This is a genomic window from Candidatus Rhodoblastus alkanivorans (assembly GCF_022760755.1).
Taxonomy (GTDB): domain Bacteria; phylum Pseudomonadota; class Alphaproteobacteria; order Rhizobiales; family Beijerinckiaceae; genus Rhodoblastus; species Rhodoblastus alkanivorans.
This window is the reverse complement of sequence record NZ_JAIVFP010000001.1, coordinates 17,501-132,843: the sequence shown is the minus strand read 5'-3', so window position 1 is coordinate 132,843 and position 115,343 is coordinate 17,501. Positions and strand designations below refer to the sequence as shown.

Below are 115,343 nucleotides of genomic sequence, written 5' to 3'. Positions count from 1 at the left end.
CTCGCTGTTCCAGCGCGACGGCGAGGGCCGCTGGCGCTTCGCCAAGGAATTGCCGTTGAAGGGCGAGACAGTCGTGCGCGGACCGCAGCCCGGCCGCAACGATCCGTGTCCCTGTGGGTCGGGCAAGAAATATAAAAAATGCTGCGGCGCGGCCGCTTGATTTCAAAGCGCATGCCGGCGGCGGAATTCGTCCGCCGCCTCGCGCGCCAGCGCGGCCTGGATTGAAAGCGAGAGAAAATCGCCGAACAGGTCAAGAACCGCGCGTTCGTCCATGGTCAGGCGCCGCGCGGCGCCGTCATGGGCGAGCAGGACGCCCCATAAAGCGTCGTCGACGATAAGGGGCAGCGACAGCAGCGCGGCGAAACCGGTCTTGCCGGCGCGAGATATTTCGTCGGCCGTCGCGGCGCGCAACAGAGTCCTGTCGAGGTCCGGCGCCTTGGTGCCGATCAATTTTACCGGCGCGGCGGCGACGTCCGCGACGAAGCGCAGCCGCGCCGCGCGGAGATTTGCCCGGGCGTCTTGCGAAAAACCGGTGCAAAGAATGGCGTTCGCGGCGGCGTCAGGCCAGTCGAGCCGTCTCTGCTGGGCGAGAACCTGGGCGCCGTCGGACCCGAGGCGGAGAACGGTGGCGCAATCCCATTGCAGGATGGCCTGGACGAGCCGCGCGGCTAGGACAGCCAGGCGGTCCAGGCCGTGGACGGACGCCAGCCGGCTGAACAGAGCGCGGACGCGATCGAGCGCGAAGGGATCGGCCTCGGCGGCGGATTCTATCTCGATGACCGTCAGATCGCCGGCGGCATGGACCGCGAAATCGTAAAGACCGGCCAGTCCCGCGATCGGCAGGCGTGGCAACAAAGCCGCACGCGGCGCCGTAGCCGTGCGCGACAGGCCGTTGCGCAGGGCGTGCGAGGTTTCCGAACCGAGGAGGTCGCGAAGGAGCAGACCGGAAAAGCCCTTTTCCGTCGCCGGGAACAAGCCGGAAAGATTGGCGGAATGGCCGACGATTCGCGCGGCCTGGTCGTCGCAGACGATCATCCAGCCGTGAGGCTGGATCGCCGGCGACATGCCGCGACTTGTTATGTCTGGGCTTTTTGGCGTCATTCCCTGCTCCGGCCGTCGCCGATTCGTGCGACCGCGAGCATAATGGTAAAAAAGCGTTGCATATCAGCCACGCCAAAATTTTTTTTGAACTTTTTTGCAATTCCCGCGTTGAAAGCCGTGGATCGGCCATCACGGAGGATTTGGCCATGCGGGTTTTCGATCAGCAGCTGTTTCGTCTTGGTCTCGTTCTGGCGCTCGGGTCGGGTCTGGCGGTCGCCGCCACTTATCCCTCCTCGAAACCGAAAGCCGCCGCTCGGGAGAGGCCGGCGCCGATCGTCCTGGCCGTCGCATATGAGCACAGCGCCCAGCAAGAGGCTGTGGGCGCGCGCGTCGATCAATGCTCGCTCAATCCCCATGATAACGCCGACAACAGCCCGATCGGCGACAAAACCCATCATGCAAAGAAAAGGAAGGTCGTCATCTGCGGCTGACCTCCGGAAAGCGAAGGTTTTCTTGGGACCCGCCTCGCGCGGGTCCTTTTATGGCGCTTGGTTGATCGGGCGGAAGGGCGCTGGCAGCTTGCCGGCGCGCCGCAGTTTTTCGAAAATGTTCAGGCCGAAAGGCTCGTTGCCATTGGGATGAACCAGAATGATCGCCCCCGACGGCGCGACCGGCGTCAAAGCCAGCCAGGATTCGGCGCCGAGCGGAATCAGATAGGCCGCGCGCAGCGCCGCCATCAAGGCGCGGTCCGAAATCAGGCCCGGAAAGCGAAAAAACACGCTCGGAACCTCGCCATTGGCGATGAGCAGCCTTTCGACGCCGAGAATTTCTTTCTGCATATCCACGCCGGGCATGAGCAGGAAATTATGGGCGTCCGCCAGTCCCGGACGGTAGGGATGGTGGAAGGAATGATTGACGAAGGCGATGTCGAGCCGCCCCTCGGCCTTCTCGCGCCGCAGCCAGAGAAAATCGCCGGGATGCTCCTCCAACCACAAGCCGGTGACTGACAAGGCGATGGGCGTCGCGGCTCCAGCGCGTTCGAGCGATTTCAGAAAGGCGCGGTCGAGCGGCCGACGGGAAGGGCAGAGGTCGCCGGTGATGAAGGCGCCGTCGCCTTTCCCTCGCGTCAGCCCGGCATTGTCGAGCCAGGTCGCGCCCGCCGCCAGTTTTTTGCCCGGCGCGCTCGAAAAATCTTCGATCGCGCGCATAAAACGGGTTTGCGCCTGCGGCTCGGGCGTGGTCGGCGCGCAGGTCCAGCAGGTGGCGCGCTCCAGGCGGGTCGCCAGCGTTTCGGGGTCCACCGCCAGAAACAGATTTTCGCCGTCGGCGCGAAAGGTCCGCGTCGCCAGAACTTCTTTGGCGCCCGGGCGGCGGCAGCTTTGCAGCACGATGCGCAAATCCTCGACCCGGCTCATCGGCTGCAGGGGACCGTCGAGCGGCGCCGCAAGCGAGACGGGCGCGGCGCAATCGGGCGCCGCAGCATTTGAAACCAGCGCAGCGCCGAGCGGCGCCGCAGTTGCGCCGACGGGCGCCAGCAGCCAGACTAGGAGCGCCAGGGCGCAATATGTCCTCATGTGCGGGATCAATGACCGAAATCGCGCCAGAACCCAATCTTTTTTCCATTGAACGCGAGCCGGGACCCGCCGCGGGCCGCGAGACCGCAGCGCATCTCGCCGACGAAGTCGCCGCCGAATTCGGCCCGCGCGACGAATCGTCCTTCGCGCTCGCCGCCCGCGACGCCGCTGGCTGCAGGATCGGCGGGATCAAAGGCGTGATCCACTGGCGCTGGCTCTATGTCGCGCAATTTTTCGTCGCGTCCTCCTGGCGGGGCCGCGGTCTTGGCCGCGCCCTGCTGAGGCAGGCGGAGGCGCTGGCGCGCGAGAAGGATTGCGTCGGCCTCTATCTCGACACGTTCAGCCCGCGCGCGGAAAAATTCTATCTCGCCCAGGGTTTCACCGTAGCCGGCCGGATCGAGAATTTCCCGCCCGGCGCGGCGCGGATTTTTCTTTTCAAATCGCTCGGACAGGCTCGGGACGGCGCCGCGAAAACGTCATGAGCGCCAGTCGAGCGCCTAATGCGCCTCGTCCCAATTCTGGGCCGCGCGGGCCTCGACCAGCAGCGGAACCGCGAGCTCGACGGCGGGCAGGGCCGCCTGCTGCATCACCTCGCGCGCTACCTCGATCGTCGCCTCGACCTCGGAGTCGGGCGCCTCGAACACCAGTTCGTCATGGACCTGCAACAGCATTTGCGCGCGCAGCTTCGCCCCTTCGAACGCCGCGTCCATCCGGATCATGGCGCGGCGGATGATGTCGGCGGCGGCGCCCTGGATCGGCGCGTTGATCGCGGCGCGCTCGTTGAAGGCGCGTTCCGAGGCGTTGCTCGAGGCGATGCGCGGATAATGGCATTTGCGGCCGAACAAGGTCGTCACATAGCCCTGGTCGCGGCAAAGCTTTTTCGTCGCGTCCATATAGGCGCGGATGCCTGGGAAACGCTCGAAATAAAGTTTGATGAAAGCGCCCGCCTCCTCGCGCGAAATGCCGAGCTGGTTGGCGAGGCCGAAGGCCGAAATGCCATAGATGATGCCGAAATTGATCGCCTTGGCGCGGCGACGGATTTCTCCCGGCATGCCCTCGATCGGCACGCCGAAAATCTCCGACGCGGTCATGGCGTGAATGTCCTTGCCCTCGGCAAAGGCCTGCTTCAATTGCGGAATGTCGGCGATATGAGCGAGCAGGCGCAGTTCGATCTGGGAATAGTCGGCCGAGATCAGCTTGTGGCCGGGGCTCGCGACGAAGGCGCGGCGAATTTTCCGCCCCGCCTCGTTGCGCACCGGAATATTCTGCAGATTGGGCTCCGACGACGACAGCCGCCCGGTGGAGGTCGCCGCCAGGGCGTAGGAAGTGTGCACCCGTCCGGTGCGCGGATTGACGAAACGCGGCAAGGCCTCGGCATAGGTCGAGCGCAGCTTTTGCACCTGCCGCCAATCCAGCACCCGCGCCGCCAAATCATTGCCCTGTTCCGCAAGCTCGTCCAAAACGCTCGCGGAAGTGGACCAGGCGCCGGTCGCGGTTTTCTTGCCGCCCGGCAGGGCGAATTTCCCGAATAAAATGTCGCCCAACTGCTTGGGCGAGCCGGGATTGAAGCTTTCGCCCGCCAGTTCCTGAATCTCGGCCTCGAGCCGCGCCATGTCCTGGGCGAATTCGCCCGAAAGCCGCGACAGAATGGCGCGATCGACGCAGATTCCACGCTGCTCCATGCGCGCCAGCACGATCGGCATCGGCCGTTCCAGCGTGTCGTAAACCGTCGTCATGGCTTCGGCGGCGAGGCGCGGGCGCAAAACGTCCCACAGGCGCAAGGTGACGTCGGCGTCCTCGCCCGAATATTCCGTCGCCTTGTCGATGGCGACGCGGGCGAAGCCGATGAAGCTCTTGCCCTGGCCGGCGACCTCGCTGAAGGTGATCGGCTTGTGGCCGAGATATTTGGCCGACAATTCGTCCATGCCATGGCCGTTCAACCCGGCGTCCAAAGTGTAGGACGCCAGCATGGTGTCCTCGACCGGCGCGACCTCGATTCCGTGCTGGGCGAGCACCAGCCAGTCGAATTTGACATTCTGCGCGATCTTCATCACCGAAGGCGCGGTCAGCAGCGGGCGCAACAGTTCGAGCGTCTCGCGCAAGGGAAGCTGGCCCGGCGCGAGATCGCCGCCGCCGAACAGGTCTTCGGCCCCCGGCGACTTGTGGCCGAGCGGGATATAGCAGGCGCGGTTGGGCGCGAGCGCCAGCGAAACCCCAACCAGATTGGCCTGCATCGGGTCGAGCGAATCGGTCTCGGTGTCGAAACAGACCGCGCCAAGCTCGAACGCCTGGGCGATCCAGCTTTCGAGCTCTTTGAGCGATGAAATGCAGACATATTGGCCACGGTCGACCGGCGTCGCCGTGGCGGCGTCGGTTCGGGCCTTGGCCAAGGCGGTGGGCGTGAGGGCAGCGACCTCCTCGCGGGGCGCGGGCGCCTCGTTCGGCTCTTCGACTTTGGGCGGCGCGACCTCGCCGTTGCGGCCGCGCCAGCCGTTCGGCCCGACAAAGGCGGGATCGGGCTCGATCGCCGAGGCGTCCACATCGAATAATTCGCCGACCCGGCGAGTGATCGTGGTGAATTCCATCGCCTTGAGAAAGGCGACCAGGGTTTTGCCGTCGGGCTGCTGCAGGCGGAGGTCGGAAAGCGGCGTTGCAATCTTCACGTCGTCCACAAGCTGCACCAGTTTCCTGGACAGGCGCACCTTCTCGATCACTTCGCTGTCCGTCAAAGTCTCGCGGCGCTTGTTCTGCTTGATCTCTCCCGCGCGGGCGATCAGCGTATCGAGATCGCCATATTCCTTGATGAGCTGGGCGGCGGTCTTCACGCCGATGCCCGGCGCGCCCGGCACATTGTCGGTCGAATCGCCGGCGAGCGCCTGTATGTCCACCACCCTTTCCGGCGGCGCGCCGAAATAGGCGATGACTTCCTCGCGGCCGATCTTGCGCTCTTCCCGCTCGCCCGAGGCGGGATCATACATCGAAATCCCGGGCCGGATGAGCTGCATCAGGTCCTTGTCGGCGGAAACGATGGTCACATCGGCGCCGGCCTCGGCCGCCTGTTTGGCGTAGGTCGCGATCAGGTCGTCGGCCTCGTAAACGTCCTGCTCCACCGGCTCCAGACCGAAGGCGCGCACCGCCGCGCGGAACAGCGGGAATTGCGGGACGAGGTCTTCCGGCGGCTCGGCGCGATTGGCCTTGTAGGGCGGATAGATTTCCTTGCGGAACGAATTTTCGCTCTTGTCGAAAATGATCGCGAGATGGGTCGGATGCACGCCCGCCGCGCCGTCGCGGACGATCTGCAGCAATTTGGCGCAAAATAACCGCACCGCTCCGGTGGGCAGACGGTCGACGCGGTAATTATATTTCTGGTCCTGACGGATCGACTGGAAATAGGCGCGAAAAATGAAATTCGAGCCATCGACGAGAAAGACATGGTCGCCGGGCGCGAGGGGACGGGAATCGTCGGTCATGCGTTTCATTTCAAGGAGGCCGCATCGAGCGACGGACAGCTTTTATACGCCAAGCCACGCGCCCGCCCAAGACCGTTGATGGGCTGGATCGTGGGTGGTTTGACGGAACGCCTTCCGCCCCGCCGCCAAAATCGCTTTACCGAAGTGCGGCCCATAGGCTAAACAGGGATCGAAGCACCCGTAGCTCAGCTGGATAGAGCGCTGCCCTCCGAAGGCTGATGTCAAGGGTGTTTCGTGAGTGAGTAACTGAAGAAAGGTTTGTGAAAACAGTAGCTTGAGTAAACCTGCAGACGCCGCCAAACCCCGAAAAATTTTCGCGTAAGCACCGCGTAAGCAGTTTTCGGAGAACGGGGGCGGAACAGCGGATAGTGGGGCGTAGTCGCCCGGCGGCCGCGATGTAGGATTGGTTAGTGAAGGCCGAATCCGTTGACCCTCATAGGTCGGTCGGGCTAGGCAAAATTGAGATGCACCCGTAGCTCAGCTGGATAGAGCGCCACCCTCCGAAGGTGGAGGCCACACGTTCGAATCGTGTCGGGTGCGCCAATTCTGTTCAAAGGCAGGAGCGCTGATCCTGCCGGACAGGACGATGGCGAGCGTGCGTGCGATAGGCCCTACGCTCCCGACCCCCAGCAAAAACGTGCGCGATCGATCATGTCACCGATCTGGCGGATCACCTCCGCATCGGGCTGCCTGATGAGCAAGGTCCATCCGGCTCTAGATCCGCAAATTATGTCCGCTTCGTTCTTGCCGTGCGCAAAATTTTGTGTCAATAATCAGCTCTGAGGCAAATTTCGGGGGCTGGCCCATGACTGCGGACGAGATCAAGGCGCGCATTGTCAGCACCTTGCCACGCGACCTGTTGATCGACCTTTTCGATACGGCTGTCGCGCGGGCGCGTCAGGCCCATGAACTCATCCGCGACAACACGGACCTTACCGGGCGTAGCGCTCGCGGCTTGGAGGGGCAGGCCCGTTTTCGGCTAATGGAAAAGGGCTTTCAGGATGCGTGCGAGTTGCACGGAGGGATGCGGTTAGAAGGGGATCTGATCCCCGGCACGGATCTTCGTTACTATCAGCCGTTCATGCGCTTCGGGGGCGATCAGCCTGGTGTCCTGCTCGGTTTGGCATCGATGCCGGAGCCGAAGGAGTTGCCGACCAAGAACCAATCCCGGCTCGCTGGCGTGACGCTTAACTACCGCCTGACGCCGCGTCTGGACCTAGAAGGCGACGGCGGCACGGCAAAGCCGGGCGACATCTTCGTCCTGTTCCTGTTCGCCCGCGACCCATCGCAGGGCGGTCGCCTTCAGGAAGTCGCGATCGGCGTCATCGACGCCGGGTATCAGGGTTTCCTTGCATACGAGACGGTTGAGACGTTCATGGGAGCCTATGCTCCGCCCTCAACGGAGTCGGGGCCCGCGCCGGAGAGCCAGCCGCTCGTCACGTTGAAGAAGACGCCCAAGGCTTTCAGGCCACCGGAGCAGCCGGATTCTGGCGAGATGGCCAGCGACCCGGCGGAATAGACGGCGACGGTCATGCCAATCGGTACACCAGGCTTTGAGCCCGGCCGCCTGACGGAGGCCAGGGCAGCTAGACGGATTCCAAGCATGTCTGCGCTTGCGCGGGCGATGAGCTTGAATCCGAGCACAGTGTCACGTTGGGAGGACGGAAGCTCGGCACCTGACCCGGAGACGCTGACCCGTCTGGCTGCGTTCCTTGGGGTGCGGCCGGAATTTTTCTTTCGGCCTGAGCATGTCTCAGCGCGGCCGACGTTCCTCCGATCGCTTTCATCCACGCTGGTCCGTGATCTCCAATACCAGAGCGCGCAGATGCGTTGGCTGCAAGAGATTAGCCACGCCGTCGAACACTATGTGGACCTGCCCGCCGTCGATATTCCAGACGTGATGGCCGGCGCGAGCTATCACCAGCTGCGCGACGAAGACCTTGAGCGGATCGCGCTCGATTTGCGGCGCCATTGGCGCCTCGGCGATGGCCCTTGCGGGGATATGGTGCCGTTGCTTGAGCGCTTCGGCTTCATTGTCGGTGTCATCGAAATGGGGACGGTGAAGCTCGACGGGCTGTGCAGTTGGTCGCCTATCGATGACAGACCGCATATTCTGCTCGCGAGCGACAAGATGTCCTTTGCGCGCCGGCAGATGGATGCCGCGCATGAAATGGCACACGCGATCCTCCACCGAAATGTTACCGAAGAACAGCTAAAACGAGACCTGAAGCTGATCGAGACGCAGGCGTTTCGGTTGGCCAGCGCTTTCCTGCTTCCCTCGACCACCTACCCGGTCGAGATGCGTTTTCCCTCGCTCGCAACGATGGTGACGGCGAAGGAGCGTTGGCGCGTGTCGATCAAAGCGCAAATCAAACGTCTGGCCGATCTCGATGCTATCCCGGGCGACTTCGCCACTCATCTCTATAAGCTCTACTCCGCCAAGGGGTGGACGAAGGAAGAGCCATTCGACCGCCAATGGACGCCCGGCGAACCTCGGGTGCTTCGGGATGCGCTCCACCTGATTGTCGATGAAGGTGTCAGGTCAAAGTCGGATCTGCTCGCGCTCGAATTCACGATCCCGGCGGGCGACGTCGAGAATCTGACGGGCCTGCCGCCAGGCTGGTTCATTCATGAGGCGGCGACGGTAGTCCGTCTCAAGCCCAACCCTGGCCAGGCATCTGGGGGGTCGGAAACTGGAGAGGTAATTTCGTTTCCGCGGAAGGGGTAACGGCGCGCTTGTTTCGCGTAGCCGGGATACCCAAGCTTCGTCGTGCAAGGTGTGCTTCCGCGTGGTTGAGAAGTGTCGCGCTTGTCGGAGGCGACGGTCATCACACTGTAAGGCCCACCCAACTGGCCGCCCGTGCAAGGGTAGTTTCACGGCGGTAATCTTGAATTAGCCCCACCAGCTATTAAGCTGTATGGCGATATGCTTTAATAGCAGCAAAGCTAATTAAAGGATCGCTTGTGACGAACGGAGAGAACCAAAGGCTCGGGGCCTATGTCGAAACGAGCGCGGGAGGCGAGCGCGTGCGCGCCTATCTGCCTGCCCCACTGCCGCCGAATCCGCCGCTCGAACTCGGGCGGTTCATGCGGGTCTACGAACGCGCCATCGCCGCGGTCGGGCGTCTCGACGGCGTGACGACGATCCTGCCCTCGACGCCTCTGTTCCTCTACATGTACGTCCGCAAGGAAGCCCTGCTGTCCTCTCAGATCGAGGGGACGCAATCCTCGCTGTCGGATCTGCTGCTGTTCGAAAATCATGAAGCGCCGACGGTCGAACTCGACGACGTGACCGAGGTCTCGAACTACGTCGCGGCGATCGAGCATGGCGTCTCCCGGATGCGCGGCGGATTTCCCCTGTCGCTCCGGCTGATCCGCGAAATGCACGCTATCCTGCTCAAGTCGGGACGGGGCGCTGCAATGCAACCGGGCGAGTTCCGCCGCTCGCAGAACTGGATCGGCGGAACCCGGCCCGGCAACGCGCTGTTCGTGCCGCCGCCGCCGAACCGGCTGGACGAATGCCTCGATGCGCTCGAGCGCTTCCTGCACAGCGAGGATGCGGCGCTGCCCCCGCTCATCCGGGCGGGCCTGGCCCACGTCCAGTTCGAGACGATCCACCCCTTCCTCGACGGCAACGGGCGCCTGGGCAGGCTGCTCATCACGCTGATCCTGTGCGAGGCGGGGGTGCTGCGCGAGCCGATCCTCTATCTCAGCCTGTTCCTGAAATCCCGGCGCGACGACTATTACCGGCTCCTGCAGGAGGTCCGCCAGGCTGGGACCTGGGAGACCTGGATGGAGTTCTTCCTGACCGGCGTCGCGGAGACCGCTGAACAGGCCTCCGCGACGGCGCGCGATCTGATCGCCATGTTCGAGGCTCACCGACAGCAGATCGTCGGCCTCGGCCGCGCGGCCCCATCCGCGCTCCGCGTCCACGAATTGATGCAAGCCAGCCCGATCGTCACCATCCAGACTGTTTCCGAAAAACTTGCGGTCTCTTTCCCGACCGCCAGCACGGCGCTGGAAAACCTCGCCAAGATCAACGTCGTGCGCGAGACCACGGGACGGCAGCGCGGCCGGATCTACGCCTATTCGGATTATCTGGCCTTGCTCGATCGCGGCACGGATCCGTTGCCGGCATGACGCGCCGGGGGAAATCGAAACCAAGCGCAACGTATATCGAGATGGAGGCGAACAGGGAGGGGCGGCAAAGTTTGTAGGAGGCGTCGGCGCGTAGGCGGGCCGACGATGTGAACGGCGTGGAAATAGAGCTTCGTGATTTGCGTTTGGCGCTCGTAACGTCACAGCACCGCAGCCTGCGACAGGCGGCGGAAGCTCTGAACATACGCCAATCGACCCTGAGCCGCCGGCTGCACGAGATCGAGCGCCAGCTCGGCGTGGTGTTGTTCGAAAGGACGAATGGCGGCACCCGCCTCACCACAGTGGGGCTGGAGTTCGTCGCGAGCGCCAAGCGGATACTCGATGACGTGGATACGGAACTCCAGCGGCTCAGGAGCAGGAGCCGTGGCGAACTTGGCCTGCTGGCGATCGGCGTTCATGCCTCCCCTTCGGCAGGGAACATGCACACGACGCTGGTCGAATACCATCGGCGCTTTCCGGATGTGGATGTGCGCACGGTCGATGGAAGCCATGAGCGGCTGCTTTGCGCCCTCGCGGGCAACGCCGTCGATGTTGCGATCATGACCGGCCAAGCGACGGCGTGGGACGGCCGCGTGCTTCCATTATGGAGCGAGCGGGTGATCGTGGCGTTCCCCGAGCATCATGCGCTTGGCCAAAATCCGAGGATTCGCTGGGCGGATCTTGCAAATGAAAAGTTCCTCGTCCCGCAGCAAGGCCCTGGACCGGAATTGGAAGGGCTGCTCACAGCGAAGCTTCGTCATGCGGTGGGCTCCCAGCACATCGTCCATCAGGACGCTTCACTGGACAGGCTGCTGAGCCTGGTCAGTGCGAATTATGGAACGCTCCTGATGTTCGAGGGCGCAACGGGGGGCCGCTACGAAGGCGTCGTCTACCGGGAGGTCTGGGACGACGACGGTCCGACCCAAGTCAAATTCATGGCCTGTTGGCGAGATGCGAACAGCAATCCCGCGCTGGGATCGTTCCTGGCGATGTTGCGCGAACACTATCCCGACTTCTCGGCCGAACCGCCTGCGACCTGAGCGGCCCGATCGCGACGCGCCTTGGCGAAGGCGCGATCGGTCGCCATGAATCGCTCGATCATCGGCACGATGAGCTTCGAAGGCTCGGGCGCCGTTTGGCCGCTCGTCCGGCCGAGCACCTGAGCATAGGCGACGAGATCGCGATGCACGGCGGCGGGCAGTTCGACGCTCATCTTGACCGGCTTGTCGTCGGCCAGCGGCCCGAGTTTAAGCTTCGTCATGGAGTCCCTCCGTGGCCGTAGGGTGCCAGCACCAGATCGCGCGTGACGATGACACGAACCGGGAAGCCCGGTCGGATAGTGAGCGTCGGCTGGATGTTGAGCTGGCGCTGCACTATCTGCTGGCCGGTCTGGCTGATCGAGTTCGAAGCGCCCGAGCGGATCGCCTGGACGAGATTGTTCTCGTTCTGGCTCGTACCGGCTTCGGCGCCGACGCTCAGGAGGGTCGAGAGGACGGCGGCCTTGAACAGCATGCTCCAATGGTTATCGACCTCGTCTTCGAGCCCCGCATAGCCTTGGGTATCGGCGCCCGGCTGTCGTTCCAGCACGATGGAATTGCCGTCCGGCATGATGATGCGCGTCCAGACGAGAAGGATGCGGCTCTGACCGAAGGCGACCGAGCTGTCATATTGACCGATCAGCTTCGCGCCCTGCGGGATCAACAGGTATTGCCCGGTCGGGCTGTCGTAGACGGCCTCCGTCACCTGGGCGGTGATCTGGCCCGGAAGATCGGAGCGGATGCCGGTGATGAGCGCCGCAGGGATCACGGTTCCCGCCTGCACGACATAGGGCGAAGCCTTGGCTTCGAGACGGTCGGGGCTGACCGTTCGCTTGTCCGTCGCGGCGTTGAGAAACGCGGTCTTGCGATCCTGCATGTTCTGCGCAGACCCAGCATCGACGGGTGGCGTGGGTGTCGGACCGCCCTGTGTCGCCGTCGCCGGCGGAGCCACGAGGCCGACCGGCTGCGGCTGCTGATTGGTCTGGGCGAACAGGCGGCTTACGCGCGCTGCCTCGGTCTCCTGAGCCAGCCGCTGCGCCGCGGGATCGGGCGTGGTTGCCGAAACGCTGGTATTTGGCGCGGCGCCGGCATTCAGGATGGGTTTGCCGAGATCTCCGGGCAACGGCGGCCCAAGCGGGGGCGCCTGGCGCGGAAGGCCGGTATAGTCTTTCGGCAGTCCGGCAAGCCCCTCGGCCGAGGGGCGGCTTTGGGTGCTGAGCAACTCCTGCCCCGTCTGCGACCTGTTCCGGGTCTGAAGTGCGTAGCCGAGAGCGCCCGCGATCGCGAGGGCCGACACGGCGCCGAGCGTGATCAGCACCTTGCGCGAGAGGCGCGTGACGCGCGGCCGCTCGCCCCGGAGCCGCAAATCGGGCGGCACGACAGGCGCTGGCGCCGGCGCTTGTTCTTCCGGTTCGTCCGTCATGACCGCGGCCTTCCATCGGTGCGCACGATGCGGACGCGACGCTCACTATCCTTGTCGCCGAGACGAAGTTCGGCCGCGGCGAACAGGCGGTCGACGATGTAGTAGTTGGCGCGAACGCGATAGTTCACCAGCTCGGAGCCGCCGGCCGGACCGATGACGAAGAGCGGCGGCATTTCGCCCTGGCGGATGCCGGACGGGAATTCGATGTAGACCTTCTGGCCGTCGTCGAAGGCGCGCAACGGCCGCCAAGCGGGATTGTCACCCTCGATCGCATAGCGGAAGTTGATCGCGGCCAGATCGACGCCGGTGGCGATCGGCGCGGCTGTTTCAGCCGCCGCATTTTGCTGGCGCAGCGCGATGAGCTGGTCTTCGGGATATTGCCAGGAGACCGACGCCATATAGGTCTTCTCGGTCGAGCGCAGCTCCAGGAGATAGGTGCGCCGATCGGTGTTGATGACGAGGTTCGTCACCAGGTCCGGTCGGGTCGGCTTGACCAGGATGTGGACCTTCTTGGTCGGACCAGCACCGCTTTCGGTGTCCCCGATAATCCAGCGCACGGTGTCGCCGGCGGCGACCGGCCCCGTGCCGACGAGCTGTTCGCCTTCCTGCAGGGCGATGTCGGTGATCTCGCCGGGCGCCGTGTAGGCCTGGTAGAGAGCGCCCGCCGAATAAGGATAGACCTGCACGGCGTTGATGAAGCCGTTGCGATCGGGCTGCACGCGCGCGGCAGCGTTGGCGCGATCGACGCGCACTTCGGGATTGGGAGATTGTGGCGGCTCTTTTCCGCCGTTGAGTGGCTTCAACTGCCCGGGCAGCGGCAAGGGCTTCGGCAGCTCGACGATCTTGACCGGTGCCGGGGGATCGACGGTGAGCTTCGCGGGCACGGCGGTATCGTAGTTGATGTCGGGCGGAATGAACTTGTGGGCGCAGCCGCCGAGCGCCGTCACGGACAGCAGCAGAGCCGCGAAGCCGGCTTTACGGAAAGGCGCAAAGCCACCCTTCTGGCTCGGTTGAGAGACTGAAAGACGTGAAGCCGGACCGCCGGCTTCCATGGAAATCGGCGGGGTCATTGTCCCAGCTCCTTCGACCAGTTGATGGCAGTGACGTAGATGCCGAGCGGATTCTTGCGGAGCACGTCGGCGGAGGTTGGCGGCTGGATCGCGACGGTGAGGATCGCGGTCCAGCGTGAGGTCTCGGCGAGCGCGCCGTCCTGATAGCGGTGCTCGACCCATTCCACGCGGAAGCTCGACGGGGAGGCGCGGATCACGCTCGAGACGTCGATGGCGATCTGCTGGTGGCCGAGCTTGGCGAAGGGATCGTTGGCGCGGGCATAGTCGTTGAGCGCCTGCGAGCCCGAGGTGGTCGTGAAGTCGTAGGCCTGGAGCCAGTTCTGCCGCACGATGATCGGATCGGCCGGCAGCGAGCGGACCATCTCGATGAAATGGGCGAGATACCAGGCGATCTCCGGATCGCTCGGGGCATAGTCGGCCGTGGCCGGCGCGACAGCCTGAGCCTGGCCGAGCTTGTCGACCTGCACCACCCACGGGACGATGCTGCCGTGGGTGGACTGCCAGACCAGGCCACCGGCCAGACCCATCGAAAGCGCGAGTGAGCCGAAGGCCATCAGCCGCCAGTTTTTCGCCTGCACCCGAGCCGAACCAATTCGCTCATCCCAAGCTTGGGCGGCGCGCTGGTAGGGGGTCTCGGGTTCGGGGGTACGGCCGTAGCGGACCGTGGATCGGCGAAAGAGCGCCATTGTCTATTCTCCCGAAAGATCGACGGAATGGCCGCCGCCGTGGCTGTCACCGGACCTGAGGACGTGCGCCGCGGTGGTCGCGCCCTGGTGGATCGATTGATTGCGACGCATCCGCTGCGCCCAAGCGGGAGGACTGGATCCACTCGAACTCGGCGTAGGGGCGGCCGCCTCGCCGCCGCCGACCGTTCCTTTCGTCGAGGAGCCGCCCGTGGCCGCAAAACTGGACCTCGCACCGGCGGCGAAGCTGTCGCGCATCGAGCCCGCGGCCTGAGCCGCCGCGCGCCGCATTGGCGCTGAGGCCGCCGCCGCTGCGGCCCAACCGACACCGCCAAGACCCGCGGCCATGCCCGAAGTGCCCGACCGGCCGGCGGAGGCCAGGCTGTAGGCGGAAGAGGCGCCACCGGCCATCGCCGCACCACCACGGGCCGCGGCCGCCGTCCCCGACGCAGCCGCCATCGCTCCCCTTCCGGCCAGGCCAAGCGCGCCAGCGCCGGCCATGGCAGTGCCGGCGACGGCAAGGCCGGTGCCGACGGCAGCGCCCGCGCCGAGTTGCGGCGCGCCGGAGACGAGACCCGTGGCGATGCCGGGCCCAAAGATGCCGAGGCCCAGCATGGCCAGCGCCGCGAGCACAACGGACAGGGCCTCCTCGATGGTCGGCTGGCCGCCGGCATAGGTCTGGGTGAACTGCGAGAAGAGGCCGGTGCCGATGCCGACGATGACGGCGAGCACCATGACCTTCACGCCGGAAGCGACGATGTTGCCGAGCACCTTCTCGGCGAGGAAGGCGGTTTTGTTGAAGAGAGCGAAGGGAATGAGGATGAAGCCGGCGAGCGTCGTCAGCTTGAACTCGATCAGCGTGACGAAAAGCTGCACCGCCAGGATGAAGAAGGCGATCAGCACCAGCAGCCACGACACCATCAGGACCGCGATCTGGACGAAATTCGCGAAGAAGCTGGTGAAGCCCATCATCTGGCTCGCCGCGTCGAGCAGCGGTTGGCCGGCGTCGAGACCGACCTGGGCGAGATGGCCTGGCTGCAGAAAGGTGGCGGTCGAGATCGTCGAGCCGCCGGCCTTCAGGCCCAGCCCGGCGAAACTGTTGAAGACGATGGCCGACAGGTTGTTGAAGTTGGTGATGATGAAGGCGAAGAAGCCGATGTAGAGGGTCTTCTTCACCAGGCGCTGGAGAATGTCTTCGTCGGCGCCCCAGGCCCAGAACAGGCCCGCCAACGTGATGTCGATGACGATCAGCGTCGAGGAAAGATAGGCGACCTCGCCCTTGATCAGGCCGAAGCCGGAATCGATGTAGGTCGTGAACGTGTTGAGGAAGGTGTCGATGACGCCGACGTTGTTCATCGCGCATCTCCCGAAGTGGTGGTGGCCGGCGCGACGGCGCCCGGGGGCGATGGCGGCAGCGGCCGCGCCGGCCTGCCGAAGAAGCGCCGGCGGTTCTCCTCCCAGACCGCCTCGCAACGCGCATCCACGGCATCCTTGGGACCGAGCGCGCTGCACCGCCGCAGCTCGGCCGTGAGGTCATCGGTTGCTGGAGCGGGGACGGTCGGAAGGGGCTCGACAACGGGCGTCGAGGGATGCCGGTTGATCGCGAAGAGGGTCGCGGCGAAGCACGCGATCAGAGCGACGATCGCGGCGGCGCGGAAGATGTCCGACCGGCCCAGCATCAGCGCGCCTCAGTTGCCGCTGAACATGGTGACGCTGCCGGGCTGATAGCCGCTGCGCGTCGAGAAGGTCTTATAGTTCTGCTGGCCTTGCGCCTCGGCGGCGGCGACGCGCGCCTGCTCCAGCGCGTCGGCACGGCCCTTCGCCGACAACACGGCGACGACGTCGGAGAGCTGCTGGGATTGCAGGGCCAGAAGCTGGTTGCCGGCCTGCGCCGCTTGGAGCGCGCCGGTCGCATTCTGGCTGGCCGACACGAGCGAGGTCATGGCGCTGGAATTGGTCGGGATATTGCCGACCACGCCCGCCTGAACCTTCAGGCTGTCCTCGAAAGCCGCGACCGAATTTTGCCAGCGCTGCTGAGCATTGGCGACCATCGTCGTGGTCGAGCCCATGCCCGCTGCGCTGCCATAGCTGGTCGAATAAGCCTGCTCGATGCGCTGGACGTTGAAGGCGATGTTTTGCGCTTGACCGAGCAGCGACTGGGTCTGTGCGATCGACGACTGAAGCTGGGTCAGCGTCGACATCGGCAGGTTGGCGAGATTGCGCGCCTGGTTGACCAGGCTCGTCGCCTGATTGGTCAACATCTGGATCTGGTTGTTGATCTGCTGCAGCTCGCGCGCCGCCGTCAGCACGTTCTGGCTGAAGTTGGTCGGGTCGTAGACGATCCATTGCGCCGAGGCCGGCGGCACGGCGACGGCCAGGGACAGCACGACGGCGCTTGCCGCCGCCAGATGGCGCAGCTTGATCATTATGACGTCTCCAGGTTGGTCAGCTCGGGAATGAGATCGGCGGCCCAGCGAAGCTCGCGATCGGCGAGCCAGGTGGGCGTAAAGGCCTCACGGCCGCTCTCGGCGATGACGCGCTCGATTGCGGCGTGGTCTTGCTTGGATGACGCGGCGCAGAAGGCGAGCGCGACCGGCCCGAGCCCCAGCTCGAAGAGGCGATTGCCACGGCGGGATTGGCAGTAGTAGTCGCGCTTTGGCGTCGCCCGCGCGAGGATCTCGATCTGGCGATCGTTGAGGCCGAAGCGACGATAGATCGCCGTGATCTGCGGCTCGATCGCGCGTTCGTTCGGCAGGAAGATCCGTGTCGGGCAGCTCTCGACGATCGCGGGGGCGATGTTGCTACCGTCGATGTCGGAGAGCGATTGGGTGGCGAAAACGACGGAGGCGTTCTTCTTGCGCAGCGTCTTCAGCCATTCGCGGAGCTGCTGCGCGAACGCCGGATCGTCGAGGACGAGCCAGCCCTCATCGATGATCAACAGCGTTGGCCGACCATCGAGTCGGCCCTCGATGCGATGGAACAAATAGGTCAGCACGGCGGGCGCCGCGTCGGCGCCGATCAGTCCTTCGGTCTCGAACGCCTGCACCGACGCTGTGCCGAGCTGCTCGCTCTCGGCGTCGAGCAACCGACCGGAGGGGCCACCGACGCAGTAGGGCTGGAGTGCCTGCTTCAGCGCCGTCGATTGCAACAGGACGGCCAGGCCAGTGATCGTGCGCTCGCCCACTGGAGACGACGCGAGCGACGTCAGCGCCGACCAGACATGCTCCTTCGCGGTCGGATCGATCGTGACGCCTTCCTTGGCAAGGATGGACGTCACCCATTCCGCCGCCCAGGCGCGCTCGGCCGTATCGTCGATTCGCGCCAACGGTTGCAGCGAGACCGAATGCTCCGACCCGGCCGACAAGCTACCGCCGAGGTCGTGCCAGTCGCCCCCCATTGCGAGCGCTGCGGTGCGGATCGAGCCACCGAAATCGAAGGCGAAGATCTGGTTGTTCCGGTAGCGGCGGAACTGCATTGCCATCAGGGCCAGCAGCACGGACTTGCCCGCGCCGGTCGGGCCGACGATCAGCGTATGGCCGACGTCGCCGACATGGAGGCTCAGCCGGAACGGCGTGGACCCCTCGGTCTTGCCGAACAGCAGCGGCGGCGCCTGGAAATGCTCGTCGCGTGCCGGCCCGGCCCAGACCGCTGAAAGCGGGATCATGTGGGCGAGATTCAGTGTCGAGACCGGGGGCTGGCGGACGTTGGCGTAGGCATGGCCGGGGACGGAGCCGAGCCAGGCTTCGAGCGCGTTCACCCCTTCCGGCATGCAGGTGAAGTCGCGGCCCTGGATCACTTTCTCGATGAGGCGCAGCTTCTCCGCCGCGATGCCGGCGTCTTCGTCCCAGACGGTGACAGTGGCGGTGACATAGGCTTGGCCCACATCGTCGGAGCCCAGCTCCTGAAGCGCGAGGTCCGCGTCGGCCGCCTTGTTGGCCGCATCGCTATCGACCAGCGTCGAGGCCTCGTTGGTCATCACCTCTTTGACGATGGCGGCGATCGACTTGCGCTTCGCGAACCATTGCCGCCGGATCTTGGTGAGCAGCTTTACCGCCTCGGTCTTGTCGAGGAGGATCGCACGGGTCGACCAGCGATACGGAAAGGCGAGCCGGTTCAGCTCGTCGAGGATGCCGGGATGAGTCGTGGTCGGGAATCCGACCACGGTGAGTGTCCGCAGATGATGGGCGCCGAGCCGCGGCTCAAGTCCGCCGGCGAGCGGCTCGTCAGCGAGCAGCGCATCGAGGTGCATCGGTGTCTCGGGGACGCGCACGCGCTGCTGCCGCGTCGAGATGGTCGAGTGAAGGTAGGTCAGCGTGTCGCCGTCATCGAGCCAGGCGACCTCGGGCACGAATCCCTCGACCAGTTGCAGGACGCGGTTGGTTCGATCGACGAAGCCGTGCAGCAGCTCCCACGGATCGACACCTGTCTGCGACCGGCCTTCATAGAGCCAGCCTTCCACCCGAGAGGCGTCCTCGGCCGGCGGGAGCCAGACGAAGGTCAGGAAATAGCGGCTCTCGAAGTGGGCGCCTGCCTCCTCGAAGGCGTCCTGCCGTTCGAGATCGACCAGGGCCGATGCCGGATCAGGAAACGTCGAATGGGGATAGGTCTGGGCGGCGATCCGCTGCGCCTCGACGAAGATCGCCCAGCCGGAGCCGAGCCGCCGCAGCGCGTTGTTCAGCCGTGCGGTGACGCCTACCAGCTCGGCCGGCGTCGCGCTGTCGAGGTCCGGTCCGCGAAAACGGGCGGTGCGCTGGAACGAGCCATCCTTGTTGAGGACGACACCCTCACCGACGAGAGCGGCCCAGGGCAGGAAGTCGGCTAGGCCTGCAGGACGATGGCGGTATTCGGCAAGGTTCAGCATGGCGGCCTCAGACCCCCAGATGTGCGGGGTAGCGAAGGTGCCTGCGCACCACGTCGACGAATTGCGGGTCGCGTTTCGCCGCCCAGACGGCGGCGGCATGGCCAACTGCCCAGATGAGCGCGCCGGGGATCCAGAGCCGGAGGCCGAGCGCGATCGCCGCCGCCAGCGTGCCGTTGGCGATCGCGACGGTCCGCGGCGCCCCGCCCATCAGGATCGGGTCGGTGAGCGCGCGATGGACCGGCGCGAAGAAGCCGGGCACGTCGGGATCGACGATCGCGGTCATCAGATCAGCGCTCCGCCGGAGAAGCTGAAGAACGAGAGAAAGAAGCTCGACGCGGCGAAGGCGATCGAGAGGCCGAACACAATCTGGATCAGCCGCCGGAAGCCGCCCGAGGTGTCGCCGAAGGCGAGCGTCAGGCCGGTCACGGTGATGATGATCACCGAGATGATCTTGGCGACAGGGCCCTGCACCGACTCTAGGATCGAATTGAGCGGTGTCTCCCACGGCATCGAAGAGCCGGAGGCATAGGCGGCGGGCGCCAAAGCCAGTGTGAGCGTGGTCAGCGTGACCAGCTCGACGAGGCGGCGGCGGGAATGGCGAGCGATGGCGCGAACGCGGTTCATGATAGGTCTCCGAGGGACAAGGGGCCGCCGCCCGCCCCGGCGGACTGGAGGCAGTAATCGCCGGTGGCGGGATCGAGGCCGGCGACGAGAGCGAGTTCTGAGAGGCGGCGCTCCGAGCCGCGGCCGCGCAGCACCGCGACGAGATCGATGGTCTCGGCGATCAGCGCCTTGGGGACGGTGACGACGGCTTCCTGGATAAGCTGTTCGAGGCGACGGATCGCGCCGAGCGCCGTGCCGGCATGGATGGTGCCGATCCCGCCGGGGTGGCCGGTGCCCCAGGCCTTGAGTAGGTCCAGCGCTTCAGCGCCGCGGACTTCGCCGATCGGGATGCGGTCGGGCCGAAGGCGCAGCGAGGACCGGACAAGGTCCGACAGTGAGGCGACGCCATCCTTGGTGCGCATCGCGACGAGGTTCGGCGCGCGGCATTGCAGTTCGCGCGTGTCCTCGATCAGCACCACGCGGTCGGTCGTGCCGGCGATCTCGGCCAAGAGCGCGTTGGTGAGCGTCGTCTTGCCCGTGCCGGTGCCACCAGCGACGAGGATGTTCTTGCGCGACGCGACCGCCCCACGCAGCAACGCCGCTTGACCAGCGGTCATGGTGCCAGCGATGACATAGTCGTCGAGGGTGAAGACGGCGACGGCGGGCTTGCGGATGGCGAAGGCCGGCGCCGTGACGACGGGCGGCAGCAGCCCCTCGAACCGCTCTCCCGTCTCGGGCAGCTCGGCCGAGACACGCGGACGCTCCGCGTGAACCTCAGCGCCGACATGGTGCGCGACAAGGCGCACGATCCGCTCGCCATCGGCGGCCGACAGTGTCCGACCGCTATCCTCAAGGCCGCCGGAGAGCCGATCGATCCAGAGCCGGCCGTCGGGATTCAGCATCACCTCGACGATCGACGGGTCTTCGAGAAAGGCGGCGATGGCCGGGCCGAGCGCGGTGCGCAGCATGCGCGCACCGCGTGAGAAGGCCTCGGAATGGAGCGGAGCAGCCGTCACGATGGTCCCCGTCATTGGCCAATCGCGACACGCGATTGGCGACGGGGATGATTAGAAAAGGCAACAAATAGGGCGATTCAACAAGTATTCAGATGGCGTAGGGGGCAAGCGTATTGGAGAGAAAAAATACTTGCTGGGTGCGGTAGCTCGTCAGTGGAGACAACGTCGTTCGTGATGTCTCCGAGCGATCCTGTATTGGAAACTACGACTCGCGGGCGACGCTGGCCGATACGTCGGAAACGTCGTCCGGAATCTCTTGGCGCAGCTTCGGCCCTTCGTTGAGGCGTCGACCAAGCGTGGCGACAAAAGCGTCGTAGCGCGCTCCGGCCTGCGCTCGCGCGGCCTTGGCCGCCGGTTCGGGAAGCGGCGGCGTGGTGTTGAGCCAAAAGCGGATGAACAGCGCCAGCGTCTCGACACCGATTCCGACATCACGCTCGAGCCGCGCCAGGCGGCGGTCCTGCTGGTCGAGCCGTTTGGCGATCGCCGCCTCCTTCCGCTCGTCCGCATCTGGCGACAGGAACGAGGCGATCGCGGCTTCGGCGATCAGCGACATCGATTGGTCCCGACGCGCGGCATAGGCAGACAAGGCCTGCATGACATCCGGATCGAGATAGACCGAGAGCTGAGCCTTCTTCTTCGCCATGGCCATGCGCGCCTCACATGCCGAGGTCGTCGCCCGGATCGAGCGACGCCTGCCGCGCAAGGCCCTGCATGAGATCGTTCATGCGACCGATCCGCGGCGCCTCCTCCTCCATGTCGTCGGGTTGGTCGAGCACGAATTCATTCTCGATCGGCGCCTGCTTCTCGACCGTTCCTTGGCTGAGCTCCGGCTGCTTCCGGCGATCGGCGTTCTTCGGATTCTCATCGTCGGCGTCCTCGCCATCGGCCGCCGCTGGCGACGGTGGCCGGGGCGGCAAAGGGCGCGAACTCCAGTCGTCGGGGCGCCCCTCCTTCGGCCGCGCCGGGACGAGCGGCGCCACGATCCGCTCCTGAAACCGTCCATCCTCGTAGTAGCGGGCCTTCTTCGCCCGGATCGGATGGACACCCGACACCATGACGATCTCGTCAGTGGGTGGGAGCTGCATGACCTCGCCGGGCGTCAGCAATGGACGCGCGGTCTCCGAGCGCGACACCATCAGATGCCCGAGCCAAGGCGACAGCCGGCTCCCGGCATAGTTCTTCATCGCCTTCATCTCGGTCGCGGTGCCGAGCGCATCGCTCACCCGCTTGGCCGTCCGCTCGTCGTTGGTCGCGAAGCTGACCCGGACGTGGCAGTTGTCGAGGATCGAGTTGTTGGGGCCGTAGGCCTTCTCGATCTGGTTCAGCGACTGGGCGATGAGAAAGCTCTTGATGCCGTAGCCCGCCATGAAGGCGAGCGCCGACTCGAAGAAGTCGAGGCGACCGAGCGCCGGGAACTCGTCCAGCATCAGGAGGAGCCGGCGTCGCCCGACCTTGGCCTGCAGGTCCTCGGTCAGCCGCCGGCCGACCTGATTGAGGATCAGGCGGATCAGCGGCTTGGTCCGGTTGATGTCGGACGGCGGCACCACGAGGTAGAGCGTAGTGGGCCGCTCGCCGGCGACGATGTCGCCGATGCGCCAGTCGCAGCGCCGCGTCACCTCGGCGACCACGGGATCGCGATAGAGGCCGAGGAATGACATGGCCGTGCTCAGCACGCCGGACCTTTCGTTGCCAGACTTGTTCAGCAGCTCCCGCGCGGCAGAGGCGACGACAGGATGGACGCCGGCTTCGCCGAGGTGCGGCGTTCGCATCATGGCGGAGAGCGTCGACTCGATCGGTCGCTTGGGATCCGACAGGAAGGACGCAACGCCGGCCAGCGTCTTGTCCTCTTCGGCATAAAGGACGTGCAGGATGGCGCCGACCAGCAGCGCGTGGCTGGTCTTCTCCCAATGGTTCCGCTTTTCCAGGCTGCCTTCGGGGTCGACCAGGATGTCGGCGATGTTCTGGACGTCGCGCACCTCCCACTCGCCGCGCCTGACCTCGAGCAGCGGATTGTAGGCCGAAGACTTCGCGTTGGTCGGATCGAACAGCAGCACGCGACCATGCTGGGCGCGGAAGCCAGCGGTGAGCTGCCAGTTCTCGCCCTTGATGTCGTGGACGATCGCCGAACCTGGCCAGGTCAGCAGCGACGGGATGACGAGGCCCACGCCCTTGCCGCTTCGGGTCGGCGCAAAGCACAGCACATGCTCGGGGCCGTCGTGGCGGAGATAGCTGCGTTGATAGCGGCCGAGCACAACGCCATCGGGACCGAGCAGGCCGGCCTCCTCGATCTCCTTCGGTTGCGCCCATCGTGCGGAGCCGTAGGTCTCGGCATTCTTCGCTTCGCGAGCCCGCCAAACCGACATGCCGATGGCGACGGCCGCGGCGATGATCCCGCCAGACGCGGCGATATAGGCGCCCTCAATGAAGATCGAGGGAGCGTAGGCGTCGTAGGCGTACCACCACCAGAAGAAGGCCGGTGGCAGATAGAACGGGAAATGCAGAATCTCGAACCAGGGACGGCCGAGTTCGGGCTGAAAGCCGAGCCGCCAGGCGGTCCATTCCGTCGCGGTCCAGATCGTCAAGAGGACGATCCCGAAGACGGTGATGATCTGGCCCCAGAGTATCTTCGTCGCCGACATACCGGTCGTCCTTTCCTGAGATCGATGATGGGAGGCGGCGCTCACAGGCCAAGTCCCCGATTGCGGCCGAAGCCCCAGTCGACGCCGCCATCATCGCGGGCGACGCCGGAGACGTGGCGGCCGAGATGCTTCTCAAGCGATGGGGTCCAGGGCACGAGCCGAAAGCCGAGGCCGTCGTCGATCATGGCGAACCGGCCGGAGGCGAGCGCAAAGCGCTGACGGTATGATCCGGCGACGTACTCGCCGGAGGCGGCCTGGTTGAAGGTCTGGCCCGTCTCGGCCGCAAGCCGCTCGCCCAAGGCTTCGACTTCCCGGCGGCGGAGCGTGCCGATCAGGCCCTGGGAGAAGGTGATGCCCCGCGCCTGTCGCTCGGCCAGCCCTTGGTCGATGAGCTGGTCGGCCCGCCGCTCCAGCGCATCGCGGATCTCGGCGCCGAAGCCCGTCTGGCTAAGGTCGACCGGATCACGCGAGACCGCTTGACGGTCGAGCCAAGTCGCGCCGCTGGCCGTCACCTGATCCTCGATGGCGAGGTCCGACCGCACGGCGAGCGCGACGCGGCGACGCCCTTGCGCGTCGTCGAACTTCCTCAGCTCTACGATCGAGCCGGGCGCGCTGTCGCCGGTGGCGTCGAGGTCGGGGAATTTGATGTGGTGGGTGCGGCCGTCGACGCCGTCGATGACGGCATAGGCGGTGCCTTTCAACTCGTCGTCGAGGCCGCGATCGACCAGCCGACCGATGACGGGCACGTCGAGGCTCTCGCCGGCGAGCACATAGCTCCCGGCCGCGCGCTCGATACCGTGCTCTCGCAAGCCCCGATGTATCCGCTTGATGATGTCGCCGCGCTCGCCGAGTTCACGGAGCGTGGTCTCGGCCGCCTCGTCCATCGTCCACTGGCCGGCTCCGATCTGATGGGCGAGGCCGAGGCTCTCCAGATGCCCCAGGCGGCCGACCTTCAGTGAATGGAACGGGTCCGGCTCCTGGCCCGGAGAGGGCGCAACGTCGATGACGCCATGTCGGCCGCCGTCACGGATGAGCTGGCGGTCGAGCTGGGTCCAGCGCTCGGCCTCGACCTGACGCTCGAGCGCTTGGTGGATATCGAGGTCGCTCCGCAGCCCCAGCTCCCGCGTGACCAGGTCCTGGGCGCGGGCGCGCATCCCCTCCTTGATGTAATCGCGGGAGATGACGAGGTCTTGGCCGTCGTCGGCAACGCCGCGCACGATGATGTGGACGTGCGGATGCTGCGTGTTCCAGTGATCGACGGCGACCCAATCGAGCTTGGTGCCGAGGTCCTTCTCCATCTGGCCGACCAGCTCCCGGGCATAGCCCTTGAGGTCGGCAATCTCCGGCGCGTCCTCGGGTGAGACGATGAACCGGAAGTGATGCCGATCCTTTTCGCACCGTTCGGCGAAGGCCTGGGGGTCGGCGTCCTCGGTCTCCGGGCCGAACAGCCGCGCCTTGTCCCCGTCCCGGGTGACGCCCTCGCGCCGGAGGTAGCCGAGATGTGCGCCGAGCGGCGCCGCCCGGGCGGTGTGGCGCACGACGCGGGCCTTCACCGTCACCAGGCGCGAGCGGCTCGTCAGCAGATGGTTCGCCCGGACAGCGGCGATACGGCCGCGGCCGAAGGTCGAGCGGTTGGAGCTTCTGAGCAGACCTTGCCGCGATACGCCGCCGCCGGCGCGCTGGGCGGCGGCGAGCGCCTGGGCGATGAAAGGCTTTGCCCGCTGACTGCGCGAAGAGCGGATACGGCCTGGCCGGGGCTGGAAGTCGTTCTCCTCAGCCATCGCCGGCCCCGGCAATGTGCGAAAAACAGAGGGTGGGCAATGCGTTGACGGCGCCGCGCACCTTGCGCGCCGGGGCAGCACGTTGCGCGATCGACGAAAAACACAAGCAAAAACAACCGACCGACAGAGCCGCACCTTGCGGCCTTTTATCTGGCCCTCTGTCGGTCGGTTCCTGCACGCCTCCCCTGTCCGCCCTTCCTTCTTCCCGGAAGGACGCTGCGCCGCGCCAGCCTGCGAAACCGCATCCGAGAGCCCCGGGGTAGCCTATCGAGACGCCGAACGCCGTCGCGCCGCCAAGGAAGGCGCATGCGGGCCGAAGCAAGAGCGCGGCGTGATTGCGGGGCAGCAGCACCATCATCGCTTCGGTCCCGCTGCTGAAACTGAGACGAACAGACCGGTGGATTGCGGCGCGATGGCGGAGAGATCGTGCACCGCGACGACGGCCGACGTGTCGCTCGGCGGCTGCTTGGATGTCGCGCGATCGGCAGGTTCAGCGCTTGCCGGCCGCGTTATGAACAGCGGCGCTTGCATCCAGGACAACGGACCGGAGGCCGCCACGAGGACAGGCCCATCGATCGCGCCGTCCCCGACAAAAGGGACGAGCGCCGCGACATAAGCGACCGTCTCGGCCGGCAACGGGCGGTGCCTATCGCGATAGTCTTCGTAGCGACCGGGTCCGGCATTGTAGGCCGCGAGGAAGCCCGGCGATCCGTAGCGGTCGTGCATTTCGCGCAGGAAGGCCGCGCCCGCGAGGATGTTGTCGTGTGCATCGAACGGATCGCGACCAAGACCGTACCGAGCGCGCAGCGCCGCCCAGGTGTCGGGCATGAGCTGCATCAACCCGATCGCCCCCTTGGGCGAGATCGCGCGCCGATCGCCACGGCTCTCGACCCGCATGATCGCCCGTATCCACGCCGCCGGAATGCCGAAGCGCTGGGCCGCCTCCGCGATGAGCCCCGCATAGAGATCGCTCGGCGCGTGCAGCTCGATCCGAGCGGTCTGAGCGTGAGCGACGACGGCGGGCATGCCGAACGCCGTCGCCCCGACGAGCATGATGAGAGCGGCCCGCATGCGCTCAATCCCGCTGGCCGCGCTTGGGCGGGCGGTTCCAGTTCAGCACCCACGCAGACTTGTCGTCGCCGGACTGGAAGAGATTGGCGCGGATCGGCTGATGCAGCGCCGGGTCATCGATGACGAGCGAGACGTATTCGCCTGCCTTTTCGCCGGTGCGTTTCCAGCCCGCGCCGATTTCCGGGCCGTCGGCATCGCCAAGGTGGACCCGAAAGTCGGGCGCATTCTCGGCATCGGAAGATTCGGCCGGAACGAGGGAGAGGTCGCGGTAGAAGAAGAGCGTCTGAATGCGTCCGGTGAAGCCGGATTTGTCGCGGGTGAAGTGACCGATCTGCGCCATGGGAACCTCCTGGGTTGGCGGGTTTGGAAGCGGATCAATCGGTGGCGGCGCGCCATACGAAGCGGCCGTCGCCGGCTTCGTCGGTCCACAACGGGACCGCGCGCGCGACGATCGAAGCGGCGGGGAGCGGGCCGAAATAGCGGCCATCCAGGCTGTCCGGCACGGTGGGGTTCATGAGGAAGACCTCGCCCGGCCGCAGCACGCGGCAGCCGCTCCAGCGCGGCAGTGGACGGCGGAGGTGATCGCGGTCATGAGCGACGCCGACCTCGACCTGATCGACGGTGACGACGTCGCCGTCCCGACAAACGGTCTGTCCGGGTAGCGCAATGACGTGCTTGAGCAGCGGCACGCCCTTGGGCAGGAAGCCGCCGTCGGCGAGGTAGCTCGCAATCGGCTCGGGTGGGCGCACGACGACGAGTTCGAGCGTGTGGAGCGTACCGAGTGGATGCAGCGCATAGAGCCCGGTCGGGGTGCTTGCCGTGGCGTTCCAGATCAGCCGTGGCGCCGGGTGGAAGAACGCGAGGGCGCCGATACCGAGCATCGCGAAGTACGTCGTCATGACGTAGCCGAAGCGGGTCATGGCGCGACGCTCCGGCGCTTGAGCCAGGCGGCATGTTGCGCGCGCGTGTAGGCGCGCGGCTCATGCCCAGCAGCGAGGCGGTTGTGGAGGTGACGCCAGTATTCCGGCGCGGCGTCAGCGGGATCGATGTCGAGCGCTTCGACCGCATCGATCGCCTGCAACACGCGCTCGACCTTCGGCCAGCCATCGACGCGGAGCAGGATCTCGCCGCCGGGGCGGACAAAGGGCAGCGTCTGATAGCGGACGCCGGGCTCGACCGCGCGCACGATGTCCATGCGCGAGACGATCGTGCCGAAGTCGTTCGACGCCCAACGCACGAAGGCGAAGATGCTGCCCGGCTTGAAGCTGGAGACGCTGCGGCGGCGATCGACGATCTTCTCCTCGGCGCGCCGGCCGAAGCGCAGCCAATGCTCGATCGTCTTCTCGATCCAGGTCAGCTCGACATGGGTCAGTGCGACGGTGCGCCGATGCGACGGCGGCACGACGCGCGGCGGCGACTGCTCGTTGTCGTTCATGAGGACTCTCCGGGATCGGCGGGGAATTCGCGTGAGAGGAGGTCGCGGAGCATGTCGGCGACGGTGATGCCGCGCCGGAAGGCGGCGACCTTGATGCGGCCGCGCAGCGCCGGGGTGACGTCGATCGTCAGCCGTGCGCTGAAGGCGGAGGTGTCTTCCGACCGTCTGGCGTTCGCTTCAGGGGCCTTGATCCAATTCTCGGCGTCGCCGGGTCGGGATGCGAAGCCACGTCTGGTGGACCGTTCGCTCACGGCGCGATCCTCGCGACCTCGGCGGCCATCGCGGCGATCTCGCGCGCGGCGACGCCCTGCTGCGCCAGTTCGAAGACCAGGCGGCCCGATTGCGCGGCGTCGGCGAAGACGACGCGCTGGCCTATCGTGCTGGCGAGCACCGGCGGATCGTGATCGGCCAAGGTCTCGGCCGTCTCGCGGGCGATGACAGTGCGGGCGCCGCAACGATTCAGCACGAAACGCGCGGCGAGCTGCGGGCGGTAGATGCGCGCCTCGCGCAGCAGGCCGAGCATCTCGGCGGAGGCCCAGCCATCGAGCGGCGACGGCTGGACAGGGATCAGCACCAGATCGGCAGCGAGCAGCGCCGAACGCATCAGCCCGGCGACGCGCGGCGGACCGTCGATGACGATGTGGTCGACAGTGCGCGCGATCTCGGGCGCCTCGCGGTGGAGCGTGTCGCGCGCGAGGCCGACGACGCCGAACAGCCGTGAGACGTTTTCCCTTGCCCGCTGCTGCGACCAATCGAGCGCTGAACCCTGGGGGTCGGCGTCGATCAGCGTGACGCGCTTGCCATGCAGCGCCCATTCGCCGGCGAGGTGCAGCGCGAGCGTCGTTTTGCCGACGCCGCCCTTCTGGTTGAGGAGGGCGACGATCATCTCTTCCCTCCCGGCTTGCGGCTGAAGGGCAGCGACGGCTGTCGTTGTGAGGGCTCGAAATTCGGTCCGCAGACGCGTTTGTCCGCCGATCGCGCGGGCCAACAACAAGAGTTAGATTCTGAGTTAGACTCTAAGTTAAGGCCGGGAATCGTATTTTCGGGCCAGAGGGTTAGCTGCGGTTTGCACTCCCGAAGTCCCGATAGACGCACGCCTGAAGTCCCGATAGCGGGAACGCCCGAAGTCCCGACCGCATTCACAGCGATATCCACAGGCCCTGTGGATAAGCCGGCAGGCAGGATGCGCAGCATCTCGCGCCGGCCATCGCGCTCGACGCGCAGCCGGTAGCCGGGGAGCGGCTGGCGCGCGGAGATCCGGCGGAGATCGAAGGCGAAGTCGGCGAGCTTGGCGAGGCTGCCGGATTTTTCGTGTAGGTGCGCGAGCTCGAACAACCAGCCTCGGGGCTGGCGGCCGGCGTGTTTGCGGGCGACGCGATAGAGCCACCGCTCGATACCGCCGGTGAGGCGGAAATAGGCCGGGTCGATCGTGAGAACGAGCGAGCGGTCGACGATGCCGCGATAGAACCAGTCGGGAAGGACGAACTCCATCCCCTCCACGCGACCGTCGCGCGTCGTGCATTCCTCCCACTCGTTGATCCAGGAGAACTGGTGTCGCCGCCAGTGCTCGCCGTTGCGAATCGTCGTGCGGATGACGGTCGACTGCAGGCGCGCGAGCGCGCACTTCAGGAGCTTGTAATCGCGGGAGCCGGTTTGACGGCCGATCGCGGTCAGGAGCTGATAGGGCGTGAAGCGCAGAAAGCGCGATGTCTTGAAACCAAGGTTTTCGGCCTCGACGATCTGGCTCGCCGCCCAGATAAGGACATCGGCGTCCCAGATGGTGGCCATGCCGAACTCGAGCGCCGCGTAGACCTCGACGCGGACGTCGCCGGCTTGATAGAGAATGGGGGTCGTGCGCCTGGCTTTGGCCAGCGAGAAGAACGGCCGCTCCATCAGGTCGCGCTGGTCGCGCGGACTGGCGTCGCCGGTGGCGACGACGAACGGTTCGAGCTTGCTCCGTTCGCTGGCGGTGATGAGGCGGCGCGACGACATCGGCGAGCGCCTCAGCGATGCGCGTGGCCGGCGGCGCGGGCCTCGGCGTAGCGGGGGTCCGAGGTCGAACGGCAGGCGGCTTGGTCGGCCCAGGCTTCGAGATCGCCCACCGCGTACACCACGCGACCGCCGAGCTTGCGAAAGGTCGGGCCGCTGCCGTGACAGCGATACTTTTCCAGGGTGCGCGGCGAGATGCCGAGGAGGCGCGCCGCCTCATGGGTTCGGACGTAGCGAGTGGCGAGCTGCGCGGACCTGTCGAGCATGGGAAGCCTCCGTCTTGCCTCGAAGCGCCGCGGCCAAGTCGCGGCATGTCGGGGTCACGGTGGCGGAGGGATCAGGCGTTGGGGGTGGACGAAGATTTTCGGAAAGGTGTGTCCCCCTTCGCGCGACCATGAGCGGACGATGGTCCAATTCGTCACTGGAAGCAGGGATGAATGGAGGAACGGTGCGCGCTGAAAGCCGACTATGGGACTGATCAGCCGCCGCGCAGAAATTTGAGATAGCCGCGTTCGACGAGCGCGATCGAGTCGTGGATCAGACGATTGGCCGAGCGTCGCGCGTGGGAGTCTTTCCACTCGACAGATGGAAGTTGGGCCTGGTCCGAATGCAGGATGATCTCCGCGACGTCGCGAGGACCCCCGCCCATGTCGTGAACGTCGAAGGCGTGAAGAAGCTGGACGAGACGGCGCTTCCGCTGCGCGGTCAGTCGCAACGCCCGTGGGAGAAGGCCGATGGTTTGGCCGCCTACCTTGCGGATGAAACGCGACGCGACATCGAGTCGGAGATCGACCGATGCGGCGCCGAGCGGCAGGAGAATCATGGGGCGTCGAACGGCCAGATCGCTGTTGAGCCGGATGTGAAGCTCGCCGGACCCATCGACGATTACGACCTCACGACCCTCATCATCGGTCCGGTCAGCGACGATCGAGCCGAGCTGGGATGGGTCAAGGGCCACAGGCGCGAATCCGCTCGGCGCTGCATCGAGCAGCAGCGTGCCGGGAGACAGTTCCGGCAGCCAGGTAGTGGGTTCGTCGCCGACCGGGTTGCTCGGGTCGTGAGCGAAACCGCAACCCCCATCGTCGGGCGAAATCCGCGCGAGCGGGCTCCGCATCGACGTGATCGCGCGCGATCTGGCGCTCAATTTGGGCGTAGTCACGCCGGTATTCGGCGTTGCGGCGCAGGAATTCGACGGCGAAGCCGGGGCGTTCGAGGCGATTCAAGTGATCGATCGTCTCCGGCGAGCGCCAATACTGTGTGGGCATGGCGTTTCCTCTCGTCTTGCTCCCCTATTCGGGGAGCTTCAAACCATCCGGAAACGCGGGCTTTGCGCTAGACCCTATGATTGCATCGCGCGCGACGACAACCCGTACAACGGATGTGCGGCGGCTTACTGCGCTCGTGGCTGAAGCAGGTGCCGATAGCCGGTTTCGGTCATCCAGCGGGCGCGGGCCAGGTGGCTTTCATGGACGATTTTGGCACGGCAGGGCTCTTGCGCCGGATCGAGGCCGAAGAGCACCAGCACGACCTCTCGCCAGTCGGCTCCTTCTTCCTCGGCCATCAGCAACCGTAGGTATATCGCCAGATGTTGCTCATCATAGGCGTTCACGCGGTCGGTAAGCGGCGGCCGGTCACAGAAGGGCGCCTCTGTCATTGCGATCTTTCCCCCGTCGAGATCAAAGCAATGGAGTAGGGATTCATTTACCGCAAATTTTGACAGACTTCGCGCCTGATTAAGCCGGTGTCGTGATGCTTATGGCGCATCACGTTGCTCAAATTGACGGTGCAGAGGCACTTGAGACCAGGGATGGATAGCATAACCCGCGGACGAATCGGAATGATCGTTCCTGGAACGATGGTTCCGGCGTCGGCTCCATCATCGCCATGGATCTCAAGGAGGTCATGGCGATCAATCTGCGTCGGTTGCGTCATGCGAAAGGGATGACGCAAGAGGAGTTGGCCGAGCGGGCCGGGTTGAGCGCCCGGTATATCGGGGCGATCGAGCGCGCCGACGTGTCGGCGAGCGTCACCGTCCTGGGCCAGGTGGCCGAAGCGCTTGATGTGGAGGCTACCGAGCTGGTGCGAGCTCCTCATCGCAATGGCGACTCGGCGATTTCAGCCGAGCCTCAACAATAGCGCCTTCGCGCCGTGCGCCGCTCGGTTCGACCTGGGCCAACGGCGGCCCAAGGACTCTCGAAAAAGTCGATGCCCCGCCCGGACCGGCCGGACGGGGCATTGTAGGGAGGTCAGTCGCTCCGGCGGCCGTTGGGGCGGGACCAGATCAGGCTGTAGCCCTCGCCGTCCTCGTCATCGAACAGGTTGGCGAAGATCGGGGCGGTGAAGCTCGGATCGTCGAGCTTGAGGCCCAGATAGTCGCGGCCTTCGTTGGAGCGCTTGGCCCAGGCGGCGCCGATCTCGACCCGGCCAACATAGACGCGGTGGCTGGGGCTGTTGTCGCCGGAGCGGGTGGCTTCGGGGACGATCCGGACGTTCTTGGCCTGGACCGAGAGGGTGACGATTTCGCCGGTGAATTCGTTCGAGCCGGACTTCTTGAAGGTGCCGATGGTCGCCATGGTAGTTCTCCTTAATCTCTGTTTCCGAGCCCGCACCATTGCGGCCTCGATGGTGATCGACGGGCCGGAGGAGATCGACGGCGCACCCCGAAGGGGCTCGACAGCAAAGGAGGAACTTTCTTGTTTCGCGAGGAATGGCGGCGCAGCCGGCAGGGGAAGAAAGTTGTGACGCCGCTGTTGCGCCTTAGGCGGTCGAGGCTTTAGCCGGCCTTCGGCCAGATCAGTCCATCGAAGAGGCCGTTCGGTGCGCTCGGCCCGACAGAGCTGACATCAAGGGGAACGTGGCGATTTTCGAGTCGCCGCAAAGTCAGGCCGGTGAAGGCGACGGCGATCCGAGCCCTGTCCCGGCCACCAACGGATCTCCCGCTTCGAAGATCAGGCTCCGGCTGCACGCTCCATTTCACGCGCATCGTTGGCCGGGTCGCCCGGGCGTCGCCATCTGGTCCTTGCCGCTGTGACGACCGCCAAGACTCCGGCCATGCTGTGGTGGCGGGCTGAACTTCACCGCCGAAGCCCCTCTCTGGGCAGCTTCGATGACGGAGACTGCGGGCATCCCGGATGCCTGATCTGGTCCCGCCCCGCCAACGCGACGGTGTCAGCCCCGCACCAAGCCCTGTCCGGCCGGTCCGGGCGCGGCCATTCCGGTGAAGCGGACGAACGCTGTGACGCTGACGGCGATCGCGCCGATGACGGCGAAGATCGTCTGCCACGTAGGCGAAGGCATCGCCATCTGGGCGATTCCATGCGTGGCGCTGTAACCGGCGACGGCGGCGGGCGCGACGTAAAGGAGGATGATCAGGAGCCGAAGCCACGTCCACGGCACAAAGGCGAGCGCGAGCTGGCCAAGGCCAAAGGTTATGCCGCCGGCCACGACACCCACCGCTATGCCGCCGAGCACGCCGGCTCCCGTGTGGAAGGCCCAGATGCCGATCGTCAGACCGGCGAAGAAGGGCAGCGCGAAGACAGCGAGGTTGAACAGCAGCCAGCAGAAGAAGCCGATGCCGACAATGACGAGCAGTGGTCCGAAGATGATCATGGCGGTGCGCTCCGTGAGATAAAGGTCTGACGGTCGCGCCTTCCACCACCACCACGGCGCGACCACGAATATAGCCGCAAATAGGCGCCGGCGGGAGCAGAAATCCCGCTGGCGCTCTGAGGTTCAGCTTTTGTGGTGGTTCGCCCCTTCATGGTTGGAAGGGGTCGAATTCGTGGATGACGGCAGCGGGATCGCCGTCATATTCGGCGGCCAGCATGACGCCGTAGTTGCCAGTGTCAGCATGGAAGACGACGACGCAGACCATGAGGGTGGTGGCGAGGTTCCAGCCGTTGGCGAATGCGAGGGCTTGAGACATTGATCCGGCTCCTGTGCTGAGGCGGGGCCATCCCCGCGCGACAGGCGCCCGATGTGTCCGGCCGAGGGCGGCAATCACCGCGAAGGCGAAGACAGAGCGGCGGCACGCTCCAGCGTAAGCCGACCCCTTGCGGGTTGATGGCGTCAGGCCCGCGGACGGACCAAGGATCAGCGCTGATAGACGCAGGGATGGCGACCGCCGGCAGGAGCCGCGTCTGAAAGCCCGCGCCAGCGGGTGGAACCTCGTCACCCTCACGGTGCGCAGGCCGATCAGCTAAGGTGTGCTCTCGAGACGAAGTGACGGTCGAGGTGCGCGGCATGGCGGAGTTCACGGGGCGCGACCTGCACCTGGTGAAGAAGGCGCTCGCCATTGCGGTTTTGGCGATCGAGCGGCAGCCAGGGCCTTTTCAATCGGCGTCCGATCAGAGCGACATGAAGGCGCTCCTCGACGGCCTGATCGAGAACGATGCGGAGTTGGCGCACTATGCTCGTGCGGCCCGGATCGCGGTCACGGGTGAACCGGATTGAAAGGCGGTTTTGCGGAAGGCCGATAATCCGTCTCGGTGGATCCACGTCACTGCGCAGGAAGGGCAAGGCGGCGCTCACGCGCCGCCGAACTTCCAGACCGGGATACCGAGCTTCTTGGCCTTGTCTGCAAGGTTGTCTTGGATGCCGGTGCCGGGGAAGTGCATCACCCCGATCGGCAACACCTCCAACATCGCGTCATTGCGCTTGAACGGCGCGGCCTTGGCGTGTTTCGTCCAGTCAGGTTTGAAGGCTATCTGCGGGACTTTGCGGTTGTCGGCCCATTTGGCGGCGATCAGCTCGGCGCCCTTGGGCGAGCCGCCGTGCAGCAACACCATGTCCGGGTGCTTGGCGTGGACCTGATCGAGCTTGCCCCAGACCAGCCGGTGATCGTTGAAGTCGAGCCCGCCGGTCAGAGCCACCTTCGGCCCCGCGGGCAGAAGCACTTGGTTGTCGGCGCGCCTCTTCGCCGCCAGGAAGTCGCGGCTGTCGATCATCGCCGCGGTGAGGTTGCGATGGTTGACCTTCGACCCGTTGCGGGGGCGCCAGACCGAATGGGTGTGGTGCTCGAATTGGTCGGCGGCTTGGTCGCGCATCAGCTCGAAGGCATTGCGGCGTTCGATCAGCGTCTGCCCTTCCGCCGTCAGGCGCTCCAGCTCGACGGACTTGACCTCACTGCCATCCTGTTCCCGTTGCGAGCGCTGCTGCGCCAGCTCGTTGTCGTCGAGTTCGCGCTCGATCCGGTCAACGGCCCGGTGGAAGACGTTCACCGTCGACCAGAGCAGATCCTCGAGGTCGGGTTCGAGGCGGGTGTCTAACAGCGCCACCACGAGGGCGTCGAAGATGTCGGCGATGCTGCCGGCGAGGATCTGTGCTTCGGGAAGCGGCCTGGGATCGGGTTCGTCGTGGAAGGGACGGTAGCCATAGAGCTGGAGTTCGTGGAGGACCTGGTCGGTCGGGGATGAGCTGTGGTGCGGCTCGAAATCGTCGTCGTGGTCGGTGGTCATCGCGGCTTTCCTCGTCGGATCGACCGCGCCCATCGCGGCCTTCATGGCGACGAAGGCGGCGGGCGGAGCGGACCTGCACCCGCAGCGTGAGCTGCGGGCCGGAGCCTCGGCGGAGGACCGAAGGGGGCCGACTATTTTGTCTCGCGATGTAAAGGCGGCTTTGCCGCCGACGGAAAATAGTCGGCCTACAAGGTTGCCGGTCCGGGCCGTTTGCCGCCCGATCGCCCTCTCGGAAGGCCGTAGGCGTGGTCCTCTCCGACGCTGACGGAAAGCATGACCGCCGACCCTATGGCGACGACGCTGCCGCGCTCCATCCCCGTTCCGGCTATGCCGCTAGATCCATGAAGCGGGCGACATCCTGCACGGCGATCTGCATGCGGCTTGCCGCCCGAAGCGTGTCGATCCCGAGCAAGCGGAGATCCTCGTTGAAGTCGCCGAGCCGCGGCGAGATCACGATCGCCTCGATCCCGGCCGCCTGCGCGCGTTCGATCAACGTCGCCATCGCGCCGTCACCGGCAGGATCGTCGTCGCGGGCGATGTAAAGCCGGCGCAATGTGTCCGGGAACAGGATGGCCGAGAGATGCGCCGCCGAGAGGGCTGCGACCATTGGCATGGCGGGTAGCACGCACCTGAGCGACAGCATCGTCTCGATGCCCTCGCCGGCCGCCATAACCTCGCCCGCCACGCCAAATCGAACGGCGTGACCAAGCAAGTCGCCGATCGCCCGCCTCGGGGTGTCGATCGGCGCCTTGCCGAGCGTCGCCTCGGAGAAGCCGCCCGGATCGAGCCAGGTGCGATGCGCCCCGGTTAGATAGCCCGCGAGATCGGTGACGGAGGCGATCATCGCCGGCCAGGTCTCGGTGGGGCTATGGTCGTCAGGCCGATAGTAGCAGCGCGGGTGGAAGCGCAGGCTTCCGGTTCCGTGCAAAGCCGTAATGCCGCGATTGCGGAGATACGTTTCTACGAGAGTACGAGACATCGGCAGCGACATGGCGAACAGTCGACGTGCCGCTTCCGGCGATCCGGTCTGAGAACTGGGCTTGTGCGCGCGCGGACGATCCGGCTCCGGTTCGAGATGCGGCAGGCTGAGAAACGAACGCGCCTCATCGGCGACGTCCTTGAAGTCGACCAGGCCGCAGCTTTCGCGGATGACGTCGAGCAGGTCGCCATGTTCGCCGGTGGCGGCGTCGGTCCATTTGCCGGCCGGCCCTTTCACTGATTCCTTGAGCCTCACGAACATCGAACGGCCCGGCGTATTGCGGACATCACCCACCAGCCAGTAGCGGCCCTCCCGGCGTCCAGCGGATAGGTAGTGGCGGCACACCGCCTCGGCGTCGCGCGCGAGGCGGTGTGCCAGTTCGGAGGCGTCGTGGCGGGCCATCACGCGGCTTCCCGCTCGCCGATGCGCTCGACCGGATAGTGGTCGAGCACCTTCGTCAACACGCCAGCGCCGGTCGCATCCGTCGGCACGAACATGCGCAGCTTCCAGGAGATGATCTCGCTGAAGAGGCCGTAGGCGCGCAGGCGAGCGCGCATGGTGTCGGCGAAGCCTGACAGCTCAATGCGGTGAGCGCCCATGACGCGCACCCGATGGAGCTGCAAGCCGTCGGCGAGGTCGAGGACGGTGCGTCCCTCGATCAGCGCCGCGAAGGCCGCATCCGGCGTCATGGTGATCGCCCCGGTCAGCGAGGCGTTCGCTGCCCAGGCCGGCGAGACCCTGCGGCCGATGATGCGTTCGCCTGCGTCGGTCTGTAGCCGATAGACGCGGGTCGACTCGTTCGGCAGGCGCTTCCAGATCGGCAACAGCAAGCCGGCGACGATGTGGATCGTGCTGTCGGCAAACTCGGGGACCTCCGACACTTCGCGAGTCCATGCCGCCGCGAACGCCTCGCGGTCGGCCGCCTGCCAATGGCTCTCGTCCATCATCTTGAGCGAGGCGTGATGGTGTTCCATCGGCCGGATCAGCCGAACGCGGCGTTCGATCTCGCCATCGTCCAGCATCAGGCTCGGCGCCGGGACTTGCACGGCGGCCCGGCCCGAGCGCTCGTTGATCAGCAGGATGGCGCGGGGATCGGCGAGGTGATCGAGCGCGTCGTCCAGCGTCACCGGATGATTGCGCCGGCGCTCGGTGATCGTGAGCAGCCGGGTTTCCGCGCCCGTCGCGGGATGGGTGTAGATCGCGCGGCGATCGGTGACGACGAAGCTCTCGGCCCGCAGCGTCTCCAGGCCGACGTCATAGACGCCGCTGGCGATGGCGCCCTCGATCTTGGCGTTCAACAACTGCTCGAACGCCGTGAACAGCACGCCCTGAAGGTCGATGGTGAGCGCCAGCAGGCGGTTGAGAAAGGTCGTGATCGGCGGCAGCTCGTCCTTGATGCCGCCTGTGTCCATGAGCTTGAGGCCGGTGGCGTCCTCGAACATCTGGAGCGAGCAGTCTTCGATCTTGCCGCGCACAAGCAGCAGATAGAGCTGGCGCAGCGCGTCGCGGGCATAGTGGGATTCCAGATTGTCCTCGGGCCTGAACAATCCCTGTCCGCCGGTCTGGCGCTGACCGCGGGTGATGGCGCCCAGCGTGTCCAAGCGACGGGCGATGGTCGAGAGGAAGCGCTTCTCGGCCTTCACGTCGGTGGCGATCGGTCGGAAAAGCGGCGGCTGCGCCTGGTTGGTGCGGTTCGTCCGCCCGAGGCCCTGGATCGCGGCGTCGGCCTTCCAGCCGGGTTCGAGCAGATAGTGGACGCGCAGGCGGCGGTTCCGCGCCGACAGCTCGGCGTGGTAACTCCGGCCCGTCCCGCCCGCCTCCGAGAAGACGAGTATGCGCTTCAGGTCGTCCATGAAGGCGGCGGTCTCGGCGAGATTGGCGGAGGCGGCGCGGTTCTCGACGACGAGGCGGTCGCCCTTGCGCACCACGCGGCGCGAGCGTCCGGTCACTTCGGCCACGAGGTCCGTGCCGAAGCGCTGGACGATCTGGTCGAGCGCGCCGGGCACTGGCGGCAGCGAAGCAAGCCGCTCGATCAGCTCGTTACGACGGGCGACGGCCTCGCGGCTCTCGACCGGCTGGCCGTCGCGGAATACGGGCCGGGAGGAAAGATTGCCCTCACTGTCGGTGAACGGCTCGTAGAGCTGCACCGGGAAGGAGTGGGCCAGGTAGTCGAGAACGTACTCGCGCGGCGTGATATCGACGCGAACGTCGCTCCATTCCTCGGTCGAGATCTCGGCGAGCCTGCGTTCCATCAGCGCCTCGCCGGTCGAGACGATCTGGATGACGGCGGCGTTGCCGTCCGCCAGATCCTGATCGATCGAACGGATCAGCGTCGGCGTCTTCATCGAAGTCAGCAGGTGGCCGAAGAAGCGCTGCTTGGCGCTCTCGAAAGCCGAGCGGGCCGCCGACTTCGCCTGCCGGTTCAACGTGCCGGTCTCGCCGGTGATGTTGGCGGCCTGCATCGCGGCGTCGAGATGGTTGTGGATGATGGCGAACGCGCCGGCATAGGCGTCGTAGATGCGGCGCTGCTCATCGGTGAGCGAGTGCTCGACCAGCTCGTATTCGACGCCGTCATAGGAGAGCGAGCGGGCCGTGTAGAGACCGAGCGAACGCAGATCGCGGGCGAGCACTTCCATGGCGGCGACACCGCCATCCTCGATCGCCTCCACGAACTCCGCGCGGGTGGCGAAGGGGAAATCCTCGCCGCCCCAGAGGCCGAGCCGCTGGGCATAGGCGAGATTGTGGACGGTGGTCGCGCCGGTGGCCGAGACATAGACCACGCGCGCGTCCGGCAGCGCGTGCTGCAAGCGCAAGCCCGCGCGGCCCTGCTGGGAGGGCGCGACATCGCCGCGTTCGCCCTTGCCGCCACCGGCGTTCTGCATGGCATGGCTCTCGTCGAAAATGATCACTCCGTCGAAGTCGGAGCCTAACCATTCAACGATCTGGCGGACGCGCGAAAGCTTCTCGCCGCGGTCGTCGTACCGCAGCGTAGCGTAGGTTAAAAATAGGATGCCTTCGGCGAGCCGGATCGGCTTGCCTTGGGGGAAGCGCGAGAGTGGCGTGATGAGCAGGCGCTCCATGCCGAGCGCCGACCAGTCGCGTTGCGCGTCCTCGAGCAGCTTGTCGGACTTGGAGATCCAGACCGCCTTGCGGCGCCCCTTCAGCCAGTTGTCCAGGATGATGCCGGCCGACTGGCGGCCTTTCCCGGCGCCGGTGCCGTCACCCAGCATGAAGCCCCGGCGAAAGCGGACGGCGTTCGGCGCATCGTCGCGCGCGGCGGTGACGAGATCGAAGGTCTCGTCCACCGTCCAGGCGCCTGCGAGATAGTCGCCATGCGCTTCACCAGCATAGATCACGGTCTCGAGCTGGGCGTCAGACAGGACGGCCTCGCTGACGAGACTGATTGGGAGGCGCGGCCGGTAGCTCGGCTTCGGCGGTGCGACCGAGGACATCGCGGCGGATTGCACCAGCTTGGTGGGATGGGCCTGGGCTCCGGGAATCCGGATCGATTGGAGCCGGTATTCCTCATAGATCGCGTCGCTGAGACGCGCGCCCTCTGGCGGCGTCCAGTCGATTGTCTCATAGGCGAGATCGACCGCCTCGGGGTCGGCGACAGACGGCTTGGCCGGTTGCGCCGCAGCAACACGGGCGAGATAGCTGCGCACCGTCCGCGACGCGGCGGCTGACACGGGGATGGCGAGGCTTGGCGCGGGCGTCAGACGCGCCGGAATTTGCTCGGCGATCCAGCTCAGCAACGTGGCGACGTCGGGGGCCATGCCCCGTGACGCCGGCAAGGCGGACGGGTCGTCAGCCGGCGCCTTGTCGAGGACGATCAGCCGCGTGTCGATGCTCGTGCCGTGCTTGGCATAGACCGCCCCATCGATCGCGGCGGTGAAGACGATGCGGCCGCGCTCCTGCAAGCGGATGAAGGTGTCGCGCCAAACCGGAGCGTCGGGAGAAAAATTCGCGCCGGTGATCGCCACCAACCGCCCGCCATCGGCGAGACGCGCGAGCGCCGAAGCGATGTGGCGATAGGCGGTGTCGGCCATACGGCCAGTCACATTGGCCATCGCCGAGAACGGCGGGTTCATCAGCACGACGCTCGGGACGACGGCCGGATCGAGGTGATCGTCGATCTGGGCGGCGTCGAAGCGCGTGACGGCGACCGCCGGAAAGAGGGAGGAAAGGAGATCGGCTCGGGTCTCGGCCAGCTCGTTCAACACGAGCGCCCCGCCGACGATCTCGGCCAAGATGGCGAGGAGCCCGGTGCCGGCCGACGGCTCAAGAACGCGATCTGCGGGGCCAATGGCAGCCGCGGTCAGCGCTGCCAGGCCGAGCGGAGTCGGGGTCGAGAACTGCTGGAAAGTCTCGCTTTCGGTGGAGCGGCGGGTGTGGGTGGGAAGAAGGCCGGAGATCTTGGCCAGGGCGGAAAGGCGCAAAACCGGAGAGTCGGCTTTGCGGAACAGCACCTTTCCGTATTTGCGCAGGAAGAGGACGGTCGCCGCCTCGCAGGAGTCATAGGCCGTCTTCCAGTCCCAGGCGCCCGAGGCGTCGGATGCGCCGAAGGCCGCTTCCATGGCGGCGCGCAGGATCGTGGCGTCGACGCGCTGGCCACGTTCGAGATGCGGGAGAAGCTGCTCTGCAGCAGCGATGGTGGCGAGCGCAGCGTCGGAAGCGCAGGCGGACGAGATCACCGCGGCCTGGTCGGCCGCGATCGGGGACAGGTCGTTCATGAAGGGAGCCTCGGGAGAGCGGGAACGGGTGAGCCGGCCAGCGCTCTCTCTCGGACCGCACCGGCTCAAACCCGTCCCGGCCGACCTCTTCCTCTCAGCGTCGCGGCCGTGGCCGACATGAGAAAAGGCGCCCCGCTGGAAGGCGGGGCGCCGGAATCAAGGCAATCATCAGTATCCGAACTGCCAGGACGGCCAAGCCTGGCCGTCGTCCGCGACGGCGACTGCCTCGGCCAGATAACTGGTGTCGCCTTCGACGACGGTGGGTTCGGCAACCGGCGTTTCGTCGATGACGGCGACGCGGCACACCTGGCCGTCTTCGACTTCGACATGGACGGGGACGAGGTACTGAAAGACGATGCGTCGCGGTCGGGAGGCAGGGTTCTCGGTCATGACGCGCCTCCGTCTGTTTGCGGATCTGGCACGCCAGCGATGATCGCCTCGGCCTTGGCGATGGCGCCATCCAGGCGGTGACGCCAGAACGCCCCGTCGGCCGGCTCGCTGTCGGGTGGATGGGCCAAGACCTTGAGCAAGCCGAGCAAAACCTCGAAATGCGCGGCCTTGCGCTGAATCTGTTCGCCGATCCGGGAGGGAACGTCCAGCGCGCGGCCGCTGTAGGCGGCGTCGCGTCCTTCCCAGACCCCGGTGACGTAGGTGTCGCCCGAGGTCTCGACATCCGACTTCTCATCGTCCCAGCCTTCGTCGGTGATGGCGAGATCGCAGGCCTGGTCGAGCGTCTCGGCTTCGTAGGTCCGTTGCCGATAGACCGGCAGACGGTAGGTGGTCTCGATGGTGAAGAGGGGCATGCTGGCCTCCTGAATCCGCAAAGCCCGGTGCATGACCGGGCTGTTGGTTCGGTTGAACCGAGAGAGGAGCGGGACGGCCGGAGCCGCCCCGCGTGGTGATGACGTTACTCTGCCGCGATCATGTGCGGCTCGTCCGTTTCGTCGGCGGAGGCTTCCTCGTCGTCACCGGCGAGGAATTCCGGCAGGGTTTCACCGTCGGCACCGCCCTGTGCGGGTTCGCCGGCCGCCGCCTCCTGCGTGTCCGCCATCCTGAGCGGCTCAGGCAACCAGCCCGTCTCGGCCAGGAGCCGTTCGGCCTCTTTGGCCATGTCGCCCTTCTTCAGATGGTCGATGAGCTGGGCAGCCCGCTCGCCAGCTCCTTCGCGCACCGCCTCCAGGATGCGGCGCTTCGGCACGCGGCCTAGATAGTTCTCGACCGTTGGCCGCCAGCCGGCGTCGACCATGTCGAGATCGACGGCCCTGGCGATGCGGTCGGCGTCGGCGATGCGTTGCTCGACGGAGTGGGACGAGACACCCGCGCCGTAGCGGTCGCCTTTCTCGTAGAGCGCGTTGACGCCGAACGACGCGCAGTGCGCGAAGAGCGCGGCCTGCTCGTCGCCAGTGAGGCTGGTTAGCCAGTCCCAGAGGTCGGCCTTGTCCTTCGGCATGCGCTCCTCCCACGCCTTACGGCGCGCATCGATCGCCTTGGCCGCGGGCGTGCCCTTCAGTCCCTGGGCCTGCGCTGGGAAGCTGGTGCTTCGCACCGACACTTCCATCGCCGTGCCGTGGGCGAAGTAGCGGGAGAAGACATCGAGGCAGAACTTGTGCAGCACCGCCTGGAACGCTACCGACGGCGTGTTGGCGAGCTTGTCCTGCAGCGCCAGCGTCCGTTCGGCTGTGAGCTCGGTCACCAGACGGTCCGGAAGCGGCTTCACCGCATCGTCGTCCTCGTCCTCGGGCTCGGAGACCTGACCGCCGATCGTGATGACGGCGCGCTGAAGAACCGGCGCCGCAGGTTCCGCTCCGTCCGGGGACGCAACGAAGGGTTCGCCCTCGACGCCCTGCTCCGGCTCGACCACGGGCGCCTCATCCTCGGGACGGACGTAGCCACGATCGACGGACAACGCGCCTTCGGCATCGACGCTGACGAAGACGCCGGCACGGGCGATGTCGGCGGGGTCGAAAGTGACGGGACGATCGTCGAAGGCAGCGAGCGCCGTTTCGATTTCTCCGAGCCGCTCGTCCACCTCGTCGGGCAACTCGTCTGCTCCGTCATACTCGGCTTCGAGCTTGGCGTATTCGGCGTTGAGCGCGTCGATCGTCGCCTGCTCCTCAGGCGAAAGGTCGGCAGCCACTCCCTCCAACGCACGGAGCCCGCGCGTGTGGCCATAGGGAAAGTCGACCGCGACCTCGATCCACTTCCAGCCCTCGGCCGCGATCTTCTCGGCCTCGGTCTTCAGCTTCTCAGCGAAGAGGCGATCGAGCAGCGCCACGTCCTCGAGCCAGCCACCATCGTCGGACTGGAACAGGTCGCGCAGCGTCACGCCGCCGGCCGCCTCGTAGGCATCGAGACCGACGAATATCGCCCGGCGGTCCGAGGCACGCACCGTCTTCTCCGTCAGCATGCGGCGGATCTGATAGGGCTCCTTCTGCCAGGATCCGGAGATCGCCTGCCACACCTGCTCCTGGCGCGCATGGTCGGACGTGACCGTGAACGCCATCAACTGCTCCAGCGACATGCCGTCCTCGGCGTAGAGATCGAGCAGGGTCGGCGAGACGGACGCCAGGCGTAGTCGCTGCTTCACGACGTTCACGCCGACGAAGAATGCCGCGGCGATGTCCTCTTCGGAGCGTCCCTTCTCGCGCAGGGCCTGGAAGGCGCGGAACTGGTCGAGCGGATGCAGCGGCGCACGCTGGACGTTCTCGGCCAGCGAATCGTCCTCGCCGAGGATGTCGGTGCCAGGATCGCGGACCACGCACGGAACCGGCGCGGTCTTCGCCAGCCGCTTCTGCTTCACCAGCAGTTCGAGCGCCCGGTAACGGCGGCCGCCGGCCGGAATCTCGAACATGCCGGTCTCGGCGCCCTCGGCGTCGAGGACCGGCCGGACGTTGAGGCTCTGAAGCAGCGTACGCCGGGCGATGTCCTCGGCCAGCTCCTCGATCGAGACGCCGGCCTTCACGCGCCGGACGTTGGACTGGCTCAGCACCAGCTTGTTGAAAGGAATGTCGCGCGAGGACGACAGGGTGATCTTGTGAACGGCAGTCGCCATGGGATGATACTCCGCGACGGGCGGCCGGGGACTCTCCCTCGACCTCCAAACCCGTCACGAAGACCGGCGCAGCCCTCTTCCTCTATTCCGGCCGTAAAGCCGTAAAGCCGGAAAGCAGGAGAAGCGGGACTGCGCCTGCACGGTTTCACCGAAGCGGCGCGGTGTCACGCCGCCGCCGTCATGTCTTCGACGTCGTCATGGGAGGTTGCAGCCACGAGCTCGTCGCTCGCGGGTAGGAAGCCGAGCAGGAAGTCCGCTGACTTGCTCGCCTGAGACGCGGCGCGGACAATGGCGCGGTTGTCTTCACGCAGAACCTCGGCCCAGGAGCCGATGTAGTCGACGTGCCGCACGGTCGGGACGATGCCGAGGGCCGCGCAGCAGAACGCCGCCGAGATTTCGGCGACCAACTCCTCGAAGGCGTACTTCTTCGAACCGAAGGAGCCTGAAAGGTCGCGGTTCAGGCGATGCGACGCTCCACTGGCGTGTGAGCATTCGTGAAGGGCGGTTCGATGCCAATTGATCGGCTCGAAGAAGGCTTGGGGCGGCGGCACCTGCACGAAGTCCTGCGCGGGTACGTAGAAGGCGCGATCGCCTCCGATGCGAAAGTCGATGCCGCTCGCCTTAATAAGCGCCGCTACCTTGGGCTCGATCAGGCCCGGCTCGGGCGGTGGAGCGGCGACCGCGACATCGTCGGGAAGCCCCTCGCATTGCGAAGCGTTGAAGACCGTGAAGCGCTTTAGGAACGGAATGGCCTGCGCATCCTCGCCGGTCTCGCCGGCGCGTTGCTTCTCGTCGTCGGGGATGAAGCGGTCGGCATAAACGACAGTGGTGCCGTGTTCGCCGCGCCGCACATGGCCGCCGAGGGCCAGCGCCTGGCGGAAAGTCAGCCAGCTCTGGCAGGGATAACCATGCTGGACGACAGTGCCCCAGAGAATGAGCACGTTGATGCCGGAATAGCCGCGCCCCGTGGCGGCGTTCTTCGGCATCGCAAGCGGCGCCTTCGCCGCGGCCGTACCCCAGGGCTGGACCCAGGGCAGCCGCCCAGCGTCCAACTCGCTGATGATCTTTGTGGTGATCTCGTCATACAGGCTGGCGCGGCCAGAGCCGGTCTCGTGGCGGTGCTTGAACATCGCGGGTCTCCGCGACGGGTGCCAGGAGCCTCTCTCCCAGCCCTCAACCCGTCACGGAAAACCCGGTCCGCACTCTCACTCTCCGGCTATGCCGGCGCCAGGGATGGAAGCCCTAAGGGGGAAGACCCGGCTGCCGGGGCTTCCGCTTTGCCGACAGCCCGGCCCAGCGGGCGGCGCGCCTCAAGGGATGCGATCGAACCATGGGCATCGATGTAGCACGCGCTTCATTTTGTACGGGGGACTTCGAGAACGGTCTCGACGTGGCTATGGTTCTGACCCGCTAGGAAGTCCTGGTTCGAGCCGAATTTGCAGATCGCCGAGCAGGCTTGGGTCCATGCCCTCGCCGGCGAGAGTTTGCAGATAGTCGAGCAGATCGTCCTGCCGCGGTTGACCAAAGGCCAGGCGATAGACCGTGAGGCTGCGTTTGAGCCAAGCGAGTCGCGTGACTTCCCGGCTGAACGGCAACATCGGCACGCGCCGTTCGACCCTCACGGAACCTTCGTAGATCCAATAAGGGATGAGATCTGTGTCGACCGCCGCCTCGGATCGCGCGCGCTCGAACATCAGCTTCCACGGATCGTCAGGCGCCTGCCCATAGCCCCTGACGACACCGGCTTGGCGCTCGGCCAGGTTGAGGCGCACGGCGTGCCCCTTGAAGCGGTGGACGCGGCCTTCCCGCTGTTCGAGGTCCACTGGGTTGCCCGGCAGGTTCCAGTGATAGACGCGATAGCAATAGGGATGGAAATCCAGCCCCTCCTGGCCGACCGACGTGGTGGCGAGAACGAACGGCCGGAACGGCGAGTTGAACGCATCGCGCACGCCTCCGAGCCGGGCGACGGCGCCATCCTCGTCCTTGTAGTCGGCGAGCCGCATCGCGAAGCGTCCACGCATCTGGAATTTGCTGATGGCGAGGGCCTCGCCATCGACATGCACGTCATCGACATCGATCTGCGACGGGCGGATGGCCAGGGCCTGGGCCATGGCGCGCGCGACGCCGAAGGCGCGTTCCTCGGCCGGGCGGGCTCCGAGACCTTCGGCATCGACAAGGTAGTGGGCGTATTCGTCCAGGACGGCCTGTAGGTTGTGCTCGGCGCAATAGACCAGCACGCGGCGCCAATAGTGATCGTCGGTATCCCGCCGCAGCAGGGCGACCGCGTCATGCTGGTTGAACAGCGCCCTGAACGACCAAGCGACTTCAGCGGCGGCGCTGAGCAGGCGCGGGTCGTCCCACGCCAGCTCGGGCGCGATCCGCTTGAGGGCGCGAAGCGCGCAGACGGCCGGACTGCCGAGCGCCACGTCGACCAGCAGGTCTGGAAGATCGGCGGACGATGCGCCGATGTCGTGCGCCTTCACCGCCGCCGCAAGCTCGGCGACATGATCCTGAAAGGCGTCTTCGCTCGCCAGGGCGCGCATGCCATGGGGCGTCTCCAGCCAGGCGCGGGACCGCGCGCCCAGCAGGTCATCGACCACGGCGGGAGCGGCCCACTCGGCGCTGTTGGCGTCCTGCCGCGACGCCGCCCCTTTTCGCAGAGCCTCGAGGGCGGGCTTGAGGCGGTCGACGATGGCGGCGCGCATGTCCTCCTGCGACAGGGCGGTCTCGGTTTCACTGAAAACCGCGAGCGGATCGGCCAGCTCGGCCAGAGCCGGCGATGGATAGATCAGGAGCAGCGCGCGCAAACCCACAAGCCGCCCCTGATCCTGTCGGAACTGCAAGGGGCGCAGACGATGTTGCTCGAAATAGCGTCGGCCGGCTTCGCCGACGCCCATGCGCCGTTCGGCTTCATAGGACAGCAGGGCTGCAATCGCGTCGGGCACCATGGACCAGGCCGAAAATATCAGCGCCTTGGTCAGCGGCGTGCCGGATCGCGCGTCGCCGTAATAGGGCATGGCGGCAGGTATCCAGAGATTCTGTTCGAGACGCTGGCCGAAGATGTCGTCCATGATCGCGCGCATGCGGCCATTGGCCGGCTCCAGCGGCGCATAGGCGTCGATAGCGTCGTGATCGAGCATGGTCGGCCGAGCGGCCTGGATGGCGTCTCGGAGGGGCGCCGAGGGCGCCTCCGCCTCCTCCGTCAGAAGCTGCTTCAGGCTGTAGTGGCGCATGAAGTTGAGCAGGTAAGGGGCGGATTTCCAGTATTCGATGATCTCCGGCGCATCGAGCGTGCGGGCCACTTGCGACAAGGCCGACGCCTGCGCGAGATCGGCGGGGTCGACCGAGACCGTGATGGCGGGCTCGCTCATCATGGAGTCGCGTTCGATCGTGGACGCGACCCGCTCGGTTCGGGCAATCACTTTGCGCAGGCGCTGTTCGATGGCCTGGCGCGCCTCAACCGCTGCAGCGTGCGATTGCGGCAGGGTATGCAGAAGGCTGCGGAAAGCGCGCATCTCGCGCGAGAGCGTGGCTGCCACCTCCGGCCCTTTTTCGCGGCCATAGAGGAAGCTCAGGGTTTCGAGGAAATCCTGATAGTGGTCGCCTTCGTCGGGCTCGTCGCCGGCGAGCGTGAGCATCCGATAGGGCGTGGCGGAGAGCAGCAGGGTGCGGGCGGCGTGCCCGTCGCCGCCCGAGTAGTCGAACAGTTCGCGCGCGAGGATCGCCGCATCGCTGTCGCCGTGCAGCAGATCCCGAAACCGCTGGAACTCGTCCATGATGATCAGGTCGGGTTGCAGCGCGTCCACGCAGGCATGGGAGAGCTTGGCGCGCAGCCGGGCGACCAGGCTGTTGCGCGGCTGCGTCATCTCCGGGGGATAGCTGTCCCGGCGACGCGGGAAGAGTTCGCAGACCCGTTCGAGTTCCTCGAAGAGGTCGCGATCCGCCTGCACGTCGCGGCGGAAGCGCTCGATGATGCTCTTGTCGACGCCTTCGAGGGTGAGCGTATCCACCGCACGGTTCCAGCCGTCGATGCCGGCCGTGACCTGCAACAGATTGTGCAGGCCCCGCGGGCGCGAAACGAGGTCGTGCAGGAGATGTTGCAACAGGGCGCGTTCCTGCGTCACGCCCGTCGCGGAGCGCAGATCGAAGGTCGTGCCCGGCGTCAGGCTGATGAAGTTCACCTTGTTTGCGTCGAGGCCGACCTGATCGCGCAATTGCAGGGGAACCAGGGTCATGCGGGTCGGCAGGGCCAGCTCGCGCCGCCCGAGGACGTTCAGCCGATTGAGGTTCTGGGCGGCGATCGCCTGGTTCGAGCAGATGTAGAGGATGTCGATCCGCTTGGTGCTGTCCCACAGGTGCTCGATCATGCGGGCGATGACGCCGCGCGCCACCATCGTCTTGCCGAGGCCGACTTCGTCGGCGACCAGGAACTGGCGGACAGGATCGTCCTCGCCGTAGAGCCGGTCGAAGACATAGTCGACGGTGCGCCGCTGAAAGACCTTGAGAGGCGCGAGCGCCGCGTCGGCGCGGAACCGTTCATTCGGCATGAGCGGCGTCCTGCGTGGCGAGCGCAACCCGGAAGGTGTTCCAGAGCGCGCGGAACTCGGTCGGAATCGGATCGGTATCGGCGCCGTCGCCGGTTTCCAGGCGTGCGATCAGCCGTTCGATGGCGCGGAGCTGGTCGCCGCCCCTGCAGAAGGCGCGAACCATCTCTTCGAGGATCGGCGCGTCGTCGTTAGCCGCGCGCCACGCGCCCTGACCGGACCCATCCTGCGCCGCCAGCGCGGCGGCGAAGGGATCGCCCAATTCGGAGAGCAGCAACCGGAGATAACGGAAGAAGGCGTCCTTGCTGTCGATCACCCAGCGCAGGATGGCGGCGTGGCGCTCGGCGGGCAGCCCCTCGATCATGAGCCCGGTGCTGAACAGGACGGAGACATTCTCCGTCTCGTCCGTCAGATGGCAGGCGAGAAACCGGGTGAGATCGACCAGCGGCATTGCGCCAAGGTCGACGGGCTGTCCCTGCCGAAGAGGACCCAACACATCGCGCGCATGACCTTCGCCCCGCGTGATCGGCCAAACCTGCAGGACACCGATCCCGGCAAGGGACAACGGCTTGGCCGGCGCCAGCCAGACCCGCCAGGCGGGCGCGCCATCGGCGTTGGGCTCGGCGCGCTCGCAGCGGAGCGTGAGGCCGCTTTGGCAAATCTCTCGCCGGGCCATGTCCAATCGCGCCTCGGCCGCGCGTTGCGCGGCGTCGGCTGTGTTCATCTCGTCGCGGACGAAAGGCCGCGTCAGCCGGCCGAACCCCTTCTCGCCGAGGATTTCCTCGACGCTGCCGACCCGCGACCGCTTGCCGGTCAGGGTCGCGAAGATCTCGACATTGCCGCCCGTCAGCAGCGCCGGGCGCGTGGCGTTTCCTGAGCCGACCGTGATCGCGGTGTCCCAGCCGCGCTCGGCGACGAACGCCTTTGCGTGGAGCCCTTGCAAGGCCGTTGCGTCGGTCTCCTCGCCATCTTCCGTGGCCGCCATCTCGTCGAGCACGGCCACGCGCGCGAAGCCGTCCAGCGTGGCGCCGGACACCTGCGCGAGTTCGTCGGAGCGTCCGATGAAGATCGGCTTTTCGGCGCTGGGCAGGCCGGCGAGCAGCGACAAGGTCTGGTCATCGCAAAAGGGCGAGACCACGCCCAGCCGCACGCAAGGTTCCGGGCGCCACGGCTTGCCGCCGAGGCCGTTGACCGCGAAGGAGACGCTCTCGAATGGCTCGGGCAAGCTCCATTCGGCGCGCCGTATGTCTTCGGCCAGCTCGTCGACAAGGGTCTTCGTACCGTCGGGAGCGCCGACGGTCGCCAGGTCGGGGAGCTGGCGAAGGAAGTCGGCGACCGGGCGGTTGATGGCTTTGGGCTGCTTGGAGATCACCCCGTCGAGGGTGGCGGCAATATCCCAGGAGCGGTCGCGCGTAAGGTTTCGGGAGAGGATGAGCAGGCGCAGGCGCGCCGGGTCTTCGGGCCGCAACGGCGTGAAGCGCAGCGCCCACATCTTGGGGTGGAAGGCGCCGCCGTGAGGGGCGGAGACCTCGACCACGATGCGTTCGAGCAGCGAGCAAAGGCGGGAATGGGGACGGACGCTCGCCTGGATGTGGCCGGCGTCGGTGAAGACAACGAGGCGGCCGGCGATGCGCTCGGCACCTTCCAAGAGCGCCAGGGGATGCGAAAGGATCTCGTCGCGATTCTCTGCGGCGAACAGCGCCAGACTGACCGGCACGGCGAGCGCGGTCTCGAAGTCGAGCGAGAAGGTCGTGGCGACCGCCGCGTCGAAGACGTAGCCCGCCGGCGGCTGGAGATTGGCGCCGTAGAGGGTTCGCTGTTCGGGATCGAGACTGCGCCTATTCAGCATGGGCGAGATCCCGCAGGTGCGATTTGGCCTGCGCCCAACGGAAGGTGAGGCGGTCGGCGCCGGATGCGCCGGTCCAGCGGTCGCGCACGGCGTGATTGGCGTAGCGGGACTGGCTGGTTTTCAGCCGGCGCTCGCGCTCTTCGACAAGTTGCCGCGCCGCAGGCGACGCGATCACCTGCTCCGTCCCGGCCAGAACCAGCTCGCGCCACTCGGTCACAAAGCGCTTGGCGGCTGGCCGGACAGCGTGCGCGGGGTGCTCGACGAAGTTCCAGAAATCATCGAGCGACCATGCGCGGACGGCGCCGGGATCGAGTTCGTCGCTCCAGTCCGCAAGCCGTTCGCGATAGTCGTCGATCCAGTCGTTGCGCTGGCGCAGCTCGCTGAGCGCGAGATTGTAGAGCAGCGCCGCGCCGTACATCACATGGGAGAATATTTCTCCGTGCTGGACGAGGCGGCGCGCGGCGGCCGGAAACGCCGACAGGTGAGGATGGGTCCAGATATAGTCGCAGTCCGCATCGATGCCTTCACGCGCCAGCATCGTGAGCAGCGCCGCCGGTTGGCTGGCGACCAGGCGGTCGATGAGGAACTGCGCCTCGTCCGTGGTCAGGCGGAAGACGGCGCGCTCGAGCAGGTCGCTTGGCGGCTGCGGCAAGGCCGGGTTCCAGACAGTGGGCGTCTGGGCGCCGGCCAGGGCGTCTTCGCCGCTGGAGGCGCCGTGCGAACGGCCGCGGCCGCGCAAGGCGACGAACAGGCTGTCGAGCGAGCCCGGAAAAACCCGCACGCCCCACGCGCCCAGCCCCGCCCAATAGACCGAGCTGGGCAGCCGCTGGAGCCGCGGTCCCGCATCGCGGCCGATGATGCCGTTGGACTCGCCGCCGGTTTTCAAGGCGTCGGCAAGCCGGATCTCGGTGTCGCGCGCCTCGGCGCGGAGCTGCGCCTCGGGGACTTGGCGTTTCTCCAGCGCCCGATAGAGCCACGGTATGAACAGCATGTAGCGCAGGCGGGTCTGGATCGTGCTCGTGCCCGGAAACAGGTGATCGGCGATGGAATCCCGGATCGCGCCAAGCCCCAGCTCGTCACGGGTCTCGCGCTCCTGAAAGAGCGCCATGATCCGTTGCGCGCGCTGTCGCTCGGCTTCGTCGAAATCAATCCAGGCGAGAGACGACATGGGGTCAGGCCGCCTCGCTCTCGGTCGGCGTCGTCGGCAGGACCGGGATGACCGCGCCCGAGGTCATGAGCACGATCAGCCCGCGCTCGGCGCGGGTCATATCGAGATAGGCGCGCACCTGCGCGCGATAGTGATCGAGCGTGCCGGGGGCTGGCGACACATCGCTTTTCCAGTCCACGACGACGGCGGGGTGACCCTCGGCCGTCAGGGTCAGGGCGTCGGCGATCCCGGCCGTTGCGGTTTCCACACCATCGACCGCCTGTGCGGCATAGACGGGAAACTCGGCCAGAAGGCCCGGCCGCAAGGCCGCGATGTCAGGCAGGGCCAGAGTCCTGATGACACAGGCCGCCAGTTCCTGGGCCGACAGTCCCGTCGCCGGGTCATCGACCGGAGACCGGCCGAGGGCGCGGATGAGTTCGGCGGCCCGTTGCGCCAGGGTGGCTCCGGCCTCCTGGGTTTCGCCGGTCAGAACCTCTTCCATGAGCTTGTGCAGGATCAGCCCGCGTTCGCGGCCGCCCTGCACCGGGGCGGCGGCGTCCAGCTCGGGGGGCTGGTCGTCGGCCGATCCTATCCAGAGGGCCGCCTCTTCTTCCCGCAGCACGCTCCCGGCGGCGTTTTCGTCGCGGCTAGGGGCGAGCCAGGTCAGCCGTGTTTGCCCGGCAGCGATGGTTTCGGCTTCGGCCGCGAAGCTCGCGCGCGTCTGGGCGTTGGCCGCTCCGGCCGCCGTCGCCGTGAAACCGGCGGGCAAATGGGAGACGTCCAGTCCGGGCAGCGCGGCGAGCGACAGATCGACGAGACCGATCCAGGCGGATTTCGACGGGGTGGCGTCGAGCCGGGGCAGGACGAGGAGTTCGCGAGCGCGGGTGGCCGCGACATACCAGAGCCGGATGCGTTCGCGGTCCAGCTCGTCCTTTTCCGCGTCGCGCGCGGCGTCGTAGCCCTCGGGCGGGACGCCCAGGACCGGGCAATAGAAGGTCTCCGTCTGGCGGTCGATGACCGCGCTCTCGGGCGCCATGACGCCGGTCATGGTGTTGACCGGAATGACGATCGGCCATTCCAGCCCCTTGGCGGCGTGCATGGTGAAGAGCGCGACCGCTTCCTCCTGTGCGTCGGGCCGTCCCTCGACGGCGCGCGCCTCGTCGGACCAAGCCGCCGTCATCGCCTCGGCGAAGGCGCGCAGGCCGCGCACGGCGTAGCCGGTCGACAGGCTGAGATAGAGATCGACATTGGCGAGCGCGCGCTCGGCCTGGCCACGATGGCGCTCGAGGAGGAGCGGACGCACGCGCATCACGTCCACGGCCTGCGACAGCAGTTCGAGCGGGGTCGTGCTGTTGCCGCGCCGGGACAGCGATTGCAGCCGCTCGATGACTTCGCGCGCGAGCGGATGCCCGATGACGGCGGGGTCGATGCTGAGGTCCAGACGCGGAATCCGATCAGGCTTCTCCTCCGAGCGCGGGAGCCCCCACACAATGTCCAGCAGTTCTTCCTCGGTGAGGCCGACCAGAGGCCCGCGGAGCAGCGCGCCGAGCGCCAGCGTGTCGCGGCGATCGGCCAGGACGCGGGTCAGCGCGATCAGATCCTGGACCTCCTGGCGGCGGAACAGCCCCTTGCCGGCCTGTGTCGCCACGGGGACGCCGCGCCGCTCCAAGGCTTCCTCATAACGCCACAGCTCCGCGCCGGTCGGCGCCAGCAAGGCGATGTCGCCCGGCTGGCAGGGGCGCTCTGCTCCGCTGCGACGATCAATGATGGGGTGGCCTTCGATCAGCCGGGCGCAGAGATCGGCGATGGCGTCGGCTTCGGCGTCACGCTGCTGCTCGGCGCTGGCCTTGCCGTTTTCGTCGGCCACAGCGATGTCGAGGGCCGCCACGCACAGACCGCCGCGATCGTCATGGAACGGGTCGAGCGCAGTGAAGCCCGGCTGCCCGGCTGCCGAGAGCGCGACCTCGAATCGCTCGTTGACGAAGGTGAGGATCGAGGCGCAGGAGCGGAAATTGGTGGAGATCGACAGGAGGCTGCCGGGATCCTGGGCGCGAAATGCGTCGCGCGCCTGCACGTAGGCGCCGACATCGGCGCCCCGGAAGCGATAGATCGCCTGCTTGGGGTCGCCGACCAGGAAGAGTGCGCCCGGCCGAATGCGGAACCCGGTCCAGTCGTCCCCGCCATCTACCGGCTCGCCGCAAAGGCGCCAGAAGATCTCGGTTTGCAGGGGATCGGTGTCCTGGAACTCGTCGACGAGGACGTGAGCGAAACGCTGCCCGAGCGCGTGGCGGACGTCGTCATGGTCGCGCAGCAGATCGCGCGCAGCGAAAATCAGATCGTCAAAATCGAGTTGGGCGCTCGCGCGCTTGTGGTCGCGATAGCGTTGCAGGATTGGACGCGCTTCGTCGATCAGCGCCGCCAAGGTGTGACCAGCGGCGGCCTGCACAAGCGAGACCCAGGCGTCGCAGCAGGCGGTGTAGTGGACCTCGGCGGCGTCGTTCAGCCGGTCACCGTCGGCTTTGGAGAGACCGGCCTGCTTCGCCGCGGCGGCCCATTTGCCCTTCTTGCGGTAGGAGGCGAAGGCCCCGGCCTTGGTGCAAAGGTCCGGATGGGGCCGCGAGGTCAGGAGCCGGACGAGGCCCGCAGGCGTTGCCGGATCGGGACCATCCGCCAAGGCGGTCGCCATTTCGGCCAGCCGCTGGACGATCGCCACCGTTTCCGGCTCGGCCGCCGCGCCATCCATGAAGCCCGCGAAGTCGGCGGTGGCCTGGCGGAACGCCGTGAGGTGGCCGCCAAACGGGGAGACAGGTGGAGCCGAGAGCATGCGGCGGCGGCGCAGATTCTCGGCGATTTTATGAATGAGCGCCACGGTCTCGCCGGGGCTGTGCAGCACCATTTCGGCCAGGATGCCGCCCTGCCCGCCGGCCAGACGCTCGCGCAGCCAGCCGTCGACGATTTCGAGGAAGGTGAGATCGGCCTGGTTGCGATCCATGACGCCGGCGCCGGGATCGATGTCGGCCTCTGCCGGATAGGGCTTGATCAGGCGTTGGCAGAAGCCGTGGATGGTCGAACAGGTGATCTCGTCGATCGCGGCGCTGGTGGCGGCGAGATTGTCGCGCTGGGCCAGGGACAGACCATTGGGCAGCGCCACGCGCAGTTCGGGTGCAATCTCGCCGGCCGTGAGGTCGGCGACAAACTCCCGGACGCGCGACAGCAGCTCGCTTGCGGCGAGTTCGGTGAAGGTGACGGCGGCGATAGCGCGCGGGGGGACACCTTCGGCAAGCATGACGGCGATGCGGCCGGCCATAACGGCGGTCTTGCCCGACCCCGCGCCGGCCTCGACCAGGATCGACCGATCATGGAGGCTGATTGCGTCTCGGCGCGCGCCGTCGTCCTTCAACACCTTGGACACGCTGCTCATTATTCTGCCTCCCAGACCTGAGCGGCTTCGCCCAGCCGTTCCGTCGCGGCCGGGAGCTTGCGCTTGCAATAGGTAGCGCTGGCGTTCGCTGGCAGGGCGAAGGCGAGGTCGTCATAGTCGCCGCCGGTGTCTGGGCCAGGCAGAGCCGCGCCGCCCGACAGGCTCGTCCTCGCCGCACGAAGGTAGCCGGTGATCTCCGCCAGCACGGCCTCGGGATCGTCGAGCTGAAGATCAACGGGCTCGCGCGGGTAGAGCAGCGAGGCGCTGATGGCGACGTCGTCGCCGAGCAGTGCCTTCACCGCGAAGGCGTAGAGGCAACGCTGAAGCTCGCGGCCGCCGTTCAGCCGGATGTCGCCGCGCGGCGGCCTGCCCGTCTTGTAATCGCGCACGAGCGCGCGCTTGCCGTCACCCGAGATGTCGAGCCGGTCGATATAGCCGGCGATGTTGAAGCCGGCGTCGGGAATCGTGACCGGCGCGCTCGCATCCCAAGGCGTCTGCGCGTCGGATTTCGGCTCCGAGCCGCCGAACGGGACTTCGCCATAGGCGCGAGCGCCGGGCAGGACATCATCGCCATAGGTCAGGGCGCGGCCGGCCATCACGCGGGCGTCGTCGAGGGTGCGGCTCCAGATGACGGCCGGCGGAACCGGACGCTCGCTTTCCCAATCGCCGGCGACGGCTTGCGCGGCGCGGGCCACCGCTGCTTCGACGGTCTCCGCGTCGGCAGCGGCGAGCCCGCCTCCGGCTTCGAGGTCGCGCAATGCGCGGTCGAGAACCATGTGGACGAGATCGCCGATCCCGAGGGCGTCGAGCACGAGCGGTTCGGCGCTGCTCTGCGGTTCGCGCCAGCCGAACGCATAGACCCACACGAAGCTGAGCGGATTGCGCAGCAGGCGGCGAAGCGAGCTGGCCGACTGTGTGCGGCCGAGGATGGCGAGAACGAGCGGATGATCCGCCCGCACGAGCCCGTCATGGGGAGTGATCTCGGACCGTCGCCAGTCGCGCCAACAGCCCTGCGCACTGACTGCTTGGGGTTCGGCCGCGAACTCTTGGGGACGGGCCATCAAGCGGTCGGTCTCGCTGAAGGCATGCGCCGGCGTCGCGTTGCGCCGGAGGTAGGTTTCGTCGCCACGCCCGGCGAGCAGAGGACTCCGTCCCAGGAGACGCCCGTCGCTGTCGCGTCGGGCGCGCGAGAGGACGGCTTCGCCGCCCGTCGTGGCGAGGATCGTCTCGAAGTCCCGGCGGTCGGCGAGGTTCACCGGCAGTGGATCAAGCACCGGAGTCGGGATGATATGGTCCGGAATAAGCCGGTCCTCGGCGATGCCGCGTGGCCAGCGCGAGGAATTGAGGCCCAGCAGTCGCACGAAGCGGCGGGGTGACGCCGCGAGCGCGCTGGCCGGCATCCATGCGACAGAGACGCATGCTTCCAGCCCGTCATCCTGCTTCAGGGTTTCCAGCGTCGCGTCGATCGAGGCGGCGGGGCCGGCGAGCAGCGCCTTGCGCCAAATCGCGAGCGCCCGGCCCTTGAGGAAGGCTTCTCCGATCTCGCCAGCGGCCTCCGATCCTTTCGCCAGGGTCTCGACCGCTGCGCGCAGCGCCGAAGCGTGGTCGGCGCCGTCGGGCCAGTCTTCCGGCGTCAACCGGGCCAGCAGGCGATTCCAGGCACCCGGCGTCGAGAGCGGCGCATCGGTCGGCAGAACCCGCAGCCAGCCTTCGGGTAGGGTCTCGAAAGGTCCGCTGTCCCGGCAGAGCGCCCCGAGGCGCCGCAGCCGCGACTGCGACACGCCGCGGACCACAATGTCGGCCAGCGCTGCAGAAGCCTGGCCCTCGCGGGTGGTGACGGTGCGGACGCCGTGGACGAAGTGCAGGTCGATTTTGGCGTCGGCGCGCAGGGCTAAGAAATGATCGTCATAGTCGGCGGGCGAGGCTGTCGCGATGGCGATCTCCGAGGGCGAGACGCCCGAGGCGAGCAGGCTTCGTGCCCAGCGCATCGCCTCGATAGCCTCGTGATAGGCCGTCGCCGCGCTGACGGCGATGATCCCCGGCGTTTGCGTCGGTGCACGCGCGACCATGACGCCTGTGCCGTCCAGCCATGCGGGAACGCTCCTGGGGCCGGCCGTCCACTGCACGGGGATATGGGCGGTAAGGGCCTGGAGCAGCGGTCGCCAGCAGGGCGAGAGTTCGGTAAGGCCAACGATCTCCATCGGGCCCAAGACCGCCGGCGCATGACCGATGCGGGTGGTTGCGGCGGCGACGATGTCCAGGGGGCGCATCATGCCGGACGGGAGCTGGTCGAGGACGGCCGCTTCCAGGCACGCGATGGCGCCGAGACGCGGATGATTGACGGCGCGCGCGGCTAGGTCGATTCCGGCACGCCAGGCTTTGTGGAGCGTATCGGCCGCCGCGTCGATCATACCGGGGAGAGCCTTGATGCTCTCCAGCTCGCCCATCGGCGTCGCGGGCAGAGCCGCTTGGATGGCGGCGCGCAGACTCTCATCGTCGATGGGTCGGACGAAGCCGCCGGCAAGCCGGACCGCCGCCTGCTCGAAAGACATGATCTGGAGGCCATGACGACCATTGCGGGCCGCCGTCAGGCGGCCTTCCCTCATGGCGAGACGGCCGTGAACGACTAGGGTGGATCGACTCGCAACGGCCATGGCCGCTCTCCTTCCGGGAGCTAATTCTTGTTCGGACGCTGGGTCAGCGCCGTGGCCCGTCCGCGAATTATCCTCTTGCACGTATCGCCCCCAACGCGCGCGCCGATCATTGTTGACCGGCGCTGCAGATGGGGATAATAATTACACGCATCGCGTCGATATGTCCATATAGTTTTGATGCTCATCTGACGCGCGGAGGTGGGGGAGCGATGCCGGGAGGCGAGGCGGTGCTGAAATGGGGCGTGGAGCGCCGACTCGAATTCATCGAGTTCCGACTTTACTGGGAAGGCGGCGTGAATCGCTCGGACATCATCGAGGCTTTCGATGTGTCCGTTCCGCAGGCATCGAAGGATTTGACGCTCTATCAAGAACGGGCGCCGCACAACGCTGTCTATGACAAGAGCGCCAAGCGCTATGTTGCGAGCAACGAATTTCAGCCCTGCTTTCTGAAACCAGATGCCGGTCAGTACCTCATCCAGCTTCGGTCCGTTGCTGAAGGCATTTTGGCCTCATCCGAATCCTGGATCGCCCACTCCCCTCCCTATGCCGGGCCGCCCGTGCCGGCCCGCGGCGTCAACAACGACACGTTGCGAACGGTGCTTGCGGCGATCCGCCAAAACCAAGCAGTCGAGGTCAAATATCAATCGCTCTCCAGCGATGATCCTCGCTGGCGATGGATCGCGCCACACGCGATAGGGTTCGACGGGTTCCGGTGGCACACCCGCGCATTTTGCGAGGTCGATAAGTCGTTCAAGGACTTTTTGCTCTCACGCATCATAGAGGCTAGGTCAGTTCGTCCGAGCGGGGTATCGCCGGAGAATGATGCCGACTGGAACGAACTCGTCACACTGGAAATAGGGCCGCATCCGGACCTGTCCGAAAGCCAGAAGCGGATCATCGCCCTCGACTACGGCATGCGAGGGGGGCGTGCCCAAATTCAGGTCCGAAAGGCGCTTCGCTATTACGCGTTGAGGCGATTGGGGCTTGATACACCGCCGGAGGCGCGGCGCCCGCAGGATCAGCAGATCGTGCTTCTGCGTGAGGGGGGCGCCGATGAAAATCATCGATAACACCTCGCTGCTTCTCGGCGACGATCTGAAGGCGACGGTGGGCCGCGGCGCGCGGCTGAAAATCGCCGCGTCGTGCTTCTCGATCTACGCCTTCGAGGCGCTCAAATCGGAGTTGTCGAAGGTCGAGAGCCTCGAGTTCATCTTCACCGCCCCGACCTTCGTGCCGATGGAAGTGACCGACCGTCTGCGCAAGGAGCGGCGAGAGTTCTTCATCCCGAAGACGACGCGCGAGCGGGGGCTGTACGGAACCGAATTCGAGATACAGCTTCGTAACAAGCTGACGCAGCGAGCGGTCGCCCGAGAATGCGCCGAGTGGATTCGAAAGAAGGCGCGCTTCAGGTCGAACACGACCAGGGCGCCGATGCAGCAGTTCATCCATGCAGGATCGGAAGCCGGCGACTTCGCCTATATGCCGATCAGCGGCTTCACGGCCGTTGACCTGGGCTACCAGAAGGGTGATGCGGTCTCGAACCTCGTAACTCGGGTCGACGATGCCGCCCACACGCAAGTCTATCTCCAGCTTTTCAACCAAATCTGGAACGACACGGAGAAAGTCGGCGACGTAACAGCGGCAATCTGCGACCACATCGAGTCCGTCTATCAGGAAAATTCCCCGGAGCGGATTTACTTCCACATCCTCTACAACCTCTTCCAGGATTTCCTTGAAGAGGTCGATCAGGACGCGCTGCCAAACGATCTGACCGGCTACAAGGACAGTCTCGTCTGGAACAAGCTGTTCAACTATCAGCGCGACGCGGCGACCGGCATCATCAACAAACTGGAGATGCACAACGGCTGCATCCTGGCGGACAGCGTCGGCCTCGGCAAAACCTTCACTGCGCTGGCGGTGATCAAATACTACGAGCTGCGCAATCGGTCGGTTCTGGTTCTCTGCCCGAAGAAGCTTGCCGATAACTGGCGAAACTATAACACCAACCTGACGACCAACATCTTCGCCAAGGACCGATTCAACTACGACGTCCTGTGTCACACCGATCTCTCCCGCACCTCGGGAGAGTCGTTCGGTATCCCGCTCAACCGCGTGAATTGGGGCAACTACGACCTCGTCGTCATCGACGAGTCGCACAACTTCCGGAACAACGACGTCTTCAAGGACCGGGAGACACGCTACCAGAAGCTAATGAACAGGGTCATCCGCTCCGGCGTGAAGACCAAGGTTCTGATGCTTTCGGCGACGCCGGTGAACAATCGGTTCAACGATCTGCGCAATCAGCTTGCCCTAGCCTACGAAGGGGAGTCCGAAAATCTCAGCCGGCACCTCAAGACCAAGACCGGCGTCGAGGAGATATTCCGGCGCGCCCAGAAGGCGTTCAATGCCTGGTCGGAGCTTCCTCCGCAGGAGAGGACGGCTGCCGCCATCCTCAAGGCGCTCGACTTCGATTTCTTCGAGCTGCTCGACGCGGTGACGATCGCCCGGTCACGCAAGCATATCGAGACGTTCTACGACACGAAGGACATCGGTAAGTTCCCGCAGCGCCGAAAGCCGCTGTCCCATCAGTGCCCGATCACCTATCGGGCCGACGTGCTCGGGCTCAATGACATCTTCGGTCACCTGTCGGTGCTCAAGCTCGCCGTCTACGCCCCGATCAGCTACATCCTGCCGAGCCGGCTGCGAAAATACGAGGAAATCTACGACACCCAAGTCGAGGGTGGACGCGGCAAGCTGCGCCAGGCGGATCGCGAGCGGAGCCTCCAGGCTCTCATGACCACCAACCTGCTCAAGCGGCTGGAAAGTTCGGTCGAAGCCTTCCGGCTTACCTTGCGCGCGCTAAGTGGGAACATCGCGCAGACGCTCGATGCGATCTCGACTTTCGAGCGGACCGGCGGCTCGGCTAGTGTCACCGACCACCTCGACGATCCTGGCTTCGACGCCGACGACGAGGACCTGACCGGGCTCGACGAGTTCACGGTCGGCAGGAAGATCCAGATCAGCCTCGCGGACATGGACGTGCCGTCGTGGAAGCACGACCTGGAGGCCGACCTCGCCCTGATCGGCGACCTGATTGCCTCAATGGACAAGGTCGGTCCCGATGATGACGCCAAGCTTCAGCACCTCAAGGACGTCATTACCCGCAAGGTGGGCGAGCCGCTGAACCCCGGCAACCGCAAGGTTCTCATCTTCACCGCCTTCGCCGACACGGCGAAGTACCTCTACGCCAACCTGACGCCGGCCTTCCTGCAATCGCACGGGCTCAATTCAGGCCTGGTGACGGGCTCCGACGCGCCGAAGACCACGCTGAAGAAGGGCTACGATTTCCAATCGGTGCTAACGTTGTTCTCGCCGCGCTCGAAAGAGAAGCACCTGGTCCTGCCGCATGAGTCAGGCGAGATCGACATTCTGATTGGCACGGACTGCATCTCCGAAGGCCAGAACCTTCAGGACTGCGACTATCTGATTAATTACGACATCCACTGGAACCCGGTGCGGATCATCCAGCGCTTCGGGCGCATCGACCGTATCGGGTCGCCGAACGCGCAGATCCAGCTCGTCAATTATTGGCCGGATATCTCGCTCGACGAGTACATCAACCTCAAGGAGCGCGTCGAAAATCGCATGATGATCGCCGACGTCACGGCGACGGGCGACGACAATGTGCTCACCGCCAAGAGCAGCGACATCGCCTACCGGAAGGATCAGCTCAAGCGCCTCCAGGAAGAGGTGATCGAGTTGGAGGACGTGCGGACGGGGATCTCGATCACGGATCTCGGCCTCAATGATTTCCGCATGGATCTCCTGAACCACATCAAGGAGAACGGCGACATCGAGCATCTGCCCAACGGCATGCATGCGGTCGTGCCGGCACAGCCGGCGCTCGGGCTCCTGCCGGGCCTGATCTTCGCGCTGAAGAACATCCACGACAGCGTGAACATCAACCAGCAGAACCGCCTTCACCCCTACTACCTGGTCTATGTCGGCCGCGACGGGGATGTCGTCGTCGACCATACCGAGGTGAAACGGCTGCTCGATCTGATCCGCACGAGTTGCCGGGGCCACCCGGAGCCGATCCAGGCGGTTTGCCGCCTGTTCAACGAGAGGACGCAGGATGGCCGGAAGATGGAGCAATGCTCCGCGCTTCTGAGCGCAGCGATCCGTTCGATGATCGAGGTGAAGGAAGAGAAGGACCTGGACAGCCTGTTTAGCGGCGGGCGGACCACGGCGTTGGTTCACACCATCGCCGGGCTCGACGATTTCGAGCTGATCGCCTTTCTCGTGGTGGAGGAGGCGCCCGCATGATCACCGCCCTCTTCGACTATCCCAAGGCCGCCGCCTTCGGGCGCGTGGTGCCCAAGACCAGGATATATGAACACGCTGGCGCCAGCACCGCGCTGAAGGACCTGTTCGTCACCCAGGTCGATCAGATCGTCTGGAAATTCAAGCTGGCGCCGGAGACCATCAACCTCGCCGCCACGCGGGCGGTGAGCGAGATTCAGGTTTTCGGAATCAGCCTGCGGACCAACAAGCTCGACGAAGAGGTGCTGCGCGCCATCGATCGCGCCATCCCCTTTCCGTTGATCTTCGAACTCACTTGGTCGGGCAAGCGGAAGGTGATTGCCGCCTTCAAGCGGCCGAGCGAGGCGGATTCGGCCAAGTGGGTGGTCAGCGAGTATTTCGCGACCGACTGGACGCCGGACGATGCGCCGCGCCAGCCCCTGCCCGTCGCGCTCAATCTCGGCGGGCTCTACGACGCCATCCTCACCGCCATGATGCCGGTGGCGAAGGCGGCGGCCGAAGACATTCAGACGCGCGTGGCGCGCATGGAAGCGATCCGGGCCAAGACGCGCGAGGTGGATCGGATCAAGACCCGCCTCGCCTGCGAAAAGCAATTCAACAAGCGCGTGGCGATCAATGCCGAGCTGCGTGTCGCCAGACAGGAGCTGGAGCGCCTGGCCACGGGCGAACCCGTCAGCGCGAAGGCGAGTGAGTAAGAGGAAGCATATGGAAAAGTTGAAGATGCACAGCCCCGACCTGACGCAAGAGAACATTGCGCAGATCCGCGCGCTGTTCCCGGGCTGCGTCACCGAGGCAATGGACGAAAATGGGAAGGTTCGGCTGGCCATCGACTTCGATCAGCTCCGCCAGGAGCTGAGCGATCACATTGTAGAAGGGGCGCAAGAGCGGTATCGGCTGGATTGGCCAGGCAAACGAGAAGCGCTGATAAATGCGAACGCCCCTATCGCGAAAACGCTGCGTCCGGCCGATCAAGAAAGTGTGGGATTTTCTACTACAAAGAACTTATTCGTTGAGGGCGACAACCTCGAAGCTCTAAAGTTACTTCAAGACATTTATATTGGTTCGGTGCGGATGATATACATCGATCCGCCGTACAACACCGGTAACGACTTTGTTTACAGAGACCGCTTTGCGCAAGGCTCTGAAGAATATCTGAGGATATCCAATCAAAAAGACGAAGAAGGTAACCGCCTTATCGCCAATCTGACAGCAAATGGCCGCTTCCATTCTGAGTGGCTATCAATGATGTATCCACGGCTGAAGGTGGCGAAAAATTTGCTCAGTGATGATGGGGCGCTTTTTGTCAGTATAGATGATACTGAGGTCGCTGGTCTGCGGCATATGCTGGATGAAATATTCGGCGCAGAAAATTTCATAACAGAAATAGTGTGGGAGGGCGCGAATAAGAACGATGCCCGACAGATTGGCGTGTCTCATGAGTATGTCCTCTGTTATGTCAAGGATAAGAGCGCCACGAAAACCTCATGGACGATGACAAAGGAGGGGGTTGATCCAGTTCTGAGAGAGGTCGACCGCTTGAAAGGAGTTCACGGCAAGGACTTCGAGACAGCATCAGAAGAGCTAGCTGGCTGGTTTCGGGCGATGAAGGCGACCCCTTCTTTTGGTCTAAGGCGATTTCGATACATTGATGAACGTGGCGCCTACAAGGAAGATGACCCAACGGCCCCAGGTGGCCGAAAATTCGAACTGAAAAATCCAAAGACGGGAGAGGTCATTCCTTTACGGCCGAACCGGGGTTGGGCATTCGACCAAGAGACGTTTAACAGAATGGTCGAAGAGGGACGAATTTCATTTATATCACCTACCAGTGTCATGGTTAGGCGATATCTTCATGAGACTGACGCGCAGACTCCGCAAAGTGTTTTCTATCAACCAGCGCGATCTGCGTCGGAACGTTTGTCAAAGCTTCTCGGTGGCGGCTATTTCGATTTTCCGAAGGATGAAACTATTATCCAAAAATTCGTTGATATGGCGGTAAGTGAAGATTCTGGCGGCCCAATCGTCATGGATTTTTTTGCTGGAAGCAGCACTACAGCTCATTCCGTCTTCCTTCAGAATGCCCTGGATGGGAAGAACCGCCGCTTTATTATGGTTCAAATCCCAGAGCCGACGAATGAGAATAGCGTTGCTCGCAAAGCGGGCTGGAAAAACATAGCAGAAATTTCAAAAGAACGTATCCGTCGTGCTGGAAAGCAGATCCTTGAAGGAGATTGCCACGGCGGATGGAGCCGCGATGTCGGCTTCCGAGTGCTCAAGGTGGACACGTCGAACATGCAGGACGTGTACTACCGCCCGGATCAAGTTGATCAAAAGGACTTGCTTCACGCGGTCGACAACATCAAGCCGGACCGAACCGCCGAAGACCTGCTGTTCCAGGTGTTGGTCGATTGGGGCGTGGACCTGACGCTGCCGATCCGGCGCGAGACGATGCAGGGCAAGACCGTCTTCTTCGTGGACGACAATGCGTTGGTCGCCTGCTTCGACACCGGCGTGACCGAGGAGCTGGTGAAGGAGCTTGCCGGTCGCGAACCACTGCGCGTCGTCTTCCGTGATAACGGCTTCGTGTCGGACGCCGTGAAGATCAACGTCGAGCAGGTCTTCCGCCAAGTTTCCCCCAGCACCGACGTCAAGTCGATCTGAGGGAGGCGGGCATGAAGCTGAAATTCAAGGTCCAGCCCTATCAGACCCAGGCTGTGGACTCAGTGGTGGATTGCTTCGCCGGTCAGCCGCTGGTGAACGGCATCACCTACCGCATCGATCCCGGCCGCAAGGCGCAGGTCAGCGCCTTTGAGGAGGGCTTCAAGAACGCCGACCTGGTCCTGACCGACCTTCAGGTGCTCGCCAACATGAAGGACGTCCAGCGGCAGCAGAACCTGCCGATCTCCGACAAGCTGGTCTCCAGCGCCGGATGCAGGTTCAACCTCGATATCGAGATGGAGACGGGCACCGGCAAGACCTATTGCTACATCAAGACCATGTTCGAGATGAACAAGCGTTACGGCTGGTCGAAATTCATCATCATGGTGCCCAGTATCGCCATCCGCGAGGGCGTCCACAAATCGCTCCAGATCACCGCCGACCATTTCACCGAGAGTTACGGCAAGAAGGCGCGCTTCTTCATTTACAGCTCCAGGCGGCTGCACGAGTTGGAGAGCTTTTCGTCGGACGCTGGCATCAACGTCATGGTGATCAACATCCAGGCGTTCAACGCCCGGGGCGCCGATAACCGGCGCATCTACGACGAACTGGACGATTTCCAGTCGCGCAAGCCCATCGATGTGATCGCCAGCAACCGGCCGATCCTGATCCTCGATGAGCCGCAGAAGATGGAAGGCGCTGCCACGATGGAGGCGCTGCCCAAATTTAAGCCGCTGATGATCCTCCGCTACTCGGCGACGCACCGGACCGAGCACAATCGCGTCCACCGGCTCGATGCGCTCGACGCCTATAACCAGAAGCTGGTGAAGAAGATCGCCGTGCGGGGCATCCAGACACGCGGTCTCGCCGGCACCAACGCCTATCTCTACCTCGAGGGCATCGACATCTCGAAGAAGGCGCCGGTGGCGAGGATCGAGATCGAGGTCAGGCTGAAGTCCGGCGAGATCAAGCGTCAGCTCAGGCGGCTGGAGTTCCGCGACGATCTCTTCGCAGAGTCGGGGGAGCTGGATCAGTATCGCGACGGCTTCACCATAGCGCAGATCGACGCCCGCAACGACACGGTGGAGTTCACCAACGGCGTGGTGCTCCATGCCGGCGAGGCGACTGGGGATGTGTCCGAGCGCGACATAAGGCGTATCCAGATCCGTGAAACGATCAAGGCGCACCTCGACAAGGAGAAGCAGCTCTTCGCCCAGGGCATCAAGGTGCTGTCGCTCTTCTTCATCGACGAGGTGGTGAAGTACCGCGACTACACCCGGTCCGACGAAAAGGGCGAGTACGCTCGCGTGTTCGAGGAGGAATACGATCTTCTCAAGGAGGAGTACCTGTCGGAGCTGGCGATCGACGGCGAGGCCTATCGCAAGCACCTGGCCGGAATCGACGCGGCGGCGACCCACAACGGTTACTTCTCGATCGACAAGAAAACGAATCGGCTGAAGGACCCCGTAGTCGGCGCACGTGCGGTCGATTCCGACGACGTCGACGCCTACGATCTGATCCTGAAGGACAAGGAGCGGCTACTGTCCTTCGGCGAGCCGACCCGGTTCATCTTCTCGCACTCGGCCCTCCGGGAAGGGTGGGACAATCCGAACGTGTTCGTCATGTGCATGCTCAAGCACAGCGACAACACGATCTCGCGCCGCCAGGAGGTCGGCCGCGGGCTCCGCTTGTCGGTCGACCAGAACGGCGATCGCATGGACAACCCCGCCGTGGTCCACGACATCAACATCCTGACCGTTGTGGCCAGCGAGAGCTACACGGCTTTTGTCAGCGGCCTCCAGAAGGAGATCGCCGACACGCTGACCTCCCGCCCCCGGAAGGCGACCGAGGCCTATTTCACCGGAAAGACCATCACGACCGACGGTGGGCCGATCGAGATCACGCCGGCGATGGCCAAGCAGATCTACCGCTACCTGGTGAAGAACGACTACTCGGATGAGTCGGACCAGATCACCACGGCCTACCACGAGGCCAAGGAGGCCAGGACGCTGGCGGCGTTGCCGGACGACCTGAAGCCTCACGCGGATCAGATTTTCCAGATCATCGACAGCGTCTTCAGCGATGCCCAGTTGCCGAAGGTGGACGATGGCCGGAAGCCCAAGACCAATCCGCTGAACGAAAACTTCGAGAAGAAGGAGTTTCAAGAACTCTGGCGGCGCATCAACCAGAAGGCTGTCTATCGCGTCGAGTTCGATTCCGACGAGTTGGTCGGCAAATGCGTGAGCGCGCTCGACAGCCAACTCCGGGTCACGCCGCTCCAGTACACCGTGCAGACAGGCGTTCAGGGCGACGGGCTGACGGATGACCAATTGAAGGCTGGCGACGGCTTCTCCCTAACCGGATCGACGACAGAGCGCGGCGGATCGATTCACTCCCTCGTGAAGTACGACCTTCTCGGAAAGGTCGCAGAAAACACGGAGCTGACGCGCAAGACCGTGGCCGACATCCTCACGGGGATCCAGGCCAGTGTGTTCAGTCAGTTCAGAGAGAACCCCGAGCACTTCATCGCCGAGGCATCCCGGATCGTCGCCGAGCAGAAGGCTACGATGATCATCGAACGGCTCGCCTACGACGGCCTGTCCGAGCGGTACGCCGTGGACATCTTCACGGCCAACCAGACCGGGCAGGACTTTTCCAAGGCCAGTGCGAAGCTGAAGCACCACGTCTATGACTATGTCGTCACGGACTCGGAGATCGAGCGCAAATTCGCCGGTGCCCTGGACGCCAGCAGCGAGGTGGTGGTCTACGCCAAGCTTCCCCGTGGCTTCCTTATTCCGACGCCGGTCGGCGACTACAATCCGGATTGGGCGATTTCCTTCAAGGAAGGCAGCGTCAAGCACATCTACTTCGTCGCAGAGACCAAGGGCACCATGTCCTCGATGAAGCTCCGCGAGATCGAGAACACCAAGATCGCGTGCGCTAGAAAGTTCTTTGACGAGATTGGACGGCGGGTCAGCGAGGATCGGGTCAAGTACGACGTCGTCACCAGTTACGAGAAGCTCATGGATATCGTTGGGCGGGCAGCCGCCTGAAGCCAATCCAGAATTGTCGGGGAGGCTCCTGGCTTCATAGGCGAGCAAAAAGGTACCGGCCAACGGCGTTGGGGAAGGGAAATAGATGGGCGAGGAAAGCGACGGGCGCAAATTCCAGTTCCTGCGGAACGGCGATGCCGAACCTTCAGATCTCGACTGGAACAAGGGCGTCGAGAGCGTTCGTCAGGCTATTTCCGAGGCCATGAGCGCCAAGAACATCGCGTTCCTGCTTGGCGCTGGATGTTCCTCCATGATGAAGGGCAAAAAGGAACTCGGCGTTCCAACCATGGCGCCTCTGGCCAAGGAGTTTTGTGGGGAAACACTCGAGGCGCGCGCGGCAGGATTCTACGCCGATCCGCCGGTGGTTGGCGCTGCGCCGACGCCATGGCGGCTGACCAAGGGCGAAATCGACTATCTCGATGCGCTAGGCATCGATCTGGCGAAGGATTACAGTCGTAACCTGGAACGCTTGATGGAGGTGCTGTTCGCGCAGCGGTTCGTGCTGCGCCAGAGCGAGAATCCCGATCTTCACCCCTACCGTGCTGTTCTCGACGGCATTATCAAGAAGGTCCAGGATTTCCTGTGGACCCGTGTCACCCAAGGGGCCTTCGCCACGGAGGGCGACACCTCCGTCCGCGACCTCTACGAGCGGTTCTACAAGAAGCTAGTCCTGCGAGATCGGTCCTTGCCCCGGCCATGGGTGTTTACGACCAACTACGATCATTTCAGCGAATTGGCGATGGATCGCCTGGGCATTCCCTATGCCAACGGCTTTTCCGGCGTAGTTGAACGCCGCTTCAACCCGGCGATCTTCCGCTATGCCCTGGCCGAACAGCTAGACGTCGCCAGCCGCAAGTGGACCGCCGTCGACGCCTTCGTCTATCTCTGCAAATTGCATGGCTCGGTCACTTGGACCGAGGACGATCATGGCCTGTTCCCGATCAAGGAGGTTTGGCCGCCCGAGTCTTCGAACCAGATGCTGATCTATCCGACGCCGGCGAAGCAGAATTCTTCGCTCGGCTCGCCTTACGCGGACTTGTTCCGGGAATTTCAGTCCCGGATCGTGCGCGAGCAGAGCGTTCTCATCACGGCGGGCTACGCCTTCGGCGATGAGCACCTGAACAACATCATCTATCAGGCGCTGACGATCCCGACGTTCCGTCTGGTGATCTTCGCAGCGCCGGATACGGGCGGCGAGATCGCCAAGCTGCGGGCACTGCGCGACCCGCGCATTTGGATCATTGGAGGCGACGGTCCTGCCGAGGGGACGACGGCGCACTACTTCGACATGATCGTCGAGCATTTTATGCCGCAGCGTCCCAGCGACAGGATCGATGACGCCGTTCGCAAGGTGTTGTCCGAACTGGCGCCGAAAAGGGACGACGAGACGAAGGATGGCGAGGCATGAGCCACGACGATCGCAAGCGCGCGATCGGCAAGGTGGTCTCGGTCGCGGCCGACCGCTTTGTCGTGGAGATGCACGTCGGCACCGACAACTTCACGGTCGTTGGCTTCGACGGCGTGCATTATGTGGCGCGGCTGGGATCGTTCCTGATGATTCCGTCGCAGTCGGAATATGTGGTGGTCGAGGTTGTCGGCCTGCGTGAGCGCGACGCGAGCACCCCCTCCGAGCGAGGCGACTTCGATCGGGCCGGCTCCTCGAAATATTTGGACGTGGTACCGGTCGGCATGTTGCCGATGCGTGGCGGCGCGTTCCGTTTCGGTGTGTCCGTTTTCCCGTCCCTGTATGCGGACGCGCTCTATGCACTGGATGGCGAACTCGATCGTATCTTCGAGACCGAGGCAGCCGTCGAGCCGTCAATCGGCCCGGATGGCGGTGCCTGCGAACCCGAAGGGGCCACGCGCTATCGGGTTCTGCCTATCGGCAAGTCGGTGGTGTTCGAGAACTACGACATCAAGGTCCGGCTGAACGAGTTCTTCGGCGGTCATGTCGCCGTCCTGGGCAATACCGGCAGCGGTAAGTCCTGCACGGTCGCTTCCGTCTTGCAGTCCCTTTTCAGCAAGCCGGAGGAACATCACGCCCGCGGTGCGACCTTCGTCGTCTTCGACGTCAACGGCGAGTATCACGCCGCTCTGGCCGCTTCCGCGAAGGAGGGAGCCATCGGGGTCGAGCGCGTCGTCCTCGACGGCACGGCGGCAGGCTTCCGTATGCCGCATTGGTTCCTGGAGATGGCAGAATGGGAACTGCTCTTGCAGGCCAGCGAGCGAACACAACTGCCGGTCCTTCGGACGGCGTTAGGTCTGACAAGTCTCTTTCATGCCAATACGCCGGAAGCTCTGGCGCTGCGCGAGCATTTTGTCGCCACCTGCATCATTGAGTGCTTTCGAGGCGCAGATGGAGACTCCCCCGTATCGAAATTTCAGCGCGTCGTCTCCCTGCTCCAGAAGTATCCGACAAACGACCTGAATATGGCGCTTCTGAACCGCTTTAATCCTAATTTTCAGTATGGAAATTTTTCAGGGAACAACCAATCGGCGTTTCTGGACGAAGTGAGAAAAAAGCTCCGGGAGGATGCGCCCTTACCAGCCTATAATCGGACGCCATTCTCTTTTGATGAGCTGCACGAGTGTCTCGACTTCGCGATCCTCTATGAGGAGGCTCACGGCAATCGCCAAATCCGGGACTACTGCTCGTCCATGGTCACGCGGCTCAGATCTCTCCAGGAGAGAACAGAATATGCCTTTCTGCGTCACGAAGGAGCTGACGTTGACGCAGCTGTAAGCGATCTGGAGTTCTTGACCAGCATCGTCGGTCTGGAAAAGGCGGCCGGAGAATCGTTCACCAAACGCAATCAGGTCATTATTATTGATCTCAATTCCGTCGAAGATGAAATCGTTGAGCTAGTCAGTGCGGTCATCGCACGCATGCTTTTTCGGTTTCTTCGCCATGCGGAACCGAGAAACCGCTTCCCGATACACCTACTGCTCGAAGAGGCTCATAGATATGTCGCCTCTACGCCCTCCCGCTTTTCCATCGACGCCACCAAGATTTTCGAGCGCATCGCCAAGGAAGGGCGCAAATACGGCATGTTCGTGCTTCTGGCGTCTCAGCGACCGAGCGAGCTGTCCAAAACGGTTCTCAGCCAGTGCTCCAACTTCCTGGTTCACCGCATCCAGAATCCCGACGATCTCTCCCAGATTCGCCAGATGACGCCGTTCATCTCAGAGTCGGTCTTGAAGCGGTTGCCGTCATTGCCGCGGCAGCACGCGCTGGTGTTTGGAACGTCGGTCAATCTGCCGACGACCTTCAAGGTCAGGGAGGCATCCCCGCGACCGCGGAGCGACGATACCGCCGTCGTCGATCTGTGGTTCCACGAAGAAGGTCGAGCCGCGGACATTCGCTTCGCGCTCCGTCCGGCCGACGCTGCTGCTGCGGCGGCTGGCGAGGAGCCCGATGGCGATAAACGAAGCACCGGACGATGACATCTTCTGACCATCTGGAGACCCTGGCGCAGACGCTGGAGGCCACGGGGGATTACCGGGTGATCCGGCGTCTCAAGCCGCGCCCTCGCACCGTTCCGCCTCCCGGCACCCCACTGCGCCTTGGCCTGGTGGTCGATGCGGAGACCACGGGGCTCGACCCTCAGCGCGATGAGATCATCGAACTCGCTATGACGCCATTCAACTACGGCTTGGATGGCACCGTTTTCAGCGTGGGCGACAGTTTCCAAGGGCTGCGTCAGCCGAGCGAGCCTATCGCCCCGGATATCACCGTGATCACGGGCATCACCAACGAGATGGTGGCCGGCCAGATTATTGATCCCGCCGTGGTCGCCACATTCGCGGCGCCGGCTTCGCTCGTCATCGCGCACAACGCGGCGTTCGATCGCCGCTTCCTTGAACGATTCAGCGACGTGTTCTCGACGAAGCCGTGGGCATGCTCGCTCAGTCAGATTGATTGGGCAGCGGAGGGGTTCGAGGGCACAAAACTCGCCTATCTCGCTCAGGCCGCAGGCTTCTTCTATGACCGTCACCGCGCGATGCACGACTGTCTTGCCACAGTTGAGTTGCTGGCGATGCGGCTGCCCCGATCTGGCGTTACGGGCCTTAGCCGCCTTTTGGATGGCGCTCGCGCTGTTTCCTGGCGCATCTGGGCGGAGAATTCACCTTTCGATCTCAAGGAGACCCTGAAGGCGCGAGGATACCGCTGGAACGGTGATCCCGGTCCTCAGCCGCGCGCCTGGTACATCGACGTTGCCGAGTCTCAGCGTGAAGCTGAGGTGCGGTTCTTGAGAACGGAGATCTATCGGCGGGAGGTCGACCCGCTAGTCCGCAGGATCGATGCGTATGATCGCTTTTCAGATCGAATTTGAGCGGCTTCCGCGGCGCACTCGATCCCCTTAGTGAAGCTAAGCGGCCAACTGTCGCTGTTCTCTGCCGTCCGTCCCATCCTCCCCGGCGGCTTTGCAGAGGAACCGAGCCAGCGCTGCTTTACGGGAGGCGCGGTCGAGCGCGTAAGCTGTCTGCTTGAACTCTTTCCCATCCAGCAGGCCCTCAATGTAGCCGGCAATCGTGTCCGCCGCCATGATGAGAGCCGTGTCGAGCGTGTGGATGTATTTGCTCGTAACCGAGCCCTTGGCGTGACCGACCAGGGCCGCGATCGTCACCTCCGTGAAGCCGAGATCGTTGCCGACGCTGGCGAAGCTGTGCCGCAAGACGTGGGGCGTGACGTCCGAGAGCGGTGAATCTTTGAAGATTTGCTCCCAGTGGTTAGGGAAACTGCCGAACGCGTTGTCATCGCCGTAGCCAGGGAAGACGTAAGTGCCGGAGGTTGTCTTCCGACGCGCCTCCAGAAACTCGATAACGGGCAGGCCGATCGGACGGACCGAGGTGCCCTCCTTACTGTCTATAAGGCGCAGGCAGCTCCCGTCGGTATCTGCTTCGGTCCACATCAGGCCGATCATCTCGCTGCGGCGGCAGCCGGTCAGTGCGATCTGACGAACGATCTCTACCGTCGTCGCATACTTCTCCTCTTTCTCGGCTGTGCGCAGCATCTCGCCCAGCGTCCGGTACTCCGCTTCGGTGAGCCGGCGGGTGCGGACGTTGTCCTTCGGCTTCCGCAGGCCATGGGCAGGATTGATCGCTATGATACCGGCCTCGACGGCGTAGGTGAGAATGCCGCCAAGGAGCCCGACCGTGCGCGTCGCCGTTCCGGCGCCGCCACGGACGATGGCCTTGCCACGCAGCTTTTTTGTCTTGACCGACACTCGCGTCTTGCCGGCCATGATGTCCTTCAGGACCTTGTTGATGTCGGCCTTGGTCAAGTCCTTCACACGGCGCGTCCCCAGGAGCGGGATGATGTGCCGCTCAATGCGCCCAATGTCCGTCCCGACCGTCGTCGGCTTCTTGGGCCGCCCGCCCTTGCCGAGGATGAGCCCCGCGTTGAGGTCATTGACGTAGAGCATGCAGAGCTCTTTGACGGTGATGGCTTTGTGGTCGAGCTGGCGCTCCTCGGCGGGATTGTCCCCTTGAGCAACGCGGCCCAACTGGACCTTCGCCTCCTGCCTCGCGCTTTCGGCTGTCCAGACGCCATGCAAGCCGATCGTGTAGCGGCGCGAGCGGCCCAATGCGCGGTATTGAAGGACATAGCTGCGCTTGCCAGAAGCGAAGACGCGCAGGCCGAAACCTGGTAGCTCGTCATCCCAGATGACGTAGTCTTTCTCGCGGGACTCGGCAGCGTCGACGAGGCGCTTTGTGAGCTTAGCCATGGGAATTCTCCCGTCCAAACTCCCATTCTCGCGTAAGCACCACGTAAGCAGCAGGCCGCAAGTCGGAGCGTGTTCGAGAGTACGTCAGACGAGCTGGAATTTCAATTTCTTTAGTGATTACAGTAGCATAGCGCATCGGAGCGAAACCCATCGAAAAGCGTCGAAGGGCAGGTTAAATTGCTCCGAAGGCAGAGGCCAGGGGTTCGAATCCCTTCGGGTGCGCCATGATTTCGTAAGAGAACGCAACTACTTACGGTATCTTCGGCCTCCTTTGATAACCACAAAAATCAGCCTGTCACACTTCCGTCACCGCGACTATGGGCTCGGGCCGAAGCGGCGCCACACCCCGGACAATGGCTGATTTTGCTCGCGGCCCGCACAGTGAGCAGCGGGCCGCCGAAGTCATTTCTTACGCTTTCAACGACAAAACCAGTCGGCGCCAAACTCGACGCTCGGAGGGTATGGCGCATGGCATTGATTCCCTGTGTGAAGTCAATGCCAGCTGGCGCCTCAACTCCATCCAAATTGAGTCAGAGCCTATTTTCGACGCAAAACCGGGGTCCCGATTCCGTGCTGATTGACACTCGTGGGCGATTGTCCTGTCTGCAGCGCCTGCGAGGCGCCGCTATGCCGACGTCCTCCTGATTGACTGGATCAGCCCGCCCCGAAGAGACTCTGTTCGTCGCGTTAAGAAAGCGAAGGCGCTGCCGCTGCCCAGTCCTTCGCGTGCGACACTACGCCAACTTTCCAGATTGAGCCGGTGATCGAGCGCGGGGAATGAGGCGGACGGCGGGAAGGCGCGCAGTCCAGCTACCGGTCGTCGGGCGCAATGGGATGGCGGCGGCCTCTGTCGAGGGGCCCATTACCCAGCAATACAACGGAGGACCGTTTAGGCTTTTTCTTGGTCGCAACCGCGCTTGTTAAAAATTGACAAAATTGTTGTTAATTTGTATTAAATATATATTCTTATTATAATCACGATTTTTTTTATTTATCGCTGTATGTATCTGTTCATTTTCTGTTGCTGCGCTTAAAATTATTTTTAATACTCACTCCGCTGAGTGATCGGAAGGTTAAATATTTATAATCCCCCGGTCGCTCGCATTCAGAAGGCAGGCCGATCGCTTCGCGCAGCTGACCATCTGGCGCAGGCCGTTCGAGGCAGGCCTCAACGAGCGGAGGACCGAATCATGGCGGACCAAACAATTACGGCTGAGGACATCGCGGCGCTGGCCAGCAAGCTCGACGAGATGGCCGCGGTCCTGACCGACACGGAAAAAGCTTTGCTGCTCGGCATCTTCAAACTCGCAGGGCAGGCCCTTTCGTCCCACATGTCCAGCGTGACCGGCTCCGGTCAGCAGGAAAGCGGCAGACTCGGCGCGCCTGCATCCGGAGTCGGCAGCCTCTCCGCCGGCTTCAAGGGCGCCTTCCAGCAACTTGGCGCCGCCAATCTTAGCGTCCGCACCGGCCTTGGCGCGGTCGCGAGCGGAGTCGGCATTGGCGTCGTCTGGTAAGGGCTAGCCCCTCGCCCCAAGGCGGTCCCCGGAAAAGCTACGTGCTGGCGGCGGGTCTGGCGACAGCGCCGCCGCCGACACGTCGCGCGCGAACCGCCGCGAAATCTCGGATGGAATCCCCCTCAAGGCGAATGAAGCCATGTTCCAGTTGCAGACGCATCCTATAGAAGAGCTTCCTCTGGCCGGAAATGCGGCCGAGGCGCGAGCCCGCCCGGTAGCGCTCGTGAATATGCCGTTCGTATCGATCTATCGTCCGTCCCTTCAACTTGGCTTGCTGCGGGCGATCGCCGAACGGCACGGCTTCCGGGCCGCCACATTCCACCTCAACCTCGATTTCGCGCAGCAAATCGGGCCGAAACTTTATGAACAACTCGTCCATCACAGGGGACGGATGTTCGGCGACTGGCTGTTTTCGCCTGTGGCCTTCGCGGCGAACGCTCCCGACCGCGACGGCGATCTGCTCGACAGGTTCGGCGAGGAAGCGACGTTGCTCCTCGCCGATCTGGGCGTCGATCGGGACGCGCTGCTCGACATTCGCAACCGGGAGGTTCCCCGCTATCTCGACCGGATGCTCGAACGCGTCGATTGGTCGGCGTTCCGGGTCGTCGGCTTCACGTCGACCTTCCAGCAGAATATGGCGGCTTTCGCGCTGGCCGCGCGGCTCAAGGAGCGTTTTCCCGATCTGATCACCCTGTTTGGCGGGGCGAATTTCGAGGGCGACATGGGTTTGGCGCTCGTCGAGGGCGTCGATTGCATCGACTACGCCGTCATCGGAGAAGGCGACGAAACCTTTCCGGCCTTCTTGCGCGCCGTGGCCGACGGCGACGATCCCGCCTTGGCGCCGGGCGTGGCGTCGAAGGCGACGGCGCGCGAAACGCGCCAGTCGCGGGCGCCGTTCCGGCGGCTCGACGAGCTCCCATTGCCCGATTATGAGGAATATTTCACCCGCGCCGAAGAACTCGGCCTCATTCCCGACATGTCGCGCCGCCTCGTTTATCTTCCGTTCGAGAGTTCGCGCGGATGCTGGTGGGGACAGAAACACCATTGCACCTTCTGCGGCCTCAACGGGGGCTCCATGGCCTATCGCTCGAAAAGTCCGGCGCTGCTTCGTGAGCAGCTCGCCGAACTCGTCAAGCGCTATCGCAGCTTCATGCTGGAGGCCGTCGACAATATCGCGGATCACGACTATTTCGCGTCCTTCTTCCCGGCGATTGTCGCCGACAAATCGGACTACCAATTCTTTTACGAGGTGAAATCCAATCTCACCCGGGACAAGATCCGCTTGCTGCGGGATGCCGGAGTGAAGCGGATCCAGCCTGGGGTCGAGTCGCTCAACAGCCACGTGCTTAAGCTGATGCGAAAAGGCGTGTCCGCAGCCCAGAACATCAATCTACTGCGCTGGGCGCTCTATTACGGCATCGATGTCGGCTGGAACGTCATCTGGGGCTTCCCGGGCGAGACGGCGGACGATTACCGTGAGCAGCTTGCCGCCATGAAGCAGCTCGCACATCTTCAGCCGCCGACCGGGGCCGGCCGGATCTGGATGGAGCGCTTCAGCCCGCTGTTCACCGAGCGGCGCAATTTTCCCGCCCGTTACGTCCGCCCGGAGGCCAGCTACAGCTATGTTTATCCCTCCGGGGTCGATCTCGACCGCGTCGCCTATTTCTTCGAATATGAGCTTGATGGCGCATTGGCCGAGGAAGTCTATGCGGATACGCGCGATTGGGTGCGGGCATGGCAAGCCACATGGAAGCAGGAGATGCGCCCAACGCTGACTTACTGGTCGTCGCCGAACTTCATTCAGATCGACGACCTGCGGGACGTGGAGACGTCCGGAACCTACACGTTCAAAGGCGCGCTCGCCGATATTTACATTTGTTGCAGCGATCGGCCGATGACCGCGGCGGGCGTGAGGGAATCCCTGCGCCTCAGCGAGCCGGAAAGTGAGATCGCCGAGGCGCTGCACGAATTCGCGAACCGCGGCCTGATGTTCCATGATGGAGGACAATTCCTCAGTTTGGCCATTCCGGCGACGCTGGGACGATAGGCGCATTCAGGGACGTCAGCGCGGCCGGCCGGCCACAGACCGTCGCCGAATGGCCATGGGCGAGCGGAAGGAGACGGACAGATGGCGCAGACCATTTCGTTGAACGACGCCAGCGAGGACCAGCTCGTCACCCTGCTCGGCCTGACCGCGGATCAGGCCCGCGCGATCATCGGGCGGCGGCCCTTCGTATCGGCGGAAGCGGCGGCATCCGCGCTCCCGCGGGCGACCGCCGCGAAGCTGAGTGGCGTCGACGTCCCTCTGCTGAATATCAATGACGCGACCGCGTCGGATCTCGCGCGCATCGTTCGGATTGCGCCGGATCTCGCGCAAAGCATTCTGGCCGGCCGTCCCTATTACAGCTTGTTCGAGTTGCGGCGCCATTTCGCTGGCGATCCGGCGGCCTTCGCGCGCCTGGCGGCGTTTTTCTGCGCGGCGGAATTTTCCTATCGAGACAAATTGAGCGGCAATGTCATCCGCCTCGTCCCCGATCGCTCGCGGATGCTCGTGCGTTTCGCCGAGGGCCAGACCGAGAGCGCCAAGGACGTCGGCCATCCGCTGGGATTGAAGCCGATGTCGGCGCGCACGCGGTCGCCGCAGCAATATGCCGTCTATGACGCGCGACAGGTCGAGTCCGGCGCGGATCCCGTCGCGGCGCTCCGCAAGGAAGCATCCGTTGCAAGCGTCATGCCAAGCTTCAAGGACAAGGACGGATGCACGCGTTACGCCGACGGCGAACTCTGCCTTGTCCAGTTTCAGCATGGGGCGTCGCTCGTCGACCAATCCACGTTGCTCGCCTCGATCGGCGCCGCAGTTCAGGAACGCCATCGCACGCCAGGCTTGCTGACCGTTCGTATCCCGGGCGCGGGCGCCAATCCGGCGCTTCTCATCAACGCTCTGGCGACGTTCAATGCGTCGGACAAGGTCAAATTCGCGGAGCCGGCCTATATCGGCTTGAACGATCTGGAATCGGCGGCGCTTCGCGCCGTCCCCGCCGTAGAGACCGAGACGGCCGCTGTTCCGTGGAACCTCCAGCTCGTCCGGGCGGTCGAGGCTTGGGGCTTGACCACCGGCTCGGAGAAAATCGTCGTCGCGGTGATCGACACCGGCGTCGACATGACGCATCCGGCGCTCGCCGGCGGCCTCGTTCCGAGACCGCAAATTGAGTCGTGGAATTTCACCGACGTCGGCGGGGCCGATCCAGACGATGACGAAGGCCACGGAACCTTCATCGCAGGCCTTTTGGTCGGCAACGGCGCGATGGGAATCCGCGGCCTGTGCCCGCAGTGCCGCGTTCTGCCGCTGAAAGTGCCGCTGGAGGGCGCCACGCAGAGTTACGGCCGCCGCCGCGACGCAATCTTGTATGCGCTCGATTTCGCCCCGCCGGACACAAGGCTGATCATCAATCTAAGCTGGAAGACGACGGGTGACATCGCCGCCATACGCGACGCCATCAACGTCGCCGCCTCTCGCAACGCGCTTGTCGTCTGCTCGGCGGGAAACTGGCCGAACGGCCCGAGCGAACCGCATTTTCCGTCGGATTATCCATCGAACATGTCTGTCGGCGCCGTATCGCCGGACGAGCGCCGCGCGGTCTATTCGTTCTATGGCGCCGAGGTCGACCTCGCGGCGCCCGGCGGCAGCGGTTCCGATGTAAATGCGGAAAACATAACCTCCTCGGGACTGGACGCGGGTTTGGCGGTCGATTTCGGCACATCCTTTTCCGCGCCACACGTCGCCGGCGCCGCGGCGCTGGTCTGGTCGCGATTTCCAAATCTGGCGCAACGTGACGTGCGGACCCGGCTCGAAGGGGCCGCCAAGCCCCTGGCGGACGACGGCCTGGGACGCGGCCTCCTCGATGCGGCGGCGGGGCTCGGCGGCGGCGCGCAGATAGTCGTCACGCCTCCGGCCTCCGCCGACTCCGCTGGACTTGACGCCGTCAATAACGACGATCTGGCGACTTTGATCGCCGCGTTTCATCTCCTGCCAATCACGGCGCGGCTCCTGATCGCGCACCGGCCGTTCAGTCAGCTCGACGAGATTCGCGGCATCCTGGGCTTGACCGACGAACAATTCGAAGCCATCGCTGCTTTCTCCGGCGTCTGAACAAATGGGACAAGTTGAACTTTTTCCAGAAAAGAGGCTCCAGTTTATCCGGGTAATGCGTCAATTAGGGCGCAAACTTGATCCTCCATCGAAGTTCAGAATTGATCCCTCCGGGAAACGCTGGAGCGACGGCGCGCCGTGGCGTAGGTGGATGGGATCGACATTTACGATAGGCCGTTCATGTTGAGCTGTTATGTTGTTTTTTCGTTATTTTTCAATTGCAGGTCCCAGCGGGAAACGTGCTCATCTTCATGTTGTCCCGTGCGCCAGCAAGCGATTTTGCCGCCGCTGGTCTTTAGCGACGCCGCTAAATCGTCGTCGCATTGCGCATTGCAGATATGGCGAGTCTTACGAAGCTAAGTTCTGGAACGTCGAGTTCGATTTACCTGTCTCCGCTGTATTCATGCAGCGCCGATTGAAGCGTGTCTGAAACCCTGCCTCTTCCAAGCAGCCCGCGGAACTATCGCGCCGCCTTCTCACTCCACTGCCAGGCGCTCAGCCAATTCCGTTACATTGTCCCAATTCAAATAGTGGCCCCCATCTGACGTTTCCACATGAAGGCCTTCCTGCTTTACTGCGGCCGAGAACTCAGCGTCGCTTCCGACCGGGCTCAAATAGACGAGATCGGTGCGCCGCCAGTCATAAGCCACAGCGGTGAAGGCGCGCGACAATGTCCGGCCCTCTTCCAGGGTCAGATCAAAATACAGCCGCTCGCTCAACATCATCCGCAGCATTTCGCCGAGCATCCGATGCGACACGCGTTTGACAAGTGGATAGGTCATGCATCTCCGCTCAATATGTTTCTAGACGGCAGGACAGCTTTCACGCATCTGGCTCTCCGCAACTATGGCGGCGCAACAATCAGCGCTTCGAAGGCTTCAAGGATGTCCGGAAGAGCCTTGCCGGTATCGTCCGTCCATTCGGGTTTCACGGTAAATTGCAGGCGCAGGTGCAGATCGTCGATCGAGCGGATCGGCAGCTCGTGCTCATAGAGAGCCTGAACGCGCTGCGCCCGACAAATCGCCGGCAGATCGAGCTGGCTATCCTCGGGCCGGCCCATGAGCATCTCGAGTTCGTTCGATCTCTGCTTCCAATAATCGAATTCGTCTTTCGCCTGTCGCACGGTTTTCGGCAGGGGAAAAGCCTGCTCGATCCGGGCCATGACGGTCGGGGACAGGGGGACGAAACTGCTGCGGTCCCAGCCGCCGAGACTGGCGTGCCATCGCCCGGGCGGGTTGGTGTCCGGCTCACACCGAACCAGCAGATCAGCCGTGGCGTCGTGCAGCATTTGCTCGCGATCGTTTCTCGCCAGCGCCGCTTCGCGCGACCCATATCGGGCGATCACCTCATTGCGCTCGGTCTCGGTTTTCCGCCAGTCGTCCTCCCGGCGCGCTGCGGCCGCCGCCTGATATTTTTCGTAAGCCCGCCGACTGGGCCACACGACGCCGGTTTCGTCGGTAAATGTGTTCGTGGCGGGCTCGCGCGCCTGCGGCCTCTGCCCGCCATCGGAACGTCTTTCCCCTTGCCCGATGAGCGTCTGGCCGAGATCGGTAAAGCTCAGACCCTCGGAGGAAAGATGGTCCTTGAGCTTCCGAACGGCTGCTATGGCTTCGCTCTCGTTATCGCTGCCGGCGAGGGAAAGCAGCTTGCCGAGCCGGATCAAATCGAGACTCATGGCGACCTGGCTTTATGGACGAATCGTCTGACGCTCGGCGTCACCGCGCTCTTGCTCCGGGAGGAAACGTAGAGATGGTTCCAAGGCCAAGTCACGAGCAATGTCCATGCCATTGGCCGTCCCCCGAAAGTTCGGAAGTAAGCCGCACATGATCGCGAGCGATTGCGAAGCGCCACGCTATGGATATCGCGATCCGATCGTGGACCGCCCAAAGCTGAACGAGCTTCGGGCGGTCCGCCGCGCGTCATCCATCAGGACCGGCGTCAAGCCATTTCGATGAAGCTATTATTGGATCGATCGCTTCCCAAAAGGCTAGAGACTGCAAACCTCTTCCGATTTCGCGATGAATTCGCAACGATCGGCCCGATCGAAGTCTGCCATCGGCATTTCGAACACGAAGCGGTTCGGGTACCAGAAATCGGCATAGGGAAGGAACAGGCTGCTCGATGACAGGCTGGCCAGTTGCTGCGCGCCGGCGTAGAGGACTGCTTCGAACCCGGCCCCGTTTGCAGGCGCCGCCGTGTTGTCGCCGAATACCTCGAACTGGACGAACAATTTGGCGGAAGGGACCCCAGCCTCGACTGTATTGATCGCGATGACGCGAAGGTCCTGGAAGCGACGGCCAATTTTTCCGTCCGTCAGAACTTGCGCGAACTCGTGCACGCGCCCCTTCTTGACCACGGTGGCGTCGACCAAAGGCGCTCCCAAATCGGCTAATCCGACAGGCTTCGCGGGCGCCAATGTTACGACGGTACGGACTTCTTGCAACGAGGGCACGATACGCTCCTAGTATGGTTCGACGTTTGAAATCCGACAAAGAAGGCCGGATCTGACGGCTATCACGCATATAGCGCGCCAATTCGGCGTAATGGCCTGGAGGCGTTCCGGGCGAACGAGGTTGACGGAAGACGAGCGCCCTCCGTGCAAAGCGCCTTTGGTATGATTTGGCGTCGTATTGCAGTCTCAACCGCTCTCCCGTTCATGGAGGGATGGCGCGTTCAGGCGCGTTTTGCCGTCACCATCCAGAGCAGGGCCAGGCCGAGCGAGCCGGAGATCAGCGAGGCGGCGAGAACGCCGACCTTGGCCGATTGGAGCGCCTCCGCGTCGAAAGCCAGATTGGCGATGAACAGGGACATGGTGAAGCCGATGCCGGCGAGCATTCCGGCTGCCGCCACCATCGGCCAGGTCACGTCGTCCGGCTTGCGGGCGAGGCCGCTTTTCACGGCGAGCCAGGACGATGCGATGATGCCGATAGGCTTCCCCAGAGCGAGGCCCCCGACGATCGCAATCGCGATCGGCTCGGACAGGGCGCCGATCGAGACGGCGACGCCGGCATTGGCCAAAGCGAACAGCGGCAGCACCAGAAACGCCGACCAGGGATGAAGCGTGTCCTCCAGGCGCTGCAAGGGCGAAAGACTCTCCGTTGCGGCGCGGGCGAGCTTTTTTCGCACCGGCTTCGGCTTCTGCGCGAATTCCGGCTCCAGCGCTTCGGGGGCGACGCCGAGGGCCCATTTCAGGAAATGGTCGAGCCGGCCGTTTTCGATCCAGGGGCGCGCGGGGGTCATCAAGCCGATCACGACGCCCGCCAGCGCCGGATGCACGCCCGATTGATGCAGCGCCGCCCAGGTCAGCACGCCGACGAACCAATAGGCGCCGATGGCGCGGATTCCCAACCATCGCATCAGGGTCGTCAGAAGAATGCCGCCGAGCGCGGCGGCGATTGGAATCAAATTCAAGGACTGGCTGTAGCCGGCGGCGATGACCACCACCGCGCCAATATCGTCGACGATCGCCAAGGCGAGAATGAACACCCGCAGGCGGACTGGAACACGCCGGCCAAGCAGGGCCATGCAGCCGACCGCGAAAGCGATGTCCGTCGCCATGACGACGCCCCAGCCCGAGGGCGACTGGGGATTCGCCTCCAGCACGAAGGATGAAAGCGCGAGATAAATCGCGGCCGGGACGGCCATGCCGCCGATGGCGGCGGCGATCGGAAGCGTCGCGACCTTGAGTTCGCGCAATTCAGCGCCGACCATTTCACGCTTGATTTCGAGTCCGACGACGAAGAAGAAAATCGTCATCAGGCCATCGTTGATCCAATGGCGCAGCGAATGCGCCCAGGCGACGTCCTCGACATTCAGGCCGATGGTCGTCCGCCATATTGAATCGAAAGACGGCCCGAAGGCCGAATTGGCCAGGGCCAATGCGGTGATCGCGGCCAACAGAAGCGCCAGTCCGCCCGCGGTTTCGGTGTGAATGAACCTTTGCAGCGGCGGCGCAATGACCTGGATCCGCTCTTTGGGAAATTCCGGCGCCGCGCCGTCATCGGTGTCGTTCATGCGCATTGCCTGCCGCCGGGTCGTTCCCCCTCATCCTATTCATCGACGGCGCTCATACAAGTTTGTCGATCCCAGCCCGGTTCCGCCTTTTCCGAGCCAAGGCGAACCCCGAGCCTCCTTCCGGTCGAAGCGCGCCGATTTTGGATGGCCGGCGGGAACAAGACATCCAGCGCCGTGTTGACGAATCGTGAAGGGAGTCCCGTGCCGCGCCCGCGCGTCACGCTCATTTCGGGAGCATTGCCTCGCGCCGGATGCGCAACGGGGAGCATGACGAGAAAGTTTTTCATCCTTTTCGCCGCCGCGCTTGCGCTGGCGGCGAATGCGCGATCGGCGCCCGCGCCCGTCGAAGGCGGGGCGGTGCAATTGGGCGTCGAGGGGCCGATCGGCCCGGCGACGGCGGAATATGTGCGCGACGGCCTGCGGGAAGCTGCGCGCCGCAACGCCGCGGCGGTCGTGTTGACCCTGGACACGCCGGGAGGACTGCAATCGTCGATGCGCGACATCATTCGAGGAATCCTCCAGTCGCCTGTCCCGGTTATATCGTTTGTCAGCCCCATCGGCGCCCGCGCGGCCAGCGCTGGAACCTATATCGTCTATGCGAGCCATCTCGCGGCCATGGCGCCAAGCACGCATCTCGGCGCCGCTACGCCGGTGGAGCTCGGGTCGATCTTCAGCGGGAACGAGGGGGCCGACAAGGGCAAAGAAAAGCCCGTCGCGGATGCGGCCGCTACAAAAGCGGTCAACGATGCGGCCGCCTATATCAAAAGCCTGGCTGAATTAAGGGGGCGCAATGTCGATTGGGCGGAGCAGGCGGTGCGGCGGGCCGCCACGCTGACGGCGTCCGAAGCGCTCCGGCTCGGCGTCGTCGAGCTGAGCGCCAGGGACGTTCCCGAACTCCTGCGCGAAGCCGACGGCCGGGTCGTCCGCGTCGGCGATCGCGATTTCAAATTGCATACGGCCGGGGCCATCGTGACAAAAATCGAGCCCGATTGGCGCGCAAACCTCCTCTCGACCATCAGCAATCCCACGATCGCCTATCTGCTGCTGCTCGTTGGCTTCTACGGGCTGTTCTTCGAATTCATCAGTCCCGGCGGCGTCGCCCCCGGCGTCATCGGCGGCGTCGCTCTGATGGTCGGCCTTTACGGGTTGAATTTCCTGCCCATCAGCTTTGCCGGCGCGGGCCTCCTGCTCCTTGGCCTCGCTTTCATGACCGCGGAAGCTTTCGTTCCGTCGTTCGGCGCGCTCGGCGTCGGCGGCGTCGTTGCTTTCGCGCTCGGCAGTCTGCTGCTGATCCACGGCGACGCCCCGGGTTTTCGCCTGCCCTTGGGCGTGATCGGCGCTGCCACCGCCGTGAGCGCGGCATTCATTCTCGTGGCGCTGTCGGCGATATGGCGCGCGCAACGCCGTCGCGTGGCGACCGGCGATCCGGGCCTGCTCGGCGACATCGGCGAGGTTCTCGCCTGGCGCGATTTCGAGGGAGAAATCCGCGTTCATGGCGAACGCTGGCGCGCGCGGGCAGCGACGGTTCTGGCGCCCGGACAATGCGTTAGCGTGGTCGAACGGCGCGGACTGACGCTGCTGGTCGAAGCCGAGCGTCCATCGTCAAACGGATCGTAGAGCGGGGTGCGATTCAATCGAAGCGCAGCCGGCTCTACATTTCTTTGTTTTCGCAGCGTTTTTTACGAAAAACCGGCATCCACTTTTTCGCACGCTGCTCTAGGAGGAGGCCGCCATGCCTGTAAATGTGACTGAACTGGGCGCCTATCTGATCATTTTCGCCCTTGTCGTCGCCGTCGTGCTGACGGCCGTCAGGATATTGCGCGAATATGAGCGCGCGGTCGTCTTCACGCTCGGACGGTTTTCCGGCGTGAAGGGGCCCGGCCTGATCATTATCATTCCGGTCGTCCAGCAGATGGTGCGGGTCGATCTTCGCCTGTTGGTGCATGACGTGCCGAGCCAGGACGTGATCTCGCGCGACAATGTGTCGGTCAAGGTGAACGCGGTCATCTATTTCCGGGTGGTCGACGCCGACAAATCGGTGCTGCAGGTCGAGGATTTCATGTTCGCCACCAGCCAATTGGCGCAGACGACGCTGCGCTCGGTGCTCGGCAAGCATGAACTGGACGAGATGCTTGCGGAACGCGATCGGCTCAACAGCGACATCCAGGCGATTTTGGACGCCCAGACCGACGCCTGGGGGATCAAAGTGTCGAATGTCGAGATCAAGCACGTCGATATCGACGAGAGCATGATTCGAGCCATCGCGCGCCAGGCGGAGGCGGAGCGTTATCGTCGCGCCCGGATCATCGGCGCCGAGGCGGAGCAGCAGGCCGCGGCAAAGCTGGTCCAGGCCGGCGAAATGCTGGCCAACACGCCCGAAGCGATGCAATTGCGGCTGCTCTCGACCCTGCAGGACATCGCCGGCGAGAAGAACTCGACGATCGTTTTTCCGGTTCCGATCGATCTATTGCAGCACATGCTCGCGTCAAGCGGGCCGAAACGGGACCAGACGCGAGCAGCGTGATCGGCGGGCCCGTCCCGGGCGTTTTCGGCTCGCCAGGGCCCGCGTCAGATTTCCTCCGGCGCCATGGCGATCGCGCCGCAGGGACATTCGGTGGCGCAGACGCCGCAGCCCTTGCAGAAATCGTAATTGAACTGGAAGCCTTTGTTCGGCCCGAGCTTGATCACCGCATTGTCGGGGCAGACGCCGTAGCAATTGTCGCATTCGAAGCAGTTGCCGCAGGACAGGCAGCGGCGCGCCTCGTAAAGCGCATTGCTTTCGTCGAGGCCCTGGACCACTTCCTCGAACGTCGAGGAGCGGCGCGCAATTTCAAGCATCGGCCGCACCGTCTTGGGCGCCTCGCCGTAATACCAGGCGTTGAGCTTGTCGAAGGACGCCAGCTCATGGCGCGGCGGCGGCGCGAAAGCCTCGCCGCGCAGCCAGGCGTCGATATTGCGCGCCGCCTGCTTGCCGTGGCCGATCGCGACCGTCACCGTGCGCTCGGAGGGGGCCATGTCGCCGCCGGCGAAAATCCCCGGCGCGCCGGTCATCATATCAGGGCCAACCTGGACGACGCCGTCCTTGATCTCTAAGCCCGGGATGCCCTGGAGCAGGGACAGATCCACGTCCTGACCGAGCGCCAGCACGACGGAATCCGCTTCCAGCGTTTCGAATTCGCCGGTCGGCTGCGGAAAGCCCTTGTCGTCGAGCTTCATCTTCTCGACTGTGATCGCGCCGGCTTCGACATTCTTGATCGTCGAGAGCCATTTCATCATCACGCCTTCTTCGAGCGCCTCCTCAAGCTCGAAATCATGCGCCGGCATTTTCTCGCGGGTGCGGCGATAGACAATGATCGCTTCCTCCGCGCCCAGGCGCTTCGCGGTGCGCGCGACGTCGATTGCGGTGTTGCCGCCGCCATAGACGACGACGCGGCGCCCGAGCAGCGGCTTGTCCTCGCCCTCCATCGAGCGCAGAACCTGCACCGCGTCGAGCACCCGCGCCGCTTCGCCCGCGGGAATATAGGCGCGCCTGGCGATATGGGCGCCGACGGCGAGAAAGGCGGCGTCGAAACCGCCATCCCGGACCGTCGCCTGCAGGTCGGAGACCTTGCTATCATATTCGATGGTCACGCCGAGATCCTTGAGGCGCGCGACTTCGGCGTCGAGAATGTCCCGCGGCAGGCGATATTTTGGAATGCCGAAGCGCATCATCCCGCCGGGGGCGGGGCCGGCCTCATGAATAGTCGACTCATGCCCGAACAAAGCGAGATGAAAGGCGGCGGAAAGCCCCGCGGGCCCCGCGCCGACGACCAGCACCTTTTTGCCGCTCTTTTGCGCCGGCGGCGTAAAGCGCCAGCCCTTGGCGATCGCCATGTCGCCGAGAAAACGCTCGACCGAATTGATGCCGACGGCGGAATCGATCTGGGCGCGGTTGCAAGCCGTTTCGCAAGGGTGATAACAGACCCGCCCCATCACCGCCGGCAGCGGATTGTTTCTGGTGAGCGCCCGCCAGGCGGCTTCATATTCGCCCCCCTCGGCGAAACTCAGCCAGCCCTGGATGTCTTCGCCCGCCGGGCAGGCGTCGTTGCAGGGCGGCAGGCGGTGGACATATTCCGGCCGGAAGGTCCGCCAGGAGCCGGTGTGATTGGCGAGCGACGAGCCGACGTCCAGAGTGACCGCGAAATCATGCTCCATTGGGGACTCCCGAAAGTTCGTCGTCCTCGCTCAGAAGGCCGTATTCCGCGATATGGGCGTCGCAGATCGCCTGCAGATGCAGGATGCGCGGATCGTCCACGCCGTCGCGGAACAGATGCGCGAAGCGCTTCTGCAATTTCAGATATTCGCGCACCGGGACCTGTCTCCTGATCTTGCGCGCGTGGGTGACGCGGCCGTGCTCCGCCTCGAAAATCGGATAAAGCCCGCATTCCACCGCGAGCCGCGCCAGTTTGATCGTGTCGCAGGAGGCCGCGCCCCAGCCGAGCGGACAGGGCACGCTGATCTGGATATAGCGGGCGCCGTGGATCGACATGGCCTTGATGACCTTGTGCTCCAGATCGTGGAGATCGGCGACCGTCGCCGTGGCGACATAGGGAATATTATGGGCGACGGCGATTTTCGGCACGAATTTGCCGGTTCCGAACACATTGCCCGGCTCCGGACCCATGGCCGGCGTGGTGGCGGTGCGCGCCGTGGGCGGCGTGGCGGAGGAGCGCTGCACGCCCGTGTTCATATAGCCTTCATTATCGTAGCAGATGTAGAGCACGTCGTCGTTGCGCTCGAACATGCCCGACAGGCACTGAAAGCCGATGTCGGTGGTGCCGCCGTCGCCGCCCTGGGCGACGACTCTCGTGTTCTTCTTCTTCACCCGCATCGCCGCGGCGACCCCGGTCGCGACCGCCGCGGCATTGCCGAACAGCGAATGCAGCCAGGGCAATTGCCAGGAGGTTTCAGGATAGGGCGTGGTGAAAACCTCAAGGCATCCGGTGGCGTTCACCGCGATGAGATCGGCGCCGGTCGCGCGCATGGCCGCGTCGATCGCATAGCGCGCGCCAAGGGCCTCGCCGCAGCCCTGGCAGGCGCGATGTCCGCTGGTCAAGGCGTTCGAGCGGTCCTGCGATGCCTGGACCGCGCGCTCGTCTTCCGAAACCAGGCGGTTGCCGACAGTGAACGTGCCCTTCTGATAATATTTCAATTTTTGCGGCGCTTCATCCGGAGGAAGCGTATTGGCTTCGGTCATGGCCGTCTCCCTCAGCCCGGCGGCAATTCGCTCGCCATGGCGAGCTGGCGCAGAATGTTCTCGGCGGTCGATCCCGAACGGCGGGTCTTGCGGACGCGATGGATTTCCCGCCCGACGACATGTTCGTTGAGATCGAGGAAATGCGCGCCCTCCCACGGGCTTTCGACCGCCATTTGGAAAAGGCGGCGCAGGCTCGCGCGCATGATCGGACGGCCGCCGAGACCGGCGATCGCCGAATGAAGTTTTGGCGGCTTGTCGAGATTGCGCAAGGCGCCGTCGATATTGTCGGCCAGAGGCCCGCCGACGCCGACGGCGATGCTTTTTTCGACCACCACCACATCTTTGGCCGACGAAAGGATTTGCCGCAGCTCCTCCACCGGAAACGGCCGGTAGGAGACGATGCAGACCGCGCCGATTTTCACGCCGTCGTCGCGCATTTCGTCCACCACGTCCTTGATCGTGCCGCAGACCGAGCCCATGGCGACGACGATCGTCTCGGCGTCCTCGATGCGATAGGGCCTCAGCAGGCCGCCCGCCGCGCGCCCGAAAATTTTGGCGAAATCCTGGGAAAAGGCGGGGATCAGCCGCAGGGCCTGCTGCTGCTTGTAATGGGCGAGGAAGCGGACTTCGGTAAAAGCCTCGGGGCCGACCATGGCGCCGATGGAGGCGGGGTTTTCCGGGTCGAGCACCTGCACAGGGTCATAGGGCGGCAGAAAGGCGTCGACCTGCGCCTGGTCGGGAACGTCGACGCGCTCGAAGGCGTGGGTCAGAATGAAACCGTCGACGCAGACCATGACCGGCATCGACAGCTCTTCCGCCAGGCGGAAGGCGAGAATGTGCAGATCGACCGCTTCCTGGTTGGTTTCGGCGAAGAGCTGAATCCAGCCGGCGTCCCGCATCGACATGGCGTCGGAATGGTCGTTCCAGATATTGATCGGGGCGCCGATCGCCCGGTTGCCGAGGGTCATGACGATTGGCAAGCCGAGGCCGGCGGCGTTGTACACCGCTTCGGCCATGAACAGCAGGCCCTGCGAGGCGGTGGCGGTATAGGCGCGGGCGCCGGCGGCGGAGGCGCCGATGGCCACCGAAAGCGCGGCGAATTCGCTTTCGACATTGATGAATTCGCAATTTTCCAATTCGCCGGTCTTCACCAGCTCGCCGACCCCTTCGACGATATGGGTCTGCGGCGTGATCGGATAGGCGCAGATGACTTCCGGACGGCAAAGCGCAATGGCTTCCGCCATGGCGTGCGAACCTTCGATTTGCTTCAGCATCGGCGCTCCTCACACAGTCATGGCGCGTTCCGGATTCGAGGCGAGGTCGTAAGCCTCCTGCGCCGCGGCGATATTGGCCTCGCCGATTCTGCCGGGAAAGGCCCGGGCGATGGCGCTTTTGACGCTTTCGAAACGAACGAGGCCGGTCAGCGCGGCGAAGGCGCCGAGCAAGGCGGCGTTGGGCGCGGGCCTCTTGACATGTTTGAGCGCCAGATCGGTCGCCGGCACGATCACCGCATGGCCCGGCGGCAATTTTGCGGCGATGCTCTGCAAATGCAGCTCGTCGAATGCCTTGTTGGTATTGACCAGCAGATAGCCTTTTTCGCTCAGGCCGGAAAAGACGTCGATCACCTTCAGCAGGGTCGGGTCCTGGAGGATCACGCAATCCGGGTCCTGGACCGGCTCGCGCAGGCGGATTTCCTTGTCGGCGATGCGGCAGAAGGCGACGACCGGCGCACCCGTGCGTTCGGAGCCGAAACTCGGGAAGGCCTGGGCGTGGCGGCCCTCGATGAAAGCGGCGACGGAGAGCATTTCCGCCCCGGTGACCACGCCCTGCCCACCCCGGCCATGAATGCGAATCTGGAACATCGCTTCTCTCCCTTGCCGGTTCTTTTCCGGCATAATGCCCGGTTTCGTTCTTCCGCGCGACCGCCAGGCGTGATTATTTTCACCGCGGGAGGACGCGTCGCCTTGATTTCTCGCAAAATGCCGCGGGCAGGGGCGATTCATGGGATCGGACAGCCTCAGCCGCCCGTCGGGGATCGTTCATCGCCGCTGGCGCCGCTGGTGGCGCGGCCTGGGAGCAAAAAAGGGATAAGGTTCGCAAAGAGCCGTCCGGGGAGGATTCGTCATGGATGAGCGCGCGCTCCTGCGACAAATGTTCGACGCGGCGGTGGCCGCCGCCGCGCCGGACATCGTCATCCCCCGGCGCCTTCCCGCGCCTCCGGCCGGCCGAACCATCGTGGTGGGCGCGGGAAAAGCGGCCGCCTCCATGGCGCGCGCCGTCGATGCGCATTGGCCGTCCGACAAGCCGCTCGAAGGTCTGGTCGTCACCCGCTACGGCTATGGCGTCGGCAAGCTCGACCGCATCGAGGTTGTCGAGGCGAGCCATCCCGTCCCCGACGAAGCGGGCGAGCGCGCGGCGCAAAGAATTCTGGACATGGTGCGGGGGCTTACGCCCGACGACCTCGTCCTGTGCCTGATCTCCGGCGGCGGCTCGTCGCTTCTGTCCCTGCCGGCGCCGGGAATCGAACTTGCCGACAAGCAGGCGATCAACCGGGCGCTCCTGCGCAGCGGCGCCAACATCGACGACATGAATTGCGTGCGCAAACACCTTTCCGCCATCAAGGCGGGCCGGCTGGCGGCGGCCGCCGCGCCGGCCGAGGTTGTTTCGCTGATCATTTCGGACGTGCCGGGCGACGATCCTGCGATCATCGCCTCGGGCCCGACCGTCCCGGATCCCAGCACGCTCGCGCAGGCGCGCGAGGTGTTGCGGCGCTATTGTATTGAAGCGCCGCCTTCGGTGCTGGCGCTCCTGAACAATCCCGCCGCGGAAACGCCGAAACCCGGCGACCCCGTTTTCGCGCATCATTCCGTGCGGATGATCGCCACGCCGCAGGCTTCGCTCGAAGCCGCGGCGAAAATCGCCCGCGCCGCCGGGGTCGCGCCGCTGATCCTCGGCGACGCCCTCGAAGGCGAGGCGAGGGAAGTCGGGCGGGTGATGAGCGGCATTGCGCGCCAGGTCGTCATGCACGGCCAGCCGGCTCCAGCCCCTTGCGTCCTCATTTCCGGCGGCGAAACGACGGTGACTTTGCACGGAAAAGGCCGGGGCGGCCGCAATGTCGAATTCCTGCTCGCGCTCGCCATCGATCTCGACGGCCTGCCGAAGGTCTACGCCATCGCCGGCGACACCGACGGCGTCGACGGCGCCGAGGAGGTTGCCGGAGCGATCGTGGCCCCCGACACGCTGGCGCGCGCGGAAAGTCTGGGCGTCAAGGCCAGGGAAAGTCTCGCCGACAATGACGGGCACGGCTTTTTCGAACGCCTGGGCGATCAGGTCGTCACCGGCCCGACCCTCACCAATGTCAATGATTTCCGGGCGATTTTGATTACCGGCTGACGCAGGCGGCGGCGCCGGCCTCCGATCAGATGGAGCTGGCGGGGTCGGGTCCGAGGCGGCGCCTCTCGTTCATCGCCTCGGCGGTGTCGAGATCGGTGAATATGTCGTCTCCGGCGTCGATTGCAGCGACCCATTGGCCATAACGGCCGATCAGCTGTTTGGCGCCGGCGTCGCCGCTCGTCCGCTCCAGGATCAGCGGGAAAAAGGCCCGTCCCCACAGCACCGGATTTCCGAGCCGGCCTCTGCAGCGTGGCGCGACGATGGCGCTGCCCTCGCGCGGATCGAAGGCCGCGATCATCCGCGCGATCATGGCCGGATCGATGTCGGGCATGTCGCCGAGAAAGATCATCGCCCCGTCGAGCTCCCGCGGCAAAGCGGCGACGCCTTTTTTGAGCGAAGTGGAAAGCCCCTGGGCGTAATCCTCGTTCAACACGAATGCGACGTCGCAGCCGGCAAGGGCGGCGCGGACCTTTTCGGCCTCATGTCCGACCACGACCACGATTGTTTCAATTCCCGCCGCGCGCGCGGTGTCCGCCGCATGGCGGACCAGGGGCTTGCCGTCCAGCGTCATGGTGAGCTTGTTCGCGCCCATGCGCTGTGACCGGCCGGCCGCGAGAACGATGGCCGCGATCCGGGGCGGCGCGGCCCGTTTTGTCTTGGCATTCGCGCGCCGGTCGCGGAGCAGGCCGCCGACGCCCATCGACATGATGTCGGCCCGCCCGACGGGCAGGCCGGCGAGAAGGCGCCGCAGGATGAAATCGACGCCATTGAGTTGCGGCGCGCGCGCGCAGCCGGGCATGCCGATCACGGGCGTCCCGCCCAACTCGCCGAGAAGCAGGAGATTGCCGGGGTCCACCGGCATGCCGAAATGAATGACGCGGCCACCCGCTTTTTCCAGCGCGGCCGGAACGACGTCCTTGCGATCGACGGTCGAATAGGCGCCGGCAATCAGGATGAGATCGTCGCCTGCGGCGCCGCGCGCCGCGATTTCGCGCGAAAGGGTCTTTTCCTCATGCGTGACGCGCAGCTCGGCGCATAATGCGCTGGAGAGCGCCATGAGCCTGTCACGGGTATGGCGAGTGGTCTTTTCCAGCGTTTGCGCCTTCAGCCCCGGCGCGAGCGTCTGGATCAGCGCGACGCGATGCGGCCGAAAGGGTAGGATTTTGAGCGGCGCCGCCGCTTTTTCGCAGGCGGCGACCACTCTTTCCGGCGCGGCATAGGGATTGACCTTGATCGTGGCGATCCTCTCTCCCGGCTCGAACACTTCATGCGGCGGCAAGGTTGCAAGCGTAATGGCCTCGTCGACATGATTGAACCCGTCGACGCGACGCGGATCGAAATGCAGCAAGCCATAAAAGGCGGCGTGGAGATCGCAACGGCCGGCGCGCGCCTCGCCGGCGATGACGCCGGAACCTGCCAAAGCGCGCGCGACCCGCGCGGCGGCGGCGTCTTCCGCAACATCCTTCTTCGGGTCGAGCAGCGCGACCTGCACTCTAGCGACGCCAGCGGCGCGCAGGCGCGAAATGTCGTCCGGCGCAAGTATTCGTCCCTTGGGGATCAAAAGTTGGGCCCGACGGATGGAATGGGCGAGCAGGCCGCCGCAGGCTTCCTCTATGGCGAGGGTGACGAATTTCATTCCGCCGCGCTCCCAAGACTTTGCGCCTGCGCCTGTCGCAGGACCGCGGTCATTTCCGCAGCGATCGCTATGGCGATTTCCGGCGGCGACGCCGCGCCGATGCAAAGGCCGACGGGCCCGTGGATTCGCGCGAGCTCGGCTTCCGAACAGCCTTTCGCCCGCAAGCGCTCCCGGCGTTTTTCGGCCGAGCCGCGCGAGCCGAGCGCGCCGATGTAAAAGGCCGGGCTGCGCAAGACGGCGATCAGGGCGGCGTCGTCGATCCTTGGCTCATGGGTGAGCGCCACCATGGCGCAGCGCGAGTCGGGACGAATTCTGGCAAAAAAATCCTCCGGCCATTCCGTGTGGAGCGCAACGCCGGGAAAGCGTTGCGGCGTGGCGAAAGCCGGCCGCGGATCGACCAGCGCGACGCGATAGCCCGCCGCCGCCGCGATCGGCGCCAGGGCCTGGGCGATATGAACCGCGCCGACGATGATAAGGCTCAGGGGCGGGCGCCAGAATTCGAGAAAGAATTTTCCGGCCGGGCCGTCCAGCGCCGTCTCCACGCCGCGTGCGAGCGCCGCCGCGACAAGGCTCTGGCTCGCCTCGTCGAATTGAGTATCGCCCTCGACCAGGCGCCTTTCGCCGCTGTCGAGGGCGACCAGCGCCGCCGTTTCCTCGCCTCGGTCGAGTTGCTCGACGATCTGATTAAATTCAGGCCGGTCACGAAACTTTTCGACCAGAATTTCGATCCTGCCGCCGCAAGCGAGGCCCAAAGACCAGGCTGTGCCGTCGCTGACGCCGAATTCCAGCAGCGCCGGCCGGCCCGTCCGCATGACGTCTTCGGCATTGGCGAGAACCTCGCCCTCGACGCAGCCGCCGGAGACGGAGCCGATCATGTGACCGTCTTCATCGACGGCGAGCCTGGAGCCTGCCGCGCGCGGCGACGACCCCCAGGTCGAGACAACCGTCGCCAGCGCGACCTTCCGGCCCTTCCTTGCCCAGGAAAGGGCCTCGCGCAGAATGGCGCCGCTGTCATCCATCATCGCCCCGTCTCGTCCGATTCCGTCGCAACCTGCCTCGCGCAGCGCGAACGGGCAAGCGCCGCGCCTGCATACGCATCTTTGCAGATCATGACGACGGACGGCCCGGCTCGCCATCGGACGATGGCGAGCCGGGCCGCCCGAACTGGCGCGTTCGGTTCTTTAGCTTGCGTTCGGGCCGCGTATCAGCTTGATGGCCGCCTCGATCTGGCGCCACGTCCTGGCTTCGTCCGGCTTGCCCTTTTCTTCGAAAGAAGAAGCCTTCTGGGCCGCCTCGGCGATGGCTTTGGTCCCATGGGCGTCGAACAGGCGGCGCGCATAGTCCTGAATTTCCATTTCCTGCATGGCGACGATCCTTCTTTTGGCGGTGACCATTCGGGCGGGGCCGCGAAACCCCGTCCGTTGCCACAACCCGCTTCGCCGCGATTCGGTCCCATCCGCTTCAAGCACGATGTTGCTTTCCGGCGACATGCGGCGCCTTGGCGAAGTCCGGACAGTGTCGGATATAGTGCGGCAGGCCGTCGCTTACGAGTTCTGGCGGCCGCCGTCGGATCCTCGGGCCGCGGTCAATCGCGTGCGCCTTGCCGTTGGCGGCGGCCCAAGCCCGTTGAACCAAGCCCGTTGAACCAAGCCCGTTGAACCAAGCCCGTTGAACAAAGCCTGGGCGGTCCGCCGACTGGCTCACTTGGATCAAACGCCAGGAAAAACGGACGTCAAACGTCCAGATTGGCGACGTTGAGCGCATTGTCCTGGATGAATTCGCGGCGCGGTTCGACGACGTCGCCCATCAGCTTGACGAACAAATCTTCCGCCTCGTCGCCTTCCTTGATCTTCACCTGAAGCAGGGAGCGGGCGTCGCGGTCGAGCGTCGTTTCCCAGAGCTGTTCGGGGTTCATCTCGCCGAGGCCTTTGTAGCGCTGCTGGCTGACGCCCTTGCCGCCGGCCGCGAGAACGGCGTCGAGCAGGGAGGTCGGGCCGCTGATGCGGGTTTCATCGCCCCGACGCAGCAGCAGGGCGCTTTCGGCATAGACCTGGCGCAGGCTTGCCGCGCGTTCGTCGAGCCGCCGCGCTTCGGCCGAGGCGAGCAATCCGGCGTCGAGCGTGATCGCCTGTCTCACCCCGCGCAATTCGCGCGTCAGGATATAAGCGCCGTTCTCGACCCGGCCTTCCCAGCCGCGCTCGACCTCGTCGGCAAGCGCATCGAGCCGGGCCGCGATTTCTCCCGCGCGCGTGGCCGCCCCCTCGTCGCTCAGCGCCGCTGTCGGCTTGAGCGCGCCGGCGATCGCCGCCTGCTCGACCGCGCAGCGGTTGTAGCGGTTGTGCAACTGGCCGAGCACATTGCGGACGAGCCTTGCTTCCTCCACCAGCGCTTGCAGATCGGCGCCGGCGCGTTCCTCGCCATGGGCAAAGCGCAGCACGGCGCCGTCGACGCCATTGCCGATGAGATAATCTTCGAGCGCCTTTTCGTCCTTGAGATATTGCTCGGACGAGCCGCGCTTGACCTTAAAGAGCGGCGGCTGGGCGATATAGAGATAGCCGTGCTCGATCAGCGGCCGCATCTGGCGATAGAAGAAGGTGAGAAGCAAAGTGCGGATATGGGAGCCGTCCACATCCGCGTCGGTCATCACGATGATCTTGTGGTAGCGCAGCTTGTCGAGGTTGAACTCGTCATGGCCGATGCCGGCGCCGAGCGCGGTGATGAGGGTGCCGATCTGCTCGCTCGACAGCATTTTGTCGAAGCGCGCTCGCTCGACATTGAGGATTTTGCCGCGCAGGGGCAGGACCGCCTGATATTCGCGCGCGCGCCCCTGTTTGGCCGAGCCGCCCGCCGAATCGCCCTCGACGATGAAAAGTTCGGCCTTGGCCGGATCGCGCTCCTGGCAATCGGCGAGCTTGCCGGGCAGGTTGGCGACGTCGAGCGCGCCCTTGCGGCGGGTCAGTTCGCGGGCCTTGCGCGCCGCCTCGCGCGCCGAGGCCGCCTCCACCACCTTGCCGACGACGGTCTTGGCCTCGGAAGGATGTTCCTCGAGCCATTGGCTTAAAGCCTCGTTGAGGACGCCCTCGACGACGGGGCGCACTTCGGACGAGACCAGCTTGTCCTTGGTCTGGGATGAGAATTTCGGGTCGGGAACCTTGACCGAAACCACGCAGGTCAGGCCCTCGCGGCAATCGTCGCCGGAAAGTTCGACCTTTTCCTTTTTGGTCAGGCCGGAGCTTTCGGCATAGGAGGTGATCTGACGGGTGAGCGCGGCGCGAAAGCCCGCGAGATGGGTTCCGCCGTCGCGCTGCGGGATGTTGTTGGTGAAGACCAGCACATTCTCGTGGTAGGAATCGTTCCACCACAGCGCCACTTCCACGGTAATGCCGTCGCGTTCGCCGCGCATCTGCACCGGCTTGCCGATCAAGGGCGTCTTGGCGCGGTCGAGATAGCGCACGAAGGCTTCGAGCCCGCCTTCGTAAAAAAGATCCTCGGATTTGGTTTCGGCGTGGCGGGCGTCGGTCAGGACGATATGGACGCCGGAGTTGAGGAAGGCGAGTTCGCGCAGCCGGTGCTCGATCGTCGCATAGTCGAATTCGATCTGCGAAAAGGTCTCGGTACTGGGCAGGAAGGTCACCGACGTGCCGCGCCTGTGCCGGCCATCGACGATCGGCGCCTCGCCGACCGTCTTGAGCGGCGCCACGGCTTCGCCATGGGCGAAGTCGATCTCGTGCTCCAGCCCGTCCCGCCAGATGCGCAGCGACAAGGTCGAGGACAAAGCGTTGACGACCGAAACGCCGACGCCGTGGAGGCCGCCCGAGACCTTGTAGGAATTCTGATCGAATTTCCCGCCGGCGTGAAGCTGCGTCATGATGACTTCGGCCGCCGAGACGCCTTCTTCCGGATGTATGCCGGTCGGAATGCCGCGGCCGTTGTCGGTGACGGTGCAGGAGCCGTCGGCGTTCAGGGTCACCGTGACGAGGGTGGCGAAGCCCCCGAGCGCCTCGTCGATGGCGTTGTCCACCACTTCATAGACCATGTGATGGAGGCCGGAGCCGTCGTCCGTGTCGCCGATATACATGCCGGGACGTTTGCGCACCGCGTCCAGTCCGCGCAAAACCTTGATCGATCCGGCGCCATATTCCTCGGTGTTCGGCTCCGGCGCGGTTCCGTTGGCGGCTGTCAAAGCGAATGGTCCTCGGTCGATCTTGGGCGCAGACGCTGATTCGCGCGCGCGTCATCATAGCGGAAAATCAGGCGAAATAGCGGAGTAAAGCCGTTTGCCGGGCGCCTAAAGCGAGGTTGGCGCGGGGCTGATCACTTTGATCGTGCCGTTGTTGATCTGCACGACGGCGAGGCCGCGCTCGTTGCTGCCGTCCGGCTTGAAGCGGAACACGCCGTCGGCGCCGTTGAAGCCGGTTGGATTGGTCAGAACGTCGTCGCTAAAGCGCCGCGCGCCCTGCGAGCGGGCGAGAGCGGCGGCGAGCGACACCGAATCATAGGCGAGCGTCGCCACTCTTGTGGGGTCTGAGCCGAATTTGGCGCGATAGCGCTGGGCGAAGGCCACGAAGCCGGCATTTTCCGGCGTGGCGAACCAGGCGCCCTGCAGCGCGGGCAGGCTGAGGACGCGCGCGTCGTTCCACAGGCCGGTGCCGAGGATCTGAACTTTTCGGGGATCGATTGCGTTGGCGGTCAGCGCCCGGCCGACGTCCGGCATGGCTCCCGCCTGGTCGGGAATGAAAAGGCAATCGATCTGGTCGCCGAGCGCCGCGATATGGGCGGCGGCGGCGCTGACGCCGCCCGGCTTGTAGCGTTCGATCAGGGCGACGCGCATGCCGCGCCGCGCCGCCGCCTGTTGCAGCGCGCCGATGGCGACATTGGCGTATTCATTTTCCGGCGCGAGCGCGGCGACGGATTTCCTGCCCTGGTCGGCGGCGTAATCGATGATCCGGTTGACGTAGCCTTCGACCAGGAAGGACAAGAGATAGACGCCGTGCGAGGCGATCGAGAGATCTGTCGAAAAGGCGATGATCGGCTTGCCCGCCGGCCGGGCGACTGCGGCGGCGGCCCGGACGTCGGCGGCGAACAGCGGGCCGAGAATCAGTTCAGCGCCTTCGCCGAGCGCGGCCTGGGCGGCGGCGCTCGCGCCGTCCGGCGTCGAATGGTCGTCCTTGACCAGGACGGTAATGTCGTTCGCGCCCGATTCCTGGATCGCCAGTTCCGCCGCATTGCGCATCGAGACGCCGACGGCGCTCGGCCCGCTTCCTTGAGTGAGCGGGAGGATCAGCGCGACCTTGACCGGGCCGTTGCCGAAGGTCGCGGCGTTGGGCGTCGGCCCGGGCGCGGGCGTCGGCGCGCCGGGCTGTTCCGGATGATTGAGGCCGGTGACCGAACAGGCCGACAAAGCGGCCGCGCCGCCCAACAGCGCCGCGCGCAAAAAAGAACGCCGCGCGACGGCGCAATGATCGTTCGTCATGCCCAATTCGTTCTCTCAGCCCCCGCCGGCGACCGCAGCGTCGCAAACGCCCTTTGAGCGGCAATGCCGGAACAATTGTCTTAAGGCAAAGGCGGCGTCCCTGGCAACATCGACCGAGGCGTCATCGAAGTCTTCGCGCGCCGGTTCCGGGCTTGCGTCCGCATCCGGCTTTGCCTATATCCGGTTCTATAAAGAGAACGATTGTCGTTTTTATCGAACGAAAGTGGATGATGACGCATTCGGCGTCTTCTTCTCCGCCCTCGCCGGCCTCATTCGTCGCCTTCGGCCTGCGCGCCGAGGCCGAGCCGATCGCGCCGGGCCTCCATGTGGTGGCGACGCCGATCGGCAATCTGCGCGACATCACCTTGCGCGCTTTGGCGACGCTTGCCGCCGCCGATGCGGTGATCGCCGAGGACACCCGCGTCAGCCGCGCCCTGCTGGCCCATTACGGCATTGCGACGCCGCTGGTCGCCTATCATGAACACAATGCCGAAACGATGCGCCCGATCCTGCTCGCGCGGCTGAAAAAGGGCGAAAGGCTGGCCTTGATCTCCGACGCGGGGACGCCGCTGGTGTCCGATCCCGGCTTCAAATTGGTCGGCGAAGCGCTCGCGGCAGGCGTTCCCGTGACCTCGGCGCCGGGTCCCTCGGCGGTGCTCGCCGCCCTCGTCGTCGGCGGGCTGCCGACCGACCGCTTCTTTTTCGAGGGTTTTCTGCCCGCCAAAAGCGGCGCCCGCCGGGCGCGAATTGCTGAACTGGCCGCAATTCCGGGCACTCTGGTCTTTTTCGAGTCGCCGCGGCGCCTCGCCGAGACTCTGACGGATCTTGCGGCCGTGCTCGGGCCGCGCGAGGCGGCGGTCGCCCGCGAACTGACAAAACATTTCGAATCGGTGCGACGTGGCGCGCTCGACGCTTTGGCCGCGCAATACGCGAACGAGGGGGCGCCCAAGGGCGAGATCGTGCTGCTGGTGGCGCCGCCGGGAGAGGGCGCTGCCCTGATCGCCGGCGCTGCGCTCGACGACAGGATCAAGGCGGCGCTGGAAAAATTCTCGCTCAAGGACGCCGCGAGCGTCGTCGCCGCCGAAACCGGCCAGCCGCGCCGCAAAGTCTATGCCCGGGCGCTCGAACTGTCCGGAGGGGCGAAGGGCGAATGAACAGGCGCAAGGGCGCGCGCCGTTTCGGGCTGCGCGCCGAGGTTCTGGCCGCCTTCTGGCTTCGTCTGAATGGGTTTCGCATCCTGGCGCGCAATTATTCGGCCGCGGGCGGCGAGATCGACATTGTCGCCCGGCGCGGCCTGCTCGTCGTCTTTGTCGAGGTCAAGGCGCGGCCGTCCGTCGAGGCGGCGCAGGTCGCGATCGACGCCCGCAAGATCGCGCGTATTTCCCGCGCCGCCCGCTTCTGGCTCGCAGCCAATCCTTCCGCGACGGGTTGCGCCTTCCGGGGCGACGCGCTTCTGGTCACGCCCGGCGGCTTGCCCCGCCATGTCGCGAGCGCCTTCGAGCTTGATCTTTTCGCATGAGGCGGCCTCGAGTTTTTTCCGGCGGGGCTAGCCTTTTCGGCTTTTTGCCTGTATGAGACCCGCTCTTGAATTTCCCCGCGCGCCTTTGCCGCCGTCTCCGGCCGGCGCCGCGGCCGGACCGGAGTTTCGAAATGGCTGTTCCGAAAAGAAAAACCTCGCCGATGAAGCGCGGCTTCCGCCGCTCGGCCGATGCGCTCGCCGCCCCGACCTATGTCGAGGACAAGGACTCGGGCGAACTGCGCCGTCCCCACCACATCGATCTGAAGACCGGCATGTACAAGGGCCGTCAGATCCTGACGGTCAAGTCGAACGAAGACTGAGCTCTCAGCTTTGAGCTCGGATTTTGGGCCGGCTTTGCGCCGGCCTTTTTTGCGTGCGTTCGCTCTGGCGCGCCGGCCGCTTGCGAGAAGGTCATTCGTCGGGCAGGACGTCGGGAACGAGCATTCGGCGCAGCGGGATCTGTTTACGGGATTTCAGGTCGAGCCCGTCGTAATATTTCTCGATCAGGCTCACGAATTCCACGCCGTCCACCAGTTTCAGATTGCCCTTGGTCCGCGCGAAATCCTGGGCGGCGGCGGTATAGCCGCCGGTGGCGATGAAAATGCCGACATCGCGGTCATGGATCATGGCGTAGAAGGCCTTGACCAGATCGGGGCCGATATTGCCGTCATGGGCCTTGACCTGGATTTTCAGGATCGGCGGCTCGATCCCCAATTCGTCGCGATGGGCGACGACATCGATTCCCTCGTCGCGCACGGCGCGGGTGGCGTGGGCGTTATAACCCATGGCGCGAAACAGGTCGGCCACGAAAGGCTCAAGCGGGAAGCCTTTGAGGTCGGTCTTGATCTTCTTGGAGATGAAGTCCTTGGTGGTTTCGGCGATGTCGCGCGCCACCCGGATCTGGGTCTCGTCTTCGGTGAGGCTGGCGGAACTGGCCGGGCCGGCGCCGGACGGAGGCTCGAAGCGGCGGGTGAATTCGCTGGCGAAGTTGCGGACTTCGAACAGGGTCAGGACCGAGCCCAATTCGTAAAGCGCGCCTTGGGAAAAGACGTCGCGGCTGAGCGAGGCCAACCAGCGCACCCCGCGCCGATGCGGAAAGTCCGGATTTCCCGACCGATCATACATGTAAGGCGTCGAGATTTCGCCCCACATCAATGTCCGGTCGATCTTGCGCGGGTAGATCACGCGGTCGCCGACCTTCATTTCATGGACGAAGCGGAAGAGTTGGCCGGCCTGGACCGGGATGGCGCCCGGCTTGGCTTCGCCTTCGGCCCGCGCAAAAACGTCCTTGAAGGCGGCGCGTTGGGCGGGCAGGGCGCTCAAGTCCTCGTTGGCGTCGCGGAAACTGACAGCGATCTGACCGTTCTCGATGAACAGAGGGTCGGCTTCGCTGTCGCCACCGGCGCGGACCGCCCAGATCCGAAAGCTCATCCTTGAAAGCCCGCACAAAAAGACGGCCGGAGACGTTCCGACCGTCGCGAGAGTCTAGCCGAGTCCGCCTCGCGGCGAAATCGCCCGACAGGTTGTATCCGCGACGGCGCCGGACAGGCCGGCGCCGCGCCGCCGATCAGATCATATATTGGCCGCCATTGGCGGAAAGGGTCGATCCGGTGACGAAGCCGGCGTCATCGGCGACGAGGAACACAACCGCGCGGGCGATTTCCTCCGGTTCGCCGAGGCGGCCGACCGGGATATACGGCAGAATCGACTTTTCGACCACCGCCGGATCGATCGCCTTGACCATTTCGGTCGCGATATAGCCGGGACAGATGGCGTTGACGGTGATGCCGGCGCGCGCGCCTTCCTGGGCCAGGGCCTTGACGAAGCCGATGTCGCCGGCCTTGGCGGCGGAATAGTTCACCTGGCCCATCTGGCCCTTCTGGCCATTGATCGAGGAGATGCAGACGATGCGGCCGAATTTGCGCGCGCGCATGCCTTCCCACACCGGTCGGGTCATGTTGAACAAGGAGTTGAGATTGGTGTTGATGACCGCGTACCATTGGTCCTTGGTCATCTTGTGGAACATGCCATCCTTGGTGATGCCGGCGTTGTTGACGAGGACGTCGACCGGGCCGAGGTCCGCCTCCACCTTGGCGATGCCGGCGGCGCAGGCGTCGTAATCGGAGACATCCCATTTATAGACGTGGATGCCGGTTTCGGCGTTGAACGCCGTGGCGGCTTCGTCATTGCCGGCGTAGCTCGCCGCGACCTTGTAGCCCGCCGCCTTCAGCGCCTTGGAAATGGCCGCGCCGATGCCGCGTGTGCCGCCGGTGACAATAGCGACTCGAGACATGTTTCCCCCTATTATTCATTAGGTTGAGATGAAAAAACGCCGGCCGCGCGCGGCCGGCGCCAATGGATGGACGGAATTAGCGCTCGACGGTGAGAGCGACGCCCATGCCGCCGCCGATGCACAGAGTGGCGAGGCCCTTCTTGGCGTCGCGCTTGAGCATTTCGTGCAGCAAAGTCACGAGGACGCGCGCGCCCGAGGCCCCGATCGGGTGGCCGATGGCGATGGCGCCGCCGTTGACGTTCACCTTCGAGGTGTCCCAGCCCAGCTCCTTGTTGACCGAGATCGCCTGGGCGGCGAAAGCCTCGTTGGCTTCGATCAGGTCGAGGTCCTGGATGTTCCAGCCGGCCTTGGCCAAAGCCTTGCGCGAGGCCGGAATCGGCCCGGTGCCCATGATCGCCGGATCGACGCCGGCGGTGGCCCAGGAGGCGATGCGGGCGATCGGGGTCAGGCCGCGCTTGGCGGCTTCGGCGGCGGTCATCAGGACCATCGCGGCGGCGCCGTCGTTGATGCCCGAGGCGTTGCCGGCGGTCACGGTGCCGTCCTTGCTGAAGGCTGGGCGGATTTTGGCGAGCGCTTCATAGGTCACGCCGTCGCGGATGAATTCGTCGGTGTCGACGACAATGTCGCCCTTCCTGGTCGAGATGGTGTAGGGAACGATCTCGTCCTTGAACCGGCCCGACTTCTTGGCGGCTTCCGCCTTGTTCTGCGAGGCGGTGGCGAACTTGTCCTGCTCCTCGCGGGTGATCTGGTATTTGGTGGCGATGTTCTCGGCCGTCGTGCCCATGTGATAGCCGTGGAAAGCGTCGGTCAGGCCGTCCTTGAGCATCGTGTCGATGAGCTTCAGTTCGCCCATCTTGACGCCGGAACGCAGATAGGCGGCGTGCTGCGCTTGCGACATGCTTTCCATGCCGCCCGCGACGATGATGTTGGCGTCGCCATTGGCGATCTGCTGCAGGCCGAGGGCGACGGTGCGCAGGCCCGAGCCGCAGAGCTGGTTCATGCCGAAAGCGGTCTTTTCGTCTGGAATTCCGGCCGCGCGGGCGGCCTGACGGGCGGGGTTCTGGCCCATGCCGGCAGCAAGGACCTGGCCGAGAATGACTTCGTCCACATCGGCGGCGGGAACGGAACCGCGCTCGAGCGCGGCCTTGATCGCGGCGGCGCCCAGTTCATGGGCCGGGACATTGGCGAAAGCCCCGCTGAAGGAGCCAACCGCGGTGCGCGCGGCAGAAACGATCACGACATCGGTCGACATGCAAAATCCTCCGGAACGTCGCCCTCCGCCCGTGGCGGGGCTGGCGACTTGGCGGCTAGTTTGACCATTTCGGCGCGGGCGCGGTCAAGGCGCCAGGCGCGCCCGGCCATGATCTTTTGGTTGTAGATCGCCGGGAATGACGCGGTGATGAAGAAGTTGCTTTGTCTTTAATGTCGCCGGGGCTATCGTCGTGACTATTGGGGCGCGGGCCGAGGACCCGCGACTCGAAGGGAGGGCGGATCGGCGGCGCGGCCGCGTCAGGGCCGCCGGTCATGGGAATGAAAATGACGAACGAAAAAAAACCCGTCACGATCAAGAAATATGCGAACCGGCGTCTCTACAATACCGGCGCCAGCGCCTATGTGACCTTGGAAGACCTTGCCGAAATGGTGAAACACGGCGAGGACTTCGTGGTTTACGACGCGAAAAGCGGCGACGAGATCACTCGATCCGTGCTCGCCCAGATCATCTTCGAGCAGGAAGGCAAAACCGGGCAGAATCTTCTGCCCATCCGCTTCCTGCGCCAACTGATCCGCTTCTATGGCGACAGCATGCAGATGTTCGTGCCGAGCTATCTGGAGTTTTCGATCGAGCGCCTGACCAAGGACAGTCAGAAATTCCGTGAGCAGTTCGATGCGGCGATGAGCGCCAATCCGCTCGCCGGCCCGTCGCGCCAGATGTTCCAGACGATGGAGGAACAGGCCCGTAAGAACATGGCGATGTTCCATGAGGCGCTCGACATGTTCTCGCCCTTCGGCGCGGCGGTCGCGGAAGGCGGCAAGTCGGCGCAGGCCCCCGCCAAGTCGTCGAGCGAACTCGAGGAGATGCGGGCGCAGCTTGCCGAAATGCAGAAGCGCATCGACGGCCTGGTCAAGAAAGACTGACCGGGGGCGGCCGACATCATGTTCTGGCGGGAAAAAGAGACCGAGCAGGTCCGGCTCTATCGGGTCCTGCGCGGCATGGAGCGCGCGCGTCTGTCGCGTGGCGCGGCGGCGGGAGGCGATTTCCGCTTTGTCGCCTACTCGCGCGGCTGCGGCGGGGGGACGAGCTTTCTCGTCCGCGAAGAGACCGCTGACGGCGCCTGCCGCGCCTACGCCATTCTCGCGACTTACGAGCCGGACGGCGTCGAGGAGTCGAGCTTTGGTTCGGCGGCCGAAGCCCTCGCCTTTGTCGCCCGCGCGGTCGAGGCGCTGCGGCGCCGGTGAAGTCTTTTTGTTCGCTCCGGCGCCGATTGGGATTCGGCCGAATCGCGATCGGTTCCAGACCCCTTTAGAGCATTCTCCGTTCGTTCCGAATCGGAAGAGTGCTCTAGTTCATTGTTTTAACGCATATTCTTGTCCAAAAAGTCTGCAACTTTTTGGGAATATGCGCTAATTTGGTGGTGTTTTTACGAAAAGACCGGCGCCCGCTTCTCGGAAATCCCGCTTAGGCGGCGGGGTGCGGATCGCCCGTCACCGTCGCGGCGGCGAAAAAGTCGCCCTGGAGATAATCGACGCCCCAGTCGCGCAGCATGTCGGCGGTGTCCTGGTCCTCGACCCATTCGGCTACCACCGGAATGCCGACATGGCGGGCAAGGTCGATGAGCGTGCGCACGAAGAAGCGGTCGTCCTCCGAGCGCGACATGTTCTGGACGAAGGCGCCGTCGATCTTCACGAGATCGAAGTCGAAGCGCCGCAAATTCTTGAATGATGTGTGGCCGGAGCCGAAATCGTCCATCGCCACCTGGGCGCCGAACTCCTTGATGGCCGCAACCGCCTTGATCGTCGCCTCGACATCCTCGATGGCGCAGGTTTCGGTCAGTTCAATGGTCAGGCGGCGCGCAAGCTCGGGCTCGGGGTCGAGCAGGGCGCGCAGGCGCGAGAAGAAATCCGGCGCATGCAGGGTCTGGCCGGAAACATTCACGGCGATCCGCATGTCCGGATAATCCGCCAGCTTTTTCAGCGCGAGTTCGAGGACGCGCTGGTCGATCATCTGGATCAGGCCCGATTTTTCCGCCGTCGGCAGGACGGAGGCCAGTGCGGCCAGCGAGCCATCGGCGCGGCGCAGGCGCATCAGCGCCTCATGGAGCGCCGGCTTCCCCGTCGCGGCGCGGACCAAAGGCTGGAGGGCGATGAGGATCCGGCCCTCATGGAGCGCGGAGACGATTTCGTCCGAAATTTTCAGCGCCCGCATGCGCGAATCCTCGCGCGCAAGCGAGGGCTCGTAGGCGACGAGCCGCGCCGCGCCGGGCTGCCGCGCGAGGTCGAGCGCTTCTTCCGCGTGCTGGAACAGCACATGGGCGGAACGGCCGTTGCGGGGCGCGACCGCGCCGCCGATGCGCAGCGACACCGGCACCGGCCCGGCGCTGGTTTCGAAGGGCGAAGAGGCGACGACCTCGATCAGGCGCTCCCCCGCCGCGCGTAATTCCGGGCCGTCGCAATTTTCGAGCGCCAGCCCGAATTTGTTGCCGGCGTACCGGGCGAGTAGGTCGCGCTCCCGGCAATTCGCCCGCAGCCTTTTGGCCAGGCCCGCGATCACCTCGTCGGCGACATCATAGCCATAGGTGCGGTTGAGCATGAACAGATTGTCGACGCCGATGAGCATGGCGGCGAAGGACTGCTTGCGCTTGGCCGCCATGGCGAAGAAATGGGTCGATTGTTCCAGCAGGTTCGCGCGGTTCAGGACGCCGGTCAAAGGATCGAAGCGGGATTTGAAGACGAGCTGCCGCTCCAGCCGATCGCGCTCGGTGATGACTCGAATGAGGCCATGCGCATGCGCCGGCCGGCCGTCGGGTCCGGCGAACCAGCGTCCGGTGTCCTCGATCCAGATCGTCGCCTGGCGCGCATGGTCCGGAGGAACGATTCCATAGCAGATCTGGAAGGCGACGCCCATGCCCTCGTCCGACGCGTTCGAACGCGCGATCGCTTCATAGGGGGAATTTTCGCTGTCCGGGGAGAGGCATTCGGCATAGGCGCGGCCGGTCGAAATTGCGCCGAGATTGTTGAAGCCGAACACCGATTCCGCATTCGGGCCCCATTGGATGCGATCGGAATCCAGATCCCAGTCATAGACGGTCTGGCCGATCGAATCGAGAATGGCGCGCGGATCGGGGGCGGAGCGCTCCCTCTGCGGCGCGGCGGCCGGCCGGCGCGGCTCCGGCTCGCGGGCCGCGGCCAGCGCCATCGCCGGCTGCGCCGCGACCTGCGGCTGCGTCGCGAGCGGGCTTGCCGGAGCCTGGCGGCGTTCGGTCGCCGGCTCGTCGGCGTGTTTCCCCGCCAAAGCGGATTTTCGCGGGGGAACGGCAAAATAGCGAAGTTGCACGGGCGCGCTTCCGGAAAAACCTGAATGTCAAACCCGCAACATTTGATCCGGGGAGCGTTAATTCCCCGTTTAGCGGCAGGACAAGCATTTTCCGTTCGTTCAGAATCGGAAGAATGCTCTAGTTCATTATTTTAACGCATATTCTTATCCAAAAAGTCTGCAACTTTGTGGGAATATGCTCTAGAAGCGGTTTTTGCGCTCGCGCATGATGGTGAAAGCTTCGACCGGATCGGCGAGTTCAAGGCCCAGCGCTTTTTGCACCTGCGGATTGGCGGCGCGCAAAAACGGATTGGTTTCGCATTCCCGCGCGATGGTGCTCGGGAGGGTGAAGGCGCCGCGCGCGCGCAGATCGGCCACTTCCCGAACCCGTTCGGCGAGCAGAGCGTTGCCGGGATCGACGGTCACCGCGAATCGCGCATTGGCCTCGGTATATTCATGGCCGCAAAACACCTGGGTTTCGCCGGGCAGGTCGGCGAGGCGCATCAGGGTTTCGTGCATCATCGGCATCGTGCCCTCCATCACCCGCCCGCAACCGAGGGAGAACAGAGTGTCGCCGACGACGACAGCGTCGTCGTCCTCGAAATAATAGGCGATATGGCCGAGGGTGTGTCCGGGCGTCTCGATCACCACGGCGGCGTTGTCGCCGAGGCGCGCGAATTCGCCCTCGCTCACGGCGACGTCGAGCGGCGGCAGGCGATGCGCGTCCTTGCGCGCCCCGACCACCCGCGCCTTGGGGAAGCGCGCTTTCAGTTCGGCCACGGCGCCGATGTGGTCGTCATGGTGATGGGTCAGCCAGATATGGGTCAGAACCCAGCCCTTTTCGGCGAGCGCCGCGAAAATCGGTTCGGCCTCCGGCGCGTCCAGGCAGGCCGTCGCCCCGCTGGCCTGGTCATGGGCGAGAAGGCCGAAATTGTCGGTGAGGCAAAGGAACTCGTGAAATTCGACCGCCATCTCGCGCTCCTGTCCCGAATCGCGGCTGCGCCTGAACGTTAGCCGAGCCGCCGCCGCGCGCAAACCTTTTACTTTGACGGCTTTTACTTGGTCAGCTTTGACTTGGACCGTTTCGAGCCCGGTCCTTTGGGCAATCGCCCGCTTGCCTGCGCCGCGATTTTGACCGATCCTGACGCATGGCGCTCGATGTCACTGATTTGCGAAGCTTCTACGGCTCGCCGCTTGGCGAGACGGCGCGCCGTTTCGTCGGCGCGATACTCGCGCGGCGCTGGGACTCGGTCGTCGGGCTTTCAATCGCCGGCCTCGGCTATGCGACGCCCTATCTCGAAATGTTCCACGACCATCCGCTACGGTTGTTCGCGATGATGCCGGCCGAACAGGGGGTGGTGAACTGGCCCGCCTCCGGACCCTCCTCGTCCGCCTTGATCGACGATTCGATGCTGCCGTTGCCCGATTCCTGCATCGACCGCATGTTGCTGGCCCATGCTCTCGAAAACGCCGAACATCCGCACGAGTTGCTCTCCGAGGTCTGGCGCGTGCTGACGCCGGGCGGAAGGCTGATCGTCGTCGCGCCGAACCGGTCCGGCCTGTGGGCGCGGCTCGACACCACGCCTTTCGGCCACGGCCGGCCCTATTCGCGCGGACAATTGCTCGATTTGATGCGTGAGAGCCTGTTTTCGCCGATTTATTGGAGCGAGGCGCTTTATACGCCGCCTCTGCAGCGCGCCAGCTGGCTCAGGTTCGCGCCGGCGATCGAGCGCGTCAGCGGAAGATTGTCGCTGCCGGGGGCCGGCGTCATCGTGGTCGAGGCGACGAAACAGCTCTATCGTCTGGTTGGCGTCAGGCGGTCGCGCCGGACCCTGTCGCAATTCGCGCCGGCGCTGGCGCCCGCGCTCACGCCGCGCCCGTTCGGATTGGGGCCGCCGCGCAACGCCGCGCGTAAGCAGGACGGCGCGCCGTCCTGAGGGGGAGCCGCTTCACTGCCCCGCGACGCGCGTGGCCGTCGGCGCCTTCGCCATCAAATTGTCGATCCGGTCGCGCTCGTGCTTGAATTCGGCGATGTCCTGGCTGTCGACCTGCCGGGTGCGCGCCAGTTTCACCCTCATCGGATCGACGTAATGGCCGTTGACGATCACTTCGTAATGGAGATGCGGGCCGGTCGCCAGACCGCTCGCGCCGAGATAGCCGACGATCTGGCCCTGGTTGACGTGTACGCCCGCGACGATGCCGCGGCCGAAGCGCGACATGTGATTGTAGGTCGTGACATAGCCGTTGCCATGGGCGATTTCGACGCGACGGCCATAGCCCGCGTCCCAGCCCGCCTTCTCGATGGCGCCGCTGCCGGTCGCGAAAACCGGCGTGCCGATCGGCGCCGCCCAGTCCACGCCATTGTGCGGCCGCGTGTAATGAAGAATGGGATGGTAGCGCATGCCGAAGCCGGAGGTGAATTCGCCGGTGGCCATTGGCTTGCGCAACAGGAATTTGCGGGTGGAGCGGCCGAGAGGATCGTAGAAGTCCACGCTATGATCCTCGGGCGATTCGAAACGGTAATATTTATACGTCTCGCCGCGGGAGGTGATCGAGGCGAATAGCAGTTCGGCATGGGAGCCGTTGGCCTCGTCGCCATCGTCATAGAAGGCTTCGATTGAATCGCCGGGCGAAACCGCACGCTGGAAATCGACGTCATTGGCGAAGATGCGGACCATCCGGTCGATGATCGGGTGCGGAATGTCCTGTTTCAGGGCGGTCTCGAAAAAGGAATTATAGAGCCGCATCGCGCCCGGATCGTCTTCCTCGTCGGAACCGTCCGAGGGGCGGGCCGCCTTCGCCTCGACCGGCGCTTTGGCGAGCAATTGATAATGGCCGTCGTCGGCAAGGGCGATCGTGGCCTTCAGATTGTCCTGGTCATAAATGCTCAGCCGCGCGAGCACCCGCCCGGCGCCCTTTTCGGCGTCGGCGAAAGACAATTTGATTCGCCTGCCGTCGGCGACGAGCTTGTCGAGCCTCGCGCTGCGAAAGGCCGTCTTGATATTGGCGATCACGTCCTTGCCGAGACCCGCTCTGGCCAGGATGTCGTCGATGTCGTCGCCATGGGCCACTGTGACCAGGCGATCGTCGTTGAGCGGCGAACGGCCCGACTCCGACGTCGGATCGGTGGTCCGCGGCGCCAGGGTGACGTTTTCAGGCACCATGCGCACTTCGATGGACGAAAAAGGCGAATTGGCGTTGGTATTGGCGTTCGCGCCGAGGCCAAGGCCGTTCGCGCCGGTCTCAAGGCCGGCGCGGCTCGTGCGCATCAACAGGAGCTGCGGCGGCAGCGGCAACGGCGCCTTGGCCCCCGCGCTTTGCGCGTTCCTGACCGTCTCGGCGATCTGCGCGCGGACTTCGTCGAGCGACAGCGTCGCGCTCTGGGCCGCTAGCGAGACGGGATAGAGATCGCTGGAGGTGAAGCTCACGTCCGCGTCTTCGTCGGCCGGCGCGGGCTCCGCGGGCTCCGGCGCGGGATTGCGGGAATCGGCCAGAAGCTTGAGCGGATTGAAATCCGGCACATCGGCGCTCAACCCGGTTTCCGCCTGGGTCAGGGTGGTCGAGACCCGGGTGAACGTATGGGTTTTCATCACCTCCTTGTCGCCGGCCTTGATCGCGATCGCCGCCTTGAAGGTCTGTTTGGCCGCAACAATATCGACCGCCTTCAGGAGCCGGTCGCCCTTCTTGGGATTGACGCCGGAATCCTCGGGCTGTTCGCGCCGCGCCGGGATTGCGCGCGTCGGCGCTTGGGCGAAATAGGCCTGGCGGTCGAAGGCCGCATAAATCGCGCCGCCGAGCAGGCCCGCGCCGATCAGCCCGGTCAGCGCCGTGCCGGCAAGCCAGCGCGGCGAAACCCGGCGCTGGCTCTCCACCCCGAGCCGGTCGCCCTGGGCGACGATCGGCGGCTCCACGCCGATCGGGGCGAGGGGCGCGCCTAGTTTGCCGGAGCGATAGGAACGGACGGCGCCGAGGCCAACGGATCGCAAGATAGAACTGGACTCCAGGAGGTGTCGTGATGTCGTGGCTGCAGGTAAACTGAAAAGCCGGATTTGTCTCGCTTTGCAGCGGCTCGAACGATGATTTCGAGATAGAACGCGCAATGATGGCCCAAATACGGCGCCGCCCCCGGCGGCGCTTTGGGTGCTCTGTTCCGCTAATCAATTGATCTGACACAAAAATCAAAATTTCCGGACGCATTCCCAAAAAAGGTTGTTGACTGTGGGGCTTGGGTAGTCCTATAAGGCGGCCATCGACGGCGGCGCCGCGTAGAGATGCGGCGGGCGCTGACGTATTGTCTCCAGAACCTTGAGAGGGGTTGACTGGCTGAGGAGCCGGGGGGGACGGTTGTCTGTGTTGATTAAGGTTGAAACCTTAGGGTGGATGCGTTAATCTCGTCGGTCCTGCTGTTTGACAATTGAATCGGAAGAAAGAGAAACGTGGACGGCGGATGTCCCTGCGGATCTGGCTTTAAGCTGGATCGCGTGAGGAACGCACCGACGGTCACGTAATCTTAAGTTCATCGCGATTTTTGACCTGTGAAGGTTGGGAGTCGGGTGTGCTTGGGACTCGTCGACAAACTGCTTCGATATCGGATTGATCTGATATTCGGGTGCAGGTTTTATGACAGTGACTAGTCGGGACAATCTTCTCATTGAACTTGAGAGTTTGATCCTGGCTCAGAACGAACGCTGGCGGCAGGCCTAACACATGCAAGTCGAACGCTCGTAGCAATACGGGAGTGGCAGACGGGTGAGGAACACGTGGGAACATACCCTTTGGTTCGGAACAACTCAGGGAAACTTGAGCTAATACCGGATAAGCCCTTTGGGGGAAAGATTTATCGCCGAAGGATTGGCCCGCGTCCGATTAGCTAGTTGGAGAGGTAATGGCTCACCAAGGCGACGATCGGTAGCTGGTCTGAGAGGATGATCAGCCACATTGGGACTGAGACACGGCCCAAACTCCTACGGGAGGCAGCAGTGGGGAATATTGGACAATGGGCGCAAGCCTGATCCAGCCATGCCGCGTGAGTGATGACGGCCCTAGGGTTGTAAAGCTCTTTCACCCACGACGATAATGACGGTAGTGGGAGAAGAAGCCCCGGCTAACTTCGTGCCAGCAGCCGCGGTAATACGAAGGGGGCTAGCGTTGTTCGGATTTACTGGGCGTAAAGCGCGCGTAGGCGGATCTTTAAGTCAGGGGTGAAATGCCGAAGCTCAACTTCGGAACTGCCTTTGATACTGGAGATCTTGAGTTCGGGAGAGGTGAGTGGAACTGCGAGTGTAGAGGTGAAATTCGTAGATATTCGCAAGAACACCAGTGGCGAAGGCGGCTCACTGGCCCGATACTGACGCTGAGGCGCGAAAGCGTGGGGAGCAAACAGGATTAGATACCCTGGTAGTCCACGCCGTAAACGATGGATGCTAGCCGTTAGGCAGCTTGCTGCTTAGTGGCGCAGCTAACGCTTTAAGCATCCCGCCTGGGGAGTACGGTCGCAAGATTAAAACTCAAAGGAATTGACGGGGGCCCGCACAAGCGGTGGAGCATGTGGTTTAATTCGAAGCAACGCGCAGAACCTTACCAGCTTTTGACATGTCCTGGACGGTTACCAGAGATGGTATCCTCTCTTCGGAGCCAGGAACACAGGTGCTGCATGGCTGTCGTCAGCTCGTGTCGTGAGATGTTGGGTTAAGTCCCGCAACGAGCGCAACCCTCGCCCTTAGTTGCCATCATTCAGTTGGGCACTCTAGGGGGACTGCCGGTGATAAGCCGCGAGGAAGGTGGGGATGACGTCAAGTCCTCATGGCCCTTACAAGCTGGGCTACACACGTGCTACAATGGCGGTGACAATGGGAAGCGAAGGGGCGACCCTTAGCAAATCTCAAAAATCCGTCTCAGTTCGGATTGTACTCTGCAACTCGAGTGCATGAAGGTGGAATCGCTAGTAATCGCAGATCAGAACGCTGCGGTGAATACGTTCCCGGGCCTTGTACACACCGCCCGTCACACCATGGGAGTTGGCTTTACCCGAAGGCGTTTCGCTAACCGCAAGGAGGCAGGCGACCACGGTAGGGTCAGCGACTGGGGTGAAGTCGTAACAAGGTAGCCGTAGGGGAACCTGCGGCTGGATCACCTCCTTTCTAAGGATGCTTCTCCAGGGTGAGCTTGCTCGCTCTACTGAAGCTCTTGGAACAAAAGGTCTAGTCGGACCTAATCACGGCGGGACGCCGCCGTCTTCGTCTCTCTTTCTTCCCCTTAAGGACGAGCTCTTTTTTGTTTGTCCCCTCGCATCGGGCTCGGCGTCGCATTCGCTCCTAGCAAAGCCTTCGGCTTTGCAGGTTTGAACCTTCCGGCTTTTGTGTTAGGGCAGGCAAGCTCGGGCTTGTAGCTCAGTTGGTTAGAGCGCGCGCTTGATAAGCGTGAGGTCGGAGGTTCAAGTCCTCCCAGGCCCACCATCTTTGTTAAGCGGTCCCTGGCGTCAGCCAGTAGTTCGTGGCAGGCGGGCGTCTTAAAAGGCGCCGTACTGTTCGCGGGCGCGGCGCATTCGCCAACGATCAACGTCTTTGCGAAGATCTTCTTTGCGTCATTAGCTCATGCAAACCGCAGGTTTGCTAGGCCCGAACGGGCCGCCGAGCTGCCGCGAGGGTCTTCTCTATCGAAAGATGGGGCCATAGCTCAGTTGGGAGAGCGCGTGCTTTGCAAGCATGAGGTCGTCGGTTCGATCCCGTCTGGCTCCACCAGATGGCGCGATTGCCGATGAAAAACGTCCTTAAGGAACGACAGTTTCGCTGAGGTCTTCTCTGATGAGAGGATCCGGCGGGTTATCTTACATTGTGAAGAGGAAACGCATCCGGTCTCGACTGGCCCGCAAGGGTTCAGGAGGGAGCGATTGTCACAGTGAGCGCGGCTTGGAAAGGTTTTCCAACTGGGCGCTCCCGGGTGCGTTCGAAGCAAGAAATGGTCTTTTCGATCGTCGTCCCGTCATTCGCGAGAATGGCAACCGTCCCAATCTCTGCCGAGGGAAAGGGAAATGGTGGGCGTCGATAATGAGAGCAATCAAGTGTCATAAGGGCGTTCGGTGGATGCCTTGGCGCTGAGAGGCGATGAAGGACGTGGTACGCTGCGATAAGCCTTGGGGAGCTGCGAACGAGCTTTGATCCGAGGATTTCCGAATGGGGGAACCCACCTTCGATCTCTATTATTCTGAAGGTTTGGTTTTGGGCGCACAGCCTGACGCCGATACGACGCGAGAGCGTCCCTTTGGAATAATAGAGATCAAATGGAGGTATTAAACTCTGAATACATAGGGGTTTAAAGCTAACCCGGGGAACTGAAACATCTAAGTACCCGGAGGAAAGGACATCAACGAGACTCCGTTAGTAGTGGCGAGCGAACGCGGACCAGGCCAGTATCTTAAATCTTCGAACCGGAACGACTTGGAAAAGTTGGCCTTAGTGGGTGAAAGCCCCGTACGGATTTAGAGGATTTTTGATCTTGAGTAGGGCGGGACACGTGCAATCCTGTCTGAACATGGGGAGACCACTCTCCAAGCCTAAGTACTCCTCAGCGACCGATAGCGAACAAGTACCGTGAGGGAAAGGTGAAAAGCACCCCGACGAGGGGAGTGAAACAGTTCCTGAAACCGGATGCCTACAAACAGTAGGAGCCCGCAAGGGTGACTGCGTACCTTTTGTATAATGGGTCAGCGACTTATTGTTGCGAGCAAGCTTAAGCCGATAGGTGTAGGCGCAGCGAAAGCGAGTCTGAATAGGGCGTTCAGTTCGTAGCAATAGACCCGAAACCCGGTGATCTAGCCATGAGCAGGTTGAAGGTGCGGTAACACGCACTGGAGGACCGAACGGGTGCCTGTTGAAAAAGGCTCCGATGACTTGTGGTTAGGGGTGAAAGGCCAACCAAACCGGGAAATAGCTGGTTCTCCGCGAAATCTATTTAGGTAGAGCCTCGCGTTTATGCTCCAGGGGGTAGAGCACTGAATGGGCTAGGGGGTCCCACAGACTTACCAAACCTAATCAAACTCCGAATACCTGGATGTCTTGCGCGGGAGACACACGGCGGGTGCTAACGTCCGTCGTGAAGAGGGAAACAACCCAGACCAACAGCTAAGGCCCCCAATTCGTGGCTAAGTGGGAAAGGAT

92 protein-coding genes, 3 tRNA genes, 2 rRNA genes and 1 pseudogene (2 of these 98 running past the window's edge) are annotated in these 115,343 nt (G+C 64.4%); 34 read left to right on the top strand and 64 right to left on the bottom strand.

Features of this window, described 5'->3' with window-relative positions; all coding sequences use genetic code 11:
• Positions 1-160 carry the final stretch of a YchJ family protein gene (locus K2U94_RS00570; RefSeq protein ID WP_243065355.1) on the top strand. The gene continues 365 nt to the left of window position 1, outside the view, so 160 of the gene's 525 nt are visible here — the last part of the coding sequence; its start codon lies beyond the left edge, outside the window; the stop codon is at positions 158-160.
• A 2-nt stretch (positions 161-162) separates the two neighbouring features.
• Here K2U94_RS00570 and K2U94_RS00565 read toward each other — a convergent pair whose 3' ends face one another.
• Positions 163-1,101 carry a GAF domain-containing protein gene (locus K2U94_RS00565; protein WP_243065354.1) on the bottom strand — a complete coding sequence of 313 codons (939 nt, stop codon included), beginning with the start codon at positions 1,099-1,101 and terminating at the stop codon, positions 163-165.
• Between the two features lie 146 nt (positions 1,102-1,247).
• Between K2U94_RS00565 and K2U94_RS00560 the strand changes: the two genes are divergently transcribed.
• Positions 1,248-1,532, top strand: a complete 285-nt coding sequence (locus K2U94_RS00560) for a hypothetical protein (protein WP_243065353.1) — start codon at positions 1,248-1,250, stop codon at positions 1,530-1,532.
• Positions 1,533-1,580: 48 nt separating this feature from the next.
• Here the strand turns inward: K2U94_RS00560 and K2U94_RS00555 are convergent, their stop codons facing one another.
• The gene (locus K2U94_RS00555) at positions 1,581-2,615 is read right to left on the bottom strand and encodes a polysaccharide deacetylase family protein (RefSeq protein WP_243065352.1); all 1,035 of its coding nucleotides are present in this window, start codon (positions 2,613-2,615) and stop codon (positions 1,581-1,583) included.
• An 11-nt stretch (positions 2,616-2,626) separates the two neighbouring features.
• On the opposite strand from K2U94_RS00555, the gene K2U94_RS00550 reads away from it, so the two are divergent.
• The gene (locus K2U94_RS00550) at positions 2,627-3,097 is read left to right on the top strand and encodes a GNAT family N-acetyltransferase (RefSeq protein ID WP_243065351.1); all 471 of its coding nucleotides are present in this window, start codon (positions 2,627-2,629) and stop codon (positions 3,095-3,097) included.
• A gap of 15 nt (positions 3,098-3,112) precedes the next feature.
• Here K2U94_RS00550 and polA read toward each other — a convergent pair whose 3' ends face one another.
• Positions 3,113-6,085, bottom strand: a complete 2,973-nt coding sequence (gene polA, locus K2U94_RS00545) for a DNA polymerase I (protein ID WP_243065350.1) — start codon at positions 6,083-6,085, stop codon at positions 3,113-3,115.
• Between the two features lie 466 nt (positions 6,086-6,551).
• Here polA and K2U94_RS00540 point away from each other — a divergent pair.
• From K2U94_RS00540 to K2U94_RS00520, 5 genes are all read left to right on the top strand, one after another.
• A tRNA-Arg gene (locus K2U94_RS00540) sits at positions 6,552-6,628 on the top strand.
• Between the two features lie 262 nt (positions 6,629-6,890).
• Entirely contained in the window at positions 6,891-7,604 is a 714-nt protein-coding gene (locus K2U94_RS00535) for a hypothetical protein (protein WP_243065349.1), read from the top strand.
• Positions 7,605-7,616: 12 nt separating this feature from the next.
• Positions 7,617-8,813, top strand: a complete 1,197-nt coding sequence (locus K2U94_RS00530; protein WP_272884829.1) for a helix-turn-helix domain-containing protein — start codon at positions 7,617-7,619, stop codon at positions 8,811-8,813.
• Positions 8,814-9,049: 236 nt separating this feature from the next.
• On the top strand, positions 9,050-10,225 hold the full coding sequence (locus tag K2U94_RS00525) for a Fic family protein (protein ID WP_243065347.1): 1,176 nt from the start codon (positions 9,050-9,052) through the stop codon (positions 10,223-10,225).
• 107 nt (positions 10,226-10,332) lie between these two features.
• Positions 10,333-11,262 carry a LysR family transcriptional regulator gene (locus tag K2U94_RS00520; RefSeq protein WP_243065346.1) on the top strand — a complete coding sequence of 310 codons (930 nt, stop codon included), beginning with the start codon at positions 10,333-10,335 and terminating at the stop codon, positions 11,260-11,262.
• Here the strand turns inward: K2U94_RS00520 and K2U94_RS00515 are convergent.
• The 26 genes and pseudogenes from K2U94_RS00515 to K2U94_RS00390 form a co-directional block, all read right to left on the bottom strand.
• Positions 11,226-11,483 (bottom strand): DUF2274 domain-containing protein, encoded by a 258-nt coding sequence (locus tag K2U94_RS00515; RefSeq protein ID WP_190260857.1) that lies wholly within the window; start codon positions 11,481-11,483, stop codon positions 11,226-11,228. The genes K2U94_RS00520 and K2U94_RS00515 overlap by 37 nt on opposite strands.
• Positions 11,480-12,682 (bottom strand): TraB/TrbI/VirB10 family type IV secretion system protein, encoded by a 1,203-nt coding sequence (locus K2U94_RS00510; RefSeq protein WP_243065345.1) that lies wholly within the window; start codon positions 12,680-12,682, stop codon positions 11,480-11,482. Before K2U94_RS00510 ends, K2U94_RS00515 begins: the two co-directional genes overlap by 4 nt.
• Positions 12,679-13,752: a P-type conjugative transfer protein TrbG gene (trbG, locus tag K2U94_RS00505; RefSeq protein WP_243065344.1), complete on the bottom strand. Its 1,074-nt coding sequence runs from the start codon at positions 13,750-13,752 to the stop codon at positions 12,679-12,681. Before trbG ends, K2U94_RS00510 begins: the two co-directional genes overlap by 4 nt.
• Positions 13,749-14,438 carry a conjugal transfer protein TrbF gene (gene trbF / locus K2U94_RS00500; protein WP_235704439.1) on the bottom strand — a complete coding sequence of 230 codons (690 nt, stop codon included), beginning with the start codon at positions 14,436-14,438 and terminating at the stop codon, positions 13,749-13,751. Before trbF ends, trbG begins: the two co-directional genes overlap by 4 nt.
• Before the next feature lie 3 nt (positions 14,439-14,441).
• On the bottom strand, positions 14,442-15,791 hold the full coding sequence (trbL, locus tag K2U94_RS00495; RefSeq protein ID WP_243065343.1) for a P-type conjugative transfer protein TrbL: 1,350 nt from the start codon (positions 15,789-15,791) through the stop codon (positions 14,442-14,444).
• Complete coding sequence (trbK-alt, locus tag K2U94_RS00490; protein ID WP_243065342.1) at positions 15,788-16,114, bottom strand: putative entry exclusion protein TrbK-alt; 327 nt, start codon at positions 16,112-16,114, stop codon at positions 15,788-15,790. Before trbK-alt ends, trbL begins: the two co-directional genes overlap by 4 nt.
• Positions 16,115-16,123: 9 nt before the next feature.
• On the bottom strand, positions 16,124-16,861 hold the full coding sequence (trbJ, locus tag K2U94_RS00485; protein WP_243065341.1) for a P-type conjugative transfer protein TrbJ: 738 nt from the start codon (positions 16,859-16,861) through the stop codon (positions 16,124-16,126).
• The gene (gene trbE / locus K2U94_RS00480) at positions 16,861-19,296 is read right to left on the bottom strand and encodes a conjugal transfer protein TrbE (protein ID WP_243065340.1); all 2,436 of its coding nucleotides are present in this window, start codon (positions 19,294-19,296) and stop codon (positions 16,861-16,863) included. The genes trbJ and trbE overlap by 1 nt, the downstream gene beginning before the upstream one ends.
• Before the next feature lie 7 nt (positions 19,297-19,303).
• Complete coding sequence (locus K2U94_RS00475) at positions 19,304-19,579, bottom strand: VirB3 family type IV secretion system protein (RefSeq protein WP_243065339.1); 276 nt, start codon at positions 19,577-19,579, stop codon at positions 19,304-19,306.
• Positions 19,579-19,920 carry a TrbC/VirB2 family type IV secretion system protein gene (locus K2U94_RS00470; RefSeq protein ID WP_243065338.1) on the bottom strand — a complete coding sequence of 114 codons (342 nt, stop codon included), beginning with the start codon at positions 19,918-19,920 and terminating at the stop codon, positions 19,579-19,581. Before K2U94_RS00470 ends, K2U94_RS00475 begins: the two co-directional genes overlap by 1 nt.
• Complete coding sequence (gene trbB, locus K2U94_RS00465; protein ID WP_243065337.1) at positions 19,917-20,930, bottom strand: P-type conjugative transfer ATPase TrbB; 1,014 nt, start codon at positions 20,928-20,930, stop codon at positions 19,917-19,919. Before trbB ends, K2U94_RS00470 begins: the two co-directional genes overlap by 4 nt.
• A 187-nt stretch (positions 20,931-21,117) precedes the next feature.
• Positions 21,118-21,564, bottom strand: coding sequence for a CopG family transcriptional regulator (locus tag K2U94_RS00460; RefSeq protein WP_243065336.1), 447 nt, complete (start codon positions 21,562-21,564; stop codon positions 21,118-21,120).
• Between the two features lie 7 nt (positions 21,565-21,571).
• Positions 21,572-23,554, bottom strand: coding sequence for a conjugal transfer protein TraG (locus K2U94_RS00455; RefSeq protein ID WP_243065335.1), 1,983 nt, complete (start codon positions 23,552-23,554; stop codon positions 21,572-21,574).
• A 41-nt stretch (positions 23,555-23,595) separates the two neighbouring features.
• The gene (locus K2U94_RS00450; RefSeq protein ID WP_243065334.1) at positions 23,596-25,335 is read right to left on the bottom strand and encodes a relaxase/mobilization nuclease domain-containing protein; all 1,740 of its coding nucleotides are present in this window, start codon (positions 25,333-25,335) and stop codon (positions 23,596-23,598) included.
• Positions 25,328-25,693 carry a hypothetical protein gene (locus K2U94_RS00445; protein ID WP_243065333.1) on the bottom strand — a complete coding sequence of 122 codons (366 nt, stop codon included), beginning with the start codon at positions 25,691-25,693 and terminating at the stop codon, positions 25,328-25,330. The genes K2U94_RS00450 and K2U94_RS00445 overlap by 8 nt, the downstream gene beginning before the upstream one ends.
• Positions 25,690-26,406 (bottom strand): lytic transglycosylase domain-containing protein, encoded by a 717-nt coding sequence (locus K2U94_RS00440; protein ID WP_243065332.1) that lies wholly within the window; start codon positions 26,404-26,406, stop codon positions 25,690-25,692. The genes K2U94_RS00445 and K2U94_RS00440 overlap by 4 nt, the downstream gene beginning before the upstream one ends.
• A 4-nt stretch (positions 26,407-26,410) precedes the next feature.
• Positions 26,411-26,746: a DUF736 domain-containing protein gene (locus K2U94_RS00435; RefSeq protein WP_243065331.1), complete on the bottom strand. Its 336-nt coding sequence runs from the start codon at positions 26,744-26,746 to the stop codon at positions 26,411-26,413.
• 34 nt (positions 26,747-26,780) lie between these two features.
• Positions 26,781-27,326, bottom strand: a complete 546-nt coding sequence (locus K2U94_RS00430) for a S26 family signal peptidase (protein ID WP_243065330.1) — start codon at positions 27,324-27,326, stop codon at positions 26,781-26,783.
• Positions 27,323-27,841, bottom strand: coding sequence for a DUF2840 domain-containing protein (locus tag K2U94_RS00425; protein ID WP_243065329.1), 519 nt, complete (start codon positions 27,839-27,841; stop codon positions 27,323-27,325). The genes K2U94_RS00430 and K2U94_RS00425 overlap by 4 nt, the downstream gene beginning before the upstream one ends.
• Entirely contained in the window at positions 27,838-28,092 is a 255-nt protein-coding gene (locus K2U94_RS00420) for a hypothetical protein (RefSeq protein ID WP_243065328.1), read from the bottom strand. The genes K2U94_RS00425 and K2U94_RS00420 overlap by 4 nt, the downstream gene beginning before the upstream one ends.
• A complete protein-coding gene (parA, locus tag K2U94_RS00415; protein ID WP_243065327.1) occupies positions 28,089-28,727 on the bottom strand; it encodes a ParA family partition ATPase in 639 nt (212 codons plus the stop codon). Before parA ends, K2U94_RS00420 begins: the two co-directional genes overlap by 4 nt.
• Positions 28,724-29,833, bottom strand: coding sequence for a replication initiator protein A (locus tag K2U94_RS00410; protein ID WP_243065326.1), 1,110 nt, complete (start codon positions 29,831-29,833; stop codon positions 28,724-28,726). The genes parA and K2U94_RS00410 overlap by 4 nt, the downstream gene beginning before the upstream one ends.
• An 11-nt stretch (positions 29,834-29,844) precedes the next feature.
• Complete coding sequence (locus tag K2U94_RS00405; RefSeq protein WP_243065325.1) at positions 29,845-30,096, bottom strand: helix-turn-helix transcriptional regulator; 252 nt, start codon at positions 30,094-30,096, stop codon at positions 29,845-29,847.
• 212 nt (positions 30,097-30,308) lie between these two features.
• Entirely contained in the window at positions 30,309-30,989 is a 681-nt protein-coding gene (locus K2U94_RS00400; RefSeq protein WP_243065324.1) for a DUF2285 domain-containing protein, read from the bottom strand.
• Positions 30,952-31,095 (bottom strand): annotated as a pseudogene (locus K2U94_RS00395) (transcriptional regulator domain-containing protein); the annotation flags it as partial. The pseudogene K2U94_RS00395 and the gene K2U94_RS00400, both read right to left, overlap by 38 nt.
• Before the next feature lie 125 nt (positions 31,096-31,220).
• Positions 31,221-31,484 carry a DNA -binding domain-containing protein gene (locus K2U94_RS00390; protein ID WP_188582764.1) on the bottom strand — a complete coding sequence of 88 codons (264 nt, stop codon included), beginning with the start codon at positions 31,482-31,484 and terminating at the stop codon, positions 31,221-31,223.
• A 230-nt stretch (positions 31,485-31,714) separates the two neighbouring features.
• Here K2U94_RS00390 and K2U94_RS00385 point away from each other — a divergent pair, with 230 nt between their 5' ends.
• A complete protein-coding gene (locus K2U94_RS00385; RefSeq protein WP_188582857.1) occupies positions 31,715-31,966 on the top strand; it encodes a helix-turn-helix domain-containing protein in 252 nt (83 codons plus the stop codon).
• Positions 31,967-32,076: 110 nt separating this feature from the next.
• Here K2U94_RS00385 and K2U94_RS00380 read toward each other — a convergent pair whose 3' ends face one another.
• The 3 genes from K2U94_RS00380 to K2U94_RS00370 form a co-directional block, all read right to left on the bottom strand.
• Positions 32,077-32,403 (bottom strand): DUF736 domain-containing protein, encoded by a 327-nt coding sequence (locus tag K2U94_RS00380; protein ID WP_243065323.1) that lies wholly within the window; start codon positions 32,401-32,403, stop codon positions 32,077-32,079.
• A gap of 595 nt (positions 32,404-32,998) precedes the next feature.
• Positions 32,999-33,439: a hypothetical protein gene (locus K2U94_RS00375; protein ID WP_243065322.1), complete on the bottom strand. Its 441-nt coding sequence runs from the start codon at positions 33,437-33,439 to the stop codon at positions 32,999-33,001.
• Between the two features lie 148 nt (positions 33,440-33,587).
• Positions 33,588-33,755: a hypothetical protein gene (locus tag K2U94_RS00370; RefSeq protein ID WP_235704412.1), complete on the bottom strand. Its 168-nt coding sequence runs from the start codon at positions 33,753-33,755 to the stop codon at positions 33,588-33,590.
• Between the two features lie 296 nt (positions 33,756-34,051).
• Here K2U94_RS00370 and K2U94_RS00365 point away from each other — a divergent pair, with 296 nt between their 5' ends.
• Positions 34,052-34,282 carry a hypothetical protein gene (locus K2U94_RS00365; protein WP_243065321.1) on the top strand — a complete coding sequence of 77 codons (231 nt, stop codon included), beginning with the start codon at positions 34,052-34,054 and terminating at the stop codon, positions 34,280-34,282.
• A gap of 74 nt (positions 34,283-34,356) precedes the next feature.
• Here K2U94_RS00365 and K2U94_RS00360 read toward each other — a convergent pair whose 3' ends face one another.
• The 12 genes from K2U94_RS00360 to K2U94_RS00305 all read right to left on the bottom strand — a co-directional run bounded on the left by K2U94_RS00360 (position 34,357) and on the right by K2U94_RS00305 (position 57,665).
• Positions 34,357-35,286: a DUF2493 domain-containing protein gene (locus K2U94_RS00360; protein WP_243065320.1), complete on the bottom strand. Its 930-nt coding sequence runs from the start codon at positions 35,284-35,286 to the stop codon at positions 34,357-34,359.
• Positions 35,287-35,611: 325 nt separating this feature from the next.
• Positions 35,612-36,667 (bottom strand): DUF7146 domain-containing protein, encoded by a 1,056-nt coding sequence (locus tag K2U94_RS00355; protein ID WP_243065319.1) that lies wholly within the window; start codon positions 36,665-36,667, stop codon positions 35,612-35,614.
• The gene (locus K2U94_RS00350) at positions 36,667-40,998 is read right to left on the bottom strand and encodes a strawberry notch family protein (protein WP_243065318.1); all 4,332 of its coding nucleotides are present in this window, start codon (positions 40,996-40,998) and stop codon (positions 36,667-36,669) included. The genes K2U94_RS00355 and K2U94_RS00350 overlap by 1 nt, the downstream gene beginning before the upstream one ends.
• A 168-nt stretch (positions 40,999-41,166) precedes the next feature.
• Positions 41,167-41,388, bottom strand: coding sequence for a hypothetical protein (locus tag K2U94_RS00345; RefSeq protein ID WP_243065317.1), 222 nt, complete (start codon positions 41,386-41,388; stop codon positions 41,167-41,169).
• Positions 41,385-41,801, bottom strand: a complete 417-nt coding sequence (locus K2U94_RS00340) for a hypothetical protein (RefSeq protein ID WP_243065316.1) — start codon at positions 41,799-41,801, stop codon at positions 41,385-41,387. The genes K2U94_RS00345 and K2U94_RS00340 overlap by 4 nt, the downstream gene beginning before the upstream one ends.
• A 104-nt stretch (positions 41,802-41,905) precedes the next feature.
• Positions 41,906-44,050 carry a ParB/RepB/Spo0J family partition protein gene (locus tag K2U94_RS00335; RefSeq protein WP_243065315.1) on the bottom strand — a complete coding sequence of 715 codons (2,145 nt, stop codon included), beginning with the start codon at positions 44,048-44,050 and terminating at the stop codon, positions 41,906-41,908.
• Between the two features lie 164 nt (positions 44,051-44,214).
• Positions 44,215-45,180: an ArdC family protein gene (locus tag K2U94_RS00330; RefSeq protein WP_243065314.1), complete on the bottom strand. Its 966-nt coding sequence runs from the start codon at positions 45,178-45,180 to the stop codon at positions 44,215-44,217.
• Between the two features lie 264 nt (positions 45,181-45,444).
• Positions 45,445-48,597, bottom strand: a complete 3,153-nt coding sequence (locus K2U94_RS00325; RefSeq protein ID WP_243065313.1) for a helicase-related protein — start codon at positions 48,595-48,597, stop codon at positions 45,445-45,447.
• Positions 48,587-50,443 (bottom strand): phospholipase D family protein, encoded by a 1,857-nt coding sequence (locus K2U94_RS00320; RefSeq protein ID WP_243065312.1) that lies wholly within the window; start codon positions 50,441-50,443, stop codon positions 48,587-48,589. The genes K2U94_RS00325 and K2U94_RS00320 overlap by 11 nt, the downstream gene beginning before the upstream one ends.
• Positions 50,433-51,551, bottom strand: a complete 1,119-nt coding sequence (locus K2U94_RS00315) for a DUF6361 family protein (RefSeq protein WP_243065311.1) — start codon at positions 51,549-51,551, stop codon at positions 50,433-50,435. Before K2U94_RS00315 ends, K2U94_RS00320 begins: the two co-directional genes overlap by 11 nt.
• A 64-nt stretch (positions 51,552-51,615) precedes the next feature.
• A complete protein-coding gene (locus K2U94_RS00310) occupies positions 51,616-55,011 on the bottom strand; it encodes a UvrD-helicase domain-containing protein (protein WP_243065310.1) in 3,396 nt (1,131 codons plus the stop codon).
• A complete protein-coding gene (locus K2U94_RS00305) occupies positions 55,011-57,665 on the bottom strand; it encodes a PD-(D/E)XK nuclease family protein (RefSeq protein WP_243065309.1) in 2,655 nt (884 codons plus the stop codon). The genes K2U94_RS00310 and K2U94_RS00305 overlap by 1 nt, the downstream gene beginning before the upstream one ends.
• Positions 57,666-57,874: 209 nt before the next feature.
• Here K2U94_RS00305 and K2U94_RS00300 point away from each other — a divergent pair, with 209 nt between their 5' ends.
• The 8 genes from K2U94_RS00300 (at position 57,875) to K2U94_RS00265 (ending at position 72,033) form a co-directional block, all read left to right on the top strand.
• Positions 57,875-58,735 (top strand): WYL domain-containing protein, encoded by an 861-nt coding sequence (locus K2U94_RS00300; RefSeq protein WP_243065308.1) that lies wholly within the window; start codon positions 57,875-57,877, stop codon positions 58,733-58,735.
• A complete protein-coding gene (locus K2U94_RS00295) occupies positions 58,719-61,991 on the top strand; it encodes a helicase-related protein (protein ID WP_243065307.1) in 3,273 nt (1,090 codons plus the stop codon). The genes K2U94_RS00300 and K2U94_RS00295 overlap by 17 nt, the downstream gene beginning before the upstream one ends.
• On the top strand, positions 61,988-62,683 hold the full coding sequence (locus K2U94_RS00290; protein WP_243065306.1) for a DUF4391 domain-containing protein: 696 nt from the start codon (positions 61,988-61,990) through the stop codon (positions 62,681-62,683). The genes K2U94_RS00295 and K2U94_RS00290 overlap by 4 nt, the downstream gene beginning before the upstream one ends.
• Positions 62,684-62,693: 10 nt before the next feature.
• Complete coding sequence (locus tag K2U94_RS00285; protein WP_243065305.1) at positions 62,694-64,649, top strand: site-specific DNA-methyltransferase; 1,956 nt, start codon at positions 62,694-62,696, stop codon at positions 64,647-64,649.
• A gap of 11 nt (positions 64,650-64,660) precedes the next feature.
• Positions 64,661-67,699, top strand: coding sequence for a type III restriction-modification system endonuclease (locus tag K2U94_RS00280; RefSeq protein ID WP_243065304.1), 3,039 nt, complete (start codon positions 64,661-64,663; stop codon positions 67,697-67,699).
• An 85-nt stretch (positions 67,700-67,784) separates the two neighbouring features.
• Positions 67,785-69,107 carry an SIR2 family protein gene (locus K2U94_RS00275; protein WP_243065303.1) on the top strand — a complete coding sequence of 441 codons (1,323 nt, stop codon included), beginning with the start codon at positions 67,785-67,787 and terminating at the stop codon, positions 69,105-69,107.
• Entirely contained in the window at positions 69,104-71,143 is a 2,040-nt protein-coding gene (locus K2U94_RS00270; protein ID WP_243065302.1) for an ATP-binding protein, read from the top strand. The genes K2U94_RS00275 and K2U94_RS00270 overlap by 4 nt, the downstream gene beginning before the upstream one ends.
• Positions 71,140-72,033: a 3'-5' exonuclease gene (locus K2U94_RS00265; protein WP_243065301.1), complete on the top strand. Its 894-nt coding sequence runs from the start codon at positions 71,140-71,142 to the stop codon at positions 72,031-72,033. The genes K2U94_RS00270 and K2U94_RS00265 overlap by 4 nt, the downstream gene beginning before the upstream one ends.
• Positions 72,034-72,069: 36 nt before the next feature.
• Here K2U94_RS00265 and K2U94_RS00260 read toward each other — a convergent pair whose 3' ends face one another.
• Complete coding sequence (locus tag K2U94_RS00260) at positions 72,070-73,428, bottom strand: tyrosine-type recombinase/integrase (protein ID WP_243065300.1); 1,359 nt, start codon at positions 73,426-73,428, stop codon at positions 72,070-72,072.
• Between the two features lie 1,190 nt (positions 73,429-74,618).
• Between K2U94_RS00260 and K2U94_RS00255 the strand changes: the two genes are divergently transcribed.
• The 3 genes from K2U94_RS00255 (at position 74,619) to K2U94_RS00245 (ending at position 79,092) form a co-directional block, all read left to right on the top strand.
• The gene (locus K2U94_RS00255) at positions 74,619-74,942 is read left to right on the top strand and encodes a hypothetical protein (protein ID WP_243065299.1); all 324 of its coding nucleotides are present in this window, start codon (positions 74,619-74,621) and stop codon (positions 74,940-74,942) included.
• Positions 74,943-75,081: 139 nt separating this feature from the next.
• A complete protein-coding gene (locus tag K2U94_RS00250) occupies positions 75,082-76,989 on the top strand; it encodes a RiPP maturation radical SAM C-methyltransferase (RefSeq protein ID WP_272884828.1) in 1,908 nt (635 codons plus the stop codon).
• A gap of 81 nt (positions 76,990-77,070) precedes the next feature.
• Entirely contained in the window at positions 77,071-79,092 is a 2,022-nt protein-coding gene (locus tag K2U94_RS00245) for a S8 family serine peptidase (protein ID WP_243065297.1), read from the top strand.
• A gap of 476 nt (positions 79,093-79,568) precedes the next feature.
• On the opposite strand, the gene K2U94_RS00240 is transcribed toward K2U94_RS00245, so the two are convergent.
• From K2U94_RS00240 to nhaA, 4 genes are all read right to left on the bottom strand, one after another.
• A complete protein-coding gene (locus K2U94_RS00240; RefSeq protein ID WP_243065296.1) occupies positions 79,569-79,874 on the bottom strand; it encodes a hypothetical protein in 306 nt (101 codons plus the stop codon).
• A 62-nt stretch (positions 79,875-79,936) separates the two neighbouring features.
• The gene (locus K2U94_RS00235; RefSeq protein WP_243065295.1) at positions 79,937-80,767 is read right to left on the bottom strand and encodes a hypothetical protein; all 831 of its coding nucleotides are present in this window, start codon (positions 80,765-80,767) and stop codon (positions 79,937-79,939) included.
• A gap of 312 nt (positions 80,768-81,079) precedes the next feature.
• Positions 81,080-81,463 (bottom strand): hypothetical protein, encoded by a 384-nt coding sequence (locus K2U94_RS00230; protein WP_243065294.1) that lies wholly within the window; start codon positions 81,461-81,463, stop codon positions 81,080-81,082.
• Positions 81,464-81,765: 302 nt separating this feature from the next.
• Positions 81,766-83,106 (bottom strand): Na+/H+ antiporter NhaA, encoded by a 1,341-nt coding sequence (gene nhaA, locus K2U94_RS00225; RefSeq protein ID WP_243065293.1) that lies wholly within the window; start codon positions 83,104-83,106, stop codon positions 81,766-81,768.
• Between the two features lie 267 nt (positions 83,107-83,373).
• Between nhaA and K2U94_RS00220 the strand changes: the two genes are divergently transcribed.
• Both K2U94_RS00220 and K2U94_RS00215 read left to right on the top strand, forming a co-directional pair.
• Positions 83,374-84,723: an NfeD family protein gene (locus K2U94_RS00220; protein ID WP_243065292.1), complete on the top strand. Its 1,350-nt coding sequence runs from the start codon at positions 83,374-83,376 to the stop codon at positions 84,721-84,723.
• Positions 84,724-84,838: 115 nt separating this feature from the next.
• Positions 84,839-85,630 (top strand): slipin family protein, encoded by a 792-nt coding sequence (locus K2U94_RS00215; protein WP_243065291.1) that lies wholly within the window; start codon positions 84,839-84,841, stop codon positions 85,628-85,630.
• Between the two features lie 44 nt (positions 85,631-85,674).
• Here the strand turns inward: K2U94_RS00215 and K2U94_RS00210 are convergent, their stop codons facing one another.
• Genes K2U94_RS00210 through K2U94_RS00195 form a run of 4 tightly spaced genes read right to left on the bottom strand, consistent with a single transcriptional unit; the run spans position 85,675 to position 90,204 of the window.
• Entirely contained in the window at positions 85,675-87,300 is a 1,626-nt protein-coding gene (locus K2U94_RS00210) for an NAD(P)-binding protein (protein ID WP_243065290.1), read from the bottom strand.
• Entirely contained in the window at positions 87,290-88,342 is a 1,053-nt protein-coding gene (locus K2U94_RS00205) for a thiamine pyrophosphate-dependent enzyme (protein ID WP_243065289.1), read from the bottom strand. Before K2U94_RS00205 ends, K2U94_RS00210 begins: the two co-directional genes overlap by 11 nt.
• Before the next feature lie 11 nt (positions 88,343-88,353).
• Positions 88,354-89,616 (bottom strand): pyruvate ferredoxin oxidoreductase, encoded by a 1,263-nt coding sequence (gene porA, locus K2U94_RS00200; protein ID WP_243065288.1) that lies wholly within the window; start codon positions 89,614-89,616, stop codon positions 88,354-88,356.
• 9 nt (positions 89,617-89,625) lie between these two features.
• A complete protein-coding gene (locus K2U94_RS00195) occupies positions 89,626-90,204 on the bottom strand; it encodes a 2-oxoacid:acceptor oxidoreductase family protein (RefSeq protein WP_243065287.1) in 579 nt (192 codons plus the stop codon).
• Between the two features lie 262 nt (positions 90,205-90,466).
• Between K2U94_RS00195 and K2U94_RS00190 the strand changes: the two genes are divergently transcribed.
• On the top strand, positions 90,467-91,735 hold the full coding sequence (locus K2U94_RS00190; RefSeq protein WP_243065286.1) for a glycerate kinase type-2 family protein: 1,269 nt from the start codon (positions 90,467-90,469) through the stop codon (positions 91,733-91,735).
• 25 nt (positions 91,736-91,760) lie between these two features.
• Here the strand turns inward: K2U94_RS00190 and K2U94_RS00185 are convergent, their stop codons facing one another.
• The 5 genes from K2U94_RS00185 to K2U94_RS00165 form a co-directional block, all read right to left on the bottom strand.
• Positions 91,761-93,371 (bottom strand): NTP transferase domain-containing protein, encoded by a 1,611-nt coding sequence (locus K2U94_RS00185; RefSeq protein ID WP_243065285.1) that lies wholly within the window; start codon positions 93,369-93,371, stop codon positions 91,761-91,763.
• Entirely contained in the window at positions 93,368-94,393 is a 1,026-nt protein-coding gene (locus K2U94_RS00180; protein WP_243065284.1) for an XdhC family protein, read from the bottom strand. The genes K2U94_RS00185 and K2U94_RS00180 overlap by 4 nt, the downstream gene beginning before the upstream one ends.
• A gap of 159 nt (positions 94,394-94,552) precedes the next feature.
• Positions 94,553-94,735 carry a hypothetical protein gene (locus K2U94_RS00175; protein ID WP_243065283.1) on the bottom strand — a complete coding sequence of 61 codons (183 nt, stop codon included), beginning with the start codon at positions 94,733-94,735 and terminating at the stop codon, positions 94,553-94,555.
• A gap of 368 nt (positions 94,736-95,103) precedes the next feature.
• Positions 95,104-97,554 (bottom strand): DNA topoisomerase (ATP-hydrolyzing) subunit B, encoded by a 2,451-nt coding sequence (gene gyrB / locus K2U94_RS00170; protein WP_243065282.1) that lies wholly within the window; start codon positions 97,552-97,554, stop codon positions 95,104-95,106.
• A 105-nt stretch (positions 97,555-97,659) separates the two neighbouring features.
• Positions 97,660-98,844 carry a penicillin-binding protein activator gene (locus tag K2U94_RS00165; protein WP_243065281.1) on the bottom strand — a complete coding sequence of 395 codons (1,185 nt, stop codon included), beginning with the start codon at positions 98,842-98,844 and terminating at the stop codon, positions 97,660-97,662.
• 227 nt (positions 98,845-99,071) lie between these two features.
• Between K2U94_RS00165 and rsmI the strand changes: the two genes are divergently transcribed.
• From rsmI to rpmF, 3 genes are all read left to right on the top strand, one after another.
• Positions 99,072-99,998 (top strand): 16S rRNA (cytidine(1402)-2'-O)-methyltransferase, encoded by a 927-nt coding sequence (gene rsmI / locus K2U94_RS00160; protein ID WP_243065280.1) that lies wholly within the window; start codon positions 99,072-99,074, stop codon positions 99,996-99,998.
• Complete coding sequence (locus K2U94_RS00155) at positions 99,995-100,363, top strand: YraN family protein (protein ID WP_243065279.1); 369 nt, start codon at positions 99,995-99,997, stop codon at positions 100,361-100,363. Before rsmI ends, K2U94_RS00155 begins: the two co-directional genes overlap by 4 nt.
• Positions 100,364-100,494: 131 nt before the next feature.
• Complete coding sequence (rpmF, locus tag K2U94_RS00150; protein WP_243065278.1) at positions 100,495-100,683, top strand: 50S ribosomal protein L32; 189 nt, start codon at positions 100,495-100,497, stop codon at positions 100,681-100,683.
• 91 nt (positions 100,684-100,774) lie between these two features.
• Here rpmF and K2U94_RS00145 read toward each other — a convergent pair whose 3' ends face one another.
• The 3 genes from K2U94_RS00145 to K2U94_RS00135 all read right to left on the bottom strand — a co-directional run bounded on the left by K2U94_RS00145 (position 100,775) and on the right by K2U94_RS00135 (position 103,908).
• Positions 100,775-101,794, bottom strand: coding sequence for a restriction endonuclease (locus K2U94_RS00145; protein WP_243065277.1), 1,020 nt, complete (start codon positions 101,792-101,794; stop codon positions 100,775-100,777).
• A 136-nt stretch (positions 101,795-101,930) separates the two neighbouring features.
• Positions 101,931-102,656: an acetoacetyl-CoA reductase gene (gene phbB, locus K2U94_RS00140; protein WP_243065276.1), complete on the bottom strand. Its 726-nt coding sequence runs from the start codon at positions 102,654-102,656 to the stop codon at positions 101,931-101,933.
• A 76-nt stretch (positions 102,657-102,732) separates the two neighbouring features.
• Entirely contained in the window at positions 102,733-103,908 is a 1,176-nt protein-coding gene (locus K2U94_RS00135; RefSeq protein ID WP_243065275.1) for an acetyl-CoA C-acetyltransferase, read from the bottom strand.
• A gap of 284 nt (positions 103,909-104,192) precedes the next feature.
• Here K2U94_RS00135 and phaR point away from each other — a divergent pair, with 284 nt between their 5' ends.
• On the top strand, positions 104,193-104,792 hold the full coding sequence (phaR, locus tag K2U94_RS00130) for a polyhydroxyalkanoate synthesis repressor PhaR (RefSeq protein ID WP_243065274.1): 600 nt from the start codon (positions 104,193-104,195) through the stop codon (positions 104,790-104,792).
• Between the two features lie 18 nt (positions 104,793-104,810).
• A complete protein-coding gene (locus K2U94_RS00125; protein WP_243065273.1) occupies positions 104,811-105,113 on the top strand; it encodes a hypothetical protein in 303 nt (100 codons plus the stop codon).
• Positions 105,114-105,333: 220 nt separating this feature from the next.
• Here the strand turns inward: K2U94_RS00125 and K2U94_RS00120 are convergent, their stop codons facing one another.
• Positions 105,334-107,208 carry a putative bifunctional diguanylate cyclase/phosphodiesterase gene (locus tag K2U94_RS00120; RefSeq protein ID WP_243065272.1) on the bottom strand — a complete coding sequence of 625 codons (1,875 nt, stop codon included), beginning with the start codon at positions 107,206-107,208 and terminating at the stop codon, positions 105,334-105,336.
• A gap of 180 nt (positions 107,209-107,388) precedes the next feature.
• Complete coding sequence (gloB, locus tag K2U94_RS00115) at positions 107,389-108,159, bottom strand: hydroxyacylglutathione hydrolase (RefSeq protein WP_243065271.1); 771 nt, start codon at positions 108,157-108,159, stop codon at positions 107,389-107,391.
• Between the two features lie 176 nt (positions 108,160-108,335).
• On the opposite strand from gloB, the gene K2U94_RS00110 reads away from it, so the two are divergent.
• Positions 108,336-109,124: a class I SAM-dependent methyltransferase gene (locus K2U94_RS00110; RefSeq protein WP_243065270.1), complete on the top strand. Its 789-nt coding sequence runs from the start codon at positions 108,336-108,338 to the stop codon at positions 109,122-109,124.
• Between the two features lie 12 nt (positions 109,125-109,136).
• On the opposite strand, the gene K2U94_RS00105 is transcribed toward K2U94_RS00110, so the two are convergent.
• Positions 109,137-111,173, bottom strand: coding sequence for a M23 family metallopeptidase (locus K2U94_RS00105; protein WP_243065269.1), 2,037 nt, complete (start codon positions 111,171-111,173; stop codon positions 109,137-109,139).
• Between the two features lie 667 nt (positions 111,174-111,840).
• On the opposite strand from K2U94_RS00105, the gene K2U94_RS00100 reads away from it, so the two are divergent.
• The 4 genes from K2U94_RS00100 to K2U94_RS00085 all read left to right on the top strand — a co-directional run.
• Positions 111,841-113,327 (top strand): 16S ribosomal RNA (locus K2U94_RS00100).
• Between the two features lie 238 nt (positions 113,328-113,565).
• Positions 113,566-113,642, top strand: a tRNA-Ile gene (locus K2U94_RS00095).
• Positions 113,643-113,851: 209 nt separating this feature from the next.
• A tRNA-Ala gene (locus tag K2U94_RS00090) sits at positions 113,852-113,927 on the top strand.
• Between the two features lie 314 nt (positions 113,928-114,241).
• Positions 114,242-115,343 (top strand): 23S ribosomal RNA (locus K2U94_RS00085); it runs 1,727 nt beyond the window's last position.
• The 16S and 23S rRNA genes sit together here with 2 tRNA genes alongside, the layout of an rRNA operon.

Coding starts and splice junctions, on each gene's coding strand:
- K2U94_RS00385 (WP_188582857.1), top strand. CDS start 31,715: ATGGATCTCAAGGAGGTCATGGCGATCAATCTGCGTCGGTTGCGTCAT.
- parA (WP_243065327.1), bottom strand. CDS start 28,727: ATGATCGTCGCCCTCCTCAACCAGAAGGGCGGCGTCGGCAAAACGACG.
- K2U94_RS00370 (WP_235704412.1), bottom strand. CDS start 33,755: ATGTCTCAAGCCCTCGCATTCGCCAACGGCTGGAACCTCGCCACCACC.
- porA (WP_243065288.1), bottom strand. CDS start 89,616: ATGCTGAAGCAAATCGAAGGTTCGCACGCCATGGCGGAAGCCATTGCG.
- K2U94_RS00410 (WP_243065326.1), bottom strand. CDS start 29,833: ATGTCGTCGCGCCGCCTCATCACCGCCAGCGAACGGAGCAAGCTCGAA.
- trbG (WP_243065344.1), bottom strand. CDS start 13,752: ATGACCCCGCCGATTTCCATGGAAGCCGGCGGTCCGGCTTCACGTCTT.
- rsmI (WP_243065280.1), top strand. CDS start 99,072: ATGATGACGCATTCGGCGTCTTCTTCTCCGCCCTCGCCGGCCTCATTC.
- K2U94_RS00290 (WP_243065306.1), top strand. CDS start 61,988: ATGATCACCGCCCTCTTCGACTATCCCAAGGCCGCCGCCTTCGGGCGC.
- K2U94_RS00390 (WP_188582764.1), bottom strand. CDS start 31,484: ATGACAGAGGCGCCCTTCTGTGACCGGCCGCCGCTTACCGACCGCGTG.
- K2U94_RS00450 (WP_243065334.1), bottom strand. CDS start 25,335: ATGGCTGAGGAGAACGACTTCCAGCCCCGGCCAGGCCGTATCCGCTCT.
- K2U94_RS00135 (WP_243065275.1), bottom strand. CDS start 103,908: ATGTCGACCGATGTCGTGATCGTTTCTGCCGCGCGCACCGCGGTTGGC.
- K2U94_RS00380 (WP_243065323.1), bottom strand. CDS start 32,403: ATGGCGACCATCGGCACCTTCAAGAAGTCCGGCTCGAACGAATTCACC.
- K2U94_RS00335 (WP_243065315.1), bottom strand. CDS start 44,050: ATGGCGACTGCCGTTCACAAGATCACCCTGTCGTCCTCGCGCGACATT.
- K2U94_RS00295 (WP_243065307.1), top strand. CDS start 58,719: ATGAAAATCATCGATAACACCTCGCTGCTTCTCGGCGACGATCTGAAG.
- K2U94_RS00155 (WP_243065279.1), top strand. CDS start 99,995: ATGAACAGGCGCAAGGGCGCGCGCCGTTTCGGGCTGCGCGCCGAGGTT.
- K2U94_RS00345 (WP_243065317.1), bottom strand. CDS start 41,388: ATGACCGAGAACCCTGCCTCCCGACCGCGACGCATCGTCTTTCAGTAC.
- K2U94_RS00210 (WP_243065290.1), bottom strand. CDS start 87,300: ATGGAGCATGATTTCGCGGTCACTCTGGACGTCGGCTCGTCGCTCGCC.
- K2U94_RS00455 (WP_243065335.1), bottom strand. CDS start 23,554: ATGTCGGCGACGAAGATACTCTGGGGCCAGATCATCACCGTCTTCGGG.
- K2U94_RS00250 (WP_272884828.1), top strand. CDS start 75,082: ATGTTCCAGTTGCAGACGCATCCTATAGAAGAGCTTCCTCTGGCCGGA.
- K2U94_RS00550 (WP_243065351.1), top strand. CDS start 2,627: ATGACCGAAATCGCGCCAGAACCCAATCTTTTTTCCATTGAACGCGAG.
- K2U94_RS00285 (WP_243065305.1), top strand. CDS start 62,694: ATGGAAAAGTTGAAGATGCACAGCCCCGACCTGACGCAAGAGAACATT.
- K2U94_RS00515 (WP_190260857.1), bottom strand. CDS start 11,483: ATGACGAAGCTTAAACTCGGGCCGCTGGCCGACGACAAGCCGGTCAAG.
- K2U94_RS00510 (WP_243065345.1), bottom strand. CDS start 12,682: ATGACGGACGAACCGGAAGAACAAGCGCCGGCGCCAGCGCCTGTCGTG.
- K2U94_RS00175 (WP_243065283.1), bottom strand. CDS start 94,735: ATGCAGGAAATGGAAATTCAGGACTATGCGCGCCGCCTGTTCGACGCC.
- K2U94_RS00220 (WP_243065292.1), top strand. CDS start 83,374: ATGACGAGAAAGTTTTTCATCCTTTTCGCCGCCGCGCTTGCGCTGGCG.
- K2U94_RS00435 (WP_243065331.1), bottom strand. CDS start 26,746: ATGGCGCAGATCGGTCACTTCACCCGCGACAAATCCGGCTTCACCGGA.
- K2U94_RS00530 (WP_272884829.1), top strand. CDS start 7,617: ATGCCAATCGGTACACCAGGCTTTGAGCCCGGCCGCCTGACGGAGGCC.
- K2U94_RS00280 (WP_243065304.1), top strand. CDS start 64,661: ATGAAGCTGAAATTCAAGGTCCAGCCCTATCAGACCCAGGCTGTGGAC.
- trbJ (WP_243065341.1), bottom strand. CDS start 16,861: ATGATCAAGCTGCGCCATCTGGCGGCGGCAAGCGCCGTCGTGCTGTCC.
- trbB (WP_243065337.1), bottom strand. CDS start 20,930: ATGACGGGGACCATCGTGACGGCTGCTCCGCTCCATTCCGAGGCCTTC.
- K2U94_RS00340 (WP_243065316.1), bottom strand. CDS start 41,801: ATGCCCCTCTTCACCATCGAGACCACCTACCGTCTGCCGGTCTATCGG.
- trbK-alt (WP_243065342.1), bottom strand. CDS start 16,114: ATGCTGGGCCGGTCGGACATCTTCCGCGCCGCCGCGATCGTCGCTCTG.
- K2U94_RS00330 (WP_243065314.1), bottom strand. CDS start 45,180: ATGTTCAAGCACCGCCACGAGACCGGCTCTGGCCGCGCCAGCCTGTAT.
- K2U94_RS00440 (WP_243065332.1), bottom strand. CDS start 26,406: ATGCGGGCCGCTCTCATCATGCTCGTCGGGGCGACGGCGTTCGGCATG.
- rpmF (WP_243065278.1), top strand. CDS start 100,495: ATGGCTGTTCCGAAAAGAAAAACCTCGCCGATGAAGCGCGGCTTCCGC.
- K2U94_RS00190 (WP_243065286.1), top strand. CDS start 90,467: ATGGATGAGCGCGCGCTCCTGCGACAAATGTTCGACGCGGCGGTGGCC.
- trbE (WP_243065340.1), bottom strand. CDS start 19,296: ATGCTGAACCTTGCCGAATACCGCCATCGTCCTGCAGGCCTAGCCGAC.
- K2U94_RS00310 (WP_243065310.1), bottom strand. CDS start 55,011: ATGAGCAGCGTGTCCAAGGTGTTGAAGGACGACGGCGCGCGCCGAGAC.
- K2U94_RS00180 (WP_243065284.1), bottom strand. CDS start 94,393: ATGATGGATGACAGCGGCGCCATTCTGCGCGAGGCCCTTTCCTGGGCA.
- K2U94_RS00375 (WP_243065322.1), bottom strand. CDS start 33,439: ATGATCATCTTCGGACCACTGCTCGTCATTGTCGGCATCGGCTTCTTC.
- K2U94_RS00430 (WP_243065330.1), bottom strand. CDS start 27,326: ATGACCCGCTTCGGCTACGTCATGACGACGTACTTCGCGATGCTCGGT.
- K2U94_RS00260 (WP_243065300.1), bottom strand. CDS start 73,428: ATGGCTAAGCTCACAAAGCGCCTCGTCGACGCTGCCGAGTCCCGCGAG.
- K2U94_RS00125 (WP_243065273.1), top strand. CDS start 104,811: ATGTTCTGGCGGGAAAAAGAGACCGAGCAGGTCCGGCTCTATCGGGTC.
- polA (WP_243065350.1), bottom strand. CDS start 6,085: ATGACCGACGATTCCCGTCCCCTCGCGCCCGGCGACCATGTCTTTCTC.
- K2U94_RS00275 (WP_243065303.1), top strand. CDS start 67,785: ATGGGCGAGGAAAGCGACGGGCGCAAATTCCAGTTCCTGCGGAACGGC.
- K2U94_RS00195 (WP_243065287.1), bottom strand. CDS start 90,204: ATGTTCCAGATTCGCATTCATGGCCGGGGTGGGCAGGGCGTGGTCACC.
- K2U94_RS00350 (WP_243065318.1), bottom strand. CDS start 40,998: ATGAACGACCTGTCCCCGATCGCGGCCGACCAGGCCGCGGTGATCTCG.
- K2U94_RS00145 (WP_243065277.1), bottom strand. CDS start 101,794: ATGAGCTTTCGGATCTGGGCGGTCCGCGCCGGTGGCGACAGCGAAGCC.
- K2U94_RS00320 (WP_243065312.1), bottom strand. CDS start 50,443: ATGCTGAATAGGCGCAGTCTCGATCCCGAACAGCGAACCCTCTACGGC.
- K2U94_RS00110 (WP_243065270.1), top strand. CDS start 108,336: ATGGCGCTCGATGTCACTGATTTGCGAAGCTTCTACGGCTCGCCGCTT.
- K2U94_RS00560 (WP_243065353.1), top strand. CDS start 1,248: ATGCGGGTTTTCGATCAGCAGCTGTTTCGTCTTGGTCTCGTTCTGGCG.
- K2U94_RS00555 (WP_243065352.1), bottom strand. CDS start 2,615: ATGAGGACATATTGCGCCCTGGCGCTCCTAGTCTGGCTGCTGGCGCCC.
- K2U94_RS00300 (WP_243065308.1), top strand. CDS start 57,875: ATGCCGGGAGGCGAGGCGGTGCTGAAATGGGGCGTGGAGCGCCGACTC.
- gloB (WP_243065271.1), bottom strand. CDS start 108,159: ATGGCGGTCGAATTTCACGAGTTCCTTTGCCTCACCGACAATTTCGGC.
- K2U94_RS00235 (WP_243065295.1), bottom strand. CDS start 80,767: ATGAGTCTCGATTTGATCCGGCTCGGCAAGCTGCTTTCCCTCGCCGGC.
- K2U94_RS00535 (WP_243065349.1), top strand. CDS start 6,891: ATGACTGCGGACGAGATCAAGGCGCGCATTGTCAGCACCTTGCCACGC.
- K2U94_RS00355 (WP_243065319.1), bottom strand. CDS start 36,667: ATGGCCCGCCACGACGCCTCCGAACTGGCACACCGCCTCGCGCGCGAC.
- K2U94_RS00305 (WP_243065309.1), bottom strand. CDS start 57,665: ATGGCCGTTGCGAGTCGATCCACCCTAGTCGTTCACGGCCGTCTCGCC.
- K2U94_RS00445 (WP_243065333.1), bottom strand. CDS start 25,693: ATGATGGTGCTGCTGCCCCGCAATCACGCCGCGCTCTTGCTTCGGCCC.
- K2U94_RS00265 (WP_243065301.1), top strand. CDS start 71,140: ATGACATCTTCTGACCATCTGGAGACCCTGGCGCAGACGCTGGAGGCC.
- K2U94_RS00205 (WP_243065289.1), bottom strand. CDS start 88,342: ATGACCGAAGCCAATACGCTTCCTCCGGATGAAGCGCCGCAAAAATTG.
- K2U94_RS00470 (WP_243065338.1), bottom strand. CDS start 19,920: ATGAACCGCGTTCGCGCCATCGCTCGCCATTCCCGCCGCCGCCTCGTC.
- K2U94_RS00425 (WP_243065329.1), bottom strand. CDS start 27,841: ATGAACGACAACGAGCAGTCGCCGCCGCGCGTCGTGCCGCCGTCGCAT.
- K2U94_RS00565 (WP_243065354.1), bottom strand. CDS start 1,101: ATGACGCCAAAAAGCCCAGACATAACAAGTCGCGGCATGTCGCCGGCG.
- K2U94_RS00165 (WP_243065281.1), bottom strand. CDS start 98,844: ATGACGAACGATCATTGCGCCGTCGCGCGGCGTTCTTTTTTGCGCGCG.
- K2U94_RS00405 (WP_243065325.1), bottom strand. CDS start 30,096: ATGCTCGACAGGTCCGCGCAGCTCGCCACTCGCTACGTCCGAACCCAT.
- trbF (WP_235704439.1), bottom strand. CDS start 14,438: ATGGCGCTCTTTCGCCGATCCACGGTCCGCTACGGCCGTACCCCCGAA.
- K2U94_RS00325 (WP_243065313.1), bottom strand. CDS start 48,597: ATGCCGAATGAACGGTTCCGCGCCGACGCGGCGCTCGCGCCTCTCAAG.
- K2U94_RS00240 (WP_243065296.1), bottom strand. CDS start 79,874: ATGACCTATCCACTTGTCAAACGCGTGTCGCATCGGATGCTCGGCGAA.
- phaR (WP_243065274.1), top strand. CDS start 104,193: ATGACGAACGAAAAAAAACCCGTCACGATCAAGAAATATGCGAACCGG.
- K2U94_RS00255 (WP_243065299.1), top strand. CDS start 74,619: ATGGCGGACCAAACAATTACGGCTGAGGACATCGCGGCGCTGGCCAGC.
- K2U94_RS00185 (WP_243065285.1), bottom strand. CDS start 93,371: ATGAAATTCGTCACCCTCGCCATAGAGGAAGCCTGCGGCGGCCTGCTC.
- K2U94_RS00245 (WP_243065297.1), top strand. CDS start 77,071: ATGGCGCAGACCATTTCGTTGAACGACGCCAGCGAGGACCAGCTCGTC.
- K2U94_RS00270 (WP_243065302.1), top strand. CDS start 69,104: ATGAGCCACGACGATCGCAAGCGCGCGATCGGCAAGGTGGTCTCGGTC.
- K2U94_RS00315 (WP_243065311.1), bottom strand. CDS start 51,551: ATGGCGCTCTTTCAGGAGCGCGAGACCCGTGACGAGCTGGGGCTTGGC.
- K2U94_RS00215 (WP_243065291.1), top strand. CDS start 84,839: ATGCCTGTAAATGTGACTGAACTGGGCGCCTATCTGATCATTTTCGCC.
- phbB (WP_243065276.1), bottom strand. CDS start 102,656: ATGTCTCGAGTCGCTATTGTCACCGGCGGCACACGCGGCATCGGCGCG.
- K2U94_RS00460 (WP_243065336.1), bottom strand. CDS start 21,564: ATGGCCATGGCGAAGAAGAAGGCTCAGCTCTCGGTCTATCTCGATCCG.
- trbL (WP_243065343.1), bottom strand. CDS start 15,791: ATGAACAACGTCGGCGTCATCGACACCTTCCTCAACACGTTCACGACC.
- K2U94_RS00475 (WP_243065339.1), bottom strand. CDS start 19,579: ATGACCGCGATCGTCGATCCCGACGTGCCCGGCTTCTTCGCGCCGGTC.
- nhaA (WP_243065293.1), bottom strand. CDS start 83,106: ATGAACGACACCGATGACGGCGCGGCGCCGGAATTTCCCAAAGAGCGG.
- K2U94_RS00360 (WP_243065320.1), bottom strand. CDS start 35,286: ATGACCACCGACCACGACGACGATTTCGAGCCGCACCACAGCTCATCC.